Raw genomic sequence first — 115,343 nt, forward strand, 5'->3', positions numbered from 1 at the left:
ACTTGCATGTATTAGGCACGCCGCCAGCGTTCGTCCTGAGCCAGGATCAAACTCTCCATTGAAAGTTTGAGCTAAGCTCAATTTAAAGTAATTAAACAGGTCTTGGTTCATTCACTCTTTAGTTTTCAAGGAACACTTGCTTTTTGTTTGTGCCACCGTATCGCGGCGACATGTAATAATATAGCACAGACAAACTTGTAGAGTCAACATCATTTTTATAAAAAAGATAAAGAAGTTTCATACCGGTCACTAGGATTCCGTTTTCATCATACAACTAAACGAGTTTAGAGATTGTTTACGTATTGAAATGCTCACCATTTACCTCAAAACTAGCCGTAATACGAGCAGACAATGAATTAGACACAGTACAATATTTCTCAACAGATAACTGAACGGCACGACGTACTTTCTCAACCGGAAGATCACCCATTAAGCGATAATGCATATGTACATCTGTAAACTTCTTCGGAAACTCAGTTGCACGCTCCCCACTCACTTCCATCGAAAAGGATTGTACTTCTAAGCGCATTTTCGTCAATATGTCTACGATATCAATTCCTGAACAGGTCCCTACAGCGGACAATAACATTTCTGTCGGACGAGGTCCTAGGTTCTCTCCCCCCACTTCAGAAGAAGCATCCGTCGTAATATGATGTCCAGACGGGGTATCTGTCTTAAACTCCATTTTCCCTTGCCATTGTATATCGATCTTCATCTTTATCCTCCTTTTATGCAGAAGTGATCAACAGCCCTTCGATACTAGCTGCTATAAACAACAATAAGACGATAAGCCCCAGCAACACAGGAAAACGCTGCCCAATCTCCTTCCATGCCATCTTTGCCTGAATCTGATTAGATGGTTTGAATAGCGAGACTGCTGATGAAAACACAGACATTCCTATTCGTAATCCCAAAGTAGCCGCGAGAAAAATAGCGGGTAATTCAAATATACCATGGGGCAATATCTTTGTTAAAAATAAGTTCCAGCCTGAGATCCCTGTCTCTTGACTAGAGGTGGTCATTACATAACCCAGCAATAACCCATTTGTCATCATGCTTGAAATCGTTGGAATTCCTAGCAGAACACCCATTACGATTAGCATCAAGCAAGCCTTAAGATTGTTCATAAAGATCTCTTTGCTAACATCAAACCAACTAGGATTCGTACCTAGGCTCCGAATCATTTTCTCAAAGTGATCAAAAATCTGAAGTTGCTCGAAGAGCTTCCTCCACTGTTCTGTATTCACACTTCCCATAAACGCAGAAATAAGAAATATCGTTGTGGCAATCAGGATAAGCCTTTTTTCTGCTTGTAGGGCAAAGAGGAGTCTCCTCAATTTAATTTCACCTCTTGTATATCATATCTCTTGTCCCTCGTACATACATTACCATTAGGACAGGTTTCTAAATGAAGGAGGGTACCAAATGAACTATTTTATGGTTTTATCCGGTAAGAAAATAAAACGCATTTTTCTATTAGCACTCGTTTGTATCTTTGGCATTGGAGTTTATTATGCCGAAGCAAAGGATTTACCAGTCTTTTTTTCTAAACAAGCCCCAGATAAGGATCCAGCTGCCATCTACAGTGTAAAAACGGACAAGAAGGTAGTCGCATTAACCTTTGATATTAGCTGGGGGGAAGAACGCACAGCTCCTATCCTAGATGTACTTCAGAAAAAAGGAGTTAAAAAAGCAACCTTTTTCCTCTCTTCTCCTTGGGCTGAGACACATCCCGATTTAGTGAAAAAAATTGGTGATGAGCTAAAGTTCGAGATTGGAAGCCATGGACATAAACACGATAATTACAGCCAGCTCTCCGAAGAACAAATCAAAAAACAAATTACAACATCCGATACGATCTTAAATAAAGTAACGGGTAAAAAGATGAACCTGATTCGCTATCCAAACGGAGATTTTGACAAGCGTGTACTTAAGGTTGCCCAAAGTTTAGGGTATACTTCGATCCAGTGGGATACAGACTCCAGAGATTGGATGAATCCTGGTGTGAAAGCAATTGTAGACCGTGTTGTAACCAAAGCGCATCCAGGTGATATCATCTTGCTACACGCGAGTGATTCTTGCCGACAAACACATGAAGCGCTACCTCAAATCATCGATCAATTAAGAAGTAAAGGATACGAATTTGTCACTGTCTCAGAATTAGTATCCAGCACGCAACAAAAAGTGAAGCCAGTTCAGTAAGCTAGACGACTTTAGTCTAGCTCTTTTTTTTCTGTTTGTTTGCCAGCAATTGGTTTTCGTTTGATTTCTCATCTTTTCTGGCACGAGTCCAGCGTTGAAGATTCAAAATCTGCCATGTATTACATGCCACCAATACAAAAACAGTTGATGCAATGGAAGAGATAGGAACCTCTCCATCCTTGATGTTCATAGTCGGAATTGCTTCCAGCATCGTTACGGTAAACATGAAGAAGAGGGTTGGAATGAAGGCTGCCTTCTGTGTGAAGCGCACTTTTTGTTTTCCAATGATCACACTCACTACAAGTAATATCATTGGAATCGATAAATGCATCCATAAGTCTGTGCCATTATATTTATTCACATTCAAATAGACCACACATCCAAATACAACAAGCAAGAAAAGCAATTGGATAGTATTAAAGGTTTTTTGATTCCGTACTAAACCCATACTAAGCCAGTTAAATACGAGATAAGAAAAAAAGCCGAGCTGTGTAATAGAGGGAAGAAGAAGTCCAGTAAGGATTAAAAGGTTAACCGGTCCAAATAGTGAACTTCCTGTAATCCAATATGAAACCAAACCAAGTATACATGTAACACTTGCTCCAATGAGAAGTGTAGAAAAATACCATTTAAATAAACTTTTTAATGTCATGTCGTATCGCTCCCTGATATCTAACTGAACCGATTGTAACAAAGTTGGTCTGCGTTAGCTATGCATGAACTTTCCTTTGTTTGGATGGATAAAGGAAAATCACAAACCACATAATATAGATACATAGGCAAACTGAAACGGGGTATGAATTATGGCTCTCATTCGTATCATTTCACTTATCGCAATCATGTTCTTGGTAACCTCTTGTGGCTCACAAAAAGAGTCTGAGTCTGTTGATTATCAGAAGACCAAAGGAATCGTATTAGATGTCCTTCAAACTCAAGAAGGGAAACAAGCTCTACAAAAAATGATGACCGATCCTGAGTTTAAAGAGCAGATCGTTGTCAATTCACAAGAAGTAGAGAAGGCTATGTCTAAGGTGATGACGGATCCGAAAGCACAAGAAGGGCTTGGTAAGCTACTGGCAAAGCCTGATATTGCAAATAGCTTTGCAAAAGCGACTGAGAAAGAGATGAAAAATCTCTTTAAAGCTTTGATGAAAGATCCTGAGTATCAAAAATCCATGATGGATCTTCTCAAGGATCCAGAGTTCTCGAAGACGATTCTTCAGTTAATGAAAAGCCAAGAGAACCGCAAAGAAACAATGAAAATCATCGAAGAAGCAATGAAGTCACCTAGTTTTCAACAACAGCTGATGAAACTGATTCAAGAGAGCTCTAAAAAAGGAAAACAGCAACAGTCTTCTCAAGGATCAGATCAGGGTGGTGGATCTGAAGACTCCGGTAGTAGTACAGGAGATGGTAGCAGTAACGCCCCTTAATCATGTGAACAAAAACAAAAGCTTGTCAAAGATGAAACCAGTCCTAAGTGGGACTGGTTTCATACTGTAAACTTATGTGGTAACAGCTTGAGCCACTTTTCGCGCCAGCTCATCATACAGTTTCCCTGTTGGATGGTTGCTCGCATAAACAGAAGGTGAATACTCCGGGTCCTCTAATACATTACCAGGAGCTCCGAGAGGAATTTGGCAAAGAAGTTCTACATTTAGTGACTCTGCAAGCTTTTCACCGCCTCCACGACCAAATACATACTCTTTATCGCCGTTTCGATCTGTGTACCAAGACATATTCTCCACTACCCCGAGAATCTCATGCTTAGTCGTACTAAGTGCCATCGCACCAGCACGGGCTGCTACAAATGCTGCTGTTGCATGCGGAGTGGTTACAATAATCTCTTTACTCTGAGGAATCATTTGATGAACGTCGAGAGCAATGTCTCCTGTGCCAGGCGGTAAATCGAGTAGGAGATAATCTAATTCTCCCCAATGTACTTCATGAAGGAAGTTACGTAACATTTTACCTAGGATAGGACCACGCCATACGACAGGGGCATTATCCTCTACAAAGAAGCCCATCGATATCACCTTAACTCCATATCGCTCTACTGGAAGAATGACATCATCGATAACAGTGGGTCGTTGCTCAATCCCCATCATATCTGGAACACTAAACCCGTAAATATCGGCATCGATAATACCTACTTTTTTCCCCGCACGTGCCAAAGCAACTGCCAAGTTAACCGTTACGGTGGACTTTCCGACCCCACCTTTTCCTGAAGCAATCGCAATATAGTTGGTTTGAGGAATTCCTGGTGCTGCAGAAGGTGCCTTTCCACCTTGAGGAGTAGCATTGTTACGACTTGCATGCTGCTCTGCACGTAATGAAGCAGATAACGTTGCCCTCTCTTCATCCGTCATAGCGCCAAACGTGACTGTCACACGCTCTGCACCTAATTGCCGGATTGCATTTTCTACGTCTTCCTGAATCTTTATTTTTAATGGGCATCCTCGAATGGTTAGGATTACATCCAGCGATACATCATTGCCTTGTATCTGGATATTCCGAATCATATTCAAACTTACAAGACTTTTATTAAGCTCGGGGTCTTTTACCTCCCGCAACGCTTCCATAATGCTCTCAGTCGTTAGCATATTTTAAACACACCTCGGAGTTATATACTAAAGTTCAGTTATGTTGATTGAAATTGTCATGAGGATCGATCTAACAACCTCGTCCTCTTGCCAGTTACCTTATGTAGGTCAACATATCCAGATTGATTATAGCATACTAGAGGACAAATCTGTTTCTTGCTATTTAACATCAGGCACTTTTTTGCCATCATAATAGGCAAGCATTCCATAATAAATCGCCGATGCAACTTGTTTTTGATAAGCTTCTGTGGCTAATAATCGAGCCTCTTCCGAGTTTGATAAAAATCCAACCTCCACTAAGGCCATTGGAACAGGCGAATACTTCATGAGAAACACATCATTTTTAGCTTTTGGTAGTCGGTCTGTGTTAGCAATCGTACGAATGATTTCAGATTGGATTAAGGATGCGAGACGTTTATTCTCTTCCTTAATTGGATTATAGAAGGTTTGCGCACCTCGCCACGGTCCCGCTGCCATCGAGTTAAGATGAATGCTGATAAACAGTTCCGCTTTGCTCTCTCGAACTAACCGAACCCGATTGGATAAATCTTCTGCCTTCCGGCGCGAAATTCTCCGAGTGTCAGGGTTTGCAAGATCTGTATCCGTCTCTCTCGTCATCACAACCTGAGCACCCGCTTGTCCGAGAAGCTGTTGCAAATAAGAAGCGATCTTCAGTGTTATATCTTTCTCAATGATACCCGAAGGGCTCACCGCTCCCCCATCTATTCCCCCATGACCTGCATCAATCACAATCACTTTCCCAAACATCGGCTCACTCCGTGACATCCACGTGCTTCGAATGGGCTCAATCATGAAACTACAAGTGAGCAATATAACTCCCATCAGAGGAATCCAGTACATTTTCCTCCAACGAAACATACTAATTCCACGATAGATCGATTTAAATAATATCATTCGAACGCCTCCATACACAGCTATGTTACTAATGTGTATGCTTCCACAGTACAAGCTATGAAGGAGTATTGAAAAACACTCTGGGTTATTGAAAAAAAATAAAAGCCCCCAACCATCTACATGATTGGAAGCTTTTATATAAACAGCTATTACCGTTTGGAGAACTGTGGAGCACGACGAGCTGCTTTAAGACCGTATTTCTTACGCTCTTTCATACGTGGGTCACGTGTTAAGAACCCAGCTTTTTTCAGTGCAGGACGAAGCTCTGCATCTACTTTTAGAAGTGCGCGTGCGATTCCGTGACGGATTGCACCAGCTTGTCCGGTAAAACCACCGCCACCTACATTAACAAGTACATCATAACGACCAAGAGTATCTGTCAATACAAGCGGTTGACGAACGATCGCTTTCAAAGTTTCAAGTCCGAAGTAAGTGTCCAAGTCACGACCGTTTACCACGATGCGGCCATCGCCAGCAACGAGACGTACACGGGCAACCGACTCCTTACGGCGACCGGTTCCATAAAACTGAACTTGTGCCAAAATCGGTACCTCCTTTTTATTAACCGCGTAGTTCATACTCAACTGGCGATTGTGCCTGATGAGGATGTTCGGTTCCTGCATATACTTTTAGTTTTTTCACTTGTTGACGACCTAGGCTACCTTTTGGAAGCATACCTTTTACTGCTAGTTCAATCATGCGCTCTGGACGAGTTGCACGAAGATCAGCAGCTACTGTCTGCTTCAAGCCACCTGGATGACCAGAATGACGGTAGTAGATCTTTTTGTTTAGTTTGTTACCGGTAAGTTCGATACCGGAAGCATTGATTACGATTACGAAATCACCTGTGTCCACGTGCGGGGTAAACTCAGGTTTATGTTTACCACGAAGTAGAGTAGCAACTTCAGTAGCTAGACGACCAAGTGTTTTACCTTGAGCATCTACCACATACCATTTACGTTCCACTTGATGTGGCTTTGCGATAAATGTTGTACGCATCGTATATTTCCCTCCTCTATGTGCAATAGACTGCGGTTAAGCCGGCCCTATTCAATGATATCCATTCAAATTTCGCTCATCCTTTGAAGCGGAAGGATGGGCGGAACGACGAGTAAAAAAGAACAATCTTTTTGTTTGCGCCGAACTAATTCCACCGGGGCGTGGAGTGGAAAATACCAAGCGTAATCATATACCACTTGTAGAAGATTGTCAAGTTGGCAACTTAAACTTCTAGAGGTGCATAGCCTACTTCAACTAATGTAAGACCTTCAGGCGGATAAGTAGGTCCCGCCAATCTCCGATCACAAGCACTTAGTAGTGCTAAGATGGAATGGGGATCACGTTCTCCTCTACCAACTTCCACCAATGTACCTGCAATAATGCGGACCATGTTGTATAGAAATCCACTCCCCGATACTTCAATGGACACGATACCCTGGTCTTCGCGAATCATGCAAGCATAAATGGTACGCCTATGGTCCTCCACAACCGTTTTGGTCGAACAAAGCGACGTAAACACATGCGTTCCCACTAGATAATTAGCTGCTTCTTGCATCAAAACCGGATCAAGTGATATAGGATCATGCGTTTGAAAGCGTCTCATAAATACATTGGGTATACGATTGGTATCAATGCTGTAACGATACGTCTTCCAATGCGCACTTTTCCGCGAATGAAAATCCATAGATACTTCTTGGCTAAAGCGGACAACTATATCACGAGGAAGCATCTTACGTAAGATGTACGTGTATTTCTCTCCCGGAATAGGTGAGACCGTTTCAAAGTGGCACACCTGTCCTAAGGCATGAACACCTGCATCTGTACGCCCCGAACCATGAATATGAATCTCTTCCCTAGTTAAGCGCTTCAATGCTTCCTCAAGCGTTCCTTGTATGGTTCTTTGCTCCGGTTGGCGTTGATATCCTGCATAATCAGTACCGTCATATGAAATGATTAATTGAATCTTTTTCATGATTGTCCTACTTTCTCATCCAAAAAAGGGCAGTTGCCACGATAGCAAAACATACCAGCAAAAGAACGTCCGAGCGACGTATGGAAAGAACTCTCAATTTCGAACGACCGACGCCACCCACATAGCCTCTTGCCTCCATCGCGGTTGCCAGATCCTCTGCCCGTCGAAACGACGAGATCATAAGTGGGATTAAAACAGGAATATACGCCATGACACGACGGTATAGATTTCCGCTTTCAAAGTCCGCTCCACGAGCCTTTTGTGCTTTGATAATCTTATCCGTCTCTGCCCATAGCGTAGGAATAAAGCGCAAGGCAATGGACATCATCATCGCAAACTCATGAACAGGAAACCTCCACCGGCGAAGGGGGGAAAGTAGCGACTCCAGCCCATCTGTTAAGTCAATCGGTGAAGTAGTAAACATCAGTAGGGAAGCAAAAGTCATTAATAAGATAAAACGAACCGAAAGAATAGCGGCTTGACGAACTCCTTCTTCATAAATCGTAAGAACTGGAGTTTCCAAGACAGCGCTTCCACTCTGAGTAAAAATAAGATGAAAAAGGGTCGTGAACAAGATCATCCAGATAATCAACTTCATCGATCGAAAAAAAAGTAGGAATGAAATTCGAGAAAGAACCATCCCAGCCAATCCAATAAACAGCAAAAGAGCATAGCTCTCTACATTGTTAGCGAAGAAAATCAAAATCAACATACAGAAGACAAAAATACATTTTGAACGCGGATCGAGTCGATGCAGCCAAGAGTCTATCGGTATGTACTGTCCAATCATAACAGAGTTCATGAGCCTCTCCTCCAACGATGAATAAGCTCGTCCGCTAATGCAGATAACTCATAAATCTCGGTCGAGACTGGTGTAGATAAATTCTGATTTAACGACATGATCCACTTCGTCACATCTGGAACATCTAGCCCACTTACTTGTAGATATGGCAGATTCCGAAAGATTTCAACGGGTTTTCCAGTAGAAATCACTTTCCCATCACTCATGAGCACGATCTGCTCAGCAAGTTCTGCAGCTTCATTCATATTGTGTGTAACATGAACGACTGTACATCCAAAGTGCTGATGAAATCTCTTTAAAATAGACAACAGATCTCTCTGCCCTAGGTAGTCTAATCCCGCAGTAGGTTCATCTAGAATCAGGATGTCAGGGCGCATAGCAAGTACTCCCGCAATGGCTACTCGTCTCATTTGACCACCCGATAACTCAAACGGCGATCGATCCCTTAGATCAGGAGAGAGACCCACCCACGACATCGCTTCAACCACCCGATGTTCGATTTCAGCTACATCACAACCAAGATTTTTCGGTCCAAAGGCAATATCCTTAGCTACTGTTTCTTCAAAAAGTTGATGCTCTGGATATTGAAAAACAACGCCAACCTTTTTACGGTACTCCCCTAATTTCTTAGATCGAGAGTGAATCCGAGTATCTCCTACCTGTAAGACACCGCTTGTAGGAAGGAGCAAGCCCGCCAAAAGTTGAACCAATGTAGATTTGCCAGAACCCGTCTTGCCAATAACAGCAACATAGCTGCCTTGATTGAATTGAACATGAATATTCTGAAGTGCTCGGTGTTCAAACGGAGTCCCAGTGGAATAGGTGTAGGTTATGTCTTGGAAAGATATCTCCATATCTGAGCCACCATTTCATCCGAATTTCCAATCGGTTCGTTTATCTCCAATCCCTGATCCTTCAACAATGCACGTAATCGAATCGGAAGAGGAACTTCTAAGCCCCACTGCTCTAACAAATGAGATTGGTTATATAAATCCTTAGATGGACAATCTAATTGAAGACGATGATGGGCAATCACAATGACCCGTTCTGCTAGAAAAGCTTCTTGTGCAGAATGAGTAATATGAATCACAGTATGACCCTGTTGATGAAGCTCTTTCATCAGTTCCCGTACTTCTTCTCGTCCCTGTGGATCAAGCATAGAGGTAGACTCATCGAACACAATGATATCTGGATTCATGGCAATTACACCCGCAATCGCAAGGCGCTGCTTTTGACCACCCGAAAGATGAGCTGGTTCACGATTTTCAAAACCAACTAATCCAACCACTTCTAGTGCCTGTTCGATACGTGGAATCATCTCTTCTCTTGGGACCCCTAAATTTTCAAGTCCAAACGCAACATCGTCGCGTACCGTTGTCGCCACAATTTGATTGTCTGGATTTTGAAAGACCATTCCTACTTTTCTACGAATATGAAATTGTCCAAGGTCATCTGAAGTAGAAAAATCCCCCACTCGAACTTCGCCTTCTGTGGGGATAAATAACCCATTTAGTAAACGAGCAAATGTGGATTTACCAGAGCCATTTGGTCCCATCACAACTACATACTCACCTGATTGAATCGTAAGATTGATGTCTTGTAATGCCCATTGCTCCTTCATTTGGCGATCTGGGTGATAATCAAACCATACTCCAGATAGTTCTATGAGAGATTTTGTGTGCTTCATATATTCCCACCTAAAGAAAAAAGGGTAACGTCAGGACCGGTTAGATCCTGCCCTCACCCTTTCAAACATAGCAAGCAGTTATTTTACAAGCTCAAGAAATACCATTGGAGCTCCGTCACCACGACGAGGTCCGATTTTCAAGATACGAGTATAACCACCATTACGCTCTGCATAACGTGGCGCAACTTCATCAAACAATTTTTTTACTGCATCTACATTCTTATGATGGGTTAATTCTTCGCCATCTTTTTCGGTATAAGAACGCTCAGTACGAACGAATGCGGCTGCTTGGCGGCGAGCATGCAAATCACCGCGTTTACCCAAAGTGATCAATTTCTCAGCAATTGAACGAACTTCTTTCGCTTTGGATTCAGTCGTTTGGATACGTTCGTTGAGGATTAGATCGGTTACGAGGTCACGGAAAAGAGCTTTACGAGCTGAACTATTGCGACCTAATTTAGAGTATGCCATCTATTTTCCCTCCCCCTAAAAGCGGATTAATCTTCGTTGCGCAAGCCAAGACCAAGCTCAGCAAGCTTTTCTTGTACCTCTTCTAAGGACTTACGTCCGAGGTTACGGACTTTCATCATATCTTCTTCTGATTTCTGCGTAAGCTCTTGGACGGAATTAATTCCAGCACGCTTTAGGCAGTTATAGGAACGAACAGAAAGATCTAGTTCTTCGATGGTCATCTCCATCACTTTTTCTTTCTTATCTTCTTCTTTTTCCACCATAATCTCAGCATCTTTTGCTTCTTCGGTCAAACCAACAAAAAGCATAATATGATCGTTGAGAATTTTTGCGCCAAGGCTAACAGCTTCATCAGGTTTCAAGCTACCATTGGACCAAACTTCTAATGTAAGTTTGTCGTAGTTAGTAACTTGTCCAACACGTGTATTCTCAATTTGATAGTTTACACGTTCAATTGGAGTATAGATGGAGTCAATTGGAATCACACCAATTGCCTGATCTTCGTTTTTATTCTTGTCGGCGGCCACGTAACCACGTCCACGATTCGCTGTCATACGAATACGAAGATGTGCTCCCGCTTCGAGCGTCGCAATGTGTAGATTTGGATTAAGAACCTCCACATCACTATCAGCGCGAATGTCCCCAGCAAGAATCTCATAACCATCCGTTCCGCCATCAATATCAATCTCTAGCGTTTTTTGTTCATCGGAATGAATTTTGAGGGCGAGCTTCTTCAAGTTGAGAATCAGTTCAGTTGTATCTTCGACCACACCAGGAATTGTAGAGAACTCATGCAATACACCGTCGATCTGAATCGCTGTAACAGCTGCTCCTGGCAAAGAGGAGAGCAGTACACGGCGTAACGAGTTTCCTAAGGTAGTACCATAGCCTCGTTCAAGAGGTTCCACTACAAACTTCCCGTATCGATGATCTTCGCTGATCTCAACAGCTTCGATCTTTGGCTTTTCAATTTCAATCATACGGCTCACAAACCCTCCTTCAGAACGTCGTAGTTCTGGATCTATCAGGTTACATAGGCTCGTTCATCGTTTAACAACGCCAATCACACGTTTGAGAAGACGTGTCATCCTACTCTAACGTGCCCGTGCAACTACATGTGCATAAGTAAGAGTGCTGAAAAATTTTCCAGTCCTATCCAGTATACACAATCTGGTTCGAAGATAAACCCTAAAGTTATCTTGTCAACGCATTATACACGACGACGTTTTGGCGGACGACAACCATTGTGAGGGATTGGTGTCACATCTTTAATTAAGCTAACTTCTAACCCCACTGCTTGAAGAGAACGGATTGCTGCTTCACGACCGGAACCAGGTCCTTTTACCATTACTTCAACGGTCTTCATACCGTTTTCCATAGCGGTTTTCGCTGCCACTTCTGCTGCCATTTGAGCTGCGAAAGGTGTGCTTTTACGGCTACCTTTGAAGCCCATGGTACCTGCAGATGCCCAAGCGATTGAGTTACCACGTGGATCGGTAATGGTGATGATAGTGTTGTTAAAAGTAGAACGAATGTGTACAACGCCAGACTCAACATGTTTTTTAACACGGCGTTTCACGCGTTGGTTCGCGCCTTTACGTTTTGGTGCCATTGGTAAGTCCCTCCTTATCTAATTATTTTTTCTTGTTCGCAACGGTACGACGTGGTCCCTTACGAGTACGTGCATTCGTTTTGGTTTTTTGACCACGAACTGGCAAGCCTCTACGATGACGAATTCCACGATAGGAAGCAATCTCCATCAAACGTTTGATGTTAAGAGAGATTTCACGACGTAGATCTCCTTCGATTGTAAGAGTCTTGTCAATGTGAGTACGAAGTTTGTTTACTTCTTCCTCCGTTAGATCACGGACACGAGTATCTGGATTTACACCAGTCTCAGAAATAATTTTTTTAGATTGAGAGCGACCAATACCATAGATATAGGTTAGGGCGATCTCAACGCGTTTTTCACGTGGCAAGTCAATACCTGCAATACGTGCCATACGCTACACCTCCCTTTCTGTTAACCTTGTTTTTGTTTGTGTTTTGGATTTTCACAGATTACCATTACTACCCCTTTGCGGCGGATAACTTTACATTTTTCGCAAATGGGCTTCACCGATGGACGTACTTTCATTACCGGTTTACCTCCTTCTCGTTCCCGAAAGGTTACTTATAACGATAAGTAATCCGTCCGCGGGTTAAGTCGTATGGAGAGAGTTGAACCGTCACTTTATCCCCCGGAAGAATTCGGATAAAATGCATGCGAATCTTTCCTGATACAGTCGCGAGTACTGTATGACGATTCTCTAACTCCACTTTAAACATTGCGTTAGGTAGGGATTCAACAACGATTCCTTCCACCTCAATTACATCTTCCTTGGCCATGACTCACACTCCTTTCTGTTCTTCAGAACGTATTTGGAGCAGGTATTGGTTCAGGGCGTACCGCAACAGTGCATTGGTGACACGACCTGTAACCTGCAAGCTACTAACTACCTCTTGCGCCACTTGAATGGTTGGTTGTACATGCTTCTGGTTTTTCCGCTTGGGCTTCTCAGCCATTCGCTTTTTACCATCCGCTAACCATACAAAGTGAGGTTCTTCCAAGCCGATGACAACCGCGTAAGCACCAGCTTCTCGTCCCGTTTTCACTTGAACGATCTGCCCAACACATATACGACTGTCAACACCTGTCACATCCATCACCCTTCACCTTACGCTGTGGTAAGTATCTCATAGCCATCGTCCGTAATCGCGATAGTGTGCTCGAAGTGAGCACATAGAGAACCGTCTGTAGTTACAACTGTCCACTGATCATCTAATGTACGAACAAAGCGGCTTCCCGCATTCACCATCGGCTCGATTGCTAAGGTCATTCCCTTGGAAAGACGTCTGCCTTTTCCAGGTTCACCGAAGTTTGGAACAGAAGGATCTTCATGAAGCTCACGACCGATTCCATGTCCAGCATACTCCTCCACAATCGAAAATCCCGCTGCCTCAGCAACAGATTGAATCGCATGAGATACGTCACCTAGCCGTATTCCTGGTTTACATACTGCTAAACCAGCATACAACGATTGTTCAGTGACAGCAAGTAAACGCTCCGCCTCAGGTGTTACGATCCCTATTGGATAGGTCCACGCAGAATCACCATGAAAGCCTTCGTAATAAGCACCAATATCGACAGAGAAGATATCGCCATTTAGAAGCTTGCGCTTGCCTGGGATACCGTGCACGAGCTCATCATTTACTGAAGTGCATACACTTCCTTGAAAGCCGTTATATCCCTTAAAAGAAGGGGTTGCTCCCAAACTCCTGATGAACTTCTCTGCAACATGATCAATCTCTTTCGTTGTGATGCCCGGCTCAATCCATTTTTTTAACTCCTGATGAGTTAGATAAACAATTTTGCCGGCTTGCCTCATACGTTCGATCTCAGTTAACGACTTAACCGTGATCATAAAACTGTTCCTCGAACCACAGACAAGATATGCTTACTTACTTCATCGATTGGCAGAGCTCCATATACACGCTCCAGTTTGCCATTTGACTCGTAGTAAGTAAGTAAATGATTTGTTTGTTCAAAGTTGACCTTAAGACGGTTTGCAACCGTTTCTGCACGATCATCCTCGCGTTGGTATAGCTCTCCACCACAATGATCACAAACTCCTTCCTTTTCAGGAGGAGCAAACACTACATGGTAGGTAGCACCACAATCACGACAAATCCAACGACCTGTGAGGCGGCGTAAAAGCTCATCCATCGCTACATCGATGTAGATAACGTGATCTAATTCGCGGTTCAAATCGATTAATAATTGATCTAATGCTTCTGCTTGAGGTACCGTTCTCGGGAAACCATCTAACAAGAAGCCTTTCGCACAATCATCTTTTGCCAGGCGCTCACGAACAATTCCAATCGTTACACGGTCAGGAACCAATTGCCCTTGATCCATAAACGATTTTGCTTCTAATCCTAGAGGCGTTTGTTCTTTCACAGCTGCACGAAACATATCACCTGTCGAGATATGTGGTATATTCAACTGCTCTATGATCTTCGCAGCTTGTGTACCTTTTCCTGCGCCGGGCATACCCATCAAGATAATATTCAAGCGTCTTACCTCCCGGTGAATCTCCTGCGGGCGGTCCGCAATGAAAAGTTAAAAATTGTAAGTCCCAAGCACACACGAGTCCCCGGAGATTTCTTACCGGGGCAACACTCATGTTACTTGGAAGACATGAAACCTTTGTAATGACGTTTTACCAATTGAGCTTCAATCGTCTTCATGACCTCAAGCACTACACCAATCACGATCAAGAGAGAGGTCCCACCAATTTGAACAGAAGTTGGTAAACCAGCTAACTTGATGAAAATGACTGGTAAAATAGCGACAGCCGCTAAGAAAAGTGCTCCTGTCAATGTAAGACGATTCATGATCCGAGTTAAGTAAGAAGTAGTCGCTTTACCTGGACGTACACCCGGGATAAAACCACCGTTCTTCTTTAACTGATCGGAAAGCTGAATCGGATTCATTTGAACAAACGTATAGAAATACGTAAATCCAAGAATTAACAGAACATACAAGATTATTCCTAATGCGGAACTGGTATAGTCGAAATGTTTGATAACCCAATTCGCGATTGCGTTACCTTCCCAGAATCTAGCAATAGTCGGAGGGAACATAAGCAAGGATACCGCGAAGATCACAGGGATCACACCCGCAGCATTTACCTTAAACGGAATATGTGTGGATTGTCCTCCATACATCTTACGACCTACCACACGCTTGGTATAGTTAATCGTAATTTTCCGTACACCTTGCTGAATGTAAATAATCCCGACAATCACTACCAATACAACAAGTAGAATTCCAGCAAGCTTTAGAATCCCCATCGTTATATCAGCCTTACCAGTAAAGAATGTATTCCATACTTGTGAGCCAACTCCAGGAATTCCGGCAGCAATTCCGGCAAAGATGATGATAGAAATACCATTCCCAATACCTTTATCCGTAATTTGCTCACCTAGCCACATTAAGAAAGCCGTTCCTGCTGTAAGTGTCAAAGAAATCGAGGCATAGGTCCAAAAACCATCGCCTATAATAAATTCTTTGGCAGCACGACCAAACCCGATAGACAACCCGATGGACTGGATAATGCCAAGAGCAATCGTAAAATAACGAGTTACTTGTGCAATCTTACGTCGTCCTGTCTCTCCCTCTTTCGCCCAACGAGCAAAGGCGGGAATCACGTCCATCGTCAAAAGTTGCACAATAATCGAAGCAGTGATATATGGCATAATCCCCATCGCAAAGATCGAGAAGTTATGCAAGGAGTTACCCGAGAAGGTGTTGATAAGTCCGAAGACTCCTCCTCCTTGTGATTGCAAATATTCTCGCAATGCAGTTGCGTCCGTATTAGGAACAGGAATAAAGCTTCCGATACGAAAGACAACCAACAACAACAACGTGAACAAAATACGACGACGAAGATCTTCCACCTTAAAAATGTTGCCCAGGGTTGTAAACATATTAGATTACCTCCGTCGCTCCACCAGCGGCGGTAATTTTTTCTTGTGCGCTTTGGGAGAACTTATGAGCTTTAATGGTAAGCTTTTTCGTTAGTTCGCCATTCGCAAGAACTTTTACGCCTGCTTTTAGGTTTTTCACAACACCAGTCTCTACTAAAAGTTCTGGGGTTACTACAGTACCATCTTCAAAGCGATTTAAAGTGTCTAAGTTGACAACTGCATACTCTACACGATTTGGAGAGGTAAAGCCTCGTTTCGGCAGACGACGATAGATTGGGTTTTGGCCCCCTTCAAATCCAGGACGAACACCACCGCCCGAACGAGCGTTTTGTCCTTTGTGTCCACGACCAGAGGTTTTACCTAAGCCAGAACCTGTACCACGACCTACACGCTTTCTCGTATGACGAGAGCCTTCAGCTGGTTTTAACTCATGTAGTTTCATCTTCGCACCTCCTCTTCAACATGTCCTACTATTACTCGTTAATTTCTTTCACTTCAACCAAGTGGCTTACCTTATTAATCATACCACGGATCGCAGGATTGTCATTGTGGACAATCGTTTGTTCACGTTTGGTGAAGCCGAGTGTCCGCAGGGTAACACGTTGGGATTCCGGACGTCCGATCATGCTACCTGTAAAGGTAATCGCTACTTTCTTTGCCACGGTTATCCCTCCTATCCTAACAACTCTTCTACTGTTTTTCCACGCAATTTAGCCACGTCTTGAGGGCGTTTCAGACCTGCAAGACCTGCGAGGGTTGCGCGAACCATGTTAATTGGGTTATTGGAACCCGTAGACTTAGTGAGGATATCGCCCACACCTGCTACGGCTAGTACATCACGAACTGGACCACCCGCGATTACACCAGTACCTTTGGAAGCTGGTTTTAGAATAACGCTACCAGCGCCAAAGCGACCAATGATATCGTGAGGAATGGTGCTACCTTGCAACGGAATAGAGATCAGGTTCTTTTTTGCATCATCTACACCTTTGCGGATCGCTTCTGGTACTTCAGCAGCTTTACCGATGCCGACACCAACACGTCCTTTGCCATCGCCCACTACTACGAGTGCGCTGAAGCTAAAACGACGTCCACCTTTAACAACTTTGGATACGCGGTTAATGTTAACCACTTTTTCCACAAACTCGGATTGAACTGCATCCTTTTTGCGTGGTCTGTCTTGTCTGCTCAAAAGTCTAGACCTCCTTTCCTAGCTCCTTCAGCCAGTGCTTGCACACGTCCATGATAGATATAACCACCACGGTCGAATACAACAGATTTATAACCCTTTTCGATTGCACGTTTTGCGATCAATTCACCTACAGCATGAGCAGCATCAACGGTAGTACCTTTTCCTTCGAAACCTTTATCTAAGGAAGATGCTGCGATTACTGTTACGCCAGTTTGATCATCAATCAACTGAGCGTAGATGTTTTTCGATGAACGGAAAACATTAAGGCGAGGACGCACAGCCGTGCCAAAAACTCTTTTACGTACGCGTAAATGACGTTTCTTACGACCTTTATTGCGCTCCGGCTTTTGAATCACGGTCTAGTTCACTCCCTTCAACTAGCAAATTTATTACTTACCAGTTTTACCTTCTTTACGACGAACCACTTCATCGCTGTACTTGATACCTTTACCTTTGTACGGTTCAGGTTCACGTTTCGCGCGAATATTTGCCGCCATTTCTCCAACCACTTGCTTGTCAATCCCTTTGACGATCACTTGTGTTTGAGAAGGAACGTCGAACTCGATTCCTGCCAAAGGCTCAACCTCAACTGGGTGAGAGTAGCCAACGTTTAGTACAACGTTGTTACCTTTTTTAGAAGCACGATAACCAACACCTACGAGTTCCAAGGTTTTTGTAAATCCATTCGCAACACCTTCAACCATGTTCGCAAGCAAGCTACGAGTTGTACCATGAAGCGCACGGTGTGTACGATGATCACTAGGACGGTTTACTGTTAGTTGATTATCCTCAACGGTGATCGTGATGTCTGGATTGAATTCGCGTGTAAGGGTTCCTTTTGGACCTTTTACAGTCACAACGTTACCCTCTTGCTTGAATTCCACACCCGCTGGAATCACAATCGGTTTTTTACCAATACGAGACATTCGAAGTCACCTCCGATCTTCTATAAGAAAATTACCAGATGTATGCGAGAACTTCGCCACCAACATTTTGTTGACGAGCTTCTTTATCAGTCATTACACCTTTGTTGGTAGAAATAATTGCAATCCCGAGTCCACGAAGAACGCGTGGGATCTCAGTGGATTTTGCGTATACACGCAATCCTGGTTTCGAGATACGTTTTAGACCAGAAATAACTTTTTCGTTACTTGCGCCATATTTCAAGAAAATACGTAACACGCCTTGTTTCGAATCCTCAACGTACTCAGCGTCGCGGATGAAACCTTCACGCTTCAAGATCTCAGCAATCTCACGTTTCATGCGAGAAGCAGGAACTTCCAAGCTTTCATGGCGAACCATGTTTGCGTTACGAATACGTGTTAACATATCTGCAATTGGATCTGTCATCACCATTGTGAGAACCCTCCTTCCTCAAACAATTACCAGCTAGCTTTTTTCACGCCGGGAATCTGCCCTTTGTAGGCCAGTTCACGGAAGCAAATACGACAGAGACGGAACTTACGGTATACAGAATGTGGACGACCACAGCGCTCACAGCGAGTATAGCCTTGAACTTTAAACTTTGGCGTACGTTGATTCTTCACGATCATCGACTTCTTGGCCAACGGATTCCCTCCTTTAGCATTAGGATTTCTACTTACGGAATGGCATTCCCATAGCAGTAAGTAGTTCACGAGCTTCTTCGTCAGATTTAGCGGTAGTAACAATGACTACGTCCATCCCACGAACTTTATCAACTTTATCATAAGAGATCTCCGGGAAGATCAACTGTTCTTTCAAACCAAGCGTGTAGTTACCACGTCCATCAAACGATTTTGCGGAAACACCGCGAAAATCACGAACACGTGGTAGCGCAACGTTTACCAATCTATCTAAGAAGTGGTACATACGCTCACCGCGTAGGGTTACTTTCACACCAATTGGCATACCTTCACGGAGTTTGAAACCAGCAATGGATTTTTTCGCTTTCGTGATAACTGGTTTTTGACCAGCAATCAAGGTAAGGTCTTCCACTGCATTGTCCAATACTTTAGAGTTTTGAACGGCTTCACCAACACCCATGTTGATTACAACTTTTTCGACTTTAGGAAGCTGCATTACAGATTTGTAACCAAACTTTTTCTGTAAAGATGGAGCTACCTCATTCAAATAAAGTTCTTTTAAGCGAGCCATCTGGGTACCTCCTTTCATGCGAAGAATTACTTATCTAGAATTTCACCTGACTTTTTTGCATAACGAACTTTTTTCTGTTCGCCGTTCTTACCATCAACGAATTTATAACCAATGCGTGTTGGTTGTTTCGTCTTAGGATCTTCGATCATCAAGTTAGAAACATGAATAGGTGCTTCTTTCTCAATGATGCCACCTTGAGGGTTCGTCTGTGTTGGACGGCTATGGCGTTTTACCATGTTTACACCTTCCACAACTACACGACCTTCTTTAGCAAGAACCTTGATTACACGACCTTTAGTGAATACTTTTTTACCGTCTGCATTGAAAGTTGGAGCTTCTTTCCCACGCATAACAAGTACAGTATCACCTTTTTTGATGTGCATTTTTGCGCTCACAATCGGCACCTCCTTCATTCAGAAGTCATATATTTGATCCGATCAATTAGAGAACTTCTGGCGCTAGGGAGATGATCTTCATGAAATCACGATCACGAAGTTCACGAGCGACTGGTCCGAAAATACGGGTACCACGTGGGCTCTTATCTTCCTTGATCACAACTGCGGCATTTTCATCAAAGCGAATGTAGGAGCCATCTGGACGACGTACAGGACGTTTCGTACGCACGACTACACATCTCACTACATCACCTTTCTTGACAACGCCACCGGGTGTTGCTTGTTTCACGGATGCAACGACGAGATCGCCGATCCCAGCAGTGGCTTTATTAGAACCACCCAACACACGGATGACCATTACTTCCTTCGCGCCGGAATTATCTGCTACACGAAGACGAGATAGGTTTTGAAGCATGAGTTTCCCTCCTTCCCGCTACTCTTTACGTGTCAATCATTAGATGATAACCGCTTCTTCTACGATTTCCACCAAGCGCCAACGTTTGTCCTTAGACAACGGACGAGTTTCCATGATTTTTACGAGGTCTCCAGCTTTTGCTGTATTCTCTTCATCATGAGCTTTAAATTTTTTGGTAAATTTAACGCGCTTTCCATATTTGGAGTCACGTTTGTAGGTTTCTACAGAAACGACGATGGTTTTATCCATTTTATCGCTTACCACTTTGCCGATTCGAACTTTACGGCGTGTTGTGCGTTCGCTCATCCCTGTGTCCTCCTTTCGATTCCTAGTTCGCGCTCACGGAGAGCCGTTTTGCAACGAGCAATGTCCTTGCGAACTTGGCCCAAACGAGTTGGGTTTTCCAATTGTCCAGTAGCGGACTGGAAACGAAGGTTGAACAGTTCTTCTTTGAACTCAGCAAGCTTTTGCTCGATTTCGGCGGTGGTCAACTCTAATAGCTCTTTCGCTTTCATTCGTTACCCCCCGCTTCACGTTTCACAAATTTCGTTTTGATTGGTAGTTTCATCGCAGCTAGGCGCATAGCTTCACGAGCTACATCTTCAGGTACACCAGCAACTTCGAACATGATTTTCCCAGGTTTTACAACTGCTACCCATTTTTCTGGGGAACCTTTACCGCTACCCATCCGTACCTCAAGAGGCTTTTGAGTAACTGGCTTATCTGGGAAGATCTTAATCCAAACTTGTCCACCACGCTTCATGTAACGAGTCATCGCACGACGCGCTGCCTCAATCTGGCGGTTGGTGATCCAAGATGGCTCAAGAGCTTGCAAACCATATTCGCCGAATGCTACTTCCGTACCGCCTTTTGCTTTACCGCGCATCTTACCACGGTGTGGGCGACGATATTTTACGCGTTTTGGTAATAGCATCGCTTATTTGCCTCCTTCCACTTCTCCCTTTGGAGTGTTTTTTGTTGGGAGAACTTCACCACGATAGATCCAAACTTTAACCCCGATTTTACCGTAAGTTGTATCTGCTTCAGCAAAACCGTAGTCAATGTCAGCACGTAGTGTATGGAGTGGTACAGTACCTTCGCTATAACCTTCGCTACGAGCGATATCTGCTCCACCCAAACGACCGCTTACTAGAGTACGAACACCTTTCGCACCAACACGTAATGTACGACCGATTGATTGTTTCATAGCACGACGGAATGAAACACGGCGCTCTAATTGTTGAGCAATACTTTCAGCAACTAGATTTGCATCAAGCTCAGGGTGTTTAATTTCGTGAATGTTAATGTGTACTTTTTTGCCTGTTAGTTTCACAAGAGCATTGCGAAGTGCATCAACTTCTGTACCGCCTTTACCGATTACCATACCTGGTTTCGCGGTATGAACAGTGATGTTCACACGGTTCGCTGCACGTTCGATTTCTACTTTGGAAACGGCTGCATCTTTCAGACGCTTTTTCACAAAGTCACGAATTTTTAAGTCTTCATGAAGTAGATCTGCGAAGTCTTTTCCGCCGAACCATTTGGATTCCCAGTCACGAATGACACCAACGCGAAGTCCAATTGGATTCACCTTTTGACCCATAGCTTATCCCTCCTTATTCAGAGATTATTTTTCTTTTACAACCACAGTAATGTGGCTTGAACGTTTGTTAATTCGACTTGCACGGCCCATTGCACGAGGCATGTAGCGTTTCAACGTTGGCCCTTCATCAACGAAAGCTGTTTCTACAACAAGGTTGTTTGCATCCATGTTGTAGTTATGCTCTGCGTTCGCAACAGCAGACTTTAACACTTTCTCGATGACCGGCGAGGCAGCACGGTGGGTAAACTGAAGTACTGCGAAAGCCTCTTCTACAGACTTACCGCGAATCAAATCAATTACCAAACGCACTTTACGTGGTGCAATTCGAATGTTACGCGCAATCGCTTTTGCTTGCATGCGTTGCCCTCCTCTCTCGCGAATCGATCATCTACCGACGTTTCGTCTTCTTATCATCGTTACCATGACCTTTGTAGGTACGGGTTGGAGCAAACTCACCAAGTTTATGACCGACCATATCTTCCGTTACGTATACAGGAACATGTTTGCGTCCATCGTGAACTGCAATGGTATGACCAACGAAGTCTGGGAAGATGGTAGAACGACGAGACCAAGTTTTGACAATACGCTTTTCGCCTTTTTCGTTCAGCTCAACCACTTTCTTGATTAAGTGATCATCTGCAAAGGGTCCTTTTTTCAGGCTGCGGCCCATAGCTGAAACCTCCCTTCGAGTGAGGCTAGATAATAGTTTTTATTACTTCTTGCGACGACGTACGATGTACTTGTCAGACGCTTTGTTTTTCTTACGAGTCTTATAACCAAGAGTCGGTTTACCCCAAGGAGTAACAGGAGACTTACGACCGATTGGTGCACGTCCCTCACCACCACCATGTGGGTGATCTACAGGGTTCATTACAGATCCACGTACAGTTGGGCGTTTGCCTAACCAACGAGAACGACCTGCTTTACCGATGTTGATCAATTCATGATCCAAGTTACCTACTTGACCGATTGTCGCGCGGCACTCAAGAAGAATCATGCGAGTTTCACCGGATACAAGACGAATGATAGCATAGCGACCTTCTTTACCAAGAAGCTGTGCGCTAGTACCTGCAGCACGTACAAGTTGTCCACCACGGCCTGGTTTAAGCTCGATGTTATGGATTACTGTACCTACTGGGATGTTGCGAAGTGGAAGAGCGTTACCTGGCTTGATGTCTGATTCAGGACCGGAGATGATCTCTTGTCCTACTTTTAGACTATTTGGAGCTAGAATGTAACGTTTTTCACCATCAACGTAATGAATCAATGCGATGTTCGCAGAGCGGTTTGGATCGTACTCGATCGTAGCCACTTTTCCTACGATGCCATCTTTATTACGTTTAAAGTCGATCACACGGTATTTACGTTTGTGGCCACCGCCTTGGTGACGTACCGTAATTTTACCTTGGTTGTTACGACCTGCCTTCTTGTTTAGAGGTTGTAATAGCGACTTCTCAGGAGTGCTAGTAGTGATCTCTTCAAAAGTAGAACTAGTCATATGACGACGTGATGGAGTCGTTGGTCTGTATTGTTTAATACCCACTTCGATTTCCCTCCTTTTTTAATCAAATGTGTAATTAAGCTTGGAAGATTTCAATTGCTTTGCTGCCTTCAGCAAGAGTAACGATTGCTTTCTTACGTTCTGGCGTCCGACCTGTATAACGACCATGACGCTTTTGTTTTCCTAGAAGACGATGAGTGTTCACAGAAGCTACTTTTACGCCGAAAATGCTTTCAACCGCTTTTTTCACTTCTACTTTGTTCGCACGTACGTCTACTTCGAAAACGTATTTACCTTGTTCCATCATCTCAGTAGAAGCTTCTGTTACTACTGGGCGACGGATGATATCGCGTGGATCCTTCACTGGCCAAACACCTCCTCAACACGATTTACAGCCCCACGGGTGAAAATCACTTTGTCATGATAGAGGACGTCGAGCACATTAACACCTTCAGCTACGATTAATTTCACACCTGGGATGTTACGTGCAGCAAGAGCTGCTTTCTCCTCTAAATCGTCTAACACGATCAATGTCTTTTTCTCCATGCCAAGATTTTTTAGCACTCGTACTAGCTCGCGAGTTTTCGCAGCTTCAAGAGCTAATGCATCTAGTACTACTAGTTCGTTATCCAATACTTTGGAAGAAAGAGCAGACTTGATAGCTAGACGACGTACTTTCTTTGGCAATTTGTAAGCATAGCTACGCGGAACCGGTCCAAAGACTGTACCACCGCCAACCCATTGCGGGGAGCGAATGCTTCCTTGACGAGCATTACCAGTACCTTTTTGTTTGTATGGCTTACGACCACCACCACGAACTTCAGAACGTCCTTTTACCGCATGGGTACCACGACGCTGGGATGCTTGTTGCATAACAACTGCATCATGTAGTACGTGTTGGTTTGGAGTGATTCCGAACACCGCATCAGCTAGTTCGATCTCACCCACTTCTTTACCATGCACATCTAATACAGTCAATTTAGGCATGTTATGTCCTCCTTTCTTTGCTCAATTATACGCTTTTCTTAACAGATGATTTTACGATTACATAACCATTCTTAGGACCTGGAATACTACCTTTTACCAAGATCAGGTTCTTATCAGCATCTACACGTACAACCTCAAGGTTTTGTGTAGTAACACGCTCATGACCCATTTGACCTGGAAGAGTTTGGCCTTTGAATACACGGTTAGGAGCAACCGCACCCAAAGAACCTGGTCCACGGTGATAACGAGAACCGTGACTCATTGGTCCACGAGATTGATTATGACGTTTAATCGCACCTGCAAAGCCCTTACCTTTCGATGTTCCAACTACGTCTACAAATTCACCAGCAGCGAATAAGTCGGCTTTCAGAACACTTCCAAGCTCGTAGCTTGCAACGTCAACCCCACGAATTTCTTTTACGAAATGTTGTGGTGCCACACCTGCTTTTTTTGCATGTCCCATTTCAGGACGAGTAGCACGATGTTCTTTCTTTTCTTTGAGACCGATTTGGATCGCTTCATAACCATCCGTACCGATTTCTTTCTTTTGAAGAACGACACATGGCCCTGCTTCAACAACGGTTACAGTAGCAACTGTACCATCCTCATTGAAGACTTGAGTCATGCCGATCTTTTTACCAAGAATACCTTTCACGCCGTACACCTCCTACCCTATCGAAGTTAAGCATTACAATTTAATTTCGATGTCAACACCCGATGGAAGATCTAATCTCATCAGTGCATCTACGGTTTGTTGCGTAGGATTCACGATGTCGATCAGACGCTTATGAGTGCGCATTTCGAACTGCTCACGGGAATCTTTATATTTATGAACCGCCCGCAAGATCGTATAAACAGATTTCTCTGTTGGAAGCGGAATCGGACCTGACACGCTAGCGCCCGTACGCTTCGCAGTATCAACGATTTTCACCGCTGACTGATCTAGGACACGGTGGTCATAGGCTTTCAGCCGAATGCGAATCTTTTGTTTTGCCATTAGTAACCCTCCTTCGCTCATTTTTCTTAAATGAACTTCTCCGCAGAAATTTCTCCCGACCTAGGCCATGGCAAAGGGGCCAGGTGTGTCGGCAACCTTCTGCTTCATCGCTGTTCATGACCAACATTCGCTATTATATAGAAAATATAAAACAGATGCAAGGAAAAAAAGCATCTGTCTAATAGGTAAATTCTATGATGTAAGCGAAGCGTTGTAATTAAAGTTATAGAGAAGACTGCAGGAGATATTTTATCAAATATAAGTGGGGATAGCAAGGGAATTTGAAAAAATTGGTAGCTGAAAATGCTCCTTGAGTAACGCGTTTAGAGATTCGTATGTTTCTTCAATAGATGAACACCAAAAGCGTAAAGCAGTATTGTAAGAATGGGTGACCCGATCAATAAATGGATTGGTACAGAAATTGATTCTCCGTTTGCGGCTGGCATCACCATTTCCATAAGGAGGTTAGGCATCATGAAACCAGCAAGAAGGCCGAAAGGAACCCACAGAAGGACGGAAACCGCTTTAAACTTTTTTGTAAACAACATAATACAGATAGCATAAGTCCCCAATAGCATAGCACCTAGAAAACTAGTCAGGAAGAAAATCACATCATTATGGAAAACATTACTTAACGAAAATTGACTCCATTTCCCCGTACACGTTATCGCTACAATGATGGAGGCTTTGATAATGAGATAACTATAGAAGTATACATATAGATAGTACATCATGATTGAAAGAAGCTTTGCTCGATAGAGAAGCTCTCTAGGATAGGGGAGCGTTAGCCACCACGAAGCGGTATTTTTCTGAAATTCCTTATTTATAAAACCCATTCCCATTCCAAAAGCAACAAACATAATTCCATTGAAAGTTTGATTAAAGTATTGGAAATTATCCAAGCCATTTTCTAAACCCATTACAATACCGATTGTAAGGCCCAAGAAAACCACAAGTGTAATGAGCGACATAAGCTTGGTTACGAATAAGGTGGAGATGGCTGGAAATTTCATCTCATGTCGTACCAGTTTGAAAAAAGTACTCATGCATATACCTCCCGATAAAGTTCTTTTAGAGAACCGCTCTTAAGACGCAATTCTTCTACTTCTCCTTCTACTACAATCTTCGTATCCTTTACGAAAGAGACTCTATTTAGAAGTCCTTCTACTTCATCGATCTCATGCGTCGTAATCACCAATGTTAACTTTCTTTCCATGATACTTTCAATGATCAGCTCAATCATTTTCTCTCGAGTAATTAAGTCGATTCCTGAAAAAGGCTCATCTAACAACATTAGCTCCACATCACGAGAGAAGCAGAGTAGAAATTGCAATCGGGCCTCTTGGCCTTTCGACATCTCTTTTCCTAACAACCTCCTATCTAGTTTAAAAAACTCTACCAACTCTTCTGCTCTGTCCATTTGGAAATCAGGATAAAAATTCTTTCCATACTGCAGTGCCTCTTCTACTGTATAGTCGCTGTACCACTTTGCACGATCCGATAAGTATGCTATTTTCTGATATAATTCCCAACTAGGTTTTTGTCCTAATACTTCAATCCCTCCTTGATCTGGCAGACATAGATTTGCCATCATTTTCAGCATGGTCGATTTACCCGCGCCGTTTTCCCCTAAGATCCCATAAACCTCGCCTTTAGGAATCGAAAAGGAGATATTGTCTAAAACACGCTTCTTCTTAAAAGATTTTCCTACTCCGTGAAAACGAATCGCAGCATCCATCATTTCCATTCCACCCCCGCAATCATTTTCTGTGCCTCTTCTTGAGTAACACCTAGTATCTTTAAAACCTCAACAAACGACTCTAGTGCATTCTCCGCCATCTCTCTTCGCAACCCCGCAACTTGATCAGCAGAAGAAGTGATAAACGTCCCCTGACCACGCCTCTTCTCGCAGAGCCCATCTCTTTCTAATTCCTGATAAGCCCTTACTACTGTACTCGGATTGATTTTCATCTGTACTGCAAAATCACGAACAGAAGGAAGTTTACTGCCCAACTCGATCTCTCCTTTTGCTAACATCTGACGGAACTGTTGTACTAGTTGCTCGTAGATCGGTTGTGAAAAATCGAGAATAAAGCGATAGGAACCGACAACACGAGTCTCCATAAGCCTCACCGCATCTTTGTATGTTATATTGTATATAGAGTATGGTTACACACCACACACTATCTATATGTGTATGATATGATGACATACACTTTATTGTCAATACTTTTTAGTAATTATTTATCAACCTTCTGATTTATTTGACAGCTTATTGCTGTATTCTATATATAAATATATAGACCCTATACTTTATCAGAGACTATCAGGAGGAAACACAATGGCACAAAACATCGCTATTCAGACTGCGGGGCTATCCAAGCACTACGGTTCTACTAAAGCTTTACAAAATATTGATATCTCCATACACTCAGGAGAATTAATTGCATTATTGGGGGAGAATGGAGCAGGGAAGTCTACTCTCTTTCAACTTTTAACAGGATTGATTACACCTACTTCTGGCTCAATTCAAATAGGAGGACAAGACCTATCCCAAAATCCAATTGCTTGCAAAAAACGAATCGGACTCCTATTTGGTAATGACTCTGGACTTTATCACCGTTTAACAGCTTATGAAAACGTCTTATACTTTGCAAAATTCTATGAAGTTACTGATTCTGTGGCTCGTAGACGAATCGATGAATGGGCTGAACAACTCCTACTTACCCCGCACCTTCACAAAAAAGCAGGAGATCTCTCCAAAGGAAACTTGCAGAAAACCGCTATCCTACGAACACTTATTCACAATCCGGATTATCTACTTTTTGATGAGCCAACCACAGGACTCGACATCGCTGCATCCCTTGCGTTTCAAGACTTAGTCAAATCGCTACAACAATCAGGCAAAACGATCCTCTTCTCCACTCATATCTTAGAGGAAGTTACTCATTTAACAGATAAAATCATCACCCTATCACAAGGGAAAATGATTTATAACGGGACGATTCCCAGTCTCTATCAAGAGTTTCAAACAGATAGCTTACGGGATATCCTGCGAAGTTGGATTCAAGGAGGAGTTTCATCATGAAGCTAATGTGGCACATTGCGAAGAAAGAATTAATGGAGCAATTTCGAGATAAACGAACACTCTGGATGTCCATCTTAATCCCACTATTACTAATCCCAGGAATTTTCCTATTAATGGATCGCATGCAATCTTCCGATGAACCGAAAATCGAAATCGGCGTTAGCTCACAAGTACCGGTCGACCTACAATCAGCTATACAGAAGTCAGCAGTTGGATTTAAGCTAAAAACAATGGCACCCGAAGAAGCAAAAAAGCTCATGAAGCAAGGAGATCTAACAGCATATCTAGGAGTAGGACTCGATCAATCGGGATCGCCTAAAGAGTGGATCTTAGATATCCCTGATGACTCTGGATACAAAACGGTTATCCAGTCCCATATCGACCAACAACTCCTACAACAATACCTCATCCAGAAAAACATCTCTCCTTCCGAGTTACCTAAGCTAAAAATAAAGCTAGCTGAAGGTGCACCGAACATTTTCTCTGGATTCTATTTAATCTCGCTTCTAATCGGAATCGCACCGCTTACCGGTGGAATGATGATTGCAATCGACTCTATTGCTGGGGAGAAGGAGCGTAGAACGATTGTTTCTCTACTTGGATTACCTATTGAAGCTTGGAAGTTATGGGTTGGAAAATGGATCGGTGTTACGGGAATGATTATGGTTACAACTCTGATCTCTGTTGGCTCGCTACTTGGAATTCAGCCATACTTATCAAAACCAGCCATTCAACTCGATCAGCTAACTTCCATTGGAGCCATTCCGCTAGCCGGCTTTGCACTTTGCATACTCTTCTATGTACTCGTCATATCCGCGTTATTACTTATTACTAGTACATTTGCCCGTAGCTTTAAAGAAGCTCAAAACTATCTCAGTCCGCTCATGATGTTGGTTATGGCAGGAACTTTTGTTATCGTACAGCAAACGGGTTCCCAACTACCTAATTATTTGTTCTGGATCCCCGTCTGGAATGTGCATGCCGTTCTTTACGAGATCCTTCACCAAAGCGCAGGACTATCGGACATCCTAATCACTTTTGCTTCTTGCTCTGTTCTAAGCCTCGGTTTAGTTGGATATGGAGCTTATCTCTTTCAAAAACCCAAATATATGCTTTAGCAGAATAAAACGCTATGCAGTTAAATGAAGCACTCGAATGCATAGCTAAATGTAAAGAGCCTTACCGTCTATCCGGATAGACGGTAAGGCTCTTCTTATCTATTCTGCATCTAGATCGTAAATAAATCCTTACCGTGCGTTACTATCAACTAAATATCTTTTTGCTGTAAGGTTAACAGGTGTGTGGAAAAACATATTGGTTACATTGGAGTGAATACTTAGCGTATAGACAACATCATCCATGCACCTTACGTGTAGTGGGTCAATATGTTTAAATGTGACAAACGTGTAGTCATCTACCACTTCATCATCAATCTCAATATTGGATTGATAAATAAGCGTAGCGCCTCTTCTAATTTCAACCGTTACAAACTGAGTGTCCGTCGCATTGGTATTATCATTATTAACATGAATAATTCCATCTAATTCGACTAGGCTTGTTCCACAAACTAAAGGAAATCTAACCGTTGCCACTCGTGTTGGAGCAGTTGGGCTTGTAGAAATTTGCGTAGAAGAGCCTCCAGGTGTCGTGCTTCCATACTGATGATATCGGATGTCCACCAAGTGAGCCATTTTACAAACTCCCCCTGTTACGATATTTGAACATAAAGGGCACACTTCTACTTCTTAGCTTTAACTAATACTTTCATTGTTCGCTTGTATCATATGAGAATAAAATGCAAATGGAAATGTCATTTGACCCTTCCACTCACCTATTTTTACATACAAAAAAAGCCTTACAGTCTGTCCGGATCAGACCGTAAGGCTTTTTTCTTATAAAGATAGTCAAGCAATCTAACGAAGCGAAGACTACTCGATGATTGTTGTTACTGCACCAGCACCAACAGTACGTCCACCTTCGCGGATCGCGAAACGTGTACCATCTTCGATAGCGATTGGAGCGATAAGCTCAACAGTCATTTCGATGTTGTCTCCAGGCATACACATTTCAGTACCTTCTGGAAGCTGGATAACACCAGTTACGTCAGTTGTACGGAAATAGAATTGTGGACGATAGTTAGAGAAGAATGGAGTGTGACGTCCGCCCTCTTCTTTGCTCAATACGTATACTTGTGCTTTAAACTTGGTATGTGGTTTCACAGAACCAGTTTTAGCAAGTACTTGACCACGAGCGATATCTTTGCGGTCTACACCACGAAGAAGAGCACCTACGTTGTCACCTGCAACTGCGGAGTCAAGAAGTTTACGGAACATCTCAACACCCGTTACGATGGATTTACGAGTTTCAGTAAGACCGATGATTTCGATCTCGTCGCCCACTTTAATGGTTCCACGCTCTACACGACCTGTAGCAACAGTACCACGACCAGTAATGGTGAATACGTCCTCTACTGGCATCAAGAAAGGCTTGTCTGTAGCACGTTCTGGTTCTGGGATGTAAGCATCTACTTCGCTCATCAATTCAACGATACGCTCAGCCCACTCGCTACTTGGATCTTGAAGTGCTTTTAGAGCAGATCCTTTTACTACTGGGATGTCATCGCCTGGGAATTCGTACTCAGAAAGAAGTTCACGAATTTCCATTTCAACGAGTTCTAATAGCTCTTCATCGTCAACCATGTCCACTTTGTTCATGAATACAACGATGTAAGGTACGCCTACTTGGCGAGATAGCAAGATATGCTCACGAGTTTGTGGCATTGGACCATCAGCTGCGGAAACAACTAGGATCGCTCCGTCCATTTGCGCAGCACCTGTGATCATGTTTTTCACATAGTCAGCATGTCCTGGGCAGTCAACGTGTGCATAGTGACGGTTGTCTGTTTCATACTCTACGTGTGCAGTAGAGATGGTGATACCACGCTCACGCTCTTCTGGTGCTTTATCGATTTGGTCGTAAGCGGTAGCAGTTGCTCCACCTTTTTGAGCCAATACAGTTGTGATTGCAGCAGTCAATGTTGTTTTACCGTGGTCAACGTGACCAATAGTACCAATGTTAACGTGTGGCTTATTCCGTTCGAACTTGGCTTTTGCCATGATAAATTCCTCCTCAGATAAGGAAATAAGTATTTTTGGTTTTGATTTGGTTTTGGTAAAAAGATATATAGGAATCTGGTAAAGTGATCGGGGTGACACTCTACCAGGTTCTTGTTAAATTAGTTACCAGAAGCTTTTTTAATAATTTCTTCCGCGACATGCTTTGGAACTTCTTCATAATGGCTAAATACCATAGAGAAAGTACCACGGCCTTGTGTACGAGAACGTAGGCTATTTACATAACCAAACATCTCAGACAAAGGAACCATACCGCGTACTACTTGAGCATTACCACGAGCATCCATACCTTCTACTCGTCCACGACGAGAGCTAACATCACCCATGATGTCACCCATGTGCTCTTCAGGAACCGTTACTTCAACTTTCATCATCGGTTCAAGAATAACAGGGTTACACTTAGATTTTGCAGCTTTTAGCGCCATCGATCCAGCGATCTTAAACGCCATCTCAGAAGAGTCAACATCATGGTAAGAACCATCTACAAGTCTAGCACGAACGTCTACTAATGGGAATCCAGCGACAACACCATTTTTCATAGACTCTTCGATACCAGCTTGAACCGCAGGGATGTACTCACGAGGAATCGATCCACCAACGATTTTGTTAACGAACTCGAAGCCTTCGCCCGGTTCCATAGGTTCAAACTCAACCCAAACGTGACCGTATTGACCTTTACCACCAGATTGTTTCACGTACTTAGCTTCTACTTTCGCAGAACCACGGAACGTTTCTTTATAAGCTACTTGAGGTGCACCAATGTTCGCCTCTACTTTAAATTCACGTTTCATACGGTCTACGATAATGTCTAAGTGAAGCTCTCCCATACCAGCGATGATGGTTTGACCTGTTTCTTCATGAGTCCAAGCCTTGAAGGTTGGGTCTTCTTCAGCAAGTTTGGTCAAAGCAACCGACATCTTATCTTGATCGCTTTTCGATTTAGGCTCGATTGCGATCTCGATTACTGGATCAGGGAATTCCATAGATTCAAGAACGATCGTATTTTTCTCATCACAGAGAGTTTCACCAGTAGTAGTATCTTTAAGACCTACTGCCGCTGCGATGTCTCCAGCATATACTTTGCTGATCTCTTCACGAGAGTTCGCATGCATCTGAAGGATACGACCCACACGTTCACGCTTGTCTTTTGTAGAGTTAAGAACATAAGATCCAGACTCTAATGTACCAGAGTAAACGCGGAAGAATGTAAGTTTCCCTACATATGGGTCTGTCATGATTTTAAATGCAAGAGCGGAGAATGGCTCTTCATCGCTTGATTCACGAACTGCTTCAGTGCCATCTGGCAACTGACCTTGGATCGCAGGAACATCAAGTGGAGATGGGAGGTAAGCCACTACTGCATCCAACAAAGGTTGAACCCCTTTGTTTTTGTAGGAAGAACCACAGGTAACAGGTGTAATTTGTACTTCACATGTACCTTTACGAAGTGCATTTACAATTTCCTCTTCAGTGAACTCTTCACCTTCCAAGTACTTCTCCATTAGTGCTTCGTCAAGTTCTGCTACAGCTTCTATAAGTATCGTACGATACTCGTCTGCTTTATCCTTCAACTCAGCTGGGATTTCACCTGATTCAGAGGTGGTTCCCAAGTCGTCGGTATAAATCATTGCTTTCATCTTTACCAAGTCAACGATTCCAAGGAACTTATCTTCAGAACCAATTGGAAGTTGAATTGGTACTGCGTTTGCACCAAGGCGCTCACGCATTTGCTCTACTGCACCGTAGAAGTCAGCTCCCAAGATGTCCATCTTGTTTACATAAGCAAGACGAGGAACACCATAACGGTCAGCTTGACGCCATACAGTTTCAGACTGTGGTTCTACGCCACCTTTAGCGCAGAATACACCTACAGCTCCGTCGAGTACACGTAGGGAACGCTCAACCTCAACGGTAAAATCCACGTGACCAGGAGTATCAATAATGTTGATACGATGGCCATCCCACTGTGCAGTGGTAGCAGCGGAAGTAATCGTAATTCCGCGCTCTTGTTCTTGCTCCATCCAGTCCATAGTAGCTGCACCTTCGTGCACCTCACCAATTTTGTGTACGCGACCGGTATAGAAAAGAACACGCTCAGTAGTAGTGGTTTTACCAGCATCAATATGAGCCATGATTCCAATATTACGTGTATCTTTTAAGGAGAACTCACGTGCCATCTGAAATTTCTCCCTTCATCTGTCAGACAGATAAAAAATATAATTACCAGCGGTAATGTGCAAACGCGCGGTTTGCTTCCGCCATACGGTGAACATCTTCTTTTTTCTTCACAGCAGAACCAGAATTGTTTGCTGCATCAAGAATTTCATTCGCCAAGCGTTCTTCCATGGTTTTTTCGTTACGCAGACGTGCATAACTTACCAACCAGCGTAGTCCAAGGCTTGTACGACGCTCTGGTTTTACCTCGATTGGTACTTGATAGTTAGAACCACCTACACGGCGAGCTTTTACTTCAAGTACTGGCATTACGTTTTTAAGAGCTTGCTCAAAAACTTCCATCGGGTCATTACCAGAACGTTGTTGGATTAGGTTAAAAGCATCATACAAAATAGTTTGCGCTTTTCCTTTTTTTCCATCGTACATCAGACGGTTGACTAAACGAGTAACCAACTTGCTGTTGTATATTGGATCTGGAAGTGCATCACGGCGAGGTACTGGGCCTTTACGTGGCATGCTTTTCCCTCCTTCTTATAGTAGTTATTCTAAGTGGTAAATAAAAATTATTTCTTAGGACGCTTTGTACCATACTTGGAACGACTTTGATTACGGTTGTTTACACCCGCAGTATCAAGCGCACCACGTACAATATGGTAACGTACACCCGGTAAGTCTTTTACACGACCACCACGGATCAGTACAACACTATGCTCTTGCAAGTTGTGACCGATTCCCGGGATGTAAGCAGTTACCTCTGTACCGTTTGTCAAACGCACACGAGCATATTTACGCAACGCGGAGTTTGGTTTTTTTGGAGTCATCGTACCAACACGAGTACAAACGCCACGTTTTTGTGGAGAATTTTGTGGTACAATGGCCTTTTTCATGCTGTTGTAAGTGTACTGAAGAGCTGGAGATTTTGACTTTCTCACTTTGTCAGTACGACCTTTACGAATCAACTGATTAATTGTTGGCATCTCTTGGCACCCCCTTACTTATCTTATAAGCCCACAGATCCAGGCGGATCGTAGAAGAGTAAAAAACATACATGAGAACAAATAAGTGGAGACGAACTGCATGATTGCCTAGGATACATGCAGTTCGACCCAATTTATCTCAAGTGTTTCATCGTTATTTGCAAATCGCTACTGTTGCTGCACCAACATCGATGCCACACGCTTTACCTAGCTCTCTCATCGAGAGTACGCGCACAACAGGGATTCCCCGAGCCTGACATATTGAGGAGATCAAGAGCTGAATCTTTTGATCTGCATCATCTGCTACAAACACTTCTACAGCAGACAAATTCTCAACGGCCTTTTTCGTTTGCTTGGTTCCAATCGCCATTGCTTTTGCTACTTTCACTTTTTCATAAGACATCAAATCATCAGCCCTCCAAAGTGAAACGTTCCAAGCACACGAGTGTATCTTACCACCCGTTATTGACAATGTCAACAAGATTGTATTTCTATCGAATCTAATCGATAAGCACGGAATCAGACGCTTGAAGATCATTTACTTCATTTGCCATCTTCACTTGTAAATTGCGGTAACGAGACATACCGGTACCAGCAGGAACAAGCTTACCGATAATAACATTCTCTTTCAGACCTAGCAAGCGGTCCACTTTTCCTTTGATTGCCGCATCTGTTAGAACACGGGTCGTCTCTTGGAAAGAAGCAGCCGACAAGAAGGATTCAGTTTCAAGAGAAGCTTTCGTAATACCTAGCAAGAGTGGACGAGCAACAGCAGGCTCTTCGCCACGTAGAAGTACATCACGGTTTGCAGCTTCAAATTCATGTATATCTACCACAGAACCTGGTAGAAGAACCGTTTGACCTGCATCCGTAATCCGTACTTTTCTCATCATCTGACGAATCATAACCTCGACGTGCTTGTCGTTAATTTCTACCCCTTGTAAGCGGTATACTTTTTGTACCTCTTGCAAGATATAGCTTTGAACACCATGTACGCCTTTGACACGAAGTAATTCTTTTGGATCAATCGAACCTTCAGTAAGCTCATCACCAAACTTAACTTCATCGCCAACCGATACACGAAGTCTAGAACCATACGGAATCAAGTGTGTTTTGCTTTCCACATCATTTTCCACTTCTACTTCACGACGATCTTTTACCTCACGGATATCCGTTACTTTACCTGTGATCTCACTGATAACAGCTTGACCTTTTGGATTACGAGCTTCAAATAGCTCTTGGATACGAGGCAAACCTTGCGTAATATCATCACCCGCTACCCCACCAGTATGGAAGGTACGCATGGTCAACTGAGTTCCAGGCTCACCAATCGATTGAGCCGCGATGATTCCGACCGCTTCACCGATCTCCACCTGTGTGCCAAGTGCCAAGTTACGTCCATAACATTTCTTACAAACCCCATGCTTGGTACGGCAACTTAGAACAGCACGAATGACTACTTTCTCGATACCAGCCTCTACAATTTCTTCAGCATGTTCTTCGGTAATCAATTCGTTACGATCCACAATCACATGGCCATCACCTGGGTGTTTAACTGTCTCAAAAGCTGTACGACCCACGATACGGTCAAATAACTCCTCAATGATCTCGTTGCCATCATGAATGCGAGATACTCGTTGACCACGGTCCGTTCCACAGTCGTTTTCACGAACAATGACATCCTGAGCCACGTCTACAAGACGACGAGTAAGGTAACCAGAGTCAGCTGTACGAAGGGCGGTATCCGCCAAACCTTTCCGCGCTCCGTGAGTAGAGATAAAGTACTCTAATACGGTCAAGCCTTCACGGAAGTTCGTACGAATCGGACGCTCAATAATTTTACCAGCCGGGTTCGCCATAAGTCCGCGCATACCCGCAAGCTGGGTAATCTGTGATACGTTACCCCGCGCGCCGGAGTTCGCCATCATAAAGATCGGGTTATATTTACCCATGTTCTTCATCAAGACTTCGGTCACACGATCTTTTGTCTTACTCCAGATGGAGATAACACGTTCATAACGCTCATCATCGGTAATGAGACCACGGCGATACTGCTTCACAACCGCATCTACCTGTTGATCTGCTTCTTTCAAGATATCGTATTTCGCAGCAGGAACGTTTACATCCGATACAGCCATCGTGATGCCCGCACGTGTGGAGTAAGTGTACCCAAGCTGTTTCACTTTATCTAGAATGACAGAAGTCATCATCGTTCCAAAACGGCGGAAACATTCTGCGATAATAGCACCCATATCCTTTTTCCGTAATGCACCTGGATCTGGTAGTGATTGAATAAACTCACGAACATTCGTACCTTTTTCAAACATAAAGTGCCCATCACTTGTTTGAACAAAGTTCTTTTTACCAGGCTCATTGATATACGGGAATTCTTCTGGGAAAACTTCGTTGAAGATCAACTTACCAGGAGTCGTTACTAGTAATGCTCCCTCTTGCGCTTCTGTAAAAGAGGTTTTCTTCAATGTTTTCGCCGGAATCGCAATACGGCTATGCAACGTTACATATCCATGTTGATAAGCGTTAATGGCTTCTGCAATCGATTGGAAAACAGAGCCTTCGCCCTTTTCGCCTTCCTTTTGCATGGTCAGATAGTAACAACCTAAAACCATGTCCTGAGAAGGGGTTACGACAGGTTTGCCGTCTTTTGGGTTCAAGATATTTTGCGCCGCTAGCATCAGTAAGCGAGCTTCCGCTTGAGCTTCTGCAGATAATGGTACGTGAACCGCCATTTGGTCACCATCGAAGTCCGCGTTATACGCAGTACATACGAGTGGATGTAGACGAATCGCACGACCTTCAACTAAGATCGGTTCAAATGCTTGAATTCCAAGACGGTGAAGTGTAGGTGCACGGTTCAAAAGAACAGGATGTTCACGAATAACTTCCTCTAAAACGTCCCATACTTCTGGATGAACTCGTTCTACTTTTCTTTTTGCACTCTTAATGTTATGAGCAAGACCTTTTGCGACTAACTCTTTCATTACGAATGGTTTAAAGAGCTCTAGTGCCATCTCTTTTGGAAGGCCGCATTGATACATCTTTAGATTCGGCCCTACAACGATTACGGAACGACCAGAGTAGTCTACACGCTTCCCAAGCAAGTTCTGACGGAAACGACCTTGTTTCCCTTTTAACATATGAGAAAGAGATTTCAATGGACGGTTACCAGGACCTGTTACAGGACGACCACGACGACCATTATCAATCAGTGCGTCTACTGCTTCTTGAAGCATCCGTTTTTCGTTCTGAACGATGATATCAGGCGCTCCCAGATCAAGCAAGCGTTTCAGACGGTTATTACGGTTGATCACACGACGATAGAGATCATTCAAGTCAGATGTTGCAAAACGTCCTCCATCTAATTGCACCATCGGGCGCAGTTCTGGTGGAATAACAGGCAATACATCGAGAACCATCCAGTCTGGTCTGTTACCAGAACTACGGAATGCCTCTAGTACTTCCAAACGTTTTACAGCACGATTCCGACGCTGTCCTTGAGCTGTCGTCAACTCTTCTTTGAGACTATCCACTTCTTTCGTGAGATCGATATCAGCAAGCAGACGGCGAATCGCTTCTGCTCCCATCTTCGCTACGAAAGAGCTACCATATTTCTCACGATAACTACGGAATTCTTTCTCAGATAGAAGTTGCTTCTTTTCAAGTGGGGTTTGACCTGGATCGACAACCACATAGGAAGCAAAGTAGATTACTTCTTCCAAAGAACGTGGAGACATATCGAGAACAAGACCCATACGGCTAGGAATTCCTTTGAAGTACCAGATATGGGAAACAGGCGCAGCTAATTCAATGTGCCCCATACGTTCGCGACGGACTTTTTGTCTGGTTACCTCTACACCACAACGGTCACAGACAACGCCTTTATAACGAACGCGTTTGTACTTCCCACAGTGACACTCCCAGTCCTTCGTAGGACCAAAGATTTTCTCACAGAAAAGCCCCTCTTTTTCAGGCTTTAATGTACGGTAGTTAATTGTTTCTGGCTTCTTAACCTCACCACGAGACCAAGAACGGATTTTTTCTGGCGAGGCCAGACCGATCTTCATAGACTCAAAGTTATTCACATCGAGCATGTGGGCATTCCTCCCTCTGGGTTCCTCCTAGCCGGAGAAGCGATGCTTACAAGCTCCCCTCTCCACATCTAGGACTACGAAACGGACCGAGGTCCTTCATCATTATTTTCTAGATCAAAGTGAAGCCTTTCATTGCCTGGCTCATCATCTTCGTCCAACTCACGCATTTCGATTTCTTCTTCGTTTTCAGCGAGAATTTTTACATCCATACCGAGAGATTGAAGTTCTTTGATCAGTACTTTGAATGATTCAGGAACACCAGGTTCTGGCACATTTTCACCCTTGACAATCGCTTCATACGTCTTCACACGACCCACTACATCATCCGACTTCACAGTCAAGATTTCTTGTAATGTGTACGCCGCACCGTATGCTTCGAGCGCCCATACCTCCATCTCCCCGAAACGCTGACCCCCAAATTGAGCTTTACCACCCAATGGTTGTTGAGTAACGAGAGAGTATGGACCCGTTGAACGAGCATGGATCTTATCATCAACCATGTGCGCAAGTTTGATCATATACATGACCCCAACTGTGACACGGTTTTCAAAAGCTTCACCTGTTCGTCCATCGTACAACATCGTCTTTCCATCGCGGTCTGCACCAGACTCTTCTAAGGCATCAAATACCTCGTTTTCACGAGCTCCGTCAAATACTGGAGTCGCCATATGAAGACCGAGTGACTTCGCCGCCATACCGAGATGGACTTCCAAGACTTGTCCGATATTCATCCGCGAAGGAACGCCCAGAGGATTTAAGACGATTTGTACAGGTGTACCATCTGGCAAGAACGGCATATCTTCTTCCGGCATAATCCGTGAGATAACACCTTTGTTACCATGACGCCCCGCCATCTTATCCCCTTCAGAGATCTTACGTTTCTGCGCGATGTAAACACGTACAAGTTGATTTACACCTGGTGGTAGTTCATCACCGTTTTCACGAGTGAACACTTTTACATCCACGATAATTCCGTCTTGACCGTGTGGTACGCGGAGTGAAGTATCGCGAACTTCACGTGCCTTCTCGCCAAAGATTGCATGCAAAAGACGCTCTTCCGCAGTAAGTTCCGTTACCCCTTTTGGAGTTACTTTCCCTACTAAGATATCTCCTACTTTAATCTCAGCACCGACACGAACAATTCCACGCTCGTCCAGATTCCGCAAAGCATCTTCACCAACGTTTGGAATATCACGCGTGATTTCCTCTGGACCTAGCTTGGTGTCTCTTGCTTCTGATTCATATTTCTCAATATGGATCGAAGTATAGACATCCTCTTTTACTAGTTTCTCACTTAAGAGAATCGCATCCTCGTAGTTGTAACCTTCCCAAGTCATAAAGGCTACGACAACGTTTCGACCAAGAGCCATTTCTCCTTGTTCGGTAGATGGACCATCAGCTAGAACAGCACCTTTTAGTACTTTCTCACCTCTACTGACTACAGGTCGTTGGTTGATACAAGTACCTTGGTTAGAACGAGAAAACTTGGTCAATTTATATTTATCCAAGTCACCTTTAACAAGACGACCATCCAATACTTGCTCTTTACGAACCCAAATCTCGTTAGCCGTAACACGCTCAATCGTACCCGGATTCTTCGCTAGGATCATAACACCAGAGTCTGCCGCTGCTTTATGCTCCATACCTGTACCGATAAATGGAGATTCAGGAACCAATAATGGTACCGCTTGGCGCTGCATGTTAGAACCCATCAAAGCACGGTTGGAGTCATCGTTTTCCAAGAACGGAATACACGCTGTCGCTACCGAAACTACTTGTTTTGGAGATACGTCCATATAATCGATTCTATCTTTCGTAACCGTCAGAAGCTCATCACGGTAACGAGTGATAACCCCAGGTGAGAGGAAATTACCTTCTCCATCAATCTCTGCATTTGCCTGAGCTACATAGTAGTTATCCTCTTCATCTGCAGTCAGATAATGGATTTCTTCTGTTACTTGGTTCGTATCTGGATTCACCCGACGATATGGCGTTTCAATAAAGCCATAGTTGTTAATACGAGCAAAGCTTGATAAGGAGTTGATCAAACCAATATTTGGACCCTCCGGAGTTTCAATCGGACACATACGACCATAGTGAGAATGGTGGACGTCTCTAACTTCGAAGCCCGCACGCTCACGAGTCAAACCACCAGGTCCAAGTGCTGATAGACGACGTTTATGAGTCAATTCAGCCAATGGATTGGTTTGGTCCATAAATTGAGACAACTGGCTAGAACCAAAGAATTCTTTGATCGAAGCAATAACAGGACGGATATTGATCAATGCTTGCGGTGTGATCGCATTGGCATCCTGAATGGACATCCGTTCACGAACCACACGCTCCATACGAGATAAACCGATGCGGAACTGATTCTGCAATAGCTCTCCAACAGAACGGAGACGACGATTTCCTAAGTGATCGATATCATCGGTATCTCCTACACGATGTAAGAGGTTAACAAAGTAGTTAATCGATGAGATGATATCAGCAGGTGTGATATTTTTCACAGACATATCAATTTCTGCATTGGAAATCACTTTAATCACTTTCTCTTCATCAATTGGAGAGAAAATATGAATCGATTGTAAATGGATCGGACCTTCATCAGGTACTCCACCACGTACAGTCGTCTCTGTTAGACCGTATGGGCTCTCGCCTGTTAAAGCAGGTAATAATTTATCAAGAACTCGACGCTCAAGTACTGTGCCTGCTTCTGCTAAAATCTCACCCGTTTCAGGATCAGCGATTGCTTCGGCTAGCTTTTTATTTAATAAGCGATTCTTAATGTGTAACTTCTTATTCATCTTGTAACGACCTACGCTTGCTAAGTCATAGCGTTTTGGATCAAAGAAACGAGAGAATAGAAGACTACGAGCATTATCTGCCGTTGGTGGTTCACCTGGACGAAGACGCTCATAGATTTCGATTAACGCTTTTTCAGTGTTACCAGTGTTGTCTTTATCTAATGTATTGCGTACATACTCATCATCACCTAATAGATCGATGATCTCAGCATCAGAACTAAAGCCTAATGCACGCAAAAGAACCGTCACAGGAATTTTTCTTGTACGATCGATTCGCACATAAATAATATCCTTCGCGTCGGTTTCCAACTCCAGCCATGCACCGCGATTCGGAATCACTGTAGCTGTGTAAGTTGGCTTACCGTTTTTGTCGACTTTCGTGTTATAATACACACTAGGTGAACGAACCAACTGGCTGACAATGACACGTTCCGCTCCGTTGTAAATAAACGTACCCGTTTCAGTCATGAGCGGGAAATCACCCATGAATACTTCCTGCTCCTTCACTTCGCCTGTTTCTTTGTTGATCAGACGAACTTTTACACGGAGTGGAGCTGAATAGGTGACTTGATTATCTTTCGCTTGTTCTACATTGTACTTGGGCTCTCCCAAATTGTAGTCAACAAACTCCAATACAAGGTTTTTCGTAAAGTCTTCGATCGGTGAAATGTCATGAAACATCTCACGAAGACCTTCCTCTAGGAACCATTCGTAGGATTTTTGTTGAATTTCAATAAGGTTGGGTAATTCTAGTACCTCTTCAATGCGGGCATAACTTCTTCGCTGCCGCCGACCGTACTGGACAAGTTTACCAGCCAAACAAATTCCCCCCTCGGATCCAGACGCAATCTGTTGCGTACTAAGGATAAAAGCGAAAAAAGAAAAATGGGTCGAATTACCACATTTTTAACTATAAAGTAGTCTATTTTCCTATCTTAACCAGTGATTTCCATATTTAAACAAATCTCACTAGTTTTCCTGTAATGACACAAAAAAATGCAGGAAATATCATCTAAACTAGACTTTCTGCATTTTATAACACTAGCACAGGCCGATTTCGTTTGTCAACGATGTTTACAAATTTTCTCAGAAACCAGCTCGAATTACCCAGTATCCTTTTTTTCGCTCCACTACTTCCACAGATGGAAAGAGATCATGTAATTCTGTACATGCTGACTCTGCACCTTGCTGCTTTCGAATCACAATCCAAAACGAACCAGCGTCATTTAAATGATCCTTTGCTTCAGCAAACATCTGATAAATAACAGCCTTCCCTGTTCGAATCGGTGGATTAAGCAAAATACAGTCAAACTTGGTGTCAGCTACTTTTTCAAATCTATCACTAACGAAAATGTTTACACGCTCAGAGAGTCGATTGTATACAGCATTCTTCTTCGCCAGCTCAATAGCACGTTCGTTTATGTCTACCATCGTAACTTGGATGTTAGGATTCATTTTTGCGATTGATAAACCAATCGGGCCATAGCCACAACCTAAATCAAGTATATGTCTTGCCCCTCTTAGGTCTACCGACTCAATCAAAAATCGACTGCCAAAGTCTAGCCCCTTCTTCGAAAATACGCCTGCATCTGTCTGAAAGGACAACTTTTCTCCTCGAATCATCACTTCAAAATCGCGATCCTCTTTTTTAGAGGTAGGACTTTTCGAGTAGTAATGATCACTCATTTAGACAGCCTCCTATATAGAAATGACCCGCCGACCGATGACGACGGGCCAAACCGGAACGAAAAGTTAATTACTTAACTTCTACGTTAGCACCAGCTTCTTCTAGTTTTGCTTTGATAGCATTAGCATCTTCTTCGCTAACTGCTTCTTTAACTGGTGCAGGTGTTCCATCAACAAGTGCTTTTGCTTCTTTTAAGCCAAGACCTGTGATTTCACGAACTGCTTTGATTACGTTGATTTTGCTGTTACCAGCGCTTGTTAGGATTACATCGAATTCAGTTTGAGCTGCTGCTTCAGCTGCTACTGCTCCGCCACCCATTACCATAGGTGCTGCTGCAGTTACACCAAATTCTTCTTCAATTGCTTTTACAAGATCGTTCAATTCTAGAACGCTCATAGTTTTGATCGCTTCAATGATTTGTTCTTTAGACATTGAGTATACCTCCCAGTAAATTTATCAATAAAGTTTGATTATGCGTCAATCACATTTGAGTGAAGGAAAATACCCTTACGCCTCAGTAGCTTCTGGAGCTTCTCCATCTTTATCTGCAACTGCTTTAACAGCAAGTGCAAAATTGCGGACTGGAGCTTGCATAACAGAGAGAAGCATGGAAAGAAGACCTTCGCGAGATGGAAGTTCAGCAAGAGCTTCGATGTCTTCTAAGCCAACTACTTTCCCCTCTACTACGCCACCTTTAATCTCCAACGCTTTGTTATCTTTTGCAAACTTATGAAGAACACGAGCCGGTGCTACAACATCGTCGTAGCTAAACGCAACTGCGCTTGGACCAGTCAAGTACTCACCAAGTTCACTCAAACCAACTTGCTCGGAAGCACGACGAGTCATTGTGTTTTTCAGAACTTGAAGTTCTACACCAGCCTCACGCAATTCTTTACGAAGTTCGTTTGTTTGTTTTACAGTTAAACCGCGGTAGTCAGCAACTACAATCGTTTTACTACGATCTAGCTTAGAAACGATATCAGCTACCACAAGTTTTTTCTGTTCAACTGCTTTGGACATAGGGGACACCTCCTTAAAGAGTTGTAGGAAAAAGAAAAGCCTTCGTAGACAGTCGAAGGCCAAGGGTTTTATTAAAAAAACACCTCGGTAGGAAACATTAAGTGCTTCCAGCGCACTCCTACTGTCTACGGTTCTATTCGATTTCAATCAGCTTTATCAGTTTACAAGAAACTGTAAGCCTTTGTCAAATAAAAGCCAGATCTATTTATTAACGATTGGAAAGACGAAGTGCGTTTACAGACACCCCAGGACCCATGGTCGAGGAAACTGTTACACTTCTCATGTACGTGCCTTTCGCAGCCGCTGGTTTCGCTTTTGTAAGAGCATCAGAAAGAGCTTGCAAGTTTTCAGCGAGTTGTGTTTCTGTGAAGGAAACCTTTCCGATTGGAGCATGAATGATACCTGCTTTATCTCCACGGTACTCGATTTTACCTGCTTTGATCTCGTTGATTGCTTTTTCGACTTCAAATGTTACTGTGCCTGTTTTTGGGTTTGGCATAAGCCCTTTTGGTCCGAGTACACGACCCAAACGACCTACTTGACCCATCATATCAGGAGTTGCAACAACAACATCGAATTCGAACCAACCTTGTTGGATTTTGTTGATGAGATCCTCATCACCTACATAGTCCGCTCCAGCGAGTTCAGCTTCTTTTGCTTTCTCACCTTTAGCAAAAACAAGTACGCGTTGTGTTTTACCAGTACCATGCGGTAGCACAACAGCACCTCTCACTTGTTGATCTGCTTTTTTGGTATCAATACCTAAGCGGAATGCAGCTTCAACAGTCTCATCAAATTTAGCTGTAGAAAGTTCTTTTACGAGAGTAAGCGCTTCGGCTACATCGTATTGTTTGAAACGGTCTACTTTCTTGGTAGCTTCTAAATACTTTTTACCATGTTTAGCCACTTCAATTCCTCCCTTCGTGGTTGTAACGGATGATCCTCCCACTTACCTAGACAATCGTGGCAGAAAGCCTAGGCAACGAAGACGTTTATTAGTCTTCGATGACGATCCCCATGCTACGGGCAGTGCCTTCTACCATACGCATAGCGCCTTCAATATCAGCTGCGTTTAGGTCCGGCATTTTTGTTTCAGCAATTTCGCGTACTTTGTCGCGTTTAACAGTTGCTACTTTTTTCTTGTTAGGCTCTCCAGAACCGGATTCGATTCCAGCAGCTTTTTTCAAGAGAATAGCAGCCGGCGGAGTTTTCGTAATGAAGGTGAATGAACGATCTTCAAATACGGTAATCTCCACAGGAATGATCATACCTGCTTGATCAGCAGTACGAGCATTAAATTCTTTACAGAATCCCATGATGTTAACACCAGCTGCTCCGAGAGCTGGTCCAACAGGTGGTGCTGGGTTAGCTTTTCCAGCAGGGATTTGTAGCTTGACCACTCTAAAGACTTTCTTGGCCATCGCTAACTACCTCCTTCAACACAATGTGGTATTTTGCGGGGATTTCCCCTCCCACGGTCACAGCAAGCGAATAAACGCTTCTGTTCCGCCTTAGGCGGCTGGGTAATAACTCTAACAATCTATCACACTTTCAGGAGAAACAAAAGTTTTTCCTGATGTTAAATTTTTTCCACTTGGAAATATTCTAGTTCTACTGGTGTTTCTCTACCGAACATGTTGACTAGCAACTTCAGCTTACCATTTTTGGCATCGACTTCTTCGATCAGTCCAATCGTACCTGCAAATGGACCTTCTTTGACACGTACAGATTCTCCTACCTCGTAATCTACGATGATCTGAGCTTCATCTACGCCCATCGAAGCAAGAATGACTTGAACCTCGTCTGGTAAAAGGGGTGTTGGTTTCGAACCAGCACCAGAAGAACCAACAAAGCCGGTTACACCTGGCGTATTCCTTACTACATACCAAGAGTCGTCTGTCATGACCATTTCGACTAGGACATACCCAGGAAACACTTTTCGCATGACAGTCTTCTTCTTACCATCTTTCAGTTCCGTCTCTTCTTCCATAGGAACGAGTACGCGAAAAATCTTATCTTGCATCTCCATTGATTCGATGCGCTTCTCTAGGTTTGTCTTTACCTTGTTTTCGTAGCCGGAATACGTGTGAACGACATACCAATTCTTTTCCATGTAATCCAGGGTAGCTTACCCTGTCCCCCCTAACGACAATCGATTCAAATCAATCTATTTTTTTGGAATCAGTTTCAATACCTGATTAATCCCTAAATCAACTAGGAACAAAAAGATGGTTAGAACAACAACAGTAGATACAACGACTAGTGTGTAGTTAACCATTTCCTTACGGGATGGCCAACGAACACGTTTGAGCTCTTGAACGCTACCGCTAAAGAAACCCACAGTACCGCCCACGCTTTTCTTGATACCACGTCCGATATTGGCAAGAAAAGTCATATTGTCACCCCCATCTTTTCACAAGGAAGAAGTTATTACTTGGTTTCACGATGAACAGTATGAGTGTTGCAACGAGGGCAATACTTCTTCAGCTCCATACGGTCTGGATGCTTACGCTTGTTTTTGGTCAACGCATAATTGCGCATTTTGCAAGTTACGCAAGCCATTGTAATGTTTACGCGCATTGAAAAACACCTCCCCTACAAATATCAGTCCGATCAAATCATGATGGTAAATGATTAGAAAACACCCAAGTTAATTTATCATAACCTCGCATGCCCTGTCAATAAAAGCCTATTTCTTATCCATTATTGGTCAAATTTTCTTGGTAAAAACAAAAAAGGAATTTGTCCTTTTTTGTCGAATGAAATAAAAAACAGGCTAGACCCCTGTTTTTTATTTATTCGTTACTTTCACTGTTATAGGGAGATCTCCCTTACTTCTAAGTAGCGTTCTAGCTTTCTCTTCACACGTTGCAGTGCGTTATCGATGGACTTTACATGACGGTTTAGGTCCACAGCGATTTCTTGGTAGCTTCGCCCATCTAAGTATAACATCAACACTTTTCGCTCGAGGTCACTTAAAATTTGGGAAATTTGGTCCTCGATATCGCTATATTCTTCTTGGTTAATATAAATCTCTTCTGGATTTAGCCTGCCGCCGGTGAGCGTATCGTACAGAGTACGATCAGAATCATCGTGGCTAGGCTTGTCCAATGAGACATAAGAATTAAGCGGAATATGCTTTTGACGAGTTGCTGTTTTGATAGCTGTGATGATTTGTCTGGTTATGCAAAGCTCAGCAAAAGCTTTAAACGAAGCGAGCTTGTCCCCACGGAAATCACGTATTGCTTTATACAAGCCAATCATGCCTTCTTGCACAATATCTTCATGGTCTGCCCCAATTAGAAAATAGGAGCGAGCTTTAGCTCTAACAAAGTTCTTATACTTATGAATTAAGTATTCGAGGGCTTCTTGGCATCCAATCCGAACTTCTTCCACCAGCTCTTCATCTGGCAATGTTTTGTACTCGACGACCTTCTCATACTGAATAGCATTACTTGTTTGTAGGTCTACACTCACTGCGATCCCCCCGGCAAAAGTAGCATGTAAACCGCATGTAAGGCTATTATATCTGAAATGAAACAAAATCGTCAATTTTCCACCTATTTTTTCCTTCTCAACTTTTCAAATTCTTTCTGCAAATTTAGCGAGAGATAATCCCCTAGCTTATTTTTGGGACTTGTTGACTCTTGAGTTCTCAAATTTTCCCCTAATTGAACCCTCGCACTTCGAATTTGCTCCAACAGTTCACGGGATGAAATTCGATATGCTCCTTGGCCAAATACCATTCGCTGTTCTAAGTAATCAGAAGTGGCAACATAGATTCGACGATGGGGATTTTTACGGTTGCGCACAAACTGCTCAATGTACTCATCCGCTGTCTCATCTTTACATGTAAAAACAACTTCTACCTTCTCCTGTACTTTTTGCACACGCGCCCCGGGAGTCTGGTGAGCATCAAATACTACATACACTTTACGACCTGTCATCGCCTGATACTCAGACAACTGACTAATTAATTGGTTTCTTTGCTCCTCTAGACGCCTTTCTTTCCGATGAATATTGGACTGGAGGCCAATCACATTATAGCCATCCACCACCAGCCATTCTTCACGCCTGCTAGCCATTGTCCCGTCCGAGTGCCACTTGATACATACAAATTCCCGCGGCCACAGATGCATTCAGGGAAGAAACACGACCCTTCATCGGAAGTCTCACTAGAAAATCGCACTTTTTTTTCATTAATTGGCTGATTCCCTGACCTTCGTTGCCGATGACAAATGCAACTGGCATATCATAATTTACCTGATTATAGGATTGTTTTGCAGATCCATCTGTCCCTACTAACCAAATACCTTCTTTTTTCAACTCATCCGCAACCCGATTCAAATTGGTAACTTGCGCCACTGGTACATACTCTATGGCACCCGCTGAGGTTTTTGCGACCACAGAGGTCAGACCAACTGCACGACGCTTCGGAATCACAACACCATGAACTCCTGCGGCATCGGCTGAACGAAGAATCGAACCTAAATTATGTGGATCTTCAATCCCATCAAGCAAGAGTAAAAAAGGCTTCTCACCTTTCTTCTGAGCGCGTTTTAAAATCCGCTCTACTGTGCTATATTCATAGGCCGCAACTTGAGCTGCGATTCCCTGATGATTTCCGCCGTCTGCTAGTTGATCTAGTTTCGAACGCGGTACCCATTGGTAGGCAATTTTTTGATCTTCTAATTGTTTTAAAATGTCAGCGATGGTTTTCTTTTGAACACCTTCCGCCACGAACACCTTCTCGATGTGTCGTCCCGAGCTAAGCGTTTCTGAGAGAGCCTGCCTTCCAATAATCCAATCTGTCCCCATATTGATCTCCTCCTACAATTCACATGCTGTTATAATTTGTTTCATCAATTGTTCGAGTCTCTCTTGCCGTCCTGATAGATAAAGGTATCCAATCAATGACTCCAGGCCTGTACTATAACGATACTGCGCTACTGAAGCGCTTTTCGCCACACTACCTGATTTGGCATTACGTCCCCGACGAAGCACATTCGCTTCTTCCTCAGTCAAACCACCTTCAATGATACGACTTGCTTTTGCTTGCGCCACCGCCGATACATATTGGATCGCTCTTTTTTGTAGTTCATGAGGCTTAACCACCCCAATTGCAAGAAGATGGTAACGTACATATACTTCATATACGGAATCCCCTATATATGCTTGTAATAAGGGATGAATTTGAGAGGGAGGCTTAGGTAAGCCCGTTCCCCCCATTCCAAGTAAATACGGATTTATTTTCTCTTCCATCGCACACCTTGGGGAGTATCTTCTAGAACAATCCCCTGCTCCAGTAATTGATTACGAATCGCATCTGCTAAAGCGAAATCGCGATTCTTTCTAGCTTGTTGTCGTTCTTCAATGAGTGCTTCGATTTCATCTTCTAAAGACTTTCCGTTGCTATGAATGAGCCCTAATATCCTTCCGGCAAACGTTTCAAACCACTCGATTACCAGTTTACCCGTTTCTTGCGTGATTACTTCTCGAGATACCAAATCATTAGCAAGTCTCACGCTATCGAACACGACCGTGATCGCATTAGCAGAGTTAAAATCATCATTCATCTCCGCAACGAATCTACCAGTTAAATCCTCCAATTGCGACACAACGCTTACATCTACTTCTCCAGATTGCGCAGATTGGATCCGATGTTGTAGATTTTCATAGGCTGTCTGAATGCGCGCTACACTCTCATCCGCTTGTCTAAGCGTATCTTCGGTAAAATTCATTGGGTTCCGATAGTGAGTCGCTAACAAGAAGTAGCGCAAAGCAAGTGGCTGAAAATGCTTACGCAACTCCACTACACTCATCACATTCCCAATTGACTTTGACATCTTTACATTGTTCATATTGATAAATTCATTATGCAACCAATAGCGAACAAACGTCTCACCCGTCATAGCCTCACTTTGGGCAATTTCATTTTCATGGTGCGGGAAGCAGAGGTCGATTCCCCCGGCATGGATATCTAAAGTATCTCCAAGATATCTGCGTGCCATAGCTGAGCATTCGATATGCCAACCCGGACGTCCGGATCCCCATGGAGTATCCCAGCTAATTTCACCTGGCTTTGCAGCTTTCCATAACGCAAAATCCAGTGGGCTCTCCTTTAAATCATTTACTTCTACACGAGCACCTGACTTCAAATCTTCTAGTGAATGATGTGAAAGGCACCCGTAGCCTTCTTTCTTCAAAGAGCGGTAGTAGACATCACCGTTTGTCTCATAAGCATATCCTTTTTCAATTAAACCTTGAATAAATTCAATCATCTCTTGGATGTTTTCAGTCGCCCGTGGATGGGTGGATGCTCTTTTTACTCCCAGAGTATCCATGTCATCAAAATACGCTTCGATATATCGCTCCGCAATCTCTGGCACCGTTAATCCAGTCTCAATCGAAGCATTAATCAGGCGATCATCAACATCGGTAAAGTTTTGTACATAGTTTACTTCATATCCGCTGTGCTCCAAAAAACGCCTTGCTACATCAAAGAACACAAAGCAACGAGCATTCCCAATATGAATATAACTATAAACAGTTGGACCACATACATACATGTTAATCTTATTTTCCTCTAGAGGTATAAGAATTTCTTTTTGTCTAGTCAGTGTATTGAACAGCTTGATTGTCATGGTTGTTACCTCCTTGTTGTCCTTCTGGTATCAGTTTTATTTGTCCATTTCGTTCTTGTTTTAAGCGTTCTATTTCTTGTTTTAGCAACCCGATCTCACCCTGTAATCCACGAAACATCTCTGCTACAGGGTCTGGGAGGTTCACTTGATCGAGATCCGATTGAACACGGATTCCATCCTGAACCACAATTCGCCCAGGAACGCCCACAACAGTTGAGTTGGCAGGTACCTCTCTTAGCACAACAGAACCTGCTCCAATCCGGGCGCAACGCCCAACTCGAATCGATCCCAACACTTTAGCACCTGAAGCAATGAGTACGTGATCTTCAATCGTAGGGTGACGTTTTCCTTTTTCTTTCCCAGTACCACCTAATGTAACCCCTTGATAGATGGTTACATAATTGCCAATCTCACATGTTTCTCCGATTACCACACCCATCCCGTGGTCAATAAAGCAACCAATCCCTATTTTGACACCTGGGTGGATTTCGATACCTGTATGAAACCGATTGCTCTGTGAAATTAGGCGAGCGACAAGGTACCAGCCCTTTTTATAAAACCAATGCGCTACCCGATGAGCCCAAATCGCATGTAACCCTGCATACGTGAAAATGACTTCAATCGTATTTCGTGCCGCTGGATCTCGATCAAAGACCGCTTGAATATCCGCCTGTATCGTTCTCCGAAGCGTGCCCATTTTACTGAACCATGACATACAACGTTCCCCTCTCATCATTCGCCCGAATAAAACAAAAAACCGCCTCCATAGCACACCTGCTACAGAGACGGTTGCCCGCGGTTCCACTCTGTTTGAATCCACCCATCAAAGAGAGCGGATTCCCCTTAAATCCTAGATAACGGTAGGACACCGAATTTCCCTACTGAGATGGTAAATCATCTCACCATCTGTTTGGAAAAATTAGCTCTTGGGGGCACTTCTAGATGGCATCGCTAAGGCCGTCGCACCGTTCGACCTCTCTCTGAAAACAACGATCATCTATACTTTTCCCAATCATCGCAAAGCCCGTATGAATGTAACTCTATTCTCTCTGATTCTAGGAACGTTTGTCAACGAAGCTTTGTAAACGTTTTACAACGGTGTCTTTCCCTAGAAGCAAAATCGTTTCGGTCAAGTCTGGACCATGTGTCTCTCCAGAAATCACCGCACGCACTGGCATAAAAAGCTGCTTCCCTTTAAAGCCAGTCTCTTTTTGCACTGCTTTAAACATAGATTTGACAGTTGCTACGTCTAAACCTTCTTGAGCTTGAACCTCTGCCATATAGCTTGAAATCACCGTCGGCACAGAATCCTCAGCAAGGATTTGCTCAGCCTCTGGGGAATAATTGATATCTTGACGGAAGAAGATATCCGATAGCTCCACGATTTGGGAGATCTCGTCCATCTGTTCCTGATAAAGCCCTACTAGCCGTGTCACCCATTCCTTTTGCTCTGGAGCAAGAGAGGAGGAAATTTTGCCTGCCTTCTCTAGATAAGGTATGGCAAGATCCGTAATCCGTTCTAGGCTCGATTTCTTAATATAATAGTTGTTCATCCACTTTAACTTGGCCGTATCAAACGTCGCAGGTGACTTTGACACTCTCTCTAAGGAAAAGAGCTCGGTTAATTCTTCAAGAGTAAAAATCTCCTCTTCTCCTTCAGGAGACCAGCCGAGTAGTGCCAAGAAATTCACAATCGCTTCTGGAAGATAACCAAGATCGCGATACTGGCTAATAAATTGGACAATCGACTCGTCACGCTTACTCATTTTTTTCCCTTCATGATTGAGAATCAATGGGATATGTGCAAACTTTGGCACGCCAAACCCAAGTGCCTGAGCCACACATAGCTGACGAGGTGTATTCGAAATATGTTCTTCTCCACGAATTACATGGGTGATGTTCATAAGTGCATCATCAATCACAACCGCAAAGTTGTAAGTAGGACGACCATCCGGACGGACGATGATAAAATCACCAATTCCATTGGAATCAAACTCTACATCACCGCGCACGTAATCAGAAAAAGCTAACGCTTGATCTTGCGGAACAGCCAAACGAATGCTAGGAACTCGTCCCTCTGCTTGATATGCGGCAATTTGTTCCTCACTCAAATGACGATCCCAACCACTAAACTTCGGCGCCTCACCACGAGCCAGTTGCTCCTCACGCTCCTGCTCTAGCTCCGCTTGGTTCGCATAGCTATAGTAGGCTTTCCCTTCCGCTACGAGTCGATCTGCGTACTCTGTATAGAGATCGAGGCGTTGCATACAACGATACGGTTCATGGGGTCCGCCCTTTTCTGTTGATTCATCCGCAACGACACCTAACCACTCTAAGCCGTTCATCTGTTCTAGATCTGCGCCTTCTATGTTACGCTCTGTATCTGTATCCTCAATTCGCAGGATAAATTGTCCGCCGTTCTTTTTGGCAAATAAATAGCTGAATAAAGCGGTACGTGCTCCGCCAATATGTAAGTAGCCAGTAGGGCTTGGTGCGTATCGGGTACGAACTGTCATGGTTTTCTCTCCTCGTAGTAAGTTAAGTTAGTTTTGTTTTGCTTTGATTTATCAATAATAAGTTCAAGTTCATTTTACTTTTGGGGTCCCGCTAGAATACATGTTATTGCGGAACCGTACAGTTGTAATAATCAAGAGGGAGTTGGGGCAATGATCTTCAAATCAACACTCCAAACCTACCTCTTCTCCAACAACACAACCGCCATCGAAGCAATCCCTTCACCACGCCCAGTAAATCCTAATTGCTCCGTCGTAGTAGCCTTCACATTCACCTGCTCTAACTCAGCCTCAAGCAACTCCGCAATACGCCTTTGCATCAACGGAATATACGAAGCCATCTTCGGCTTCTGAGCTATAATCGTCGCATCTACATTTCCAAGCCGATAACCCTTCGCCTTTACCAATTCCCACACATGTATCAATAACTTAGCACTATCTGCACCCTTATAAGCCGGGTCTGTATCAGGAAAATGCTTCCCTATATCCCCCAAAGCAACCGCGCCTAAAATAGCATCCGTAATCGTATGTAATAACACATCTGCATCAGAGTGACCCACCAGACCCTTTTCGTACGGAATCTGGACCCCTCCTAGAATAAGAGGATACCCTTCTGCTAGTTGATGTACATCGAAACCTTGTCCAATCCGAATCATACCTCTACTCTCCTAATCTCCCATATTTTCTCGGCAAGCACAAGATCTTCAGGAGTAGTGATCTTAATATTATTATATTCACCCTCTACTACTTTTACAGGAAACCCTATCTGCTCGATCAGCATCGAATCATCCGTCGCCCAATTTGGATCCTCAAGAGCTTTTTCATGAGCTTGTACAATTAAATCCCTACTAAATCCCTGTGGTGTCTGTACCGAGATCAGCTCACTGCGCGCCGGAGTACTTGTTACCCAGCCCTCGCTGTTGATCTGTTTAATCGTATCTTTTACAGGTACTGCTAAGATCGCTGCCTTTGTAACTTTTACCTCTCGAATCAAGCGATCTAGTGCTTCATGTGTGACAAACGGACGAACAGCATCATGAATTAAAATCCAGTCGCTTTGGCAATGTTGCAACCCCATATGTACACTTTCTTGCCTCTCTTTTCCGCCTTCGACAATCGCCTTCACCTTAGCAAATCCATACGACCTAAGCATCTCTTCTGTTCCACGTATCTCTTCTTTTTTCATAACCAAGATAATCTCATCTACCTGAGGATGAGTCTCAAAAAGCCGAAGCGTGTGAACCAAAATGGGTTGTCCATCTAGCAAAAGGAACTGCTTACTAACCTTGCTACCCATACGTTTTCCTTGACCAGCAGCGGGGATGACAACTCCAACACTCATGATCCATTCTCCTCATATATAAATAAAACAGTGCCCGTCGGCATCCGAAGACACCGTACGGGCTTGTTGTTTATTCCTTATTATAACGCACGCTCTAGGAGCTTGGGCTTAGCAAAAATCATTCTGCCTGCCGAGGTTTGAAGTACACTGGTTACAAGGACATCAATATGATCACCTATATACTCCCGACCGCCTTCGATGACAATCATGGTTCCATCATCTAGATAGGCGACCCCTTGACCATGTTCTTTTCCATCTTTGATCACTTGAACATTAATCTCTTCGCCTGGCAACACAACTGGTTTTACAGCATTGGCTAGGTCATTGATATTCAGCACGCTAACACCTTGTAGCTCGCATACCTTGTTCAAGTTAAAATCATTTGTTACCACTTTCCCTGATAGCACTTTAGCCAATTTGACTAATTTACTATCCACTTCTGCCACATCCTCAAAATCACCTTCATAGATTAATACTTTCATATTAAGCTCTTTTTGGATCTTATTGAGGATATCAAGCCCTCTACGACCTCGATTTCGCTTCAATACATCAGAAGAATCCGCGATGTGTTGCAACTCTTCTAGAATAAAACTAGGAATGACGATCGTTCCATCTAGAAAGCCCGTCCGACATATATCAGCAATCCGTCCATCGATAATAACGCTGGTATCCAAGATTTTGTGCTCAACGATATCTTGATTCTCTTTTTTAGCTTGTTTGTCTCTTCCTTGCCGACCAAACGTAATGATGGTAATAAGCTCATCTTTTTTCTTATAACCAACACTAAAACCAAGATATCCAAACAAAATCGATACAATAATCGGTAAAACCCGTTCAACCCCTGGGATTGACAGTTCAGAAATAGGTTGTTGAATTAAAAATGCAATAAGAAGACCCATAATTAAGCCAAATACACCAAATAATCCATCCGCTGCTGGAATTTTTACAAGGTGCTCTTCAAACCACTTAATCCAGTTAATAACACTTTCCGAAACACGAATAGCTACTACAAATAAGAGCGCAGCCCCAATAAAAGCACCAACATAACCTGAAAACGGAACTTCTCCAAAATTCAGAGGAGATTCTTGAAGCACCCGAAAAAACTTCGGACCGAGTACCCAACCCGCGGATGCTCCTAGGAGTGTGAATGCTAATTGTACAAAACGATTCATCATGGGGCTTCACCTCCCCTCTCACATCAAATCTAGTATTCAGTATAGACAAATTAATGAAAAACAAACCTATTGTTTAGTTCGTAAAAAAATAAGGGTGAAAATTCAAGCTATGTGTGGGATGAAATAATTTCATCAATAAGTTCAAAAACCTGTTCAGCCTGTAAATCCCTAGCTAGTGCTAACTCGCTAATTAAAATTTGTCTTGCGTTGTCTAGCATTTTTTTCTCACCGGTGGAAAGCCCTTTCTCCTCATCACGAAACATCAAGGAGCGAACGACTTCGGCAACTTCATAGATGTCTCCGCTTTTCATCTTGTCCATATTGGCACGAAAGCGGCGGTTCCAGCTGGTTGTTTCTTCTTCTTCGAAATTTTTCATACGATCTAATACTTTATCTACCGTACTTTCGTCGACAACCTCACGCAATCCGATACAATTGATACTCTGCAAAGGAACCATTACTTTTAGATCTCCAATTGGCATACGCATCACATAGTATTGTTTACGTTCCCCTAAGATCTCACGCTCTTCAATGGATTCAATGATCCCAGCGCCGTGCATCGGGTAAACCACCTTGTCACCAATATTGAACAAATAGATCCACCCCCAGAGACAATATCTATTTCCAAGATATCACAACTGAAGATAACTGTCAACGGATTTTAAAACGAATATCTTAGCACATAACTTTTATGAGAGTCAATATCTTTTTGCATAATAAACAGCTTGTCAAAAATAAATAAGAATTCAATATATCTTGCAGAGTATCTTATACACCCATAGACAAAGAGAAACAACCCGATACCATCTTAGCACGGGTTGTTTCTTCATCATTCACGTTTATTCTTCAACTGGCTCATCATGCTCTTCCGTACGTTTTTTCCGTTCAAGTGTCTTTTTAACACCGTATAATGCATAGATACCTAGTGGAATAAAGATCACTTTTGGAAGCTCTTTCGGGAAATAGATCGCGGCAACCGCAACAGCAATCAAAAAGATCGGAGCAATCCAATAAACACTCTTTGGAATCGTTGTTTTCTTGAAGGCAGGATAACGGATCTGACTTACCATCAGATAGGATAGGAATAAAGTAGCAACTAGTAGAATCACTGGGTTATCTACATACGTTTTATAGAGTGCCAATGTAGCTAAAATTCCGCCCGCCGCGGTAATGGGCAGCCCGATAAAGTAGCCTGGGACTCCAGGGTGAACGTTAAATCGAGCAAGGCGCAGTGCCCCACAAATAGGGAAGATCGCAGTTACAACCCAGCCTGTGAAGCCCATAGGTTGTAAAACCGATACATACATAATAACTGCCGGAGCAACACCAAATGTAATAAGATCTGATAATGAGTCCAATTGTTTTCCGAATTCACTTTGGGCATTTAGCATACGAGCTACACGACCATCCAAGCCATCTAATAACATCCCGATAATGACCATAATCGCCGCATATTCCCAATATTTCTCTTCGTGAATTGCCAGCAAAATAGCCATGATACCGAGGAATAAGTTCCCGACGGTCAAACAGTTAGGTAATGACTTTGTAAACATACAGGGAACCCCCTATTGGATTAAGTCCCTACTCAGGACCTTTTCAGTTTCGTTCATTTGTATAATGTTTCATTGTAAGGTATTTAGATATGTCTGTCAATAAAGACCTGCTCCTGAATCCTCCGCAAACCTTCTTGAATCGCTCTTGCTCGAACATCACCAATTCCTTCTACGTCATCCAATTCATCGATTGATGCCATCATAATTTTCGGCAGCTTCCCAAAACGGAATGTAAGTTTCTGGATAATATTTCCTGGCAAGCGAGGGATTTTGTTTAAAATCCGATAGCCCCTCGGCGCAACAGACCCTTCTTGGAGATTGGTGTTGCCTGGATAGCCTAGGATCCGTACGATATGAATCTGTTCTAACAAGTCATCACTCGAAAGATGTTTTAGATCCTCAAACACTCTTGTAGGTGTTTGGATGGCGGGGTCTTTAGCATAATCTTTAATCAACCATTCCGCTTCCTCTTCTACATGGGAAACCAACTCTTCTAATTGCATATGAATCAGTCGGCCTTCTGATCCTAACTCATTGATGTAGCTCTGAATCTCTCGTTTGATCCTGAGCACCATCTCAATTCGTTGAATCACGAGAGCTACATCATTCAGTGTAACCAACTCTTCAAATTCAAGCGCACTTAAATTGGTAGTAGCTTGATCCAGTACGGATTTATATTTTTCTAATGTTTGTATCGCTTGATTCGCTTTCGTCAAGATCACACGAATATCTCGCAAGGCATATCGAACACTACCTTTATAAACGGTAATGGTATTACGACGCTGGGAGATGGATACAACGAGCTTACCCGTCTGTTTTGCCGTTCGTTGCGCAGTCCGATGACGGATTCCCGTCTCCGTAGAAGGCATGGAAGAACTTGGAACAAGTTGTGCATTTGCATAATGAATCCGTTTCACATCACTGCTTAAAATAATAGCTCCATCCATTTTACATAATTCATACAGATGAGCGGCTGTAAAAGGACTATCAATATGGAATCCACCATCTACAAGTTCTTTTACCGAATCATCGTATCCTACTACAATGAGTGCCCCTGTCTTAGCACCTAGCACATTGTCTAGTCCTTCTCGAAAGGAAGTTCCTGGAGCAAGGAGTTTTAGTGCTCCACTTAAAATTGCATCAAATTCTTTGCTCAATGAATGTCTACCCCCCCATCGCTTCTTTTAAAGCCTCTGTCACACTATTGACACCGATTAATTGAACACCCGAAGGCGGTGTTAAGCCACGTAAGTTCTTACTTGGTAGTATTACCTTCTCGAAGCCCAAATTAACAGCCTCTGCTACCCTTTGTTCGATCCTGGATACCGCCCGAACTTCACCCGTAAGTCCTACCTCCCCGATAAATAATTCACTTACTCCGGTAGGACGATCTCGAAAACTAGACGCCAACGCTACTGCAATCGCTAGATCCACTGCTGGTTCATCTAATCGAACACCACCTACCACGTTTACAAACGCGTCTTGATTCTGCAAAAACATACCAATTCTTTTTTCGAGAACGGCCATAATCATCGTCAAACGCTGATGATCGATACCTGAAGCTGAACGTTTCGGAGTAGCAAAGCTAGTAGGTGTCACTAATGCTTGCAATTCAACCAAAACAGGTCTTGTTCCCTCTACACTCGCTGTAACAGCTGTACCCGGAACTCCCACAGGCCTCCCTGCTAAAAAGACCTCAGATGGATTATCTATTTCCTCTAGCCCAAGCTCTTTCATCTCAAATACACCGATTTCATTGGTAGAACCAAAACGATTTTTAACGGCCCTGAGTACCCTATATGTATGATGACGCTCTCCCTCAAAGTACAAAACGCAATCCACCATGTGTTCCAACATCCTCGGACCCGCAATAGCACCAGATTTCGTCACATGACCCACAATGATAATCGCTACCCCTTGTTCCTTTGCCCAGCGCATGAGTTGCCCTGTACATTCACGTACTTGAGCCACACTCCCCGGTGCAGAAGTGACTTCTGGATGATACATCGTTTGAATGGAATCGATCACAACAAGCTTTGGATTCGTTTCTCCTATTAATTCTTCAATAACCGTAAGGTCTGTCTCGGAAGCGACATATAAATCTTCATGCAATGACTCCAAACGCTCAGCCCGCATACGGATTTGTTCAAGGGATTCCTCACCTGTGACATACAGAATGGGAGTGCCTGATCGCGCTAACCGATATGTGGCTTGCAGTAAAAGAGTGGATTTCCCAATCCCAGGATCTCCGCCCACTAGAATCAGTGAGCCCGGAACCAATCCACCTCCCAGTACACGGTTTAATTCACGCATACCGGTATCCGTACGTTCGGTAGATAACTTTTCCACTTGAGTAATTCGTGAAGCCTTCTCACGCTTAGTTTTTGGTTTAATATTCGTTCCAGGAATCCGTAGAGAAGTATTTTCCCGCTCCTCCACCATGGAGTTCCACTCTTCGCATCCCGGGCAACGCCCCATCCACTTTGCCGATTCATAACCGCACTCTTGACAAATAAATCGAGTCTTAACTTTTGCCAAAGGATTCACCTCAAAACTCAAATGGAATTCATCCCTCATTATAACAAATAAGGCATTCAACGGTTAGAAAAAAGAACAGCCTAGATTCCTCAAGGCTGTTCTAATTGTTTACGCTTGTTTAGACTTGGTTGATTTAGTTGTTTTCGTCTTTCCCTTTTCCACAACTAAAGCCCCATCTTTCAAATCGATTTGAACGGTATCCCCTCGCCCGATATGACCGCGAAGCAACTCTTCCGATAAACGATCTTCAATATGCTTTTGGATCGCTCGACGGAGTGGACGAGCCCCGTATTGCGGATCGAATCCTTCTTTTGCGAGATAATTTTTCGCAGCGTTTGTGAGAGTAAAATCGATCTCTTGTTCATGAAGTCGTCTGCGAAGCTCTTCCGCCATCAAGCTTACAATCTCTTGAAGATGCTCTTCTTTGAGAGAATGGAACACAATCAAATCGTCAATCCGATTCAAAAACTCAGGACGGAAGCTTTTCTTCAGCTGTTCCATGACGTTATTCTTCATCTGTTCATACTCGTCTTTACTGGTATCACCCGTAGCAAATCCTAGGCGAGTATTCTTAATCATAGAAGCCCCGACGTTAGAAGTCATAATGATCACCGTGTTACGGAAATCAACGGTACGACCTTTCCCATCTGTCAGCCTTCCATCTTCTAACACTTGTAACAAGACATTGAATACTTCTGGATGGGCTTTTTCAATCTCATCAAAGAGAACAACGGAGTACGGTTTGCGGCGTACTTTTTCCGTTAATTGACCACCTTCATCATACCCTACATATCCTGGTGGAGATCCAACTAGACGGCTAGTAGTATGCTTTTCCATGTACTCAGACATATCAATCCGAATCATCGCAGTTTCATCACCAAACATCGATTCTGCAAGGGCGCGAGCCAGCTCTGTCTTCCCTACCCCAGTAGGCCCAAGAAAGATAAAAGAACCAATAGGGCGCTTCGGATCCTTAAGTCCAGCACGAGCTCGGCGAATCGCACGGGCAACTGATTTCACAGCTTCCTCTTGGCCAATCACGCGATTATGCAGGATGGATTCCATATTTAGCAAGCGCGCTGACTCTTCCTCTGCCAATTTGACAACTGGAATCCCCGTCCAACTTGCCACGATATGAGCAATATCATTCCCTGTTACTTCCGAGTCTGATCTACCTTGGTCCTGCTTCCAACGATTGCGAGTCGATTCCAACTCTTCGCGAAGTTTTTGCTCACGATCACGAAGGGAAGCTGCTTTTTCAAATTCTTGACTTTGTACAGCGGCATCTTTTTCTTTCTTTACATCTACCATCTTCTTCTCTAGCTCTTTTAAATCAGGTGGTACTGTATAAGAAGAGAGACGTACCTTCGAAGCAGCTTCATCAACAAGATCAATCGCTTTATCAGGTAGATAACGATCTGTAATATAACGATCCGAGAGCTTCACAGCTTGCTCAATCGCTTCATCTGTAATCTTCACACGATGGTGGGCTTCATAGCGATCCCGAAGTCCTTTTAAGATCAGGACTGCTTCCTCTGCCGTAGGTTCATCAACAGTAATCGGTTGAAAACGACGTTCTAACGCCGCATCTTTTTCGATATATTTCCGGTACTCATCTAAGGTAGTTGCACCAATACATTGCAATTCTCCACGAGCCAGAGCTGGTTTTAAAATATTAGAGGCATCAATCGCCCCTTCCGCTCCACCAGCACCAATCAGAGTATGCAATTCATCAATAAATAGGATGATATTTCCCGCTTGGCGAATTTCGTCCATAATCTTCTTCAAACGATCTTCAAATTCACCACGATACTTCGTTCCTGCCACAACGGTACCCATATCGAGTGTCATAACACGCTTTCCCCGAAGTGTTTCCGGAATTTCTCCAGCCACAATTCGTTGAGCTAATCCTTCTGCTACTGCGGTTTTCCCGACTCCTGGCTCTCCAATGAGAACAGGATTGTTTTTGGTACGTCGAGATAAAACTTGGACTACACGTTCGATCTCTTTCCCCCGACCAATGACAGGATCTAGATGTCCATCACGGGCAATTGCAGTAAGATCACGCGCAAGTCCATCTAAGGTAGGTGTATTAGCGCTAGCCACGTGACCTCCACCAGCAGCCGATTCATTACTCCCCAGTAACTGCAAAACTTGTTGGCGTGCCTTATTTAAACTTACTCCCAAATTATTTAGTACCCGCGCGGCTACCCCTTCCCCTTCACGGATCAGACCAAGGAGAATGTGTTCTGTTCCCACATAGGTATGGCCTAGCTTTCTCGCTTCATCCATTGACAGTTCGATCACTTTTTTTGCACGAGGAGTATAGGCAATATTGGTAGGTTGATTCGTTCCTCTACCAATTAGATTCTCCACTTCCTTTTGAATCTTCTCGAGACCCAGTCCCAAAGCAACTAATGCCTTTGCTGCGATTCCCTCTCCCTCACGAAGCAAACCAAGTAAGATATGCTCCGTACCAATGTTGCTATGACCTAGTCGGACTGCTTCGTCTTGAGCAAGTGCCAACACTTTTTGCGCTCTTTCTGTTAGGCGACCAAACATCATAAGCTAACACCTCTTTTTCTAGTCTGTTTGTTTCTCCATTCGTAAACGCTCTCGAATTAAATCAGCCCTCTGAATATCACGTTCTTCAGGGTTCAAGCGCTCTCCTGCATATTGTTGTAAAAAACCTGGTTGAATCATTACCATTAACTCATTCATAACATTAGAGCCAACATCTTGAATCATGCCTAAATCAATTCCAAGTCGCACATCGGACAATCGCTTCATCGCTTCTTTAGAGTCCATGATTCGCGAGTAGGCTAAAATTCCGAGTGAACGATATACGCGATCCTCTAATTGAATGATCGAGATACTGGTAAGCCTAGTCCGAGCCGATTGCTCATGCTCGATCATCTGCAGTACGACCCCAATTAAATTCTCGATAATCTCCTCTTCTGACTGTCCTAACGTAACTTGATTGGACACTTGATACAATTGCCCTAGCGCTTCACTACCCTCACCGTAGATTCCTCTGACTGCTAAACCTACTTGCATAATGGCTGGAATCAAACGGTTTAACTGTTGCGTCATCGCAAGTGCCGGTAAATGAACCATGACAGATGCGCGGATTCCTGTACCTACATTGGTTGGACAATTCGTCATATATCCAACTTGATCATCAAACGCAAAAGAGAGTTCTTTTTCGAGCAAATTATCAATACTACTTGCTAGTTCCCACGCTTTTTCAAGTTGCAATCCGGGATATAAAACCTGGATACGCAAATGATCTTCTTCGTTGATCATGATCGAGAGTGATTCATCGTGGCTGATAATTGCCGCCCCATGCCTAGAATCTTCAGCTAGACTCGGACTAATTAGGTGTTTTTCCACCAAAACTCGCTTCTCTAGATCCGTCAAGTTTTCCATGCGAATCAGTTCAGCAGATTGCAAGATAGGTTGGTGTTTCTTTATTTTTTTCCAAGCCTTTTCAATCGTTTTTACCACTTTTTCTCCTTGAGACGTGCCCGCCATCATCGGAAATGGAAGTTCAGTTAAATTTCTGGCGATCCTCACCCGACTACTAAAAACAATGTCAGATTGAGGTCCCTTCACTTTCATCCATTCGCTCGTGGCACGTTGGATAAAGTTTTCTAATGACATCAGGTCCCCCTCCTACTCTGTTTCTAATTGTCTTTGCAGGGCTCGAATCTGATCACGAATCTGGGCTGCTTCCTCAAAAGCTTCCTCATGAATTTTGCGATGCAGTTGTTCTTTTAATTTCTCTAAATCGTGACGCATCCGGATTTTCCCTCTGGCACGTTCGGGTACTTTCCCGTTATGTTTGGTATTGCCATGGACCTTCCGCATTAATGGGTCTAGCCATTGCTGAAATGTCGAATAGCAATCGCTACAGCCAAAACGTCCAATTTTCGAAAACTGATTATATGTTAGACCACATGATGGACATCGAAGTACTTGCGGTGAATGACTCGCATCATCCTGGGGATTCCCCATCTGCGTAATCGGCTCAAAATTTAAAAGACCAGACAATAAATGGTGGAAGGAGAAGCCGTGATCAAAACCAGGCATTTGTTCCCCTTTTTCCTGTGCACATAATTCACACAGGTGGTATTCTGTCTTTTGTCCATTCACTACCTTTTTGTAATGAATCGTAGCTGGCCTTTTTCCGCATTCAGGACAGAGCACATCCATCACTCTCCTTTATTTGCGAATAATATGGTAATCATCATCCTCATCATACGTGCTCGCAACTGGTCACGCAGAATGAGCGGTAGTTGAATCAAATCTCGTGAAATCATACTTTTCATTAAATGAGCTTCCCTTGGAGTCATAAAACCTTCTTCAATCAGGCGATGTATTACATGCTCGGCAGTCACTTGGGGAATCGAATCTCCAATCCGTTCCAATAGCTCGATATAGTACCTCTGACTATCCAATACAGGAACTTTCTTAATCCGAATGTAACCGCCTCCACCTCGCTTACTCTCGACGAGGAAGCCCTTTTCCAAGGTAAAGCGAGTACTAATGACGTAGTTGATTTGCGAAGGAACACACTGAAATGAATCAGCCAGCTCGCTTCGCTTGATTTCCACGACACCCAGTTCGCTATCGACGAGCATCTGCTTTAGATAGTGTTCAATGATGTCTGAAATACTACTCATCGGAAAACCTCCTGCTGACTTTGACTATCTTTGACCTTCTGATTTTATTATATCGTTTTCATTGGATAATGCCAATCATTTTTTAAACTCTACTCCACCCAATCTTCTTCTACAGTTTTCCCACGAATTGCAGTGCTTCATACCTACTCAAATCATCCTTCTCACTTCATGAACTCCATCTATTTTTTGGAGATCTCCTATCACATTGGTCAAACTTTCTGCACTCGAATCATTCAAACGAAGTGTAATGGTCAAACGAAGTTCTTTCGATGCTTCTTCCTCTTCTACACGCAACTTTCTCAGTTGAATCTCTTTTCCCTCAAAATAAGTGGCTAAATCACCTATTCTTCTCCCTCGATCCTCCCCTTGTATGATAATTTCAAATTGGTATAGGCAACGCCTTTTCACCATATATTTTTCGATGCGATTTAATAACTCTAAACTGACTAAGACTAACAATGTGGTAATCACTGCCGCGAAATAAAAACCAGATCCCACAGCCAGCCCAATCGCAGCAATGACCCAAAGCGATGCCGCAGTCGTAAGTCCGCTGACGGTTACACCCTGCCTTAAAATGGTTCCAGCACCCAAAAAACCAATACCACTTACTACTTGAGCGCTTAAACGTGCGGGATCGAACAAGAAGCGACGATCTGCTTCCATAAAGGGAACAAAGGCGTAAATCGAAATCAGCATAATTAGTGCCGAACCAACACTTACTAAGATATGAGTTCGAAAACCTGCTGGATGATTATTTACCTCCCGTTCCCATCCAACCAATCCACCAAGAAGTGCAGCAACCATAAGTCGTAATACCATCTCCCACTCTGAGATATACCAAATACTGGACAATATAATCCCTCCTAAGAGCTATAGATTTATGATGAAATCCGTCATAACATAAGTATGTTTAGGGTGATTCGTGGATGTTGAAGAAAGAGCCATATATGGTTATAAAGCGTTATTGATTTCATGATATGATAAATGATTATCCTTATTGTACGAGGGGTGTGTGTATGTCATACAAGAGCATTCGTTGGTCGATTTTACTTTTACCCACAATCGTAATCGGCCTATGGGAATATATCCGGCATGATTTTTTGTTATCCCATCTATCAATGGAAATGGGGAACTGGCTCTCTCCCTTGATTGTACTTTTCGTCACATTAACAGTCTCACGATTATTGTTTGCTCGATATGAGCAACTACAGAAGCGGCTAGAAAGCGAACTTGCTGAAAAAGCGGTCTTACAGGAACGTGAACGAATCGCTAGGGAATTGCACGATGGAATTGCTCAGACCTTATTTTTATGCTCTGTCCAACTCGATTTACTAGAAAAACAGCAGCCTACTCTCGAATGGAGTCCCATTCGAAACAATCTACATCAGATTCATAACTATGTACGCCACTCCATCGCTACCTTAAAAGAAGGAACTCAATTAATTCCGATGACGTGGAGTCAACAAGTAGATGAACTCGTGAATGAATTTGAAAAGAAGATGGGGATTCCCGTATCCGTTCAATTAAAGATCCATGAGGATTCCCTTACTTTTAAAGAACAAACTGAACTTATCTCCATCATCCAGGAAGCCCTTACTAACATATACAAACACGCAGGACAAGCTACTTATGTGTTTCTCCATCTTCGGCCTACTACTCATGGATGGCGACTTGAAGTAGAAGATGATGGACAAGGATATAAGGCGAACCCCCTCGATCATGCCGATCGATTTGGCTGTAAAATGATGCGAGATCGCGCAGAAGAACTAGGTGCTACATTCTCTATTACACACGAGATGGGAAAAACCAAAGTGTGGATTGAAAAAGGAGCCTCTTAAAATGAACAAATACCGAGTTATAATGGGTGATGACCACGAGCATGCCAGAGCCGCCATCAAAATCATTTTAGGAAGCGATCCTACCTTTCATATAATCGGCGAAGCGACGAATGGAAAAGAAATGATCCAACTTTGTAAAGAATTAATGCCTGATCTTGTATTAATGGATATCAATATGCCCGTACTAAATGGATTAGACGCAACCCGAATATTAAAAGAAGAGCTGCCTCACATCAAAATCGTCATGGTCACGGTATCAGACGATGTAGCCGATTTATTTGAAGCGCTAAAAAAAGGGGCACAAGGCTACTTGCTGAAGAACTTAAACCCTTCTATTTGGTTAGACTATTTACATGCCATCATGAAAGATGATGCCCCTATTTCCAAGGAAATAGCAAAAAGGATTTTAACTGAGTTTATGAGCCAGCCAAAAACACAACAAGAACACCGGTTAACATCACGAGAACAGGAAATCCTATCATTAGTGGCATTAGGGAATAGCAACAAGGATATTGCTCACTTGCTCACAATTTCGGAGTATACAGTAAAGAATCATTTGAAGAATATTATGCAGAAATTGCATGTTAGTAATCGAGTGCAGTTGACTCGGTTTGCGTTTGAGCAAGGGTATATGAGTGCTGCGAAGCCTTCAGAGAGTGACTGATTAATGGTTTATCAGTGCTACTTCTGTAAAAGCTTTGAAGTATCTCCCCTTAGAAACTTTTCTTACATCCTTCTTTGATAAGGATTCTGCTAAAATTGGTTCTTAGACTGCTTTTGGGGCTTTTGTTACCCATTTTATGATCTAAAATAGTCTGTTATTTAGTTATAAAGCATTTCACTACTATTTTGAAAGGAAGTTTTTTTATTATGAATAAGAAAATGAAGTTATGGATTTCGTCTGTTTGTATGGTAGCTACTGTTTCGTTGGTGAGTGGATGTGGAGGTTCGAAGCCTGCGGAGCATCAACATAATCAAACTCAACCAACTGGAGAACTTTCTGTATCGTTCAAGGCAAATCCGGATAAGTCGAATACAGGAGATCCTGTGACTTTTCAAGCAAATGTGAAGCAAGGGGAGACCGGAATAACGAATGCAAAGGTGGAATTTGAAGTTTGGAAGGGGACAAGCACGGACCACAAGCAGTATCCTGCGAAGCATATCTCCAATGGGGATTACACAGCTAGTGATTCTTTTAAGGATGCAGGTGCGTATAACGTAGTGGTGCATGTGTATACAGATAAGGACCATAAGATGGCAGAAGGAACGTTTCAAGTAGGGGATCAAAAAGCAGAAGAGCATGGTCATCATCACGGGGATCAAAAAGCCAGCCTGCATCTTATGCTTCCAGATACACCTGAAAAAGGGAAATCATTTTCATTAATGGGACATGTGATGGATACAAAAGGGAAGCCACTAACAGGCGCCAACGTGAAGTTTGAAATATGGAAAGAAGGCGACAAGAAGCACCAATTTATCGATGCTTCTGAAGGCAAGGCTGGAGAGTACAGTAAAGATTATAGCTTCGCTGAGTCAGGCACATATCATGTACAACTACACGTAGAGAAACCTTCTATAAAACTACATGAGCATGTGGAGAAGACGGTTACGGTTAAGTAATTCGATGGTAGAATGACAAGGACATTTTTATTTCAGCCTATTAGACGTGTATTTAGTCTCGATGAAATGAAGCAATTAGCTAGGTATGTGTTTCCGTATGGAGCACATACCTTTTTATTTTTTTATTTGAGGGAAAATATATTTTCCTAAATATGTAAATAGGTCTTCCCTGTTTATTTTCATTTGGTTATAATGAGCCTATCATCGAACGAGATGGGGATATGTCATGTCAGATATGAAGCTAATTCAGGACCACTTAACTCAGTTACTTTCCATGACAGGGAAAAATAACGCAAAACTAGCTGGTATGGATCAGAAGATAGATAGTATGGATCAGAAGATTAGCGGCATGGAAACACAGATTAATGGTCTTCAAGAGAAGTTTAGTGGTATGGAAACACAGATCAACGGTCTGGAAAAGAAGATGGATGAACGATTTAATAAAGTCGAGTCTGACATAGCAAACATGGACAAGCGGTTAACCAATGTTGAGTCAGGGTTAGAGAGAGTCGAAGAGAAGGTCAGCGGAATTAAGAACGATCTAGCATTTTTAGCAGATCGCCATTACGATAAATCGCGGGAAATGGACCGTAAGTTTTGGGAATTGAAGAAACAGAACGACTCCAAAAAGCAATGAGGGCTTCGTTAAAGCCTCTTTTCTATATAATCGATTCAAAATACATGCATGAATAACCCCTGATAAGACTTATCAGGGGTTACTTTTATCTAACTTCAGGAACCATTGCCTGGGTAATCCACATCATGTAGAGTAACAACGTAGCTAACCCTAGATAAGAAACACCATATATGAGTCTATGTCTTTTGGAAACGTCATAATATCTCTTATCATCAGATGAATTCTTCCCGTTCTCCATGTAAAAAGGACTGTACTCGATACCGATATCCAACTCTACTTTTCCATCCTCTAGCATATGAGTACGTAGCAAGCGAGCTCTTTTTATCTCACCATGAAGGTCCGATATAGTGGCAATTCGCCCAACACTCGGATAAAACACATCCAGATACGTCTGCTCGCTTGCGAGATCTGTGTAGTATTGATAACGAAGCTCTCGTTGGTGCAATTCACTTGGTATGTACGCTCCTACTTCTTCAAATCGATATGGATCCAGCTTTACTGATAGCATTTCGACCCTTACTTCTCCCGGCTTCGCTGAGTTCTTCTTTCTTATATATTTTGTATATAATTGATATACAAACATCACATAAATGATTGTCAGTAAAATGCTTTTCAGATAGATAATCAGCGCCAAACCTACTATTAAACCGATAACCCAGAACCAGCGTGAGATCGCAACCACGATTCGCCCACCGTCTAGTGGATGGATGGGTACGAGGTTAAACACATTTAAGAAAAAGCCAATATAGGCAATCATATAATAATAGGAATCCCCTGTCGCATAACCAAGTCCCCAACAGCCTAAAGCCCCAACTGTCCCTAGTAAAGGTCCACCTAGCGCGATAAAGGCTTCCGTCTCCGCATCTTGTGGTTGCTTTTTCATTGTAATAAACGCACCGACAAATGGGATAAAAGCCGGGGCAGATACAGGCAATCCTCTCTGCTTAGCCGCTAATACATGTCCTATCTCATGAATCAAAATCATCATAACGAGACCAAAAGCCACTTGAAAAGGAGCAATTAACGTATATGCCCAAATGGAAAGGATCATCGAAAGAAAAGTAGGTAAAAACTTTCCTACCTTCAGAAGTGGAAAAAGTACTTTCAGCTTTGAACCAAACGTAATGATTAAAAGCCCCAAACTAGCCAACCATGTACCGATCGAAGATTTCTTTTTCTTCGGGTCCATTCAAATCCCCCATTCCTATTTATCCATCGCTTACAGGTTATGATACACTAGATAAAAACGCTTTCATCTTACATTATACAAGGAGGAATTATTCTGAATCGCAAAGTTATCCGAAGTTGGGCTCTTTATGACTGGGCCAACTCGGCATTTGCCACAACTATCATCGCTGCTGTCATGCCCACTTTTTTCTCCGATATAGCAGCAGAGGGGCTGGATCCGGGAACCGCAACTGCGTACTGGGGATACACAGATTCCATTGCCTCCCTATTTGTTTTACTATTATCCCCGATCCTTGGAGCTATCGCAGACGCTAGTGGTTCTAAAAAAATATTTTTACGTTTCTTTACTTATGTTGGTGCTATCTCTTGTTTACTCATGTTTACCATTGGAGCAGGCAATTGGCTTTGGGCCTCTCTACTTATCTGTATCGGGACGATTGCTTTTTCAGGAGGAAATGTCTTCTACGATGCGTTTCTGACTGATATCGCTCCCCCAGAGAAAAGGGATTATGTTTCGAGTGTCGGCTACTCATATGGTTATATTGGTGGAGGAATCCTCCTCGCCGCTCATCTATATTTTATCTTAAATGCCGAGTCATTTGGTGTCACCACTACTACCGCTACCCAAATCTCTCTGGCATCGGTTGGAGTCTGGTGGTTTCTATTCGCCATCCCGCTATTTCGAAATGTCCCTGAAAAAGAGATGGTTACGGAAAAGCGAAGTGCTTGGCAATGGACGCGAATTGGGTTTCAAGATGTTCGTCACACACTTAGAAAGATAACTAAATATCCCGAACTAATAAAGTTTCTAATCGCGTTTTGGTTCTTTAATGATGGGATTAATACAATAATTAAAATGGCTACCATATATGGAAAAGAAATCGGTATCGGGACCACACATCTCATCACCGCTTTACTCCTTACTCAATTTATCGGCTTTCCAAGCACCTTGTTATTTGGGAAAATAGCCGAAAAAGTGGGATCCAAAGCAACTCTGTTTATTACGCTATTTACCTATCTCATCTTAGTTTGTATCGGATATTATATGCAGTCGGCTACTCATTTCTATATCCTTGCTGGATTAGTAGGACTTGTCCAAGGAGGAAGCCAAGCCATTAGTCGCTCGATCTTTAGTCGTATGGTTCCAGTCTACCATAATACGGAATTTTTCGGTTTCTTTAGTCTAACAGGTAAATGCGCCTCTATCCTAGGTCCATTTGTCTTTGCGCTAGTTGGGCAGTTAAGTGGCTCTAGCCGATTAGGCATTTTGTCTCTTGTATTCTTCTTCGTTGTTGGGATTATCCTACTATTTAGAGTGAATATACCAAAAGGCGAAAAAGAAGCACTTGATGACGAAGCACCCCTTATAAATGTGTAACATAGAAAAAACCAAGTATAACCCGTAGTGGGGCTATACTTGGTTTAAATCATGTTCTAACTCCTTCATCAATTCCATAACCACTTCTGTCTTATGATTCACTACCTGCTCCATCACCATTTCTTTTTCCTCCTGTGAAAGAGAGGCCCCTTTGCTAAACAAATGGGTCACATTGGAATCCTCGAGTAGCTCTTTGGACAAGCCAGCGGCAATCTGTTTCTGGACGGACTTTAAGTCTCGTAATACGCCGCGCCAGTTAAACTTCCAAATAGGGGTGTGACGATACAAATACTCTACAACAACACGCTCATCTTGAGTCGTTTTATTGTACGTTAAGATCTGTTTCTGGAAAAGCTGTGCAACTGATATATGTAAAGCCTTTAACTTCATCAAGTTACTAGGGGTAATTTCATGGTTTCGATACACATTACTTGCTAGCTGGTTTAATTCCTCATTAGCCTTTTCTAAATCGCCTTGTTGCACAAATAAAACGTGTGATGTCTGAGTAACACGTTGAAACTCTTCTTTGGGAAAGAGATCCATGTGTTCTTCATAATGATTTTTTATCTCCTCAAGCATCTGTACCAAGCTTTGATACATCTCTTGCTCGCCGGTGAGTAGCACGTATAATAGATCATTGGATTTTTTGAGGCTTTCATACTGCAATACGCGCTCGACAACGGGCTCCACTTCTTCGAAGAATGGCACGGATCCATCTTCTCGTACCACCAAGACCTTCCCTGAAGGATGGAATCGTCCAAAATAGTAAGCCCCTTCATGACCCTCTACAGGAATCTTAGATTCAAAGATCTCTGGCTGTTCTTCTGGCAACGTTTCTTTAAACAGATTCACTATAAAAGTAGGAATCATGCTAGTGTCTTGCATTTCATTTCCTCGCTTCCAAGTTTATCCTCATAAAATTTCCATGCCCCCATCATACCATTTCATTTTCGCTATGATCTATTCAAATTCCTTTTTTTTGTCACAATTTACTCCATTTCCTTCCTGTTAAGCAAAAAAAGCCTTAACTAGATTTTTCCTAGTTAAGGCTTTTCCTTCGAAACATTAACTAATAGCAAGTTGTGCTACTCGCTGTTGTTTCTCCATTACTTCTTCTTCTGTCAGGTTGGAAGTACGTTCAATATTGATCTCGCCGAGCAAAGCACCTGCAGTAGAGTCGATGACAGAAACATGGATAATTCCATCACTATCATACTCAAATATCACTTCTAATGGCGCTCCTTTAGCATAGTTCGGCAGCTCAATCATCCCATCCCCTACAACTTTTACAAAGTCTAGGTCACTACTCTCTCCCTCAGTCACTTGGATATGAAGTTGAGTCTGATCATCTACCGTAGTCGTATAATGACCACTTACCCTCGCAGGAATGACGGTATCTTTTTTTAATACAATCGAGTTTACTTCCGCTCCATTTTCATCTAAAGCAACCACACCTAAGCTATGCGAGTTCACATCTTGAACTTCTACAGCTGGAAAAGCCTTTAGCATGTCAGGATCGGCAAGTCCCGCTTTCATATGTAAGAGGGTTCCTTGAATTGAGGCACCCATCGCCACAACCTCGTCTGGATTTACATCTAGCGACGGGCGGATTCCGGTAACACGCTCGATGAGAGCTGGTACAGATCGCATGCGGGTGGAGCCTCCCACCATCAAGACACGATCAATATCTTTCCATTGGAGACCTGCGTCAGATAGCACTTGTTCCATGATGACACGAGTCAATTGAAGCAAAGAGCCTGTTAGTTCGTCAAATTTTTGACGGGTGAGGGTGATAGAGGCATTATGACCACCCACCGATATAAACACATTGGTACGCTCCCGAGAAGATAACGTTTTTTTCGCAATCTCCGCTTTATCACGAAGATCTTGCTCATACATCGGATCATCTAATAGATCAATATCACTTTGTGCTCGGAACTCTTCATTTAGATAGTTCATAACCTCGTTGTCAAAGTCACAACCACCTAAGTTTTTCGCTCCACCCGTAGATAATACCCGAAGCCCTTCTGGGGATAATCTCATGATGGTCACATCGAACGTTCCGCCCCCTAGGTCATATACCATGATGGTTTGGCGTTGATCCATTTTGTCCAAGCCATAAGCAAGAGCAGCTGCTGTCGGCTCATTGATGATACGTAAGACATTTAAACCTGCAATCTTGCCGGCATCTTGGGTTGCTTTACGCTGAGCATCATCGAAATATGCAGGTACCGTAATGACGGCATCGGTTATACTCTCTCCTGTCAGTGTCTCGGCATCTTCCTTTAGACGGCGTAGGATGATGGCTGATATTTCTTCAGGTGAATACACTTCTTTATGTTCGGTAATAAAACGCCAGCTCTTGTCCCCTACTTGACGCTTTACAAACTGAATCACGTTAAAGGGACTTGCCACTGCTGATCGTTTCGCAATACTCCCTACGATTGGGTCTTCCCCATCAAATAAAACAACCGAAGGGGTGATACGCTCTCCCTCTCGGTTCACCAAGATTTCGGGCTTTCCAAACTTGTTCACAACGGAAATGGCGGAATATGTTGTTCCTAAGTCGATCCCTACTACTCTACCCATTGATTTCACTCCTTCAGGGAAGATGATCCTGTCCTATACACGATGTTTCTTTATAATCACTTTTGCAGGCCGCAGAATGACCTCTTTATAGCGGAATCCGTTACGGACCACTGCTGCAATTTCATTATCTTCTTCTTGTATCTCTGTTGGAACCACTTGAACGACTTCTTGATAACGAGGATCAAACGTAATCGATTCTAAGAAGATAGGTTCTACTCCACGTCTATAGAGAATCTCCATTAACTCTCCGTTTAGAGATTTAAGTAACTCAGCTACTTCGGGTGAGAGACTTCCATTCTCCGCACCATCTTTATAGATCATTTCCATCCGATCATGTAATAAGATCAAGTCTATATAAAGCGGTCTTAGATTCGTTAATTCTTGATCCTGCTTCATCGAATCCATCTCTTGATATAATCGTTCAAATGCTTGTTCTTTTGTTTTATCGTACGTTAGTCGCTTTTCAACTAGTCGAACGAGCGAAGTAAAGTTTGATTGCAAACTAGATAAGAAAGAGAGAACCTGTTGCTGTTGACGATCAACGGGCTTTCCCTCTACATCGCCGGTCCGTTCGCGCATCTGCGGTAAGTTCATGCGTTTTGGTTGTTGTGGTAGTTGGGAACCTTGTCCAAATAATCTTCGGTTCTCTTTTTTGGGACCCATACTTGTTCCTCCCTTTGGGCACTAGTTTACATAAATCTATTATAACAGCCTATTTCATAAAAAGTGCTTGGAAAAATGAAACCTAATCAAACTAACATCTTCCATCTCACGAAATTTCTTCTATTCCTATCCATTAACTCAATAAAAGTAATGTGAAAAATACATAAACTCTATCTATTGTCATTCTTACATCCATTTTTCTTCTATTTTATTCGCAAAACGCCCTGATTGGCAACCATTCTATAAAGCTTCAAACCTATGCAAGAAGAAAAAAGCACGAAAGACAGTAACTTCCGTGCTTTTTATTTTCTATTCGTGCGTTTCTCGCATATGTGGGAAGAGTAACACATCTCGAATCGATGGTGCATCAGTCAAGAGCATGACCAAACGATCCATACCGATTCCCAAACCACCTGTTGGCGGCATTCCGTACTCCATCGCTTCCAAGTAATCTTCATCCATTGGATGCGCTTCATCGTTACCCGCTGCTTTTTCACTCACTTGTGCTTCAAAACGCTGACGTTGATCAATCGGGTCATTTAGCTCTGTAAAGGCATTTGCATGTTCACGTGCGACGATGAACAGTTCAAAACGGTCGGTAAACCGTGGATCATCTGCATTTTTCTTAGCCAACGGAGAGATCGCTACAGGGTGTCCTGTTACAAAGGTAGGTTGAATCAATAAGTGCTCAATCTTTTGTTCAAAGAATTCATTTACAACATGCCCAAATGACATCGTAGGCTCTACATGCACACCATGTTCCTTTGCAATGACCCGAGCTTCTTCATCTGTCATCTGAGCCATGAAATCGACTCCTACATGCTCTTGAATCAGATCTGTCATCGATTTACGGGTCCAACCTACGGAGAGATCGATTTCTTCTCCTTGATAGTGAACCTGAGTCGTACCGCAAACTTCTTGAGCGATATGCGCGATCATATTTTCAGTTAGGTCCATGATATCGTGATAATCAGCGTACGCTTCATACAGCTCTAGCATCGTAAACTCAGGGTTATGGCGTGTAGAGATCCCTTCATTCCGATAAGCTCTTCCAATCTCGTATACTTTTTCTAATCCACCTACAATGAGACGTTTTAACGGCAGCTCTAGCGCGATCCGCATATAAAGCGTCATATCAAGTGTATTATGATGCGTTACAAATGGACGAGCACTAGCCCCGCCAGCAATGCTATGCAAAGTAGGTGTTTCTACTTCGAGATACCCATGGTTATTTAGATAATTACGCATCGAGCTAATCACTTGGCTACGGGTAATAAACGTATCTTTTACCTCAGGGTTCATAATCAAATCTAGATAACGCTTCCGATAACGTTGCTCCACATCTTTGAGCCCATGATATTTTTCAGGTAGTGGACGTAGAGATTTGCTCAAGAAAGAAACCTCTTGCGCGCGAACACTTAGTTCTCCGCGATTTGTCTTCATCATAATACCGTGAATTCCAATATAGTCCCCGATGTCCGCTGTTTGGAACGTCTCGTACTGCTCGTCACCCACTACATCCAGGCGCACATAGATTTGTACACGTCCGGTTTGATCTTGAAGATGGGCAAATGAAGCTTTCCCCTGTACTCGTTTCGCCATGAGACGCCCTGCAATCGCTACCTTCTCTTCTCGCTGCGCTAGCTCTTCTTTACTAAACGGCTCAAACTGGCTCGTCACATCCGTTGCATGATGCGTACGGATAAATTTCTGCCCGAACGGATCAACTCCGCGATCACGCAGATTTTGTAACTTCTCACGACGTACTTGTAACAACTCATTCATTTCCTCTTGCACTTGTACTTCAACTCCCCTTGACCCTCTTATTAGACAGCCTTAGCATCTGCCTCAGCTTCGTTTTTCTCTACTTGCTCCGCAAAACCTAATAATAGATTCGCCATACCATCTCTTGTTTCTTGCTCATTTACTGCATCCTTGATGATATTGGAGTTACGCAGTCCTTTCAGGTACCACGCAGCATGCTTACGCATCTCACGAACTGCCACCGATTCACCACGCAGAGAGACTAAGCGATCCATATGAAGAATGGCAATCCTCATCTTCTCGCTTGCTGTTGGGTCTGGAGCGAGTGTTCCGTGAGTCAGATATTCAACCGTACGGTAAAGCATCCAAGGGTTCCCCAGTGCCGCACGTCCGATCATCACACCATCACAGCCCGTCAAATCTAATAACTTACGAGCATCTTCTGGTGATGCAACGTCTCCGTTTCCGATTACCGGAATCGAAACGGCTTGTTTCACATCGCGGATAATATTCCAATCTGCTTTTCCTTTGTACATTTGCACACGAGTACGACCATGTACGGCTATACCTGATCCACCTGCCCGCTCCACTGCTTGAGCATTTTCAATCGCATAGATGTGATCCTCATCCCAACCAATACGCATCTTGACCGTAACAGGCTTATCGACCGCTTCTACTACCGCAGAGACCATTTCATAAATTTTGTTTGGATCTAGAAGCCACTTCGCTCCCGAATCATTATTTACAACTTTCGGTACAGGGCACCCCATATTAATATCAATGATATCTGCATTCGTACATTGATCTACCACTTTCGCCGCTCCTACTAGGGTTTCGCGATCACCACCTACGATTTGCAAACTTAGTGGTTTCTCCCGTTCGTCTACAAACAACATTTCTTTCGTCCGTTTATTACCGTGTAAAATTGCCTTATCACTTACCATCTCCGCACAGACGAGACCTGCTCCAAACTCTTTCGCAATCAGGCGAAAGGCAGGATTACACACGCCAGCCATAGGCGCTAAAACGACTTGATTCTTCAGCTCAACATTTCCGATTTTCCACATTTGTTTTTTCCTCCTCCCTTTTCGTAAGCGTAGTTTCTAGCTTGAGGATTCCCCCGGGATTCCCCATCTGATCTACCCAATCACTCAGACTTTCATTTGTCCCTGGTATAGAAAAATGCTCTGCATCTTCTACAATCTCCGCCAATGGAAGAACAACAAAAGAACGGATTTTCATCCTCGGATGTGGGACTTCTAAATGTTCTTGTTGGATTACATCATGATCATAAAACAGTATATCTATATCAATCGTACGAGGTCCGTAGCGGATCACTCTCACGCGTTTTAGTTTTTGTTCCACTTCCTGACATCGCCTGAGAAGTGCTTCTGCCGATAAAGTCGTCTCAAGTTCCACTACCATATTATAAAAATCAGGCTGATCTAGATAGTCTACTGGGTCAGAGCGATAAATTGAAGAATAGGTTCGGACCTGAATATCAGGTGTGGCTTGAATCAGCTCTATCGCTTGTTCTAACTGCAAAACGGGGTCACCCATATTGGAGCCTAATCCTATATATGCACGAATCATCATCGTTTCCCCCGTCTAACTTCAACACCGACTGATTGATAGTAGCCCGGGATCGGAGGATCTGGCTTCGTAACGCGAACCACTACTTCATCGATCGGGTATTCGGACAGGAGACGGGTTGCTATTTCTTCGGCAAGTTTCTCCACTAATTTAACCGGAGTCCCTTCCACAATTTGTTGGACCGTTTCATACACCTTGCCATAATCGACTGTGAGCGTTAGATCATCCGTGTACCCCGCTTCTTGTAAGGAGAGAAACAGCTTTAGATCTACCTGAAAGCGTTGCCCTAGTTTGTTTTCTTCTGGAAACGCTCCATGATAACCATAAAAAAGCATCTTCTCAAAAAATATGTGGTCCATTCTAGTTTCCTCCTAGTCAAGGGGCGCGTATACCAAAGCATCCATCATTCGACAAAATCGTACCGTTTCTTGTACATCGTGGACTCTCATTATCTGACAGCCTTTTTGAATTCCAAATCCCACCGTAGCCAGTGTTCCCTCTACCCTTTCAGCGGGGGGAAGATCTAAGATTTTTCCAATCATCGATTTACGGGATGTCCCGAGTAGTACGGGATATCCCATCTCCACCAATTGGTCTAGATGCTGCATGACCCGCACATTTTCCTGCAAGTTCTTAGCAAAGCCAATTCCAGGATCTAGCCAGATTCGTTCTGCCTTCACTCCAGCTTGCAGGACAAGTTGAATCGAATCTTGAAGATCCTTTTTCACATCCACAATTAAATCTTGATACGTAGGAACCTCGCGATTATGCATCAGGATCACTGGGACATCTAGCTCAGACATCACGCTAGCCATCAGCGGATCTTTCTTCGCTCCCCAAACATCATTGATAATATGAGCTCCGGATTGTATCGCTTCCTTCGCAACTTGTGCCTTATACGTATCAATCGAAACAGGAATATCCAGCTCAGATGTAATTCGCTTCACAACGGGAATCACACGCTCTAATTCTTCATCTAGCGGGACTGTCTCAGCTCCAGGTCTAGTAGATTCCCCACCGATATCAAGCAGGTCAGCTCCCTCATCAACCAGTCTCTTCGCATGCAAGAGAGCACGTTCCACTGTTTGATAGTTACCTCCGTCCGAAAACGAATCTGGTGTAACATTGAGAATCCCCATGACCAATGTGCGTTCTCCGATAGGCAATTCTCGGTTCCCCACCCGGAATCCCTGCATATGAATGCCTCCTACTTGGTGTACGTCTGAAGGAAATTAGCAAGCATCTGCTTACCCGACTCACTTAAGATTGATTCAGGATGAAACTGAACTCCTTCAACAGCAAGCGTCCGATGACGAATCCCCATAATCTCGTTCTCTGATGTCTCAGCCGTAATCTCGAGGTCTGACGGGAGTATATGCCGATCTACTATCAACGAATGATAGCGGGTCGCGATGATCGGATTTGGCAAATGAGAAAATACCCCTTTCCCATCATGAAATACATCCGACACTTTCCCATGCATCGGCCTCTCAGCTCGGATTACTTTTCCTCCAAAGACTTCTACGATCGCCTGATGACCCAGACATACACCTAATATAGGAATTCTCCCAGCGAAGGTACGAATCACTTCCATCGAAATCCCAGCCTCTGCTGGGGATCCTGGACCAGGTGAAATGATGATTGCTGATAAAGAACGCTCTTCCAATTCTTCTATTGTGACTTGATCGTTTCGTACTACCCACAACTCTTCGCCCAGATCACCAAAATACTGGACCAAATTGTACGTAAACGAATCGTAGTTATCAATCATACAAATCATTATTTCGCTCATCTCAACTCAAATATAATATCTCCCTATTCTAGCATAAAAACGGGATTGGTTCATCTTCGTTCTTGACAAACTGGATGGATTCTGTTTTGGAAGTAGATAAAAAAGTGGCACGTATGAACCAAGCTTGGCTGATACGTGCCTACCCTACTACCTTCTAGATTTTTCCTTATTCAAATTGATATAACGGTGTGGTTAAATAACGCTCCCCGCTACTCGGAATAACAGCAACCACTTTCTTCCCTGCACCGAGACGACGTGCCACTCGCAAGGCAGCTGATACTGCAGCCCCAGAAGAGATTCCTCCGAGGATTCCTTCTTCACGAGCCAGTTTGCGAGCCCATTCAAACGCATCTTCAATATCCACTTGCATAACCTCATCATAAATCTCTGTATCCAAAATCTTTGGAACGAAACCAGCCCCAAGCCCTTGGATTTTATGTGGACCAGGCTTACCGCCTGATAGCACAGGAGAAGAGGATGGCTCTACCGCGACGACTTGGAGATTCGGCATTTTTTTCTTTAACACGGTCCCCACACCCGTAATCGTCCCACCTGTTCCCACTCCTGCTACAAAAGCATCCAATTCCCCATCAACCTGGTCCAATAGCTCTAGTGCTGTGGTTTCAAGATGCACTTTTACATTATCCATATTATTAAATTGTTGCGGCATAAAGTATTCTGGGTTTGCTTCCGCTAACTCCGTTGCTTTTAAAATAGCGCCTCTCATACCTTCTGCTCCAGGTGTCAAAATAAGTTCTGCACCATATGCCCGAAGTAAATTGCGACGCTCCATACTCATCGTATCTGGCATAACGAGGATAGAAGGATATCCCTTAGCCGCCGCTACCATAGCAAGCCCAATTCCTGTGTTGCCACTAGTCGGCTCAATAATCACACTACCCGGCTTTAGGTCGCCACGCTTTTCTGCTTCCTCGATCATGCTTTTGGCGATTCGGTCTTTTACACTTCCACCTGGGTTGAAGAATTCTAATTTTAAATAGATGTCCGCATCCGCTTTTCCCACAATATGATTTAGTTTTACAAGGGGAGTAGAGCCGATTAGGTCTAGAATGCTATTTGCGACTTTCATTATTCGCCCTCCTATTTCCGAGTAAGTATAGGGATTTTATTGACTTTATCTTATCAAGTTTGTAGTGAACGATCAATTAGATTCATTATCCATATCAAAATCTTAAAAACAAGGGACTAACTGTTGGAGTAAGCCCGGGGCATATCCATCCACAGCTAACGGAGGATTGCGAAGCGGACAGTTTACTTCTCTGCTGGATCGGTATCTAAGAAGGGATCGGACAGACTTCTCCGGCCCTCGATCATCCAATTAGCTAATCAACCTGCCTGCTCTCAACAACTAATCAATCAGCTTCCCGAAATCTCCCCCAATATCTCCTCAAGCTCTTCCTTCGAAAACTGATACTTCGAATTACAGAAATGACAAACCACCTCTGCCTTTTCATCTTGTTCGATAATATCTTGGAGATCCTTTTTCCCTAAGCTCGCTAACATAGACTTCGTTTTTTCCAACGAACACGCACATTGGAATTCAACCGGTTTGGTAGCCAGAATTTCAGCGTCGTCCCCAAGTAAACGGTAAAGGATCTCTTCCGGAGTTAATCCGCTTTCGAGCAAGGCGGTCACAGATGGTATCCCCATGATCCGCTTCTCCAATTCATCGATGGCCTCATCACTCGCACCCGGCAGGACTTGAATCATATAGCCACCAGCAAACAGAATTTGATCACGATTGACGAGAACTCCTAGTCCAATCGAAGAAGGTACCTGTTCAGACGTGGAATAGTAGTAGGTAAAGTCTTCCGCTAACTCTCCTGATACGATTGGGGCTGACCCTCGGTAAGGTTCTCTCATCCCAATATCTCTCATTATGTATATATACCCTTGTCCTACGCCACCCGATACGTCGATTTTTCCGTTTTCTTTTAAGGGAATCATCACATCAGGTTGGTCTACATAGCCACGTACATGTCCCTGACCATTTGCGACAACCATGATTTCTCCAAGCGGTCCATCGCCTTTTACTTGAATAGTTACCACATCTTTTTCATTCTTTAACTCTAAGCCCATGAGCGCACCCATCGTGGCTGTTCTTCCGAGCGCCGCACTAGCTGTTGGAAACGTAACATGCTTTCTTTGTAACTCTTGAACTAAGTGAGTTGTAGTCCCAGCAAATCCCCGAAAACTTCCATCTTTTGAGATTGCTCGCACTAAATAATCAGACATAAAAAGTACCTCCCTAAAAGTTTTTCTTACTCCCGTACAAAAAAAAGAGGCGAATCAATCGCCCCCTCTTTTATTTTGGATCGTCTTTTTTCTCGTCTTTCTCATCTACGTCTGTCGGTTTCGCGTCATCCAAGTAATTAGGAGCTTCTGGAGCTTCTTCGACCTTTTCTTCAACCGAAGGCTCTACATCCAGATCTTCTTTCCCTTGGATATTCACTTTCACATCATCTACAGGTATATCGTCAATCTTGCCTGTATCGAGTAATTGCTTGATTTGCTCTTCGTCCAGCGTTTCACGAGTTAATAGAGTGTGTGCTAAGAGCTCTAACTGATCTTTACGCTCATTTAGAATATCCATCGCACGTTTGTAGCAGGTACGAATCAGCTCTTGCATCTCTGAGTCAATCTCGTAAGCAATCTGATCACTATAGTTCTGTTCATGACCGATATCGCGACCCAAGAACACTTGACCTTGAGAACGACCAAACTGCATGGTAGCTAAACGATCACTCATACCGTATTCCGTGATCATCGAACGAACGATTGCAGTTGCCTTCTCAAAATCATTGCTAGCACCTGTACTAACTTCACCAAAAATAATCTCTTCCGCCACACGGCCTCCCAAGATCCCAGTCACGCGATCAAGGAGCTCACCCTTCGTAGCAAGATAACGATCCTCTTTTGGCAACGACATCACATATCCACCCGCTTGCCCACGTGGTACGATGGTTACTTTGTGAACAATATCGGCATTTGGTACGTAATACCCAACAATCGCATGACCTGCTTCGTGGTACGCGACAATTTTACGTTCTTTTTCGCTTACTACACGACTCTTCTTAGCAGGACCTGCAATAACGCGATCAACCGCTTCATCGACTTCGTTCATAGTAATTTTCTTCTTGTTTTCACGAGCTGCAAGAAGTGCCGCTTCGTTTAACAAGTTTTCTAAATCTGCACCAGAGAAGCCCGTTGTGCGTTGAGCAATCACATTCAGTTTTACACTGTCAGCCAACGGTTTGTTACGAGCATGTACCTTTAGAATCGCTTCACGACCTTTTACATCAGGGCGACTCACTAGGATTTGTCGGTCAAAACGACCTGGACGTAACAAAGCAGGATCTAAGATGTCAGGACGGTTTGTCGCTGCCACCATAATGATTCCAGAATTGCCATCAAATCCATCCATCTCAACGAGCAATTGGTTCAATGTCTGTTCACGCTCATCGTGACCGCCACCTAGACCCGCTCCACGTTGACGACCTACAGCATCAATCTCGTCAATAAAGATAATACAAGGCGCGTTTTTCTTCGCTTGTTCAAATAGATCACGAACACGGGAAGCACCCACACCTACAAACATCTCTACAAAGTCCGAACCACTAATGGAGAAGAAAGGTACTTTCGCTTCCCCAGCCACTGCACGTGCGAGAAGGGTTTTCCCTGTTCCTGGAGGACCTACTAGAAGTACGCCTTTCGGAATCCGTGCACCCATAGCAACAAAGCGACGATTATCTTTGAGGAAGTCGACAATTTCGACAAGCTCTTGCTTTTCCTCATCAGCACCTGCCACATCTTGGAATGTGACACGTTTCTTTTCATCGTTATATAATCTAGCTTTGCTCTTACCAAAGTTCATAACTCGATTGCCGCCACCTTGGGCGTTGTTTAGTAAGAAGAAGAACAGTAAGAGAACAATGACTAAAGGAATAATCGTAGAGAGCGCTGTAACCCAGATCGACTCTTGCTTCGGAGGACTTGTCGTATACGTTATCTGATTGGTTTCCAGTAACTTGATTATGTCACTCTCCAACATAGGAGTCTGAGTCGTGTACAACTTCGTTTTCTTTTCATCTTTTGGATCTTTTATCTTACCTTCGATCCGATAAGTAAAACCTTCAGGCAAAAGCTTTGCATCTAGAATCTGCTTCTGCTCTACTTTTTGTTTAAACTGTGTGGTGTTAAGCTGTTCTGGGTTATTCCCAGAGTCAGCCACCAAACTTACGACCGCAATGGTCACAAGGATGAGGATTGCATATAATATTCCGTTTCTAAGGAAGAAGTTTTTCATCCTTGGCCTCCTCTCAATCCACTTTTTTCATTTTACCATAGGCATTCTAAACGAAACAATAGTTGGTCAAAAAAGATCAAACTAAGAAGAATAGACTTCTTCCTTTAGAATACCGATATACGGTAAGTTGCGATAAATCTCGCGATAATCTAGGCCATATCCAATGACAAACTCATCAGGGATTTCATATCCACAATAATCAGGAACCAAGTCCACTTTCCGACGGGCTGGCTTATTCAATAAAGTAACTACTTTTACTGACTTTGCATTGCGCCCTTTTAATAACTCGATTAAATAACTTAACGTTAGACCTGTATCAATGATATCTTCCATAATCAAGACGTCTCTTCCTTCTACCGAAGAGTCCAGATCTTTCAGGATTCGCACCACTCCTGAAGATTTAGTAGACGCACCATAGCTTGATACCGCCATAAAGTCCATCTCAAGCGGAATGCTCATAGCACGAGTTAAATCCGCCATAAAAGGTGCAGCCCCTTTTAATATGCCCACACAAAGCGGAAGCGTACTAGCATATTCATCCGATAAGAGCTTCCCTAATTCCTTTACTTTGGATTGGATCTTCTCTTCTGAAATCAATATTTCCTTCACATCTTGATTCATGAATGGTCCCCCTAAAAAAAAACAATTATGTATACCCAGTAAAATCATTCTAACATTTTATAAGAATGCCATCGTAAATACAAATAGCAACTTGTCTGGTTTGTGATAGGAGCAATGGCAGATCTCCTAACATCTGGAATCCATAGGACTTGACCCTCTATATGAACCACAGGAATCTGATCTCTCAAGTGCCTAGGGATTTGTTTCTCGATCATGAGTTCCTTTACCTTTTTTGAGCCCTGAAAACCAAAGCAACTCATTCGGTCGCCTGCCTTTCGAGAACGAACAAAAATCGAACTATCGGGTAATTGATCATAATCAAAGACCGCAGATGGGTAAGAAGAGAACCATTCCGTAGGTTGAGGCTGTTCAAACAAACAAGCTTCTATGGTGCCAAGGGACGGATGATACTCTATTTCTCCTGGTATCTTTAATTCTAATTCTTCCCATGTCAGCTTGGTTGCTTCGTCCTTGTTGGATTGTTTCAGAATTGTGACCATCTCATAGCTTTTCCGTACCAATATCCCTTTCTCCAAATGGATTTCTCCACTCGGAGTAGGTGATGAAGCCCAATTACGAATCTGTTCGATACGAGAATATGTAATTTCTACATCTGTCAACCATTCCAGACTACTTAATATTAGTTTAACCACTCTACGCTGTAAAGCAATAGGAAGATCCTGAAATCTCTTACGAGACCATGACACTTGCCTGTCATCCTGTCTCAAAAGAACCTGCTCTAACGCCTTACCTTCCCATTCTTTCCAAACTTCTTCCTCCTCAAGCACCCGAGCACCTAACTGAGCAATGGTTTCTTTTACCTTGGGATTGATCTTTTCTAGCTCTGGGAAGATTTGCAGTCGTAGGAAGTTACGAGTATATTCCGCCACTAGATTACTTTGGTCGATTCGAGGTTCCAAGTGGTGCTGTTTACAGAATGTATCCACCATCTCGCGGGAACTAGATAAAAGGGGGCGAATCAGCTCTATCTCTTTCCACTTCCGCCGAATTGGGATCCCAGTTAGACCGGAAGAATGAGTCCCACGAATCAATCTCATTAAAATCGTCTCAGCTTGATCATCTTGATGATGCCCCAAAGCAACATAGCCAAATGATTCCCGCTTTGCTACCTTAGCAAACACCTCATACCGAAGGGCTCTGGCTATGTCTTGCTTGTTGCCACCTTCTTCACGCTGTGCCTTCTTCACATCGACCGCTTCCGTCCAACACGGAACCTCTAGCTGAGTACAAACATCTGTTACATACTGCTCATCCAGCAAGCTTTCTTCTCCGCGCAACTGGTGATTTACATGAATCACGCCTATCCTCCACCGATACTCTTTTGAGAGGCTCTCTAAAATATGTAGTAATGCGATCGAATCAGGTCCTCCAGAAACCGCTACTAAAATAGAGGCTTGTTCTGGAATCTTTAATTCCTTCTGCATCACACGATCAACCACTTCTGTCAACATTGCCCATTACACACCTCCCCAATCCAAACAATCCAAAAGTCCCTAGACCTCTCTAGGGACTCCTTCACTTACTTATACTACTGATGTTATGCCTTTTCCTCCGAAGAAGCAAACCCAGCTAACTGTTCGGCACCTCTTGTGGACGTTCGATCGGTCGCACATTAGACAACCGAATCGTAGACCACTCGGACGTGTGTTTCTCTACCTTGGATACAAGAACGGTCATATCATCAGGAATTTCCCCTTGACGATATCGGACAATCTTTTCAAGTAGACAATCGGCAAAATCTTGCGGATCCTTGGTATCGATTTCGTTAATGATCTTGGTGATGAATGCATCCTTATTCACCGTATTATGCGCCGCATCATAGATCCCATCTGTCATCATCACGATCAGATCGCCTGCCTGTAATTGCGTTTCAATCGGTTCCACATCAATTTCCTTTAAAATTCCAATCGGCGGATTGGAAGCAGAAAGTTTTAGGACCTTCTTCCCCCGTTTGATAAATCCGGGGGTTGAGCCGATCTTCATAAATCGACCCTTCGCAGAATTCAAATCAATCATCGCTAGATCAATCGTGGCAAACACCTCGTCAGACGTTCGCAAGCTTAAGATCGAGTTGATGGTCTCTACTGCTCGTTCTTCATTCATTCCTGCCTGAAGCAACCGACGTAATAGCTTCAACGCCGCATTACTCTCCTCCTGGGCCCGCTGACCATTCCCCATACCATCACTTAACGCTACTGCAAATCGACCCGTCCCCAGATTCATGTAACAATAACTATCTCCCGATACCATCGCCCCGCCCTTGGCAGCGCTAGCCACGCCTGATTTCAACTCAAAACGCTGTGCCGAACCAAGGGTAATAATTGCTCCTTGCGTACCGTCCTGTACCACTTTTCGATATACACTGATCGGCTCCCCTAATACTTCGGTCAACAGAGGCGCAATCAGTTTTTTACATTCGTCAAACGAATCCTGATGTGGAAGGAATACTTCTATCTCTACTTTCCCCTCCGCTAGATTTAAAATTTCGACCCGCTGAAATTGTATCCCTAACTCATCCAAGGCAGCGTGGATCTGTTCTTCTTGGGCATGCATCACTTGTGTCTCAATGCGGATCTCCGTCGCCAGCTTGTCCATCACCTCAGCCATCCCCGCCAATTGGTCGCCCACTAACCTCCGTGTATCTTTAATCTTGTCCCGCCAATACAACGTATGTTCATAGTGTGCATACTGGTCTTGAAAGTTACGGACAACCTGATCCGCTCGAATACAATACTCGTCCCAAGCTTGTGGGATCGGCACATGATTCCGCGTCCCTACCTGTTCAACGACCGTCATCAAACTCGTCATTCCTTGGTAGGTTTTCATGATATTTCCTTCCCAACATTGCTGGAATTGGGCACACCCCATACAACTTTGTTCCATCGTAGTTGTCACAAACTCATGAACTTGATCCTCATCTTCTCGTTGTTGCTTCGTCATATCCTCCCGAAAACTACTCGCCAGTTCATAAAATAGATTTGTAAAATGCTCTACTTTTGCCGCTGTCACATCTCTCAAACGCCTAATATAGTCCTGTTGTTCCATCTGATTCTCCCACGTGCCTGGAACAAACTTAGCCACTTTGTGAAACCAGCTATCAGGTGTTAAGAAAAAGAGTAGCAGTGCTAGCAATGTCTCTTGCATTGACAACCAGAGATTCGGAGGAGGGGCACCGTACAAACTTAAAATCGTCGTGCCCAGTAGAAAACCAATCGCAACACCCAGCCGCTTCCCCTCTTTAAACAATCCAGCCAATAAGCCCGCAAATGCTAATAAACTAATTTGTAAAACCGATTTTGGATTGGAGAGATGGAGAATCAGCCCCGTGACAACTCCCATCGACGATCCAAGCATCGCTCCCCCTACTATCGCTAGGACGAGGATCAAATATCGTGAAATAATATTTACGACTTCTATATCTGCGATTGTCCAACCCAATGTGCCTGTCATAACGGAGCCTATGAGGATCACCAAGCAAACCATTTCTTCATGCTTGAGACCCGCTTTATTTCGTTTCACCGTAAAAACGGGTAGTGCCTGAACAAAAATGAAGGTAAGAATAAAACTGATAAGGACGTCTACTCCAGCTAATAAATATTGATAACTGGTAAAGGTATCAAAATACCAGATCGTTGACAGATTTCCGATTATGCCACTTGTTAACACAATCAGGGGTGCCGAATATAGTGTTGCTTTTCCAAACGATTGAAACAGCTTGTACACACCGAGCAATAAGACGAGATAAGCCGTAATTTTACCCGCATGAAGCAACGAGATCGTAGTCGCTCCCATGATCAGCGATGCCATGACAACGGGCCATTGTTTCCTACTGAGGAAAAGCATCACCGCTAGATACGCCAAAGCAAATGGGGAAACAGATTCTAAAATTAATGCCCTACCCAACAAAAAGCCCATCACCATAATCGGTACATTCCACGAGATGAGTCGCTTATGAACTCGATACGACCCGCTCTTTACCTTTTTCATCGGCGATATCCAAAAATGTTTGATCCGTGTCATCATTTCCATCATTTGGTTCAGCACCCCCGTTAAACAGTTTGTGTCACTCATTATAAACAGGGGAAATCAGATAAGTTTGTCAAAATCACACCCGGTCAAAAATAAATTTCTCGACACACTCTGCAACGGAACTATGTCAGCCATTTCAAGTTCTTGGCGAAATGTATATGCCGAAAAGAAAGAAACCCTAACCTGTACATAGAGTGTACAAGTTAGGGTTTTATCGTCGCATCTTGTCAAATCCAAAGGATGTCGCGGTTCATCCGACAAATCTTCTTATTACTCGCCCTGAACATGGAAGGTTTGTCGAGTTTCAGCTACACACGTCTTTTATTCGGCGCAGGGGGTACCGGGAACATCTTCGCATCTTGGATAAACGAAGGAATCAGCTTGCCGTCTGTCTGCAATTGAATCATCTGATCCAATGTTCGCAGTGCATGCACCTGTTGCCGCTTCTTCAAATGTCCTTTTTCTAGGGAGTCCGCAAATTCATCTATATCAATCAGGTCATAATGGCCGTCTGGATGTACGATTAGATCAAATAAAAGGTCAACCATAACGTAACGTAATCGCCCTGTCTGGTGCATTTGCATCACATCGCAATAATAGTAAAGAAACTCCCCATTCCGATGAAAAACTTTTGAAATCGTATATCCTTTGCGAACAAAATAGTAAGTAAGGAAAATTCGTTTTCCATCTGGGTTTGCATACTGCGTTGCAAAACAATACCTGCCGCGCCAGTCACGGACTAGTTCGGTGTATGTCTTGTTAATGGTGGTAAACTTAATTTTTTTAATTATGACATCCACACGAACTCCTACTTCCTTCATATGTATTTTACATCCACATGAAATCATTTCGTTTTTAAAGCCATGAAAAAAAGACGGAATCCGTTCCCTTTTCAGGGAGCTTCCCGCCTTCTCCTCTCTTACCATTTGGTAGCGGCGAAGGGGCTCGAACCCCTGACCTCACGGGTATGAACCGTACGCTCTAGCCAGCTGAGCTACACCGCCATATTTGGTTGCGGGGACAGGACTCGAACCTGCGACCTTCGGGTTATGAGCCCGACGAGCTACCACTGCTCCACCCCGCGACATTATGATTGTATCTGCTAACAACATGCTTAATTCTATTACATATAAAGCAACATTGTCAACTGTTTATCTAAACTTTTTCGCTAGGGATTCCGCAGGTAAAATAAAACTCCCATTTGGCGGGAGTTGGTCAAGGTCTATTCGTGTTCCATTTCAAAGTTCTGTTCGTTCTTCTTACCATAACCTAATCGGTGTGCTTGCTCTAGAAGATACTTTGGATCCTCTAGCTTTTGCAAATCCTGGTCCAGCCGCTGGGATTCCTGTCTAAGCGTTTCCAGCTCTTGAGACTTCTTCACCAGTATATCCTCACGATCCCAAATTTTCATCTGTTGGATCACGAGCTGTACTCCAAACCAAATAAAAAATAGGATCGCACTTATTAGCCAGATAAGCCGGCGCCTTTTTGCTTTTGGATGAAGTTTCCGAATGGGAGTATGTGCTGAAGTTGCGAAAGCTAGATCTTGTGTATCGGTTGTTGGTTGACGAAAGGTAAGTACTTTCGAATTATTACGATGTTGAGTCATTCTGAATCATCCTTTTTCTTACGCTGTCTCCATTTTTCTAGCCACTTCTTCCCCAGCAGGATTCCTCGATTGATATAAGGACGTACATGAGGTTCAATTCGCTTCGTAATGGGGCTACATAACCATAGAAGAGGGCGAAGGAAAATCTGGAGCATCTTCCAAAAAAGTTGAAGTACGAACAAAAGAAGTTTACGGATGAGGTGAATCGTAAACAGAATAGGGCGAATCACAATCATTTGGACGGTTTTAATGTGGAATTGAATAATCCATTCTATCACACGGATACATGTCTCAATCAGACGTGTCATGATCTTGCTCAGCCATTGATAATAGAGGAAAACACCCAGTATAATGGCCAGAAAAATGTAGAAACGAAGCTCTCCCCAATTACTCCAGAAGAGTACGCTAAATACTAAACCACTACAAACGAACCAATATAGCAAGTCAATCAGTGACACGGCCCAACCACGGATGTGGAATCGTCCTTTTAATACCCGATAGGTATCTAAGATAACACCTAAACAAAAACCAGAACCTAGCATGAGAAACATGGTCAGATACTGAGTATGTAGTGTCACCTAAATAACCTACCTAACAAGTTTTTCTGCCGTTCGGATGGGGGCGTATTGGCATCTAGATAACTAATATCATCAAACTGCCCTTCAATCACTACCATTCCAGACATGAGGTCTAGATTTTTGATATGAAGCTCACGTCCCCGGATTCCCAAGTAACCGCAATCCGTTTCCAGCAAAAATTCCTCGCTATCAAAGCTTTCCACGCCTACTACTCCGCTCACTTCAAGCATGTTTCGATTCTTACAGACAATTTCATGAGGTCGCTGTCTTCGTTCCTCCATCTAACACGCCCCCTTTATGGTACATATTATGGGGGGGAGGACAAGATTAGAACTCGTCTTCGCCTTCAGCATCAACCTTACCGGAATCCGCCACTTGTTCCTCTTTGATGACCTCATACATAGTATCTGCTTCTTCTTTCCTCACATGTTCAAGCAAGCGCAGTACTTTTGCTGTCACGACTTTTTGGCCAAAACGAATGGATATTTCATTCCCTACTGCCACAACCGCCCCTGCTTTCACTACTTTCCCGTTTACCTTCACTCTTCCTTGGTCGCATACCTCTTTGGCTAACGTTCTTCTCTTAACCAAACGGGATACTTTTAAAAACTTATCTAAACGCATCTATATGTCTCCCCTATATTCGTCTACGCATGTTTGGAGGGATAACAGAGTTTTTCTGTCTACCTACTTAAAATCCTGCCAAACATGCGTTTGGTGTACTGATCGAGCATCAAACATGCTTGGCTTCATTCCACCATGCATCAAGCTGTTCCATCGATATCTCTTGAATAGGCTGTCCTAGCTCACTCGCTTTTTTCTCCAAATAAGAGAAACGGTACAGGAATTTTTGATTCGCGCGAATCAGCGCTTGTTCCGGATCGACTTGCAGCCATCGTGCCAACGAGCCGAGTGAAAATAATAAGTCACCTAACTCCTCTTCCCGCTCTTCTTGGCTCTGTGCTTGTACCACTTCTTCTAATTCCTCACGCACTTTCGCTAGAACGCCATCTACGGAATCCCAATCAAAACCGAGCTTGGCCGCTTTCTTTTGCATCTCAAACGACTTTAAGATTGTTGGATATTCTTTTGGGACTCCTGACAAAACAGACTCATCTTCTTGTGCATATTCCCCGCGTTCCTGTTTTTTAATCTCTTGCCAGTTTGAAACCACTTGTTCCGAATCTGTCACTTTCGTTTTGCCAAATACATGTGGATGACGACGAATCATCTTCTCACTCAAATTTTCAATCACATCACGAATATCAAACGTTCCTTCATCTCGTCCGATTTGGGCATGAAGAAGTACCTGAAGCAATACATCCCCTAGTTCATCCGCTAATGAGTCTTCGTCCCCATTATTGATCGCTTCGATTGCTTCATATGCTTCCTCAATCAAATAAGGGCGCAGGCTCTCATGCGTCTGTTTTCGATCCCACGGACAGCCATCAGGACCACGCAATGTTTCAATGATTTCCACTAAGTAATCAAACTGTCTGTATAGCGCATTCCCTAGAACAGGCGGTACATACACCGTCGATAAGTCTGTAAATGAATCCTCATGATCCAATTCAAATAGAGGAACTTCCACGATCTTCTCTAAGTCCGGAATCCCTAACGCAGTCCCGATTATGACGGTGTGATCAGCTGGATACACCTCCATGAGGCTTAGCTTTACATCCGAAGCAACCAATCGGTCATATACTTGTCCTACCAGTATATGCATACGCGGATTCAATTGATTCGCTTGCAAATCGTTACCGTCCACCATTTGAAAGCCTTCGATCGGATCGATCTGTAGCCTTGCAAAAGCGGCATCCAAGAAGCTTCCGCCACCTATGATCTCTACTTCAATCCCTGATTCCATTTGCTCTTTTAGCAAGATCTGAACTGTACGCTCCGCAACCATCGGATGCCCGGGAACTGCATACACCACTTGCTGATACTCTTTCGCCAACCTGATTAATTGGGAAGCGATTTCTTCATAAACTTCTTCAAATTGATGATGCTTTTCATAAACCTCATCAAACGAATGAAAGTGAACTCCTTGTTTCTTCATCCAATCTACAACTGGGTGTTTTTCGGTTCGGAGCCAAATGGCAGCGGCACTCTGTAATCGATTCCACGTACCCATATTTAGGCTTGTCTCGTCCCCAAAGCCTAACCCTACGATTGTAATTGTATGTTTCATCACTCACACCACCTTTTTATCTTCTTAGCCAACGAAATTTATTCAACATAGATTGTAGTTTCGGAAGTTGTGCCAAGTCCTCATCTGGAATCAGATGAAAACGAAATAGCGCAAAGATATATACCAACACGCCTACTATCACAGTAATCAGGGAAATAAGCGTCATACTCACTCGACCATGGTTCTCTCCAAATCCCCATTGTAGAATATAGAGAACTCCTTTCGTACTAACAACTAACAAGAAAATCGTTAGTACACCACTTTGGATCTGAGCTCCTTTGTTACCCATTTTACCAGTAAACTGCTTCCAACAGGCTCGCAGAGTCAAATAGGTAGAAAGCGCGTAAGCCAACACAGAAGCCCAAGCCGCTCCTTCAATCCCCATCTGAGGAATCAAACTATAATTCAGTCCTATCTTCAAAATCGAGCCCAAAAATAAGAAAAGAACGGGTAAATATAGCTTTCCAAAACCCTGAAGTATCCCAACGGATGTAACCCCTAATGTAGAGAAAAAAGCCGAAAAAGCCAAGATCGCAAGAGCAGTAGAACCAGCAGAATCCTCAAATAACATGACATTTACCGGCTCTGCTATAATGAACAACCCAATCGAAGCAGGCAATCCTAACATCCACGTAAGCCGTAGCGCCAAACGGGCTCGTTCCTCTGCCTTCTTCACCTCACCGCGTGCCCGTAGATCTGCAATCGATGGCACAAGCGATAGTGAAATAGCCGCCGCAAAAAAGGAGGCGAATTGAATTAGAGGTTGCCCACGATCATAAATTCCTTTCTGAGCAATGGCAAAGTCTTCCCCCTTCGCCTGCTCCAAAATATTGGCCACTGTAAAGGAATCCACTAATTGATATAACGGTAATACCAATGATCCCAGACAAATCGGGAGAGCAATCAGAAATACCTCTTTTAATACTTTTCGTTTTCCTTGTATCGGTTGCTTTGTTTTTACATCTAATCTCGTTGCCCGTTCAACCCCCTGCTTCCTCATATAAACAAGAAGAACGATAAAACCTGCTACTGCGCCCGTAAACGAACCAAACACAGCACCAGCCCCGGCATAAACAGGACCATACCCAAGCGTAATCATAAGATAAGAAAGAATTAAGATCGTACAAACCCGCACAAACTGTTCAATCACTTGCGAAACAGCTGTCGGCATCATATCTTGATATCCTTGAAAATATCCTCTAGCCGCAGCCATGACTGGGATGACCAACAATGCAAACGAAACCGTTTCGATCGGCAAAGTCAACATCGCTTCATTCCCCATCCACTGCGCAAACCAAGGTGCACCAAAAAATAAAAGTGAGAAAAAGAACACACCTGTTATTAATAAACCAATTGATGATACATGATACACTTGTTTGGCACCTGCTTCATCACCTACCGCAACCCGTTCGGATACCATTTTCGAAATCGCAAGCGGAAAGCCAGCAGTGGCCAATATGATCAAGGTACTAAATAGCGGATACACTTGTTGGTACACGTACATACCTTCGTTTCCTGTAATATTTTGATACGGAATCCGGTATATTGCCCCTAGTATTTTACAAATAAGTCCTGCTAAGCCTAGAATAGTGGCCCCTTTAATAAATGACTTCTCCACAATCTCCGCTCCGCCTTTCTTTGTACATGTCCTCCATTATACACAAAAAAACACCCTATCCGGTTAGATATAGGGCGTTTCTCCAAACCTATTGTTCCATTTGCTTCCCGAGAAATGAGGCGGCAGTACTTGCTAATTTGGCTTCCATGTCACCAATCCTCGCACCATCCTTCTTGGAGATTAGGATGACGGCCCCAATGGGATCTCCACCTGCAATAATAGGGACGATAATATAAGAATGATACTCTTCAGGGCTTCCTTTTAAAATTTCAGCTGTACTTTGTGAAGTATCCGTTTGAGGGCGGCGGTGCTCCATCGCTAACTCCACTATTTCACCTATAGGCTTTTCCAAGTATTCTTTTTTCGATGCTCCTGCTACTGCAATCACGTTGTCTCGATCACAAATAAGCGTAGTATGTTGCAAGTTTTCATACAAAGCTTCTGTATACTCTTGTGCAAAGTTACTAAGTTCACCGATGGGTGAGTATTTTTTTAAAATTACCTCTCCATCACGATCGACGAATATTTCCAAAGGATCTCCCTCACGGATTCGAAGGGTACGGCGTATTTCCTTGGGTATCACCACACGCCCGAGATCATCGATCCGGCGAACGATGCCGGTTGCTTTCATAGAAAATATTGCCTCTCTTTCCTATAAAGATTCAATCATTCCTTGACTTACCATCCTACGCCCATAGTATGAGACTGCTTTCCATTATTTATTCCAAAAGGTTCAATGTATAAATATCGAAAAAGTGATTGTACACAAATAAAAAAACGCCTCCTAGAATGAAACATCTAGAGGCGTTTCTTTACACCTGAACAAAAGCCTTAAAGCGCATGCTTCTTTCACTGTTTGCTCAATCAAACTATAGGATTTTTACCTTAAAGTCTTTCAGAAACTGTTCAAAAGCGGGTCCCGCATATTGAGCACGCTTTTGTTCATCCTTAACATCTTTTAGCTTCTTCGTAGCACGCTCTGTTACTTTCATAACATGGTAGCCGTAATCTGTTTTTACTGGATCACTAATTTTGTTTAAAGGAAGCGTTTCTGCCGCCTTCTTAAATTCTGCTACAAACTGACCTGTAGCTCCTTCATAAGCACCTGCATTTTCTTTCGAACCTGGATCGTCAGAGAATTCCTTAGCAAGCGCTTTGAAATCTCCACCCTTGTCTAGCTTCTGCTTTACTTCTAAAGCACGTTTTTTCGCTTCCTCATCCGTTCTTTTCTTACCCTCTGGAAGCTCAAGACCAATCAAGATGTGATTTATTTTAGCATCTACATAGTCGAAGTTGTTATAGATATAATCTTCGCGTTGTGAGAGTAATCCAAGGATCTCTTTAAGGTCCTCACGTGTAGTGCCTCTTTCTTTTAAAACCTCATCCACTGATTTCGCTTTACTCCCTGATGCTTGATACATCTTCAGAACTTCGGGCTCATCTTTCTTAAAATTATCTTCCGCTTTTTTCACAAAATCGCCTTTTTTACTCGGGTCTTTGTCAGCTACAAAGTGGAAGCTCGCATAATTCTTTAGCATCTCTTCTTTTGCTTTCGGATCAGCAAGTCCTGGAGCAGTTTGAGGTTGCAGGAAGGCAACGACATTTAAGAAAGTATTAAACTTGCCCTCTACTACTTTTCCTTTTCCGTCGTCATACTCAGCGATTACCTTGGTACTCTTAGTATCAAAAGGTTTAAACTCAGGAAGCTTCATGGCTTGATCCGCTGCATCTGGCTTCTTTTCGGGTTCGGTTTTTTTAGAAGTACATGCTGCTACTAATGATGATAAGACAAGTGCAAGGGCGATAAACCCTGCAATCCATCTACGCTTTCGGAACTGTGACATTTGATTCGGCCCCTCTCATTTTAGGTACTGTCTCATATTGTATCAGAAACTGTTCAATCATTTCTAGAACAGCACGAGTAGACAGACCTGCCATTTTAAATGTTATCCCAATCTTTTGCCCTGCCGCAAGCCGAATTCGACCTGGAAAGTTCTGGGCAATCTTAAATAACTTCTGCCCATCAATTCGTTGATTTTCTTCTTCCCGTAATCGCAAAGTAATTTCTGTGCCTTTTTGTTCGATGCTCTCCATCCCATATTGAATGGCATAAGCACGGATTTTGGCAACCTTGAGCAAGTTTTGTACAGGTTCAGGCAAATCACCAAAGCGATCTTCCATTTCCTCTTCTAACTCTACCACTGCGACTAGCTCTGTAACAGCACGAATCTTTTTATACAATTCAATTTTTTGTTTCTCATCACGAATGTAATCAGAAGGTAGATACGCATCTACACTCATCTCAATTTGAATCTCTTTTTCTTCCACTGGGATCTTCCCTTGGATTTCGGCGACAGCTTCTTTTAGCATCTGGCTATACAGTTCGAAACCAACCGTAGCAATGTGTCCATGCTGTTCGGCCCCGAGCAGATTCCCTGCCCCACGGATTGATAGATCTCGCATCGCAATCTTGAACCCAGATCCTAGCTCAGTAAATTCTTTAATCGCTTGTAGACGTTTTTCAGCGGTTTCCGATAAAATTTTGTCTCTCTGATACGTGAAGTAGGCATACGCAATCCGATTGGAACGACCTACACGACCTCGTAGCTGGTACAACTGTGATAGCCCCATCTTATCTGCGTCATGAATAATAAGCGTATTCACGTTTGGAATATCGACTCCCGTCTCAATAATCGTCGTACTCACCAAGACATCGTACTCACCATCTAGGAAGTCGAGCATCGTTTTTTCTAACTCATTTTCATTCATCTGACCATGGGCAATCGCCACGCGTGCTTCTGGAACCAACATACGAATCTGTTCGGCCATCTGGTCGATATTGTGAACCTGATTGTAGAGGAAATACACCTGTCCATCTCGCGCCATCTCGCGCTCAATCGCTTCCCTCACTAAGGCACCTGAATACTCTAAGACATAGGTCTGTACTGGGAACCGGTTCTCTGGCGGGGTTTCAATGACAGAGAGATCCCTTACCCCCATCATCGCCATGTGAAGTGTACGCGGAATTGGGGTAGCAGTAAGTGTTAAGACATCAATATTATGTTTGAGTTGTTTAATCTTTTCCTTGTGTTTGACACCAAATCGTTGTTCTTCATCAATAATAAGCAGTCCGAGATCTTTATAATGAATCTCTTTAGAGAGTAATCGATGCGTGCCAATGACGATATCGACGATCCCGTTCTTCAAACCATCCAATGTCTCTTTCTGTTCCTTCCGTGAACGAAAACGGCTCATCACCCGAACTTGCACCGGGAAATCAGAAAACCGCTCGCGAAACGTTTCATAATGCTGTTGTGCCAGAATCGTCGTCGGAACGAGTAAAGCCACCTGCTTCCCATCCATTGCCGCCTTAAAAGCCGCCCGCACAGCCACTTCCGTCTTCCCATAACCTACATCTCCACACAAGAGTCGATCCATCGATTGACTACTCTGCATATCCTTCTTGATCTCTTCAATGGAGCGCAGTTGGTCAGGTGTCTCTTCATAAGGGAACATCGCTTCAAAATCCCGTTGCAGTGATGAGTCTTTTGGAAAAGAATATCCTTTTGCTTCTTGGCGCTGTGCATATAACTCGATTAAATCCTGCGCGATATCTTGTACAGAGGTACGAACTTTATTCTTTACCTTACTCCATTCACTACCACCTAAACTATACACCTTAGGCGCTTTCTCTTCTGCACCCACGTACTTTTGAACCAGATCAATCTGTTCAACAGGTACATAGAGCTTATCATTACTCGCATATTGAATATGGAGATAATCTTTATGTAGTCCCCCCACATTTAGCGTTTCAATCCCTATATAACGACCAATCCCGTGGTTGACATGTACCACATAATCTCCCGGCTTTAAATCCTGATAATCCTTAATCTTTTCAGCGTGATCCAATTTCGTAGATCGACGAGGGCGTCGTTGCTTTTGAGTAAATACCTCACTCTCTGTAATCACGACCAGTCGCATCGAACCCAATTCAAACCCGCTTTGAAGCGCATGCAAACGGACAACCGGCTTACCTGGCAAAGGAGGTTGTTCTGAATTATCCCGATGCACATCCATCCCATAATCAGAGAGAACTCTTTCCAGTCGATCGAGACGCTCTCCACTACTGGCTGTAAAGATTACCCGGTAATTCGATTTGACAAAACGTTCCCATTCTGCCTTCAAAACATGCATTTGACCGTGGAATTGCTGCATCCCTTTACAAATGAATTGGACGATGTTTTGAGGTTGTGCACCCGAAATCTGTCTCATAAATAAAGAGAGATACACTCGAGGATGCCTAGTATGGGAAACCACTTCATCAAACGAAAGCGAGACCTTTAACTGAGGCAAAAACTCTCCCTGTTGCAACAAAGCCGTCTGCCATTCCCCTTCTTCACGCTCCATCTGACGAGCGCTCTCCACAATTCGCATCGGTTCATCTAAAACAATACATGTATCCGCAGGCATATAATCAATTAAACTATGATAGTCAGGGTAAATCTGAGAAATATACTTATAAATCCCCGTCACCATCATCCCTTGACGAAGCTGTTCTACATCCCAACCGATCTGCTCCTTAAGTTTCTCACGCAAGGTTTCATCTTGAACTTTTTTCAATCGCTCTTGCAGTATCTCATCTACTCGCTCTGCAGACTGCTTCAATATGTTTGGACTGGCAAATAGCTCACGAGCAGGGGGAACCGTAATTGAATTTACTTTTTCCACAGATCGTTGTGAAGTTACATGGAACGTACGGATCGAATCCACATCATCATCAAACCACTCAATCCGAACAGGATCTACAAAGGGTACAGGATAGATATCCACAATCCCACCACGAACACTAAATTCCCCACGCTTTTCTACCAACTCAACACGTTCATAACCCAAATTCACCAATTGCTCCACTAACGGATCAATCGGCAAGTTTGCTCCCACTTCAATCTCAATATGACTTCTTTCAAAAATCTTCTTCAAGGGGAATAACTTCCGAAGTCCCGAAAAAGGAACAACTAAGACTCCGTGAAATCCTTTTGAAAGTTTTGACAATACATCAATCCGTTCAGGCAGTGTGTCATGACTTGCCAATGCAATTTCCGTTGTTACTAATTCATTTGCTGGATAAAGAAGAACTTCTTCCTTTGGCAATAACTCTTGGAGGTCTTCCACCATTTTTTGTGCTTGGTTCAAATTGTGCGCAACCAAAAGAAGCGGGCGTTTCGTCTTTTGGTAGAGCGCCGCTATGTATACACAACGCGCCGTTCCCGTTAATCCGGTTACCAGCTGTTCTCTAAAGCCCTGTTCCAGCCCTACTAAGGTTGACTGGAAATCTCGATCTTGTTCCATCAGATAGACGAGCGGTCCCACAGTGTTCCTCCTCATATTCCATTAAATTCTAGAAAAAAGAAGCCTCAGTTTGCGATCGCCAAGGCTGTTTTTTCGGATTTATCTGAAAATCTTTTCATGACCCATAACCCCATCCAGCCATTAAGAATAGAGGTGGGGTAACACGGTTCGCTCTGGATATTGGTCAAAAACCTGCTGACATGTGTCGCAGGTTACCCAAATCCGATTCGTACCATCTTCATCATTGGTTATTATATCCTGCCATTCTTCTGGGGTCAACTGATCCAGTCCCAGTTGTACATCAGACACTTGGCTTTGCTCAAAGCGTCCTTGAACCAACTGACAATGCGGGCAAACATATTCCCAAGCCAAGTAGATCTCCCCCTTAAGGAAATCAATTTGGTCTTAGTATTGCCGTTAGAGGAAGATGTATTCTTATCTCATCCATTAAATCGATTCATAGCTAATAAAAATGATTCCTCCACCCATGTCTCAACTGCTTGGGATGCACGATCGGCAGCATCTTCAGCAAAGGGCATCTCTTCCTTCGAAAACGGCGATAGCACATAGTCTGGCACTGCAAGCGAAATCGGTCTGCCAATTCCGAGACGAATTCGTTTAAACTGATCAGTCCCTAGATGAGCGATGGTCGACTTCATCCCGTTATGACCTCCGGCGCTTCCTTTCGTACGTAGGCGCACTTCTCCGAGAGGTAGATCCATCTCGTCATAGATGATAACCAGATCCTCTATATCCATCTTGAGCCAGTCGATAGCCGGGCGAATCGATTCACCTGATAAGTTCATATAGGTCATCGGTTTTAATAGGATTACTTTCTCCCCTCGTACCATCCCTTCTCCGATGATTCCCTTCCATTTTTCCTTGTTTAGCGGGATTCCCCAGCGCTCACTTAATCGGTCAATCGCCCAAAAACCAATATTATGGCGTGTAGACTCGTATTTCTTTCCTGGATTCCCTAAACCTACGATTAACTTCATATTCTCCCCCTCATTTCTCTATGTAAAAATAGCACAACCCCTCTAAGAAGTTGTGCCATCTCTACAAACCTTAGTCGAAAAGCTTACTTACTGATTGCTCATGATGAACACGCATGATGGCCTCGCCTATTAACGGAGCGACCGATAGAATTTTCGTCTTATCCAACATTTTATCTCCTGGAAGTGGAATGGTATCCGTTACCACCATCTCCGTGATACTCGCTTCACGGATGCGAGAAAGCGCCGGACCCGAAAACACAGGATGTGTACAGCAAGCAAACACTTCTTTCGCACCTTGGTCCAAAATCGCATTAGCCGCCAACGTAATCGTTCCTGCCGTATCGATTAAATCATCAATAATAATAGCTGTTTTTCCGTTCACATCGCCCACAATGTTCATCACTTCGGACACATTGGGCTCTGGACGACGCTTATCGATAATCGCGATCGGAGCTTCCAGGCGCTCCGCCAAGCGACGAGCACGAATCACGCCCCCATGGTCTGGAGAAACTACGACCACATCCTCCAGATTTTTACTCCGGAAATATTCTGCTAAAATCGGCACGCCCAGCAGATGATCGACAGGGATATTAAAAAAGCCCTGAATCTGGGTAGCATGGAGATCCATCGTGATGACTCGATTTGCACCTGCTGTCTCAATTAAATTCGCCACTAGCTTCGCCGTAATCGGATCACGAGCACGCGCTTTACGATCCTGTCTCGCATAACCATAGTATGGCAGTACAACATTAATCGTCCCCGCAGATGCCCGCTTCAGTGCATCTACCATCACTAACATTTCCATCAGGTGTTGGTTGACAGGGTTACATGTGGATTGGATCACATACACATCCGAACCACGAACACTTTCATTCAACTTAATATGGATTTCTCCATCACTAAACTTTCCAACTTGAGCATCTCCAAGGGGAATACCAATATGATCACAAATTCTCTGCGCCAAATCAGGGTTTGAGTTACAACTAAATATCTGTAAACGTGAGCGATTAACTGACATGTGATGAGTGCCTCCGAATTCCTGCTTACTTGTTACTATCTTTAATCTTTTCCATAAGGAGCTTGGCATAGCCTTCTTTCGTTACTTGACGCTGTCTTGCAATCGCAAATGAATCCTCTGGGACACGGTCTGTGATGGTAGAGCCTGCTGCTACATAAGCACCCTTCTCCAGTGTAACAGGAGCCACTAAATTCACATTACAGCCGATAAAAGAATCATCTTTAATCGTCGTCTTGTGCTTTCGAAGCCCATCATAATTTACTGTTACTACACCACAAGCAATATTTACATTCTCGCCAACTTCGGCATCACCAACATACGCTAAATGAGACACTTTAGTCCCAGACCCTAGCTCAGCCTTTTTCAAATCAACAAAACAGCCTACTTTTACCTCTTCAGCTAGCTTTGTACCTGAACGCACATATACAAAAGGTCCTACATTTACATTCTTCTCAATCAAGCTCTCATGTATCACGGTATAAGATATTTTACTAGAGTCTGCCACGGAAACATCCTGTAAGTCCGCATTTGGTCCAATCTGGCAGGATTCCCCGATAACCGTTTTCCCACGTAAAAAACAACCTGGTTCAATAACGGTATCTTCACCAATGACTACATCCGCTTCGATATATGTATTTTCAGGATGAACAATCGTAACTCCATTTAACATATGCCCACGAAGAATTCGTTCACGCATTAACTTCTCAGCTTCTGCTAACTGCAAGCGGTCATTTACACCCATCGCTTCATTTACATCTTGAATCACTTCTGCACTAATTCTCTCTCCACTTTCACGTAAGATCGAGAGAGCATCCGGAAGATAATATTCACCTTGCGCATTATGATTATCTACTTTTTCTAGAGCAGCAAACAATTTCTGATTATCAAAACAGAAAGTACCTGTATTTATCTCTTGAATGAGCAACTCATCATCAGTAGCATCTTTATGCTCGACAATACGCTCTACACTTCCGTCTTCATAGCGGACAACCCGTCCATAACCTGAAGCATCCTGCATATGCGCCGTTAAAACCGTTGCTGCAGCCCCTGATTTTTGATGGGTCTCAACCAGTTTTTGTAGCGTTTCCTTTGTAAAAAGAGGATGATCTCCATTTAAAACAATTGTTGTACCTTGTGCATCTTGGAGTAATGGCTTTGCTTGCATAACCGCATGAGCCGTTCCCAATTGTTGTTCTTGCTGGGCAAATAATACTCCAGAAGATAAATTCGCTTTTACTGTTTCGCCTAAATAACCCACTACCATAATCGTTTTCGATGTACCGATCGCATGTAATTGATCAATTACATGCTGTACCATTGGTTTTCCACAAACAGGGTGAAGTACTTTGTGTGTTTTGGACTTCATTCTTGTACCTTTCCCTGCTGCTAAGATCACCGCAAAGAGATTCTGCATACTCGATTTATGCCCCCGTTTCCTAGCAAACTTCCTTCCTGAATATATCCCAAAGTATACATGATTGCAACCAACGAATCCTTGTCCGCTTAGACGACAAAAAATCATCCTTATTTAGGATGATTTTTTCGATCATATCTATACCATTTACCCATTTATGCATCCATGGTCATTGCACTTGGAACTGCTACCATGTCCACTGGATCTTCCGTCCGATTATACACTTCCAATACAGCAGCTTCGATTTTTTCACGGCTCGAAGGGGAGATTGGATGTGCAATATCGCGGAAATCCCCATCAGGAGTACGTTTGCTCGGCATTGCAACAAACATCCCATTATTTCCATCAATCACACGGATATCATGTACTACAAATTCACTATCAATCGTTATTGAAGCAATCGCACGCATTCTACCTTCTCGATTTACTTTTCTGAGACGCACATCTGTAATTTGCATCCTGATACACCACCCATTTCCAAAGATGACATAGTTCTACATTTCGAGATGGATCGTTTATTTCCTGCTAAAAAATGGGATTAAGGTAAAATTTTTTCTCGAAATGGGGATGCAAATAAAATGTTGTGCTACTTCTTAACCGCGATTACTTCCATCTCAATCAAGACATCCTTTGGCAAACGGGCTACTTCTACACACGACCGTGCTGGGCGATGCTCTATGAAGTACTCTGCATAAATTTCATTAATCATCTGGAACTGGTTCATATCTTTAATAAATAATGTAGTCTTCACTACTTGCTCTAGCCCCACTCCTGCTTCTTGCAAGACTGCTCCCACATTGCGCAGGACTTGGTGCGTCTGTTCCACGATCCCACCTGCAACCAGTTCTCCTTCAGCAGTCAAAGGAATCTGTCCGGATGTAAAGATCATATCTCCTACAATCATTCCTTGTACATAAGGACCAATCGCTTGAGGGGCTTTTTTCGTTGCAATTTTTTGCATATTCTTCTCAGCCTTTCTCTTGGTTCATTGTTTATTTGTTAAGTAGGTTCATTGAGGTTAAAGCGTGTTCGAATTCCAATTAGTAGGAACTATTAGTGGATTAGTTGCTGAGATACTTGATATAGACCGGGGCATGTATCTGCCCAAAGCTCAAATAGTGAGTCAGCGAAGAAACAGAGAAGTCCGCTCCATCATTCTCCGCAAGGGCAAGTGGCAAAACTCGCAAAGAACGCTCAAACATTGCCACAAAACGCCCTAGCTTCAAATGACTTCGCTAAGCAGACTCACTAACCTCGCAATGGTCAGATACATTGCCCCTAGCCTTTTTCCACTTGCTAGCTAAAAACAATAAACCGAAAGCATAAAAGGACTCCTGCTCTTGGTTCTTTCTGCTTCCACTTCACCCCTGTGATCTCCCATTACTCAACAAACTTATCTTTAAATAGGTTCCCTATCTCTACTCGAAGCGTGCGATCTCGTTCGTGAATCTCAGACACACTGATGAGGGAGACAAAATCGTCTACGAGTCGCCCGGGGACGTGGGATTCGGCGAGGACTCCTGCTCCAACAACGGTCGCTTCAAACTCGAAACATAGATCTTGCAAACCACGAATCGTTCCGCCCGCCTTCATAAAATCATCGATAATCAGGACACGCGATCCTTGAGGAAGGCTTCTCTTCGATAAGGAAAGTGGCTTTAATTTACCGCTGGAACCTGAAACAGTGTTAACGGTTACAACCGATCCTTCTGTAACTCGATAATCATAACGAGCTATAACCACCGGAACTCGTAGATAATTTGCCACGGCATAGGCTAAGGGGATTCCTTTGGTCTCGACTGTCAGGATGGCATCGATCTTTACACCTGCAAATAAAGTGGCCCAAATCCGACCTACTTCACTGAGCAAGGTGGGATTCCCCAAAAGATCGGACATATATAAGAAGCCGCCTGGTAAAATTCGCTCTGGTTTTGCCAGTTGTACACATAGATTCGCTAAAATTTCTTCTGTACGTGCCAAATCCAGTTTCGGGATATAACGAACTCCACCAGCAGCTCCTGCTACTGTCTCTAATTCACCGCTACCTTCATTACGGAAGACTTCATCAATAATCGTTAGATCTTCGCTAATAGACGATTTAGCAGATTGATATCTCTTCGCAAACATTGTCAGCGGGATCAGCTTGTAAGGTTGAGAGAGTAGTTGATTCGTTAGATCTACTAGCCTCGCACTCCGCTTCCATTTCTCTTTTTCCATCAAAATACCTCCGAAAATCCGAATATCATGACGGAAATATACCATTATGTACGGGTTTAATCAAGTGTAGACTCAAATTAAACCCCTAACATTCGCACTGCAAACACTTGATCACAGAAGCCTCGAAGACCATTTACAATTCTCTTAGCTCGGGATTCCTTTCGTACCAAACCAAACACGGTAGGTCCACTTCCGGACATTAAGACCCCGTCGGCACCGAATTGTTCCATCTTTTGTTTGATCTTATAAACTTCAGGATATAAGCCGATCGTAACGGGCTCTAAGACATTTCCTAGATTCGCAATTACATTTTCATATGAATTAGCTTGTAGCGCATCAATCATGGCTCCTGTATTTGGATGTGTCGTAATTCTATCCACTTGAAGTTTTCCAAACACATCTCCTGTTGAAACACCATGCGTTGGTTTTGCAAGCACCACCCAACAACTAGGTGGGGATAGTATCGGAGTCAGGATCTCCCCTCGACCTTCTGCAATAGCTGTATCTCCGTAGATACAAAACGGTACATCCGAACCAATCTCAGCCCCGATCTCAGCCAGCTCTTCTAATGATAAGCCTAGATTCCATAAACGATTACATCCTCGCAGAGTCGCTGCCGCATCGCTACTCCCCCCAGCGAGTCCTGCTGCTACTGGAATATGTTTATAAATTTTTATCTTCACACCGCGATCAATACCTGTTTTTTGTTGTAGTAACTTCGCTGCAAGGTAAGCCAGATTCCGCTCATCTTGTGGAACGAGGCCTGATGTACTTTCAAGCGTAATTCCTGAGTAAGGTAGATCCATTAGGTCGATTCGGTCAGCCAAATCAACGGTTGTCATCACCATCTCTAAATCGTGATAGCCATCTGGGCGTTTGCGGAGTGCATCCAAGGTTAAATTGATCTTAGCGGGTGCTTTTTCTGATGTGTACATTTCTCTTCCCCCCAGCACCTTGTTCATTTCTCTTCCGAATGTATCTGATGATCCTATTGTACCACGGTAATCCCATACCCGAAATGAAAAAAGAAAAGCCGAGGATTACTCCCCAGCTACCCTAAGCCTTACCTGTTTTCGATTATGGCTTTCGAACTAGTTGCTCCTGCGCGATCTGGATTGCACGTTTGACCATGTTGCCTGCATCACTCGCTTTAATACCGCCCCAACCCTCACGCTGCACAACATCATAAAACCCTAGCTCTTTTGCTAATTCGACCTTAAAGGACTCGGACATTACACCTCGACGTGACATGATCCATTCCTCCTCTATGATTCAAGTAGACAATAGGGTACTCATAGTATCTGATGTGTCACTGCCATTTATGTAAAAAAAACAAGACCACAGGGGTCTTGTCCGATTATTGAGTAGCTCTGATGTACTTAACTGGAACAAGTTGGTCATTTTGAAAAACTTTCAACTCTACTGATTCCGTCAGTATATCCGCATAACTGTATGAAACGCGTTCAAAGGCGTGTTGATCTTCATCTAACTTCACAATAAAAACGGAAGGGTATGTTTCTTCTAATATACCCGTACGTTCAATGGTCTTACGGCGTCCACTGTTCGCTTTTAATCGGATTCTTTCTCCAATAAAGCTATCCAGAGTCAGCTTGATTTCAGATAGAGCATTTTTGCCCATAAATTCGACCACCTCACTTGTAGAAGATTATATAACAAATGAGGCGTGAAGTCAAATTAGGTATTATAGCAGTGAACAAAACCTTTTGTCAATCATATTTTTTATCGTGTAAATCGATCCGCTACAGCAGATGCTGCATAGGATTCTGGCTTAATTTTCGCTTGATATCCAACTGCCGTGACCCAGCCAACCACCTCTTGAATTACCTTACGCGTTTCTCCCTGTTGCCCGATATCCAAATGAATTTCCATCGGAATATCAGAAAACATACGGAAGAATCCGTGCTCTTTCAATAGATCAACACAAGTCAAACTATACTCGGTTTCTCGATAGATTCGATAACGTAATTCCTTCATCTGACTATGTGTTCGCTTTGTATAGAAGAAAAGCGCCCCTTTTCCAACTCTTTGTATGATGATTGCTGTTACAAAAACAGTCTCTTTATAACGGGTCATCGAGTCGGTCCCTATCATCAACTTATATTCCGAGTTAGGATCTTCCCGCACATACTTCTGAATCTCAGACATCATTTCCTCGAAGCTACATTTACCCCTTCGTGGATGATAAAAATTCACAAGTATCCCTCCAAATTTGAGTCAAGGAACTCGAATCACACTACCTTCCTTGAGAAAAACGCTCCCATGCTTCTGTTAAAACTGCAAATTCAGCTAGATGTAAGGTTTCTCCTCTTCGCTGTGGATCGATTCCTACTTGAGTCAAAAAGTCCGCCACATCTGATTTCGCCAAATGAGAGAAAAGCTGGGAATGGAGTGTGTTTAATAGTGTTTTTCGACGCTGGGCAAAGGATGCTCTTACTATTTTAAAGAATAAACCTTCATTCGATACGTTCACAGCAGGTGCCTCTCGTCTTGATAGCTTGACAACAGCAGAATCCACATTGGGCCTTGGCACAAATACATGGCTCGGGACTTTGGTAACGAGCGAGGTTTCTGTGTAATATTGAACCAAAACACTAAGCGATCCGTAGTCCTTGGTCCCTGGTTTCGCTACTAGGCGATCCGCCACTTCTTTTTGAATCATGATTACGATATTTTGGAGAGGAAGTCTCTCTTCTAATAAACGAATCAAAATTGGTGAAGTAACATAGTAAGGTAGATTTGCCACAACGTGAATACTATTACATTCCCCAAAGTTTTCCGAAATAATCGTATGGAAGTCAACTTTCAAAGCATCACCATGAATCACTTCTATATTCGACTGCTTCTCAAAGATTTCCCGTAGTACAGGAATTAGACGTTGGTCTAACTCCACAGCAACTACTTTCTTAGCACGTTCACTTAAACGTTCGGTGAGAGCGCCAATTCCCGGACCAATTTCAATGACACCCGCATGTTCATCCAAGTCCGCCGCATCCACAATTCGCTCTAACACCCGATCATCTGTTAAAAAGTTTTGTCCTAAGCTTTTTTTTAAGCCGAGTTTATATTTGGCAAGGATTTGCTTTGTATTTTGTGAAATCGTTCTATGTGACATCCTCTAGTTCCTCTCTTACCTGTAACCAGGTGCTAATCAGTTCTTCTTTTGAAACCTGCAAAGCATGAAGCCGCTGATAAAAATTTTTAGCGTTCGCAAACCCAATCCCTAAGCGATCCGCTACTTTCTGACGCAAATAGCCCGAATCAGGAAAGCCTGTGAACCCCATATCAATATAGTCTTCCCATGAAATGGATTCTACTTGCTCATAGCCTATGTCACTTCTAACATGGAGCAATGCTTCGCGGATATCCTCACATTTTGCATGCTCAATCCCGATCTTTTTCCGACCTCTCGCCTTATCTTGTGGTAAGAAAGCATGTTTCACTCCAGGGACTTCTTGCGATATCACTCGACGAATTCGTTCCCCTGCATAATCAGGGTCTGTAAATATTATGACGCCTCTCTTTGATTGGGCACGGCGCACTTGATCAATTACTTCTTTTCCAATCGCCGAGCCTCTTGTTTCAATGGTATCCGCTTTCACGGCACGTTTAATGGTAACGGTATCATTTCTGCCTTCTACCACGATCATTTCATGTATCTGAACCTCTGACAATGTCTTTTACACAACCTTTACAAAACGATGTAAGTTGATATTAGGAGATCTATCACTATCTATTTATGAATAATCCAGAAAGAATCTAGGAAAAACATTCAGCCTCTTCTCTAATGACAGGGCTTGTTATGAAGTAGACCATGGAGTTTGTCCCGGGTCATATATCTGACCCTATTCCAAATCCATTTGCTGGTTATCCTATAAATCTGCTTACTGCCTCTTTTGAAAAAACGTGGATCATAGTAGTTAGCTATCTACCATCCAGACTTCTAAACATCTACAGATTGGATGGTTGATGAACCAAATTAGATTAAGAGAAGGGAGAATCTGTTCGACCATTGCGTGCGATGTTAGAAATCCTACTTAGCGTAGAGATCCATAGCATGGGGCGCTTTTTGGTGCAACATGCTTGAGCGTTCTGTGCGAGTTTTGCACCTGCCCCGGCGAAGGATCGCGGAGCGGACAGTTCTGCTTCCCTGCTGGATCGGTATTGAGCTGTGTCGAACAGACTCTCCCGGCTCTGATCCTAGTATATGCCACAACTCTTTTTATCCTAATTTAGGCTAGTCAGTAGTGTTTGGAATCCGAAATAATCTCATCGCATTATCCGTTGTAATCCGAGCAAGCTCCTCCACCGTAATCCCTCGGATCTCAGCAATTTGCTCAGCAACAAGCCGTACATAGCCAGTTTCGTTCCTTTTTCCTCTGAACGGATGTGGCGCTAGGTACGGACAGTCCGTCTCTAGTAACAGACGATCCTCTGGCACTAAACGAGCGATTTCTTTAGGAAGTTTTGCATTTTTAAACGTAACAGGACCTCCCAGTCCAATGTAAAAATTCATTTCGAGAGCCGCTTCCATAATCGCCTCGTCGCCCCCGAAACAATGTAATACGCCGCCTACTTCCGCAGAATGTTCAGACCGCAGAATACGAATCACATCTTCGTGTGCATCTCGATCATGAATAATAATAGGGAGTTGTACTTCCCGTGCAAGCCTGATCTGTTCTTTAAAAACATGTGCTTGTACATCTTTCGGGGAAGTATCCCAGTGATAGTCTAACCCCATCTCACCCAATGCTATAACCTTTGGATGTGTAGCTAATTCGCGTAGATAGACGAGATCCTCTTCTTGGTAGTAGATTGCATCTGTCGGATGCCAGCCTACCGCACTATAAATGAAGTCATATTTCTCCGCCAGCTCGATAGAGGACTGAATCGTCTCTCTGTTAAAACCTACATTTAACATCCAGCTGACCCCGTACTCTTCTCTAGCACGGCGAATCACTTCTTCGCGATCTAAATCAAACTGTTTATCATTTAGGTGTGTATGTGTGTCAAAAATCATGTTAGTCATCCTCTCTAAAGGAAAAACAGTCCTCCACGGACTGTTATGGTTCGAGTAGTTGCGTTTGGCTAAATGGCATTAGAACAAGCTCAGCTCGGCCGACAACTTCTTTTTCATCAACCGGACCAATGGCACGGCTATCCTCACTGTGAGGGCGATTATCGCCTAACACATAGATTTCTCCTTTGGGCACGACCACTTCTTCGAAAGAGGTACTTGGATCTATTTTATTAGCAATGTATAACTCGCCTACTTCTTTTTCATTACGAAATAACTTCCCGTTGGTAATTTTAATATGATCACCAGGTAGACCAATCACCCGCTTAATAAAATCCTTCTCTTCCTTAGAGTGGAAAACGACGATTTCTCCATATTTGGGCTCCTTGATCTTATAAATGAACTTGTTGACGATCAAAAGCTCATTCCCCTTCAATGTCGGATACATCGATTCACCTTTTACTTGATAAGGTGCGAAAAAGATATATCGACAGATAAGTAAAATCGCTGTAGCCACAAAAGCCGCCATGATCCATTCACGAAGTGTCCTATTCTCCCCTGCCATCTATTATCCTCCTGCTCTTACACTCTTTTATTTTACACGTGTACCATTCGGAATATCAGCAGAGACAGTAGACAGCACTAACCTCTCTCCTTCTTTCGCCGCTAGAATCATGCCTTCCGATTGCTCACCCCGTAATTTGACTGGCTTCAAATTGGTTACGACAATCACCTTCGTCCCCACAACATCCTGTGGCTGATAAAACTCAGCAATCCCAGAGACTACTTGACGCTTCTCAGTTCCAAGATCCAATTGCAACTTAAGAAGACGATTCGCACCCTTTACTGGCTCTGCCTCGAGAATCTCGCCCACTTTTAACTCTACTCTCATAAACTCATCAATGCTGATGAAGTCATCTTGTACTTCCACTACCTCTTGCTTCGTTCCTGCTCCAGATTCCGCTTGATCGATTCCTTTATGCTGTGCCGCTGTATCTTTCATCATTTGCACGATTGCCTCCACTTCTACTTTGCCGTCTAAACGAGGAAAGATTGGATTTTGTTTATGAATCGGTACACCTGAACAAAGTGTCCCAAACTGATGAACGCTTTCCCACTTCTTCTCTTCCTCTGTCTGTATCCCTATCTGCTCCCAGATGAAAAGAGGTGTCTTTACTAAGAATGGCTGGATACAAACACTTACAATCCGGACCACTTCTAACAAAGAGTATAAAACAGAGCCAAGGACAGAGTGATTGGCTGGATCTTTAGCTAGATTCCACGGAGCATTATTCTCAATGTATTTGTTTCCTGCACGCACTACCTCCCACAGCGCAGATAGAGCCACTGAAAATTGGAGATTCTCCATTGCATTTTCAAAACGCGTCACCACTTGATGCACGAGTGCTTGTAACTCCGCATCATAAGGAGTTCCCTCTTCTACATAAGCCGGGATCACACCGTCGAAGTACTTTTCTACCATTGTAAGAGTCCGATGTAGTAAATTTCCGAGATCGTTGGCGAGATCTGCATTTACACGCTCCACAAACGCTTCCGGCGTAAAGACCCCATCTTGTCCAAACGGAACCTCACGTAAAAGAAAATAACGATATGCATCTAGACCGTATCGATCAATCAATGAAACCGGATCAATCACATTCCCCTTCGACTTAGACATCTTGTCTCCATTTACCAAGAAAAAGCCATGAGCAAAAACTTTCTTAGGTAGCGGAAGATCAAGCGCCATCAGGAAAATAGGCCAATAAATACTATGGAAACGAACGATATCCTTGCCGATCAAATGGACATCTGCTGGCCAATAGTTAGCAAATTTATGTCGTAAGGATTCTTCATCCGCTTCATAACCGATTGCAGTAATGTAATTGGACAATGCATCCAACCAAACATACATCACTTGCTCTGGATCGTTAGGCAGAGGAATTCCCCAGCTAAAAGTAGATCTAGAAATACAAAGATCTTCTAAACCAGGCTTAATAAAGTTTTGAAGCATCTCATTTTTCCGCGAAATAGGCTCGATAAACTCTGGATGCTCTTCATAATATTGAACCAGCCGATCCGCATAATTGCTCATACGGAAAAAATAGCTTTTCTCTCTAATTTTATTAACTGGGCGACCACAGTCTGGACAGTTTCCATCCTTTAATTGTCTGTCCGTGAAAAACGCTTCACAATCCACACAGTAGAAGCCCTCATACTCACCTAGATAGATGTCTCCTTGATCCAAGAATCGTTGGAAAATCTTTTGTACCACTTTTTTATGGCGATCCTCCGTTGTACGGATATAATCATCATAGGAAATGTCCAGTTTACTCCATAGTTCCTTGATCCCTGCTACAATCTCATCTACAAACTCAAGCGGAGTCTTGCCCACCTGTTCTGCTTTCCGTTGTATCTTTTGTCCGTGCTCATCCGTTCCTGTCAGATACATGACGTCATACCCTCTGAGCCGCTTATATCGCGCCATCACATCGCCAGCCACCGTTGTATAGGTATGCCCGATATGCAACTTGCTACTTGGGTAATAAATTGGGGTTGTAATATAATACGTTTTTTGTTTTTCCATCTAAAAAACTCCTTTTTCTACATAAAAAAATAAAAATCCCACCCCTCCATTTGGGGCGAGATTGGAATCACGCGGTACCACCCAATTTTCGTATAGAACATTTACCCATGCCTATACGCTCTGGTCAACCCGTTATCGCTGGTGTGCGTTCCCACTTACTTAAACCAGTCATTTAGACTCGTGTTCAGAAGGAAAGTCTCATGGGCCATGTTCATCTACTATTCCTATACCGGCTTTCACCTGACCCGGTTCTCTAGAGATAGGCTTCCTAGATTACTCTTCCCAATCACAGACATAGTTGTAAAGATGTCAATAAGCATATTATATGCAAACTTATTTTCAATTTGCAACCAATCACTTTAAAGAGATCTATTGACTACCGCACTCCTCCAAATTGTTAATACTCGTTTATATTTGCTTTTCCCACCACTTATCTATAAGATGGGCCATTTTCTACTACTCTATCTAACCATTCATCGCAGAGGCGATGGAGTAGTGACGGTTGCTCGAGTTGTAAGTTATGCCCGGCCCGATCTAATACAGTGAAGGTACAACGCGGAAAATTTTCTAGTAGGCGCCAAGCATCTTGATACCCTACCATAGAATCTTGTCGGCCAGTCACCAAGAGGACTGGCTTCTCAAAAGAAGGAACTCTCTGATCAACATCAAAGGAAAAGGCATATTGACTCAGGAGTTTGTCTATAAAGCGAGAGTCTGCCCTGGAACGACCAGGTAAAATTTCGTTACGATATCGATTCCAATAGGCTTCATCTTGCACAATCGCTAGAGATTGGAAGTCCTTTCTTTCTTCTCGATTTAACTGGGATAGCAGATTCTCATCTTGATAGATCACTTGATGTAGAGGAAGATCTCTCTCGTTTTTATCAGGAACGATCATCGGACAGATTAACGCAGCCCCACCTACTTGCTCTCTTTTCTTAGAAATAATCCCTCTTGCAATATATCCGCCGTATGATTGCCCCACTACTAGTAAGGATTCCTCAGGTATCATCTGATCTATAAACTGAAGCACCATATCTAACATCTCATCGGAGCCGTTCAGCTCTTCGTACCCTTTGCTCTCCCCCATCCCAGGTAAGTCGATATAAATTCGTTTCCACTCTTCATCCCTTGCAGAAAAGACAGGTTCCATAAAACCAGTCATCGATCGATGATCCAGTGTCAAGCCGTGTATGATGAGAACAGGCCGACCTGAACCATAGATATGATAAGGGATTTTTACATTACCAATCGTACACTCCATCACATGTCACCCTTCCATCTAACTAGTGTGACAAGCATAACAAAAAGCTACCAGCCTTCACAAGTTTGGTAGCTTTGTGGTTTCATACATATCAGACCTGATAGATGGAATCACCCTACACCAACTCAAATCGAGTCGCAAACGGAGACTCAACCCTTTTAACCTTCCCATCCCTAGCCCACTGCTCCAACTCCTGATGCAAACGATGCAAATCCCAACTTAAACCCGTCTTAGAATTTAACTTCTCCAACGTCGGCAGAAAATCACTATCAAAAAAAGGAAACAAATCCCGGAGTGCCTCTAAAACCTGATCATCCTTAGCCTGCTGAAATTGAACCAATTCATCAAACGGATTAGACAAATGAGGACTATGCGTATAAGCAGTCCGAATCCGAATAAAAACCGTTCTCCCAAATGCCGCCGAAGAAACAAACGTATCTCCAGAGCGTAAGTACGGAAGACGTTTCCCCTCTTCATTCGTCAAATCCGTCTCTTCCTTTAATGTAGCAATATCCGTTCCACGCACCGTCCGAAAAACCAACTTCGTATTT

The 115,343-nt window shown here is 43.3% G+C and carries 133 protein-coding genes, 2 tRNA genes, 1 rRNA gene, 1 pseudogene and 3 other annotated features (1 of these 140 running past the window's edge); of the genes and pseudogenes, 9 read left to right on the forward strand and 128 right to left on the reverse strand.

Translation table 11 applies throughout. The features are described 5' to 3' along the window. From J2Z48_RS11555 to J2Z48_RS11565, 3 genes are all read right to left on the reverse strand, one after another. A 16S ribosomal RNA gene (locus J2Z48_RS11555) occupies positions 1-62 on the reverse strand; the annotation flags it as partial. A 233-nt stretch (positions 63-295) separates the two neighbouring features. After that, positions 296-715, reverse strand: a complete 420-nt coding sequence (locus tag J2Z48_RS11560) for an OsmC family protein (RefSeq protein ID WP_307253708.1) — start codon at positions 713-715, stop codon at positions 296-298. 13 nt (positions 716-728) lie between these two features. Then, positions 729-1,337: a stage II sporulation protein M gene (locus tag J2Z48_RS11565; RefSeq protein WP_307253710.1), complete on the reverse strand. Its 609-nt coding sequence runs from the start codon at positions 1,335-1,337 to the stop codon at positions 729-731. Between the two features lie 88 nt (positions 1,338-1,425). Here J2Z48_RS11565 and pdaB point away from each other — a divergent pair, with 88 nt between their 5' ends. Beyond that, positions 1,426-2,202: a polysaccharide deacetylase family sporulation protein PdaB gene (gene pdaB / locus J2Z48_RS11570; protein WP_307253712.1), complete on the forward strand. Its 777-nt coding sequence runs from the start codon at positions 1,426-1,428 to the stop codon at positions 2,200-2,202. A 16-nt stretch (positions 2,203-2,218) separates the two neighbouring features. Here the strand turns inward: pdaB and J2Z48_RS11575 are convergent, their stop codons facing one another. Beyond that, positions 2,219-2,854, reverse strand: coding sequence for a KinB-signaling pathway activation protein (locus tag J2Z48_RS11575; protein WP_307253714.1), 636 nt, complete (start codon positions 2,852-2,854; stop codon positions 2,219-2,221). A gap of 151 nt (positions 2,855-3,005) precedes the next feature. On the opposite strand from J2Z48_RS11575, the gene gerD reads away from it, so the two are divergent. After that, positions 3,006-3,635, forward strand: a complete 630-nt coding sequence (gene gerD / locus J2Z48_RS11580; RefSeq protein WP_307253715.1) for a spore germination lipoprotein GerD — start codon at positions 3,006-3,008, stop codon at positions 3,633-3,635. Positions 3,636-3,707: 72 nt separating this feature from the next. Here the strand turns inward: gerD and salA are convergent, their stop codons facing one another. The 42 genes from salA to J2Z48_RS11790 all read right to left on the reverse strand — a co-directional run bounded on the left by salA (position 3,708) and on the right by J2Z48_RS11790 (position 27,534). Then, the gene (salA, locus tag J2Z48_RS11585) at positions 3,708-4,805 is read right to left on the reverse strand and encodes an iron-sulfur carrier protein/transcriptional regulator SalA (protein WP_307253718.1); all 1,098 of its coding nucleotides are present in this window, start codon (positions 4,803-4,805) and stop codon (positions 3,708-3,710) included. A gap of 159 nt (positions 4,806-4,964) precedes the next feature. Beyond that, positions 4,965-5,720 (reverse strand): N-acetylmuramoyl-L-alanine amidase CwlD, encoded by a 756-nt coding sequence (gene cwlD / locus J2Z48_RS11590; protein WP_307253719.1) that lies wholly within the window; start codon positions 5,718-5,720, stop codon positions 4,965-4,967. Positions 5,721-5,869: 149 nt separating this feature from the next. Continuing rightward, positions 5,870-6,262 (reverse strand): 30S ribosomal protein S9, encoded by a 393-nt coding sequence (rpsI, locus tag J2Z48_RS11595; RefSeq protein ID WP_072332725.1) that lies wholly within the window; start codon positions 6,260-6,262, stop codon positions 5,870-5,872. 19 nt (positions 6,263-6,281) lie between these two features. After that, complete coding sequence (gene rplM, locus J2Z48_RS11600) at positions 6,282-6,719, reverse strand: 50S ribosomal protein L13 (protein WP_307253723.1); 438 nt, start codon at positions 6,717-6,719, stop codon at positions 6,282-6,284. A 223-nt stretch (positions 6,720-6,942) separates the two neighbouring features. Beyond that, positions 6,943-7,692, reverse strand: a complete 750-nt coding sequence (truA, locus tag J2Z48_RS11605) for a tRNA pseudouridine(38-40) synthase TruA (RefSeq protein WP_307253725.1) — start codon at positions 7,690-7,692, stop codon at positions 6,943-6,945. A gap of 7 nt (positions 7,693-7,699) precedes the next feature. Next, positions 7,700-8,494, reverse strand: coding sequence for an energy-coupling factor transporter transmembrane component T family protein (locus tag J2Z48_RS11610; RefSeq protein WP_307253728.1), 795 nt, complete (start codon positions 8,492-8,494; stop codon positions 7,700-7,702). After that, positions 8,491-9,348: an energy-coupling factor transporter ATPase gene (locus J2Z48_RS11615; RefSeq protein WP_307253729.1), complete on the reverse strand. Its 858-nt coding sequence runs from the start codon at positions 9,346-9,348 to the stop codon at positions 8,491-8,493. Before J2Z48_RS11615 ends, J2Z48_RS11610 begins: the two co-directional genes overlap by 4 nt. Beyond that, positions 9,324-10,181: an energy-coupling factor transporter ATPase gene (locus tag J2Z48_RS11620; RefSeq protein ID WP_307253732.1), complete on the reverse strand. Its 858-nt coding sequence runs from the start codon at positions 10,179-10,181 to the stop codon at positions 9,324-9,326. Before J2Z48_RS11620 ends, J2Z48_RS11615 begins: the two co-directional genes overlap by 25 nt. 78 nt (positions 10,182-10,259) lie before the next feature. After that, on the reverse strand, positions 10,260-10,652 hold the full coding sequence (rplQ, locus tag J2Z48_RS11625; protein WP_072332740.1) for a 50S ribosomal protein L17: 393 nt from the start codon (positions 10,650-10,652) through the stop codon (positions 10,260-10,262). A gap of 26 nt (positions 10,653-10,678) precedes the next feature. After that, positions 10,679-11,632: a DNA-directed RNA polymerase subunit alpha gene (locus tag J2Z48_RS11630; RefSeq protein WP_307253926.1), complete on the reverse strand. Its 954-nt coding sequence runs from the start codon at positions 11,630-11,632 to the stop codon at positions 10,679-10,681. Between the two features lie 230 nt (positions 11,633-11,862). Then, positions 11,863-12,264, reverse strand: a complete 402-nt coding sequence (gene rpsK, locus J2Z48_RS11635) for a 30S ribosomal protein S11 (protein WP_072332746.1) — start codon at positions 12,262-12,264, stop codon at positions 11,863-11,865. A gap of 22 nt (positions 12,265-12,286) precedes the next feature. Beyond that, the gene (gene rpsM / locus J2Z48_RS11640; protein ID WP_072332749.1) at positions 12,287-12,655 is read right to left on the reverse strand and encodes a 30S ribosomal protein S13; all 369 of its coding nucleotides are present in this window, start codon (positions 12,653-12,655) and stop codon (positions 12,287-12,289) included. A 20-nt stretch (positions 12,656-12,675) separates the two neighbouring features. Next, positions 12,676-12,789 carry a 50S ribosomal protein L36 gene (gene rpmJ / locus J2Z48_RS11645; protein ID WP_072332752.1) on the reverse strand — a complete coding sequence of 38 codons (114 nt, stop codon included), beginning with the start codon at positions 12,787-12,789 and terminating at the stop codon, positions 12,676-12,678. 32 nt (positions 12,790-12,821) lie between these two features. After that, positions 12,822-13,040: a translation initiation factor IF-1 gene (gene infA / locus J2Z48_RS11650; RefSeq protein ID WP_072332755.1), complete on the reverse strand. Its 219-nt coding sequence runs from the start codon at positions 13,038-13,040 to the stop codon at positions 12,822-12,824. A gap of 3 nt (positions 13,041-13,043) precedes the next feature. Continuing rightward, positions 13,044-13,358, reverse strand: coding sequence for a KOW domain-containing RNA-binding protein (locus tag J2Z48_RS11655; protein WP_307253740.1), 315 nt, complete (start codon positions 13,356-13,358; stop codon positions 13,044-13,046). Between the two features lie 11 nt (positions 13,359-13,369). Continuing rightward, a complete protein-coding gene (gene map / locus J2Z48_RS11660) occupies positions 13,370-14,116 on the reverse strand; it encodes a type I methionyl aminopeptidase (protein WP_307253743.1) in 747 nt (248 codons plus the stop codon). Further along, on the reverse strand, positions 14,113-14,766 hold the full coding sequence (locus J2Z48_RS11665) for an adenylate kinase (protein ID WP_307253746.1): 654 nt from the start codon (positions 14,764-14,766) through the stop codon (positions 14,113-14,115). Before J2Z48_RS11665 ends, map begins: the two co-directional genes overlap by 4 nt. 113 nt (positions 14,767-14,879) lie before the next feature. Continuing rightward, positions 14,880-16,184, reverse strand: coding sequence for a preprotein translocase subunit SecY (secY, locus tag J2Z48_RS11670; RefSeq protein WP_307253748.1), 1,305 nt, complete (start codon positions 16,182-16,184; stop codon positions 14,880-14,882). 1 nt (position 16,185) lies between these two features. Beyond that, entirely contained in the window at positions 16,186-16,626 is a 441-nt protein-coding gene (gene rplO / locus J2Z48_RS11675) for a 50S ribosomal protein L15 (RefSeq protein ID WP_072332768.1), read from the reverse strand. Positions 16,627-16,657: 31 nt separating this feature from the next. Further along, complete coding sequence (gene rpmD, locus J2Z48_RS11680) at positions 16,658-16,846, reverse strand: 50S ribosomal protein L30 (RefSeq protein ID WP_131848675.1); 189 nt, start codon at positions 16,844-16,846, stop codon at positions 16,658-16,660. Between the two features lie 11 nt (positions 16,847-16,857). Next, positions 16,858-17,325 carry a 30S ribosomal protein S5 gene (gene rpsE, locus J2Z48_RS11685; protein WP_093292052.1) on the reverse strand — a complete coding sequence of 156 codons (468 nt, stop codon included), beginning with the start codon at positions 17,323-17,325 and terminating at the stop codon, positions 16,858-16,860. A gap of 47 nt (positions 17,326-17,372) precedes the next feature. After that, positions 17,373-17,732: a 50S ribosomal protein L18 gene (gene rplR / locus J2Z48_RS11690; protein WP_307253756.1), complete on the reverse strand. Its 360-nt coding sequence runs from the start codon at positions 17,730-17,732 to the stop codon at positions 17,373-17,375. Positions 17,733-17,765: 33 nt separating this feature from the next. Next, positions 17,766-18,302 (reverse strand): 50S ribosomal protein L6, encoded by a 537-nt coding sequence (gene rplF / locus J2Z48_RS11695; protein WP_307253758.1) that lies wholly within the window; start codon positions 18,300-18,302, stop codon positions 17,766-17,768. 31 nt (positions 18,303-18,333) lie between these two features. After that, entirely contained in the window at positions 18,334-18,732 is a 399-nt protein-coding gene (gene rpsH, locus J2Z48_RS11700; protein WP_307253760.1) for a 30S ribosomal protein S8, read from the reverse strand. Positions 18,733-18,758: 26 nt separating this feature from the next. Then, positions 18,759-18,944, reverse strand: a complete 186-nt coding sequence (locus tag J2Z48_RS11705) for a type Z 30S ribosomal protein S14 (protein ID WP_072332786.1) — start codon at positions 18,942-18,944, stop codon at positions 18,759-18,761. 28 nt (positions 18,945-18,972) lie between these two features. Beyond that, a complete protein-coding gene (rplE, locus tag J2Z48_RS11710) occupies positions 18,973-19,512 on the reverse strand; it encodes a 50S ribosomal protein L5 (RefSeq protein ID WP_072332789.1) in 540 nt (179 codons plus the stop codon). Positions 19,513-19,538: 26 nt separating this feature from the next. Further along, positions 19,539-19,895, reverse strand: coding sequence for a 50S ribosomal protein L24 (gene rplX, locus J2Z48_RS11715; protein WP_307253928.1), 357 nt, complete (start codon positions 19,893-19,895; stop codon positions 19,539-19,541). Between the two features lie 58 nt (positions 19,896-19,953). Further along, complete coding sequence (gene rplN, locus J2Z48_RS11720; RefSeq protein ID WP_072332792.1) at positions 19,954-20,322, reverse strand: 50S ribosomal protein L14; 369 nt, start codon at positions 20,320-20,322, stop codon at positions 19,954-19,956. A gap of 39 nt (positions 20,323-20,361) precedes the next feature. Then, positions 20,362-20,628 (reverse strand): 30S ribosomal protein S17, encoded by a 267-nt coding sequence (gene rpsQ / locus J2Z48_RS11725; RefSeq protein ID WP_093291962.1) that lies wholly within the window; start codon positions 20,626-20,628, stop codon positions 20,362-20,364. Next, positions 20,625-20,837, reverse strand: coding sequence for a 50S ribosomal protein L29 (gene rpmC, locus J2Z48_RS11730; RefSeq protein WP_072332798.1), 213 nt, complete (start codon positions 20,835-20,837; stop codon positions 20,625-20,627). The genes rpsQ and rpmC overlap by 4 nt, the downstream gene beginning before the upstream one ends. After that, the gene (gene rplP / locus J2Z48_RS11735) at positions 20,834-21,256 is read right to left on the reverse strand and encodes a 50S ribosomal protein L16 (RefSeq protein WP_072332801.1); all 423 of its coding nucleotides are present in this window, start codon (positions 21,254-21,256) and stop codon (positions 20,834-20,836) included. Before rplP ends, rpmC begins: the two co-directional genes overlap by 4 nt. A 3-nt stretch (positions 21,257-21,259) precedes the next feature. Beyond that, positions 21,260-21,925, reverse strand: a complete 666-nt coding sequence (gene rpsC, locus J2Z48_RS11740; protein ID WP_093291964.1) for a 30S ribosomal protein S3 — start codon at positions 21,923-21,925, stop codon at positions 21,260-21,262. A 24-nt stretch (positions 21,926-21,949) separates the two neighbouring features. Then, the gene (rplV, locus tag J2Z48_RS11745; protein WP_072332806.1) at positions 21,950-22,282 is read right to left on the reverse strand and encodes a 50S ribosomal protein L22; all 333 of its coding nucleotides are present in this window, start codon (positions 22,280-22,282) and stop codon (positions 21,950-21,952) included. Positions 22,283-22,313: 31 nt separating this feature from the next. Then, a complete protein-coding gene (gene rpsS, locus J2Z48_RS11750) occupies positions 22,314-22,595 on the reverse strand; it encodes a 30S ribosomal protein S19 (RefSeq protein ID WP_072332809.1) in 282 nt (93 codons plus the stop codon). Between the two features lie 42 nt (positions 22,596-22,637). Then, the gene (gene rplB, locus J2Z48_RS11755; protein WP_307253766.1) at positions 22,638-23,468 is read right to left on the reverse strand and encodes a 50S ribosomal protein L2; all 831 of its coding nucleotides are present in this window, start codon (positions 23,466-23,468) and stop codon (positions 22,638-22,640) included. Positions 23,469-23,502: 34 nt separating this feature from the next. Next, entirely contained in the window at positions 23,503-23,790 is a 288-nt protein-coding gene (gene rplW / locus J2Z48_RS11760) for a 50S ribosomal protein L23 (protein ID WP_093291965.1), read from the reverse strand. Next, the gene (rplD, locus tag J2Z48_RS11765) at positions 23,787-24,413 is read right to left on the reverse strand and encodes a 50S ribosomal protein L4 (protein ID WP_307253768.1); all 627 of its coding nucleotides are present in this window, start codon (positions 24,411-24,413) and stop codon (positions 23,787-23,789) included. Before rplD ends, rplW begins: the two co-directional genes overlap by 4 nt. 25 nt (positions 24,414-24,438) lie before the next feature. Continuing rightward, positions 24,439-25,068, reverse strand: coding sequence for a 50S ribosomal protein L3 (gene rplC, locus J2Z48_RS11770; protein WP_307253769.1), 630 nt, complete (start codon positions 25,066-25,068; stop codon positions 24,439-24,441). 33 nt (positions 25,069-25,101) lie between these two features. After that, positions 25,102-25,410, reverse strand: a complete 309-nt coding sequence (gene rpsJ / locus J2Z48_RS11775) for a 30S ribosomal protein S10 (RefSeq protein WP_093291968.1) — start codon at positions 25,408-25,410, stop codon at positions 25,102-25,104. 323 nt (positions 25,411-25,733) lie between these two features. Next, positions 25,734-26,456, reverse strand: a complete 723-nt coding sequence (locus J2Z48_RS11780) for a hypothetical protein (RefSeq protein ID WP_307253773.1) — start codon at positions 26,454-26,456, stop codon at positions 25,734-25,736. After that, positions 26,453-27,151: an ABC transporter ATP-binding protein gene (locus J2Z48_RS11785; RefSeq protein WP_307253775.1), complete on the reverse strand. Its 699-nt coding sequence runs from the start codon at positions 27,149-27,151 to the stop codon at positions 26,453-26,455. The genes J2Z48_RS11780 and J2Z48_RS11785 overlap by 4 nt, the downstream gene beginning before the upstream one ends. Continuing rightward, a complete protein-coding gene (locus tag J2Z48_RS11790; RefSeq protein WP_307253776.1) occupies positions 27,148-27,534 on the reverse strand; it encodes a GntR family transcriptional regulator in 387 nt (128 codons plus the stop codon). Before J2Z48_RS11790 ends, J2Z48_RS11785 begins: the two co-directional genes overlap by 4 nt. Positions 27,535-27,751: 217 nt before the next feature. Here J2Z48_RS11790 and J2Z48_RS11795 point away from each other — a divergent pair, with 217 nt between their 5' ends. Then, a complete protein-coding gene (locus J2Z48_RS11795; protein ID WP_307253777.1) occupies positions 27,752-28,498 on the forward strand; it encodes an ABC transporter ATP-binding protein in 747 nt (248 codons plus the stop codon). Further along, a complete protein-coding gene (locus J2Z48_RS11800; protein WP_307253779.1) occupies positions 28,495-29,616 on the forward strand; it encodes an ABC transporter permease in 1,122 nt (373 codons plus the stop codon). The genes J2Z48_RS11795 and J2Z48_RS11800 overlap by 4 nt, the downstream gene beginning before the upstream one ends. Positions 29,617-29,745: 129 nt before the next feature. Here the strand turns inward: J2Z48_RS11800 and J2Z48_RS11805 are convergent, their stop codons facing one another. The 35 genes from J2Z48_RS11805 to J2Z48_RS11975 form a co-directional block, all read right to left on the reverse strand. Then, on the reverse strand, positions 29,746-30,189 hold the full coding sequence (locus J2Z48_RS11805) for a hypothetical protein (protein ID WP_307253780.1): 444 nt from the start codon (positions 30,187-30,189) through the stop codon (positions 29,746-29,748). Between the two features lie 237 nt (positions 30,190-30,426). Further along, positions 30,427-31,614 carry an elongation factor Tu gene (gene tuf / locus J2Z48_RS11810; RefSeq protein ID WP_307253782.1) on the reverse strand — a complete coding sequence of 396 codons (1,188 nt, stop codon included), beginning with the start codon at positions 31,612-31,614 and terminating at the stop codon, positions 30,427-30,429. A gap of 119 nt (positions 31,615-31,733) precedes the next feature. Further along, positions 31,734-33,809, reverse strand: coding sequence for an elongation factor G (fusA, locus tag J2Z48_RS11815; protein WP_307253784.1), 2,076 nt, complete (start codon positions 33,807-33,809; stop codon positions 31,734-31,736). A gap of 43 nt (positions 33,810-33,852) precedes the next feature. After that, on the reverse strand, positions 33,853-34,323 hold the full coding sequence (gene rpsG / locus J2Z48_RS11820) for a 30S ribosomal protein S7 (RefSeq protein ID WP_131848657.1): 471 nt from the start codon (positions 34,321-34,323) through the stop codon (positions 33,853-33,855). 47 nt (positions 34,324-34,370) lie between these two features. Further along, on the reverse strand, positions 34,371-34,784 hold the full coding sequence (gene rpsL, locus J2Z48_RS11825) for a 30S ribosomal protein S12 (RefSeq protein WP_307253785.1): 414 nt from the start codon (positions 34,782-34,784) through the stop codon (positions 34,371-34,373). Positions 34,785-34,938: 154 nt separating this feature from the next. Then, a complete protein-coding gene (locus J2Z48_RS11830) occupies positions 34,939-35,187 on the reverse strand; it encodes a ribosomal L7Ae/L30e/S12e/Gadd45 family protein (RefSeq protein ID WP_307253929.1) in 249 nt (82 codons plus the stop codon). A 97-nt stretch (positions 35,188-35,284) separates the two neighbouring features. Next, complete coding sequence (rpoC, locus tag J2Z48_RS11835; RefSeq protein ID WP_307253786.1) at positions 35,285-38,893, reverse strand: DNA-directed RNA polymerase subunit beta'; 3,609 nt, start codon at positions 38,891-38,893, stop codon at positions 35,285-35,287. A gap of 74 nt (positions 38,894-38,967) precedes the next feature. Beyond that, complete coding sequence (rpoB, locus tag J2Z48_RS11840) at positions 38,968-42,519, reverse strand: DNA-directed RNA polymerase subunit beta (protein WP_307253787.1); 3,552 nt, start codon at positions 42,517-42,519, stop codon at positions 38,968-38,970. 267 nt (positions 42,520-42,786) lie between these two features. Beyond that, positions 42,787-43,386, reverse strand: coding sequence for a class I SAM-dependent methyltransferase (locus J2Z48_RS11845; protein WP_307253788.1), 600 nt, complete (start codon positions 43,384-43,386; stop codon positions 42,787-42,789). 70 nt (positions 43,387-43,456) lie between these two features. Then, positions 43,457-43,819: a 50S ribosomal protein L7/L12 gene (gene rplL, locus J2Z48_RS11850; RefSeq protein WP_307253790.1), complete on the reverse strand. Its 363-nt coding sequence runs from the start codon at positions 43,817-43,819 to the stop codon at positions 43,457-43,459. 75 nt (positions 43,820-43,894) lie between these two features. Beyond that, positions 43,895-44,407, reverse strand: a complete 513-nt coding sequence (rplJ, locus tag J2Z48_RS11855; protein WP_307253792.1) for a 50S ribosomal protein L10 — start codon at positions 44,405-44,407, stop codon at positions 43,895-43,897. A gap of 23 nt (positions 44,408-44,430) precedes the next feature. Continuing rightward, positions 44,431-44,556 (reverse strand) — a sequence feature (ribosomal protein L10 leader region). Between the two features lie 59 nt (positions 44,557-44,615). Beyond that, on the reverse strand, positions 44,616-45,356 hold the full coding sequence (gene rplA, locus J2Z48_RS11860; protein WP_307253795.1) for a 50S ribosomal protein L1: 741 nt from the start codon (positions 45,354-45,356) through the stop codon (positions 44,616-44,618). A 46-nt stretch (positions 45,357-45,402) separates the two neighbouring features. Next, complete coding sequence (gene rplK / locus J2Z48_RS11865) at positions 45,403-45,828, reverse strand: 50S ribosomal protein L11 (protein ID WP_307253797.1); 426 nt, start codon at positions 45,826-45,828, stop codon at positions 45,403-45,405. Between the two features lie 158 nt (positions 45,829-45,986). Next, entirely contained in the window at positions 45,987-46,520 is a 534-nt protein-coding gene (gene nusG, locus J2Z48_RS11870; protein WP_307253800.1) for a transcription termination/antitermination protein NusG, read from the reverse strand. Between the two features lie 54 nt (positions 46,521-46,574). Next, positions 46,575-46,802 carry a preprotein translocase subunit SecE gene (secE, locus tag J2Z48_RS11875; protein ID WP_307253803.1) on the reverse strand — a complete coding sequence of 76 codons (228 nt, stop codon included), beginning with the start codon at positions 46,800-46,802 and terminating at the stop codon, positions 46,575-46,577. 35 nt (positions 46,803-46,837) lie between these two features. Beyond that, complete coding sequence (gene rpmG, locus J2Z48_RS11880) at positions 46,838-46,987, reverse strand: 50S ribosomal protein L33 (protein ID WP_072332881.1); 150 nt, start codon at positions 46,985-46,987, stop codon at positions 46,838-46,840. A gap of 234 nt (positions 46,988-47,221) precedes the next feature. Beyond that, positions 47,222-47,884 (reverse strand): RNA polymerase sporulation sigma factor SigH, encoded by a 663-nt coding sequence (gene sigH, locus J2Z48_RS11885; RefSeq protein ID WP_072332884.1) that lies wholly within the window; start codon positions 47,882-47,884, stop codon positions 47,222-47,224. A gap of 83 nt (positions 47,885-47,967) precedes the next feature. Further along, a complete protein-coding gene (locus J2Z48_RS11890) occupies positions 47,968-48,492 on the reverse strand; it encodes an NYN domain-containing protein (RefSeq protein WP_307253805.1) in 525 nt (174 codons plus the stop codon). Further along, complete coding sequence (gene rlmB / locus J2Z48_RS11895; protein ID WP_307253808.1) at positions 48,485-49,225, reverse strand: 23S rRNA (guanosine(2251)-2'-O)-methyltransferase RlmB; 741 nt, start codon at positions 49,223-49,225, stop codon at positions 48,485-48,487. Before rlmB ends, J2Z48_RS11890 begins: the two co-directional genes overlap by 8 nt. Positions 49,226-49,237: 12 nt before the next feature. Next, positions 49,238-49,669 (reverse strand): Mini-ribonuclease 3, encoded by a 432-nt coding sequence (locus tag J2Z48_RS11900; protein WP_370872930.1) that lies wholly within the window; start codon positions 49,667-49,669, stop codon positions 49,238-49,240. Beyond that, positions 49,654-51,051 carry a cysteine--tRNA ligase gene (gene cysS / locus J2Z48_RS11905; protein ID WP_307253812.1) on the reverse strand — a complete coding sequence of 466 codons (1,398 nt, stop codon included), beginning with the start codon at positions 51,049-51,051 and terminating at the stop codon, positions 49,654-49,656. Before cysS ends, J2Z48_RS11900 begins: the two co-directional genes overlap by 16 nt. Beyond that, the gene (gene cysE / locus J2Z48_RS11910) at positions 51,020-51,766 is read right to left on the reverse strand and encodes a serine O-acetyltransferase (RefSeq protein ID WP_307253935.1); all 747 of its coding nucleotides are present in this window, start codon (positions 51,764-51,766) and stop codon (positions 51,020-51,022) included. The genes cysS and cysE overlap by 32 nt, the downstream gene beginning before the upstream one ends. Before the next feature lie 63 nt (positions 51,767-51,829). Continuing rightward, positions 51,830-52,076 (reverse strand) — a binding site (T-box leader). A gap of 30 nt (positions 52,077-52,106) precedes the next feature. Beyond that, on the reverse strand, positions 52,107-53,567 hold the full coding sequence (gltX, locus tag J2Z48_RS11915) for a glutamate--tRNA ligase (RefSeq protein ID WP_307253814.1): 1,461 nt from the start codon (positions 53,565-53,567) through the stop codon (positions 52,107-52,109). 176 nt (positions 53,568-53,743) lie between these two features. Then, positions 53,744-54,220, reverse strand: coding sequence for a 2-C-methyl-D-erythritol 2,4-cyclodiphosphate synthase (gene ispF / locus J2Z48_RS11920; protein ID WP_307253817.1), 477 nt, complete (start codon positions 54,218-54,220; stop codon positions 53,744-53,746). Next, entirely contained in the window at positions 54,217-54,906 is a 690-nt protein-coding gene (gene ispD, locus J2Z48_RS11925) for a 2-C-methyl-D-erythritol 4-phosphate cytidylyltransferase (RefSeq protein ID WP_307253820.1), read from the reverse strand. Before ispD ends, ispF begins: the two co-directional genes overlap by 4 nt. An 80-nt stretch (positions 54,907-54,986) precedes the next feature. Continuing rightward, positions 54,987-56,081, reverse strand: coding sequence for a PIN/TRAM domain-containing protein (locus tag J2Z48_RS11930; protein WP_307253822.1), 1,095 nt, complete (start codon positions 56,079-56,081; stop codon positions 54,987-54,989). Between the two features lie 107 nt (positions 56,082-56,188). After that, positions 56,189-56,674 (reverse strand): CarD family transcriptional regulator, encoded by a 486-nt coding sequence (locus tag J2Z48_RS11935; protein WP_307253824.1) that lies wholly within the window; start codon positions 56,672-56,674, stop codon positions 56,189-56,191. A gap of 246 nt (positions 56,675-56,920) precedes the next feature. Further along, positions 56,921-57,634: a CDP-diacylglycerol--serine O-phosphatidyltransferase gene (gene pssA / locus J2Z48_RS11940; protein ID WP_307253825.1), complete on the reverse strand. Its 714-nt coding sequence runs from the start codon at positions 57,632-57,634 to the stop codon at positions 56,921-56,923. A gap of 83 nt (positions 57,635-57,717) precedes the next feature. Next, the gene (disA, locus tag J2Z48_RS11945; protein ID WP_307253827.1) at positions 57,718-58,791 is read right to left on the reverse strand and encodes a DNA integrity scanning diadenylate cyclase DisA; all 1,074 of its coding nucleotides are present in this window, start codon (positions 58,789-58,791) and stop codon (positions 57,718-57,720) included. Between the two features lie 7 nt (positions 58,792-58,798). Further along, on the reverse strand, positions 58,799-60,172 hold the full coding sequence (radA, locus tag J2Z48_RS11950; RefSeq protein ID WP_307253831.1) for a DNA repair protein RadA: 1,374 nt from the start codon (positions 60,170-60,172) through the stop codon (positions 58,799-58,801). 108 nt (positions 60,173-60,280) lie between these two features. After that, positions 60,281-62,737 carry an ATP-dependent Clp protease ATP-binding subunit gene (locus J2Z48_RS11955; protein WP_307253834.1) on the reverse strand — a complete coding sequence of 819 codons (2,457 nt, stop codon included), beginning with the start codon at positions 62,735-62,737 and terminating at the stop codon, positions 60,281-60,283. An 18-nt stretch (positions 62,738-62,755) separates the two neighbouring features. Beyond that, positions 62,756-63,835: a protein-arginine kinase McsB gene (gene mcsB, locus J2Z48_RS11960; protein WP_307253836.1), complete on the reverse strand. Its 1,080-nt coding sequence runs from the start codon at positions 63,833-63,835 to the stop codon at positions 62,756-62,758. Positions 63,836-63,847: 12 nt separating this feature from the next. Then, positions 63,848-64,387 carry a protein-arginine kinase activator protein McsA gene (gene mcsA / locus J2Z48_RS11965; protein WP_307253837.1) on the reverse strand — a complete coding sequence of 180 codons (540 nt, stop codon included), beginning with the start codon at positions 64,385-64,387 and terminating at the stop codon, positions 63,848-63,850. Next, positions 64,387-64,857, reverse strand: coding sequence for a CtsR family transcriptional regulator (locus tag J2Z48_RS11970; protein ID WP_131849147.1), 471 nt, complete (start codon positions 64,855-64,857; stop codon positions 64,387-64,389). The genes mcsA and J2Z48_RS11970 overlap by 1 nt, the downstream gene beginning before the upstream one ends. A gap of 147 nt (positions 64,858-65,004) precedes the next feature. Next, on the reverse strand, positions 65,005-65,709 hold the full coding sequence (locus J2Z48_RS11975) for an MgtC/SapB family protein (protein ID WP_307253840.1): 705 nt from the start codon (positions 65,707-65,709) through the stop codon (positions 65,005-65,007). 164 nt (positions 65,710-65,873) lie between these two features. Here J2Z48_RS11975 and J2Z48_RS11980 point away from each other — a divergent pair, with 164 nt between their 5' ends. The 4 genes from J2Z48_RS11980 (at position 65,874) to J2Z48_RS11995 (ending at position 68,952) form a co-directional block, all read left to right on the forward strand. Beyond that, entirely contained in the window at positions 65,874-66,695 is an 822-nt protein-coding gene (locus J2Z48_RS11980) for a sensor histidine kinase (protein ID WP_307253843.1), read from the forward strand. 1 nt (position 66,696) lies between these two features. Beyond that, the gene (locus J2Z48_RS11985) at positions 66,697-67,359 is read left to right on the forward strand and encodes a response regulator (RefSeq protein WP_307253845.1); all 663 of its coding nucleotides are present in this window, start codon (positions 66,697-66,699) and stop codon (positions 67,357-67,359) included. A gap of 206 nt (positions 67,360-67,565) precedes the next feature. Next, the gene (locus tag J2Z48_RS11990) at positions 67,566-68,315 is read left to right on the forward strand and encodes a FixH family protein (RefSeq protein WP_307253847.1); all 750 of its coding nucleotides are present in this window, start codon (positions 67,566-67,568) and stop codon (positions 68,313-68,315) included. A gap of 226 nt (positions 68,316-68,541) precedes the next feature. Continuing rightward, on the forward strand, positions 68,542-68,952 hold the full coding sequence (locus J2Z48_RS11995; RefSeq protein WP_307253850.1) for a hypothetical protein: 411 nt from the start codon (positions 68,542-68,544) through the stop codon (positions 68,950-68,952). A gap of 85 nt (positions 68,953-69,037) precedes the next feature. Here the strand turns inward: J2Z48_RS11995 and J2Z48_RS12000 are convergent, their stop codons facing one another. Beyond that, a complete protein-coding gene (locus J2Z48_RS12000) occupies positions 69,038-70,141 on the reverse strand; it encodes a site-2 protease family protein (protein WP_307253852.1) in 1,104 nt (367 codons plus the stop codon). Between the two features lie 108 nt (positions 70,142-70,249). Between J2Z48_RS12000 and J2Z48_RS12005 the strand changes: the two genes are divergently transcribed. Next, positions 70,250-71,518 (forward strand): MFS transporter, encoded by a 1,269-nt coding sequence (locus J2Z48_RS12005; protein ID WP_307253937.1) that lies wholly within the window; start codon positions 70,250-70,252, stop codon positions 71,516-71,518. Between the two features lie 33 nt (positions 71,519-71,551). On the opposite strand, the gene J2Z48_RS12010 is transcribed toward J2Z48_RS12005, so the two are convergent. The 46 genes and pseudogenes from J2Z48_RS12010 to J2Z48_RS12235 form a co-directional block, all read right to left on the reverse strand. After that, on the reverse strand, positions 71,552-72,403 hold the full coding sequence (locus tag J2Z48_RS12010; RefSeq protein WP_307253854.1) for a hypothetical protein: 852 nt from the start codon (positions 72,401-72,403) through the stop codon (positions 71,552-71,554). 180 nt (positions 72,404-72,583) lie between these two features. Further along, positions 72,584-74,107: an Hsp70 family protein gene (locus J2Z48_RS12015; protein WP_307253856.1), complete on the reverse strand. Its 1,524-nt coding sequence runs from the start codon at positions 74,105-74,107 to the stop codon at positions 72,584-72,586. Between the two features lie 33 nt (positions 74,108-74,140). Further along, positions 74,141-74,770 (reverse strand): nucleotide exchange factor GrpE, encoded by a 630-nt coding sequence (locus J2Z48_RS12020; RefSeq protein ID WP_131849137.1) that lies wholly within the window; start codon positions 74,768-74,770, stop codon positions 74,141-74,143. Between the two features lie 309 nt (positions 74,771-75,079). After that, positions 75,080-76,555 (reverse strand): lysine--tRNA ligase, encoded by a 1,476-nt coding sequence (lysS, locus tag J2Z48_RS12025; protein WP_307253939.1) that lies wholly within the window; start codon positions 76,553-76,555, stop codon positions 75,080-75,082. A 41-nt stretch (positions 76,556-76,596) separates the two neighbouring features. Next, positions 76,597-77,601, reverse strand: a complete 1,005-nt coding sequence (gene dusB, locus J2Z48_RS12030) for a tRNA dihydrouridine synthase DusB (protein ID WP_307253860.1) — start codon at positions 77,599-77,601, stop codon at positions 76,597-76,599. Beyond that, complete coding sequence (folK, locus tag J2Z48_RS12035) at positions 77,579-78,130, reverse strand: 2-amino-4-hydroxy-6-hydroxymethyldihydropteridine diphosphokinase (RefSeq protein WP_307253862.1); 552 nt, start codon at positions 78,128-78,130, stop codon at positions 77,579-77,581. Before folK ends, dusB begins: the two co-directional genes overlap by 23 nt. After that, a complete protein-coding gene (gene folB / locus J2Z48_RS12040) occupies positions 78,127-78,486 on the reverse strand; it encodes a dihydroneopterin aldolase (protein WP_307253864.1) in 360 nt (119 codons plus the stop codon). The genes folK and folB overlap by 4 nt, the downstream gene beginning before the upstream one ends. A 12-nt stretch (positions 78,487-78,498) precedes the next feature. After that, positions 78,499-79,323, reverse strand: a complete 825-nt coding sequence (folP, locus tag J2Z48_RS12045; RefSeq protein WP_307253866.1) for a dihydropteroate synthase — start codon at positions 79,321-79,323, stop codon at positions 78,499-78,501. 11 nt (positions 79,324-79,334) lie between these two features. Continuing rightward, positions 79,335-79,907 (reverse strand): anthranilate synthase component II, encoded by a 573-nt coding sequence (locus tag J2Z48_RS12050; protein WP_307253869.1) that lies wholly within the window; start codon positions 79,905-79,907, stop codon positions 79,335-79,337. 178 nt (positions 79,908-80,085) lie between these two features. Continuing rightward, on the reverse strand, positions 80,086-81,009 hold the full coding sequence (gene cysK, locus J2Z48_RS12055; protein ID WP_307253872.1) for a cysteine synthase A: 924 nt from the start codon (positions 81,007-81,009) through the stop codon (positions 80,086-80,088). Between the two features lie 287 nt (positions 81,010-81,296). Beyond that, entirely contained in the window at positions 81,297-82,175 is an 879-nt protein-coding gene (gene hslO, locus J2Z48_RS12060; protein ID WP_307253875.1) for an Hsp33 family molecular chaperone HslO, read from the reverse strand. A 70-nt stretch (positions 82,176-82,245) separates the two neighbouring features. Beyond that, complete coding sequence (gene ftsH, locus J2Z48_RS12065) at positions 82,246-84,246, reverse strand: ATP-dependent zinc metalloprotease FtsH (RefSeq protein WP_307253878.1); 2,001 nt, start codon at positions 84,244-84,246, stop codon at positions 82,246-82,248. Between the two features lie 81 nt (positions 84,247-84,327). Continuing rightward, complete coding sequence (gene hpt / locus J2Z48_RS12070) at positions 84,328-84,867, reverse strand: hypoxanthine phosphoribosyltransferase (RefSeq protein WP_307253880.1); 540 nt, start codon at positions 84,865-84,867, stop codon at positions 84,328-84,330. Positions 84,868-84,911: 44 nt separating this feature from the next. Continuing rightward, on the reverse strand, positions 84,912-86,339 hold the full coding sequence (gene tilS / locus J2Z48_RS12075; RefSeq protein ID WP_307253881.1) for a tRNA lysidine(34) synthetase TilS: 1,428 nt from the start codon (positions 86,337-86,339) through the stop codon (positions 84,912-84,914). Positions 86,340-86,457: 118 nt separating this feature from the next. Next, positions 86,458-88,920 carry a stage II sporulation protein E gene (spoIIE, locus tag J2Z48_RS12080; protein ID WP_307253883.1) on the reverse strand — a complete coding sequence of 821 codons (2,463 nt, stop codon included), beginning with the start codon at positions 88,918-88,920 and terminating at the stop codon, positions 86,458-86,460. Between the two features lie 305 nt (positions 88,921-89,225). Next, positions 89,226-89,738: a ribonuclease FAU-1 family protein gene (locus J2Z48_RS12085; protein WP_307253884.1), complete on the reverse strand. Its 513-nt coding sequence runs from the start codon at positions 89,736-89,738 to the stop codon at positions 89,226-89,228. A 106-nt stretch (positions 89,739-89,844) separates the two neighbouring features. Continuing rightward, a tRNA-Met gene (locus tag J2Z48_RS12090) sits at positions 89,845-89,921 on the reverse strand. A 5-nt stretch (positions 89,922-89,926) separates the two neighbouring features. Next, positions 89,927-90,001, reverse strand: a tRNA-Met gene (locus J2Z48_RS12095). 138 nt (positions 90,002-90,139) lie between these two features. Next, positions 90,140-90,526 carry a septum formation initiator family protein gene (locus tag J2Z48_RS12100; RefSeq protein ID WP_307253885.1) on the reverse strand — a complete coding sequence of 129 codons (387 nt, stop codon included), beginning with the start codon at positions 90,524-90,526 and terminating at the stop codon, positions 90,140-90,142. After that, positions 90,523-91,104 carry a spore cortex biosynthesis protein YabQ gene (yabQ, locus tag J2Z48_RS12105; RefSeq protein WP_307253886.1) on the reverse strand — a complete coding sequence of 194 codons (582 nt, stop codon included), beginning with the start codon at positions 91,102-91,104 and terminating at the stop codon, positions 90,523-90,525. Before yabQ ends, J2Z48_RS12100 begins: the two co-directional genes overlap by 4 nt. Next, on the reverse strand, positions 91,101-91,385 hold the full coding sequence (gene yabP, locus J2Z48_RS12110; RefSeq protein ID WP_307253887.1) for a sporulation protein YabP: 285 nt from the start codon (positions 91,383-91,385) through the stop codon (positions 91,101-91,103). Before yabP ends, yabQ begins: the two co-directional genes overlap by 4 nt. A 46-nt stretch (positions 91,386-91,431) precedes the next feature. Next, on the reverse strand, positions 91,432-91,728 hold the full coding sequence (locus tag J2Z48_RS12115; RefSeq protein ID WP_307253888.1) for a S4 domain-containing protein: 297 nt from the start codon (positions 91,726-91,728) through the stop codon (positions 91,432-91,434). 109 nt (positions 91,729-91,837) lie between these two features. Further along, entirely contained in the window at positions 91,838-93,295 is a 1,458-nt protein-coding gene (gene yabN / locus J2Z48_RS12120) for a bifunctional methyltransferase/pyrophosphohydrolase YabN (protein ID WP_307253889.1), read from the reverse strand. A 16-nt stretch (positions 93,296-93,311) separates the two neighbouring features. After that, complete coding sequence (locus J2Z48_RS12125) at positions 93,312-94,913, reverse strand: putative polysaccharide biosynthesis protein (protein ID WP_307253891.1); 1,602 nt, start codon at positions 94,911-94,913, stop codon at positions 93,312-93,314. Positions 94,914-95,001: 88 nt separating this feature from the next. Next, on the reverse strand, positions 95,002-95,544 hold the full coding sequence (gene spoVT, locus J2Z48_RS12130) for a stage V sporulation protein T (protein WP_307253892.1): 543 nt from the start codon (positions 95,542-95,544) through the stop codon (positions 95,002-95,004). Positions 95,545-95,782: 238 nt separating this feature from the next. Further along, complete coding sequence (locus J2Z48_RS12135; RefSeq protein WP_307253893.1) at positions 95,783-96,757, reverse strand: peptidylprolyl isomerase; 975 nt, start codon at positions 96,755-96,757, stop codon at positions 95,783-95,785. After that, a complete protein-coding gene (gene mfd, locus J2Z48_RS12140; RefSeq protein WP_442342010.1) occupies positions 96,735-100,262 on the reverse strand; it encodes a transcription-repair coupling factor in 3,528 nt (1,175 codons plus the stop codon). The genes J2Z48_RS12135 and mfd overlap by 23 nt, the downstream gene beginning before the upstream one ends. 141 nt (positions 100,263-100,403) lie before the next feature. Beyond that, on the reverse strand, positions 100,404-100,634 hold the full coding sequence (locus J2Z48_RS12145; protein ID WP_307253896.1) for an anti-sigma-F factor Fin: 231 nt from the start codon (positions 100,632-100,634) through the stop codon (positions 100,404-100,406). Between the two features lie 68 nt (positions 100,635-100,702). Beyond that, a complete protein-coding gene (gene pth / locus J2Z48_RS12150) occupies positions 100,703-101,260 on the reverse strand; it encodes an aminoacyl-tRNA hydrolase (protein ID WP_307253897.1) in 558 nt (185 codons plus the stop codon). A gap of 70 nt (positions 101,261-101,330) precedes the next feature. Next, positions 101,331-102,278, reverse strand: a complete 948-nt coding sequence (locus tag J2Z48_RS12155) for a ribose-phosphate diphosphokinase (protein ID WP_307253899.1) — start codon at positions 102,276-102,278, stop codon at positions 101,331-101,333. Positions 102,279-102,303: 25 nt separating this feature from the next. After that, on the reverse strand, positions 102,304-103,692 hold the full coding sequence (gene glmU / locus J2Z48_RS12160) for a bifunctional UDP-N-acetylglucosamine diphosphorylase/glucosamine-1-phosphate N-acetyltransferase GlmU (protein ID WP_307253900.1): 1,389 nt from the start codon (positions 103,690-103,692) through the stop codon (positions 102,304-102,306). Positions 103,693-103,847: 155 nt separating this feature from the next. After that, positions 103,848-104,150, reverse strand: coding sequence for a septation regulator SpoVG (gene spoVG, locus J2Z48_RS12165; protein ID WP_307253901.1), 303 nt, complete (start codon positions 104,148-104,150; stop codon positions 103,848-103,850). 128 nt (positions 104,151-104,278) lie between these two features. Next, a complete protein-coding gene (locus J2Z48_RS12170) occupies positions 104,279-104,653 on the reverse strand; it encodes a RidA family protein (protein WP_307253902.1) in 375 nt (124 codons plus the stop codon). Between the two features lie 100 nt (positions 104,654-104,753). After that, positions 104,754-104,894, reverse strand: coding sequence for a hypothetical protein (locus J2Z48_RS12175; protein WP_307253903.1), 141 nt, complete (start codon positions 104,892-104,894; stop codon positions 104,754-104,756). A 159-nt stretch (positions 104,895-105,053) separates the two neighbouring features. Beyond that, a pseudogene (gene purR / locus J2Z48_RS12180) lies at positions 105,054-105,909 on the reverse strand (pur operon repressor). A gap of 77 nt (positions 105,910-105,986) precedes the next feature. After that, on the reverse strand, positions 105,987-106,844 hold the full coding sequence (gene ispE / locus J2Z48_RS12185; RefSeq protein ID WP_307253905.1) for a 4-(cytidine 5'-diphospho)-2-C-methyl-D-erythritol kinase: 858 nt from the start codon (positions 106,842-106,844) through the stop codon (positions 105,987-105,989). Between the two features lie 142 nt (positions 106,845-106,986). After that, entirely contained in the window at positions 106,987-107,163 is a 177-nt protein-coding gene (locus tag J2Z48_RS12190; RefSeq protein WP_307253941.1) for a small, acid-soluble spore protein, alpha/beta type, read from the reverse strand. 103 nt (positions 107,164-107,266) lie between these two features. Then, positions 107,267-107,548, reverse strand: a complete 282-nt coding sequence (gene veg, locus J2Z48_RS12195) for a biofilm formation stimulator Veg (protein ID WP_072333050.1) — start codon at positions 107,546-107,548, stop codon at positions 107,267-107,269. A gap of 101 nt (positions 107,549-107,649) precedes the next feature. Next, complete coding sequence (locus J2Z48_RS12200) at positions 107,650-108,123, reverse strand: ribonuclease H-like YkuK family protein (protein ID WP_307253907.1); 474 nt, start codon at positions 108,121-108,123, stop codon at positions 107,650-107,652. Positions 108,124-108,163: 40 nt separating this feature from the next. Continuing rightward, a complete protein-coding gene (rsmA, locus tag J2Z48_RS12205) occupies positions 108,164-109,042 on the reverse strand; it encodes a 16S rRNA (adenine(1518)-N(6)/adenine(1519)-N(6))-dimethyltransferase RsmA (protein WP_307253908.1) in 879 nt (292 codons plus the stop codon). Further along, on the reverse strand, positions 109,032-109,577 hold the full coding sequence (gene rnmV / locus J2Z48_RS12210) for a ribonuclease M5 (protein ID WP_307253944.1): 546 nt from the start codon (positions 109,575-109,577) through the stop codon (positions 109,032-109,034). Before rnmV ends, rsmA begins: the two co-directional genes overlap by 11 nt. 587 nt (positions 109,578-110,164) lie before the next feature. Next, positions 110,165-110,947, reverse strand: a complete 783-nt coding sequence (locus J2Z48_RS12215) for a TatD family hydrolase (protein ID WP_307253909.1) — start codon at positions 110,945-110,947, stop codon at positions 110,165-110,167. Between the two features lie 43 nt (positions 110,948-110,990). Further along, the gene (lepB, locus tag J2Z48_RS12220) at positions 110,991-111,509 is read right to left on the reverse strand and encodes a signal peptidase I (RefSeq protein WP_307253910.1); all 519 of its coding nucleotides are present in this window, start codon (positions 111,507-111,509) and stop codon (positions 110,991-110,993) included. A 27-nt stretch (positions 111,510-111,536) separates the two neighbouring features. Next, the gene (metG, locus tag J2Z48_RS12225; protein WP_307253911.1) at positions 111,537-113,528 is read right to left on the reverse strand and encodes a methionine--tRNA ligase; all 1,992 of its coding nucleotides are present in this window, start codon (positions 113,526-113,528) and stop codon (positions 111,537-111,539) included. A gap of 48 nt (positions 113,529-113,576) precedes the next feature. Next, positions 113,577-113,827 (reverse strand) — a binding site (T-box leader). Positions 113,828-113,958: 131 nt separating this feature from the next. After that, positions 113,959-114,792: an alpha/beta fold hydrolase gene (locus J2Z48_RS12230; protein ID WP_307253912.1), complete on the reverse strand. Its 834-nt coding sequence runs from the start codon at positions 114,790-114,792 to the stop codon at positions 113,959-113,961. 115 nt (positions 114,793-114,907) lie between these two features. Then, positions 114,908-115,343: the 3' portion of an ATP-binding protein gene (locus tag J2Z48_RS12235; RefSeq protein WP_307253913.1), read on the reverse strand. The gene runs 1,403 nt beyond the window's last position; only the last 436 of its 1,839 coding nucleotides appear in the window; the start codon falls outside the window, past its right edge — the gene reads right to left on this strand; it ends in the stop codon at positions 114,908-114,910.

Source organism: Croceifilum oryzae (genome assembly GCF_030814315.1).
Taxonomy (GTDB): Bacteria; Bacillota; Bacilli; order Thermoactinomycetales; family Thermoactinomycetaceae; genus Baia; species Baia oryzae.

Excerpts from the sequence above, each read along its gene's own strand:
- J2Z48_RS12015 (WP_307253856.1), bottom strand. The coding sequence starts at position 74,107 with ATGGGTAGAGTAGTAGGGATCGACTTAGGAACAACATATTCCGCCATT.
- pth (WP_307253897.1), bottom strand. The coding sequence starts at position 101,260 with ATGAAGTTAATCGTAGGTTTAGGGAATCCAGGAAAGAAATACGAGTCT.
- folB (WP_307253864.1), bottom strand. The coding sequence starts at position 78,486 with ATGGACCACATATTTTTTGAGAAGATGCTTTTTTATGGTTATCATGGA.
- secE (WP_307253803.1), bottom strand. The coding sequence starts at position 46,802 with ATGACTTTTCTTGCCAATATCGGACGTGGTATCAAGAAAAGCGTGGGC.
- J2Z48_RS12115 (WP_307253888.1), bottom strand. The coding sequence starts at position 91,728 with ATGCGTTTAGATAAGTTTTTAAAAGTATCCCGTTTGGTTAAGAGAAGA.
- J2Z48_RS11985 (WP_307253845.1), top strand. The coding sequence starts at position 66,697 with ATGAACAAATACCGAGTTATAATGGGTGATGACCACGAGCATGCCAGA.
- lepB (WP_307253910.1), bottom strand. The coding sequence starts at position 111,509 with ATGGCAGGGGAGAATAGGACACTTCGTGAATGGATCATGGCGGCTTTT.
- J2Z48_RS12020 (WP_131849137.1), bottom strand. The coding sequence starts at position 74,770 with ATGGGTCCCAAAAAAGAGAACCGAAGATTATTTGGACAAGGTTCCCAA.
- J2Z48_RS11930 (WP_307253822.1), bottom strand. The coding sequence starts at position 56,081 with ATGATGAATCGTTTTGTACAATTAGCATTCACACTCCTAGGAGCATCC.
- pssA (WP_307253825.1), bottom strand. The coding sequence starts at position 57,634 with ATGTTTACAAAGTCATTACCTAACTGTTTGACCGTCGGGAACTTATTC.
- rpsL (WP_307253785.1), bottom strand. The coding sequence starts at position 34,784 with ATGCCAACAATTAATCAGTTGATTCGTAAAGGTCGTACTGACAAAGTG.
- J2Z48_RS12230 (WP_307253912.1), bottom strand. The coding sequence starts at position 114,792 with ATGGAGTGTACGATTGGTAATGTAAAAATCCCTTATCATATCTATGGT.
- J2Z48_RS11980 (WP_307253843.1), top strand. The coding sequence starts at position 65,874 with ATGTCATACAAGAGCATTCGTTGGTCGATTTTACTTTTACCCACAATC.
- salA (WP_307253718.1), bottom strand. The coding sequence starts at position 4,805 with ATGCTAACGACTGAGAGCATTATGGAAGCGTTGCGGGAGGTAAAAGAC.
- J2Z48_RS11795 (WP_307253777.1), top strand. The coding sequence starts at position 27,752 with ATGGCACAAAACATCGCTATTCAGACTGCGGGGCTATCCAAGCACTAC.
- J2Z48_RS12100 (WP_307253885.1), bottom strand. The coding sequence starts at position 90,526 with ATGACTCAACATCGTAATAATTCGAAAGTACTTACCTTTCGTCAACCA.
- J2Z48_RS11830 (WP_307253929.1), bottom strand. The coding sequence starts at position 35,187 with ATGTCTTATGAAAAAGTGAAAGTAGCAAAAGCAATGGCGATTGGAACC.
- J2Z48_RS12000 (WP_307253852.1), bottom strand. The coding sequence starts at position 70,141 with ATGGACCCGAAGAAAAAGAAATCTTCGATCGGTACATGGTTGGCTAGT.
- rpsS (WP_072332809.1), bottom strand. The coding sequence starts at position 22,595 with ATGGGCCGCAGCCTGAAAAAAGGACCCTTTGCAGATGATCACTTAATC.
- rplM (WP_307253723.1), bottom strand. The coding sequence starts at position 6,719 with ATGCGTACAACATTTATCGCAAAGCCACATCAAGTGGAACGTAAATGG.
- ispD (WP_307253820.1), bottom strand. The coding sequence starts at position 54,906 with ATGAGTGTTGGAGTTGTCATCCCCGCTGCTGGTCAAGGAAAACGTATG.
- J2Z48_RS11560 (WP_307253708.1), bottom strand. The coding sequence starts at position 715 with ATGAAGATCGATATACAATGGCAAGGGAAAATGGAGTTTAAGACAGAT.
- J2Z48_RS12155 (WP_307253899.1), bottom strand. The coding sequence starts at position 102,278 with ATGTCAGTTAATCGCTCACGTTTACAGATATTTAGTTGTAACTCAAAC.
- J2Z48_RS11575 (WP_307253714.1), bottom strand. The coding sequence starts at position 2,854 with ATGACATTAAAAAGTTTATTTAAATGGTATTTTTCTACACTTCTCATT.
- cysS (WP_307253812.1), bottom strand. The coding sequence starts at position 51,051 with ATGACAATCAAGCTGTTCAATACACTGACTAGACAAAAAGAAATTCTT.
- J2Z48_RS11790 (WP_307253776.1), bottom strand. The coding sequence starts at position 27,534 with ATGGAGACTCGTGTTGTCGGTTCCTATCGCTTTATTCTCGATTTTTCA.
- cwlD (WP_307253719.1), bottom strand. The coding sequence starts at position 5,720 with ATGATATTATTTAAATCGATCTATCGTGGAATTAGTATGTTTCGTTGG.
- map (WP_307253743.1), bottom strand. The coding sequence starts at position 14,116 with ATGATCACGGTTAAGTCGTTAACTGAGATCGAACGTATGAGGCAAGCC.
- rpmC (WP_072332798.1), bottom strand. The coding sequence starts at position 20,837 with ATGAAAGCGAAAGAGCTATTAGAGTTGACCACCGCCGAAATCGAGCAA.
- J2Z48_RS12050 (WP_307253869.1), bottom strand. The coding sequence starts at position 79,907 with ATGATTTGTATGATTGATAACTACGATTCGTTTACGTACAATTTGGTC.
- J2Z48_RS11800 (WP_307253779.1), top strand. The coding sequence starts at position 28,495 with ATGAAGCTAATGTGGCACATTGCGAAGAAAGAATTAATGGAGCAATTT.
- infA (WP_072332755.1), bottom strand. The coding sequence starts at position 13,040 with ATGGCCAAGGAAGATGTAATTGAGGTGGAAGGAATCGTTGTTGAATCC.
- rplF (WP_307253758.1), bottom strand. The coding sequence starts at position 18,302 with ATGTCTCGTATTGGTAAAAAACCGATTGTGATTCCAGCGGGTGTGGAA.
- tilS (WP_307253881.1), bottom strand. The coding sequence starts at position 86,339 with ATGTTGACAGAAGTGGTTGATCGTGTGATGCAGAAGGAATTAAAGATT.
- J2Z48_RS11970 (WP_131849147.1), bottom strand. The coding sequence starts at position 64,857 with ATGAGTAGTATTTCAGACATCATTGAACACTATCTAAAGCAGATGCTC.
- rpmG (WP_072332881.1), bottom strand. The coding sequence starts at position 46,987 with ATGCGCGTAAACATTACAATGGCTTGCGTAACTTGCAAAATGCGCAAT.
- ispF (WP_307253817.1), bottom strand. The coding sequence starts at position 54,220 with ATGATTCGGATTGGACAAGGTTTCGATGTACATCAACTAGCAGAAGGG.
- dusB (WP_307253860.1), bottom strand. The coding sequence starts at position 77,601 with ATGTGGAAAATCGGAAATGTTGAGCTGAAGAATCAAGTCGTTTTAGCG.
- J2Z48_RS11805 (WP_307253780.1), bottom strand. The coding sequence starts at position 30,189 with ATGGCTCACTTGGTGGACATCCGATATCATCAGTATGGAAGCACGACA.
- glmU (WP_307253900.1), bottom strand. The coding sequence starts at position 103,692 with ATGCAGAATCTCTTTGCGGTGATCTTAGCAGCAGGGAAAGGTACAAGA.
- rplJ (WP_307253792.1), bottom strand. The coding sequence starts at position 44,407 with ATGTCCAAAGCAGTTGAACAGAAAAAACTTGTGGTAGCTGATATCGTT.
- gerD (WP_307253715.1), top strand. The coding sequence starts at position 3,006 with ATGGCTCTCATTCGTATCATTTCACTTATCGCAATCATGTTCTTGGTA.
- spoIIE (WP_307253883.1), bottom strand. The coding sequence starts at position 88,920 with ATGATGGAAATGATGACACGGATCAAACATTTTTGGATATCGCCGATG.
- J2Z48_RS11900 (WP_370872930.1), bottom strand. The coding sequence starts at position 49,669 with ATGGAAGAGAAAATAAATCCGTATTTACTTGGAATGGGGGGAACGGGC.
- truA (WP_307253725.1), bottom strand. The coding sequence starts at position 7,692 with ATGAAAAAGATTCAATTAATCATTTCATATGACGGTACTGATTATGCA.
- rplK (WP_307253797.1), bottom strand. The coding sequence starts at position 45,828 with ATGGCCAAGAAAGTCTTTAGAGTGGTCAAGCTACAAATCCCTGCTGGA.
- rplE (WP_072332789.1), bottom strand. The coding sequence starts at position 19,512 with ATGGCTCGCTTAAAAGAACTTTATTTGAATGAGGTAGCTCCATCTTTA.
- rplD (WP_307253768.1), bottom strand. The coding sequence starts at position 24,413 with ATGCCTAAATTGACTGTATTAGATGTGCATGGTAAAGAAGTGGGTGAG.
- J2Z48_RS12215 (WP_307253909.1), bottom strand. The coding sequence starts at position 110,947 with ATGATTTTTGACACACATACACACCTAAATGATAAACAGTTTGATTTA.
- yabN (WP_307253889.1), bottom strand. The coding sequence starts at position 93,295 with ATGAAACATACAATTACAATCGTAGGGTTAGGCTTTGGGGACGAGACA.
- folP (WP_307253866.1), bottom strand. The coding sequence starts at position 79,323 with ATGCAGGGATTCCGGGTGGGGAACCGAGAATTGCCTATCGGAGAACGC.
- J2Z48_RS11780 (WP_307253773.1), bottom strand. The coding sequence starts at position 26,456 with ATGAGTACTTTTTTCAAACTGGTACGACATGAGATGAAATTTCCAGCC.
- veg (WP_072333050.1), bottom strand. The coding sequence starts at position 107,548 with ATGGGCAAAAATGCTCTATCTGAAATCAAGCTGACTCTGGATAGCTTT.
- J2Z48_RS11615 (WP_307253729.1), bottom strand. The coding sequence starts at position 9,348 with ATGGAGATATCTTTCCAAGACATAACCTACACCTATTCCACTGGGACT.
- J2Z48_RS11955 (WP_307253834.1), bottom strand. The coding sequence starts at position 62,737 with ATGATGTTTGGTCGCCTAACAGAAAGAGCGCAAAAAGTGTTGGCACTT.
- J2Z48_RS12135 (WP_307253893.1), bottom strand. The coding sequence starts at position 96,757 with ATGTCACAGTTCCGAAAGCGTAGATGGATTGCAGGGTTTATCGCCCTT.
- J2Z48_RS11845 (WP_307253788.1), bottom strand. The coding sequence starts at position 43,386 with ATGAGTGATCATTACTACTCGAAAAGTCCTACCTCTAAAAAAGAGGAT.
- J2Z48_RS12175 (WP_307253903.1), bottom strand. The coding sequence starts at position 104,894 with ATGTTTGAGCGTTCTTTGCGAGTTTTGCCACTTGCCCTTGCGGAGAAT.
- J2Z48_RS11890 (WP_307253805.1), bottom strand. The coding sequence starts at position 48,492 with ATGGCTAGCAGGCGTGAAGAATGGCTGGTGGTGGATGGCTATAATGTG.
- rpsM (WP_072332749.1), bottom strand. The coding sequence starts at position 12,655 with ATGGCACGTATTGCAGGTATTGACTTGCCACGTGAAAAACGCGTTGAG.
- J2Z48_RS11610 (WP_307253728.1), bottom strand. The coding sequence starts at position 8,494 with ATGAACTCTGTTATGATTGGACAGTACATACCGATAGACTCTTGGCTG.
- cysE (WP_307253935.1), bottom strand. The coding sequence starts at position 51,766 with ATGTCATGGTTCAGTAAAATGGGCACGCTTCGGAGAACGATACAGGCG.
- mcsB (WP_307253836.1), bottom strand. The coding sequence starts at position 63,835 with ATGTCATTAGAAAACTTTATCCAACGTGCCACGAGCGAATGGATGAAA.
- mfd (WP_442342010.1), bottom strand. The coding sequence starts at position 100,262 with ATGGAACAAGATCGAGATTTCCAGTCAACCTTAGTAGGGCTGGAACAG.
- rpsG (WP_131848657.1), bottom strand. The coding sequence starts at position 34,323 with ATGCCACGTAAAGGCCCAGTACCTCGCCGTGATGCACTTCCAGATCCA.
- rsmA (WP_307253908.1), bottom strand. The coding sequence starts at position 109,042 with ATGTCACATAGAACGATTTCACAAAATACAAAGCAAATCCTTGCCAAA.
- metG (WP_307253911.1), bottom strand. The coding sequence starts at position 113,528 with ATGGAAAAACAAAAAACGTATTATATTACAACCCCAATTTATTACCCA.
- rpsK (WP_072332746.1), bottom strand. The coding sequence starts at position 12,264 with ATGGCACCAAAACGTAAAGGCGCGAACCAACGCGTGAAACGCCGTGTT.
- J2Z48_RS11995 (WP_307253850.1), top strand. The coding sequence starts at position 68,542 with ATGTCAGATATGAAGCTAATTCAGGACCACTTAACTCAGTTACTTTCC.
- yabP (WP_307253887.1), bottom strand. The coding sequence starts at position 91,385 with ATGGAGGAACGAAGACAGCGACCTCATGAAATTGTCTGTAAGAATCGA.
- rpsJ (WP_093291968.1), bottom strand. The coding sequence starts at position 25,410 with ATGGCAAAACAAAAGATTCGCATTCGGCTGAAAGCCTATGACCACCGT.
- spoVT (WP_307253892.1), bottom strand. The coding sequence starts at position 95,544 with ATGAAAGCAACCGGCATCGTTCGCCGGATCGATGATCTCGGGCGTGTG.
- secY (WP_307253748.1), bottom strand. The coding sequence starts at position 16,184 with ATGTTTACAACCCTGGGCAACATTTTTAAGGTGGAAGATCTTCGTCGT.
- cysK (WP_307253872.1), bottom strand. The coding sequence starts at position 81,009 with ATGAAAGTCGCAAATAGCATTCTAGACCTAATCGGCTCTACTCCCCTT.
- J2Z48_RS11655 (WP_307253740.1), bottom strand. The coding sequence starts at position 13,358 with ATGGATGTGACAGGTGTTGACAGTCGTATATGTGTTGGGCAGATCGTT.
- rplN (WP_072332792.1), bottom strand. The coding sequence starts at position 20,322 with ATGCTTCAAAACCTATCTCGTCTTCGTGTAGCAGATAATTCCGGCGCG.
- folK (WP_307253862.1), bottom strand. The coding sequence starts at position 78,130 with ATGATGATTCGTGCATATATAGGATTAGGCTCCAATATGGGTGACCCC.
- rplL (WP_307253790.1), bottom strand. The coding sequence starts at position 43,819 with ATGTCTAAAGAACAAATCATTGAAGCGATCAAAACTATGAGCGTTCTA.
- rplX (WP_307253928.1), bottom strand. The coding sequence starts at position 19,895 with ATGCACATCAAAAAAGGTGATACTGTACTTGTTATGCGTGGGAAAGAA.
- ftsH (WP_307253878.1), bottom strand. The coding sequence starts at position 84,246 with ATGAAAAACTTCTTCCTTAGAAACGGAATATTATATGCAATCCTCATC.
- lysS (WP_307253939.1), bottom strand. The coding sequence starts at position 76,555 with ATGAATGAGTTGTTACAAGTACGTCGTGAGAAGTTACAAAATCTGCGT.
- J2Z48_RS11630 (WP_307253926.1), bottom strand. The coding sequence starts at position 11,632 with ATGATTGAAATTGAAAAGCCAAAGATCGAAGCTGTTGAGATCAGCGAA.
- rpsC (WP_093291964.1), bottom strand. The coding sequence starts at position 21,925 with ATGGGTCAAAAGGTGAATCCAATTGGACTTCGCGTTGGTGTCATTCGT.
- pdaB (WP_307253712.1), top strand. The coding sequence starts at position 1,426 with ATGAACTATTTTATGGTTTTATCCGGTAAGAAAATAAAACGCATTTTT.
- rpsQ (WP_093291962.1), bottom strand. The coding sequence starts at position 20,628 with ATGAGCGAACGCACAACACGCCGTAAAGTTCGAATCGGCAAAGTGGTA.
- spoVG (WP_307253901.1), bottom strand. The coding sequence starts at position 104,150 with ATGCAAATTACAGATGTGCGTCTCAGAAAAGTAAATCGAGAAGGTAGA.
- rpmJ (WP_072332752.1), bottom strand. The coding sequence starts at position 12,789 with ATGAAAGTACGTCCATCGGTGAAGCCCATTTGCGAAAAATGTAAAGTT.
- nusG (WP_307253800.1), bottom strand. The coding sequence starts at position 46,520 with ATGGAAAAGAATTGGTATGTCGTTCACACGTATTCCGGCTACGAAAAC.
- J2Z48_RS12010 (WP_307253854.1), bottom strand. The coding sequence starts at position 72,403 with ATGCAAGACACTAGCATGATTCCTACTTTTATAGTGAATCTGTTTAAA.
- rlmB (WP_307253808.1), bottom strand. The coding sequence starts at position 49,225 with ATGGGGACAGATTGGATTATTGGAAGGCAGGCTCTCTCAGAAACGCTT.
- J2Z48_RS11990 (WP_307253847.1), top strand. The coding sequence starts at position 67,566 with ATGAATAAGAAAATGAAGTTATGGATTTCGTCTGTTTGTATGGTAGCT.
- ispE (WP_307253905.1), bottom strand. The coding sequence starts at position 106,844 with ATGTACACATCAGAAAAAGCACCCGCTAAGATCAATTTAACCTTGGAT.
- rplP (WP_072332801.1), bottom strand. The coding sequence starts at position 21,256 with ATGCTATTACCAAAACGCGTAAAATATCGTCGCCCACACCGTGGTAAG.
- rplO (WP_072332768.1), bottom strand. The coding sequence starts at position 16,626 with ATGAAACTACATGAGTTAAAACCAGCTGAAGGCTCTCGTCATACGAGA.
- J2Z48_RS11785 (WP_307253775.1), bottom strand. The coding sequence starts at position 27,151 with ATGATGGATGCTGCGATTCGTTTTCACGGAGTAGGAAAATCTTTTAAG.
- rpoC (WP_307253786.1), bottom strand. The coding sequence starts at position 38,893 with ATGCTCGATGTGAATAACTTTGAGTCTATGAAGATCGGTCTGGCCTCG.
- hpt (WP_307253880.1), bottom strand. The coding sequence starts at position 84,867 with ATGAATCAAGATGTGAAGGAAATATTGATTTCAGAAGAGAAGATCCAA.
- mcsA (WP_307253837.1), bottom strand. The coding sequence starts at position 64,387 with ATGGATGTGCTCTGTCCTGAATGCGGAAAAAGGCCAGCTACGATTCAT.
- hslO (WP_307253875.1), bottom strand. The coding sequence starts at position 82,175 with ATGTCTGATTATTTAGTGCGAGCAATCTCAAAAGATGGAAGTTTTCGG.
- rplV (WP_072332806.1), bottom strand. The coding sequence starts at position 22,282 with ATGCAAGCAAAAGCGATTGCGCGTAACATTCGAATTGCACCACGTAAA.
- J2Z48_RS12085 (WP_307253884.1), bottom strand. The coding sequence starts at position 89,738 with ATGAAGGAAGTAGGAGTTCGTGTGGATGTCATAATTAAAAAAATTAAG.
- gltX (WP_307253814.1), bottom strand. The coding sequence starts at position 53,567 with ATGACAGTTCGTACCCGATACGCACCAAGCCCTACTGGCTACTTACAT.
- rpsH (WP_307253760.1), bottom strand. The coding sequence starts at position 18,732 with ATGGTGATGACAGATCCAATTGCAGATATGTTAACACGTATTCGTAAC.
- fusA (WP_307253784.1), bottom strand. The coding sequence starts at position 33,809 with ATGGCACGTGAGTTCTCCTTAAAAGATACACGTAATATTGGAATCATG.
- J2Z48_RS12170 (WP_307253902.1), bottom strand. The coding sequence starts at position 104,653 with ATGCAAAAAATTGCAACGAAAAAAGCCCCTCAAGCGATTGGTCCTTAT.
- tuf (WP_307253782.1), bottom strand. The coding sequence starts at position 31,614 with ATGGCAAAAGCCAAGTTCGAACGGAATAAGCCACACGTTAACATTGGT.
- rnmV (WP_307253944.1), bottom strand. The coding sequence starts at position 109,577 with ATGATCGTGGTAGAAGGCAGAAATGATACCGTTACCATTAAACGTGCC.
- J2Z48_RS11620 (WP_307253732.1), bottom strand. The coding sequence starts at position 10,181 with ATGAAGCACACAAAATCTCTCATAGAACTATCTGGAGTATGGTTTGAT.
- rplQ (WP_072332740.1), bottom strand. The coding sequence starts at position 10,652 with ATGGCATACTCTAAATTAGGTCGCAATAGTTCAGCTCGTAAAGCTCTT.